The sequence below is a fragment of the Limnohabitans sp. INBF002 genome (assembly GCF_027924905.1).
GTDB lineage: Bacteria > Pseudomonadota > Gammaproteobacteria > Burkholderiales > Burkholderiaceae_C > Limnohabitans.
This window is the reverse complement of sequence record NZ_AP027055.1, coordinates 57,672-167,915: the sequence shown is the minus strand read 5'-3', so window position 1 is coordinate 167,915 and position 110,244 is coordinate 57,672. Positions and strand designations below refer to the sequence as shown.

Here is a 110,244-nt window from a genome sequence, read left to right as displayed (position 1 = left end):
GTGGCGCGCCACTTCTTCGGCCCACACAATCGAATCACCCGTGGTGTAACGCAACACCACATTGGCAAACACGATGCAGGACATGACCAGCAACAACAGAATCAACACCCACCGGTTGGTGGCCACCAACACGCGCTCAAATCGGTTCAACATGTGCGTTCAACAGCAAGTGCTGTTTTAAAAGAGAAAAGAAGAACGCCCGGACTTGTCCGGGCGCAGTACGCAAGCGAAGCTTGAATTACTTGGTTTGTGTGATTTTGTCGATGGTGGACTGACCAAACTTGGCCGCGTATTGCTTGTAAGCAGGTGCCACACCCGCTTGGAAAGACGCCACATCCACTTTGGTGACCACTTGCACGCCGTGTGATTGGATTTCGGTCACAGCCTTCTTCTCCACATCGTCCACGAACTTGCGTGACGCCAAAGCACCGGCTTTGGCGCCTTCGATGAAGGCCACTTTTTCAGCATCGGTCAAAGAACCAAAGAAAGCAGGCGACACGATCAAAGCCATCGGCGCGTAGACGTGGGCCGTCAACGACAAATGTTTTTGCACTTGCCACAATTTGGCGGACACGAACACCGACACCGGGTTTTCTTGGCCATCAATGGTGCCTTGCTGCAAAGCACCAATCACTTCAGGCCAAGCCATGGGCGTGGGTGACGCACCAAGCGTGCGGAATGCGGCAATGTGCACAGGGTTCTCTGTGACGCGAATCTTCATGCCTTTGATGTCTTCGGCTTTGGTCACCGGGCGCTTGTTGTTGCTCAAGTGGCGAAAGCCTTGCTCACCCCAAGCCAAGGCGATGAGGCCGCGCTTTTTGAACTTGGTCAACAAGTCTTGGCCAAACTCGCCATCCAGCACTTTGCGGGCATGGGCGGTGTCACGGAACAAGAAGGGAATGTCAACCACGCCCACTTCAGGCACAAAGTTGCTCAACGCGCCTGTGGACACAATCACAGCTTCAACGGTGCCCAATTGCAGACCTTCGATCAACTCGCGCTCACCGCCCAAGGCGCTGGCTGGGAACTGCTTGAATTTGTAAGCGCCTTTTGTGGATTTTTCAACCGAGTCAGCCCAAGTTTGAGCGGCGGCACCATAGTGCGAGTTGACAGCCAAGGCGTAGCCCACTTTGACTTCTTTGGCGGTTTGAGCAACGGCAAAGCCCGAAGTGGTGGCCAAAGCGACCAAAGTCATCAAAGCGGTGCGGCGAAGAGTCGTCATTTGTAAGTTTTCCAAAAGAGTGCGAATTAAAGTTTGGTGCGGCTGGCGGGGATCGAACCCACGACCCTTGGCTTCGGAGGCCAATACTCTATCCACTGAGCTACAGCCGCGCTTTTGTGACTTGGCATTGTAGGGGCCCCGCTATAATTTCCATCAGTTCTAGAGCCCCTTCTTACAGGATTTAAAAATGAGCAACCAACACCACGAAGAAGACCACACAGGTCCTATCAAAACCCCCAAGCAACTCCTGATGGCTGTGTTGTATTCATTTGTATTGCCTGTGTTCGTCATCATTGGCCTGGTGGCATACGTCACATCTGCCAACAAACCCCAGGCCGGATCTTCGAACGAACCCGAAGCCGTGGCTGCACGTATTCAAAAAGTCGGCTCTGTTGAAATCAAAGATGCCAACCGCGCCGCTCGCAGCGGCGAAGACGTGTTCAAGGGCCAGTGCTCCGCTTGCCACGCCACAGGCGCTGCTGGCTCACCTAAGTTTGGCGATGCAGGCGCTTGGGGCGCTCGTATCGGCAAAGGCTACGACGCATTGTTGACGTCGGCCCTCAAAGGCAAAGGCGCCATGGGTCCACAAAGTGGTGGCGACTTTGAAGACTTTGAAATCGGTCGCGCCGTGGTTTATATGGCCAACGCAGCTGGTGCAAAGTTCACCGAACCCAAGAAGCCTGAAAGCAAATAAGCATTCGCTTCTCTCAAAAACCGGCTCATGAGCCGGTTTTTTTTATGTCACTTTAGACCGTTCGCCTGTTGCGGGCTGCGCACGTAGCCAAATCGCTTGGGCAGTTCGCTAGCTGGCACTTCTTGTGGCACCCACAGGCCGGATTCGATCAAATCAGCGGCTTGAAGCACGTCTTGGGTGTGGACCAAGCCAAACCCTTGCTCGGTGTCAAGGTAGAGACGACCATGCTCGTCCACGATGCAGCGCTGCATTCGTGCAATGGAACCTGTATGCGATTGAATGCTGCCATCGGGCTGCAAGCGCCAAACCCATGGCGTGGCCTCTAGTTCGACGTAGACGCGTTGCGGGCCATTTTGAAAAAACCAATGGCCTTGCTTATCGGATTCGTAGTTGCGTCCAATGAACGCGATCAGTTTTTCATGCGCAAGGCGAGAGCCTTTGCTTTGGGTAAATGAACCTAGTGCTTGCGCTTGATCGTCGCGCATGTACCAATCGCCGCGTGCGTCTAGCCCCAACCAGCCGTAGCAGTCGGGCACATTGGGCCATTTAGCCATGGCTTGGTGAACGAGGTCATCCATGTTGTGTCATCCATTCTGAGACGGCCCAGGGCATTTCTTTCAAGTCACCAGGAAAGCGGCCGGAGGCAAAGCCCACATGCCCGCCCGTGTTGGGTTGCCAAAGCGTGACATGATCGCTCACTTGGTCTTGAGTCGGCAAGCTACTGGCAGGGATGAATGGGTCGTTGCGTGCATTCAGCACCAATGCAGGCACTTGCACACGCGACAGGCCAGGCTTGGCGCTGGCGCGATCCCAATAATCATCGGTGCCACGAAAGCCGTGTAGCGGCGCTGTGAACACATTGTCAAACGCATAAAGGGTGTTAGCTGCCATCAGTTCGAGCGGGTCGAACAAGCCAGGAAATTGCTGTAACTTTTGCATGGCGCGTGGCTTCATCGTGGCCAAAAACATACGGGCATAAATCGCTTTGTTTAAACCAGTGTCAATGGCGTGACCGCTGGCCGTTAAATCAACCGGCGAACACACAGAAACAACGCCGTTGACGACTTGGGCTGCGGCATGGCCCATCTCTCCCGCCCAACGCATGAGCGCATTACCGCCCAGTGAGATGCCTACGGCATAGATTGGACCACTGTGCTGCTGCCTCAAACGACTGAGCATCCATGCAATTTCCTCAAAATCACCCGAGTGGTAAGCACGCGGAGCCCAGTTGATTTCGCCACTGCAGCCGCGAAAGTGTGGCACGGCCATACGCCAGCCGCGTGCGCGCGTTTCTTCAGCAAACGCTTCGGCGTAATGGCTACTGGATGACCCTTCTAGGCCATGAAACAGCACGAACAGTGGTGCATCTTCTGTAAGTGGGCTCTCCTCAACGCGCCAATCGACATCGACAAAATCACTGTCGGGCGTGTCCCATCGTTCACGTGACCATTGCGGCTTGTGGCCCGAATAGCGACGCGCGAGTTTGGCGGCGTAAATCGTTTGAAGATTTCCGCCTGGCAACCACCAAGGCGCGCGGTAGTCCCAAATCAATGCAAGACCTGTGGTGCTTCGTGCGCTTCGGCGTGTGTGGGCGCTGTGCCTGGGCTGGCGTGGTGTGCCACCATGCGCCACCCTTGTGCCGTGCGCTGATAAACATTGGTGGCGACCACCACCGCCTCTTGCGTGCCATCGGTGGTGAGCAAAGCAATGCGTTCAATGACATTGTGCATGGCGCTGGTGAGCGATTCGACTTTGCACACATGCTCTGGGCGCGCGGCAATCGTGCCATTCGCAAACATGGCTTCAAAAGCAGCACGGATGCTGGCACTGCCAATCAAACGAGGGCCACCTGGATGGACGCAAACAATGTCATCTTCATCCGCCCAACAGCGCATGAGTTTTTCGATGTCGCCTGTTTGCAAGGCTTCGTAAAACTGGCTCTCAATGGCGTCGGCTGTGCCACCGACGGTGGCTGCATGAAGTTTGGCTTTAGGCATGGGGCAAATTGTCCACTTATTTTTGCGCAATAAAAAAGCCCCGACCGCGAGGCAGGGGCTTTTGAACGCTGACGCGCACAGCAATTACTTGTGAGCGCGGTAGCGGCGCAAGGCCGACAATTCAGCAGCCAAAATGGTCAGCTCTGAGCGAGCACGAGCCAGATCAACGTCTGATTTTGCGTTCTTCACGGCTTCTTCAGCTGCGAGTTTGGCTGCGTTTGCTTTTTCTTCGTCCATGTCTTTGCCGCGCACAGCGGTGTCAGACATGACGGTGACGCAGTCGGGTTGCACTTCAAGAATGCCTCCTGCTACGAAAACAAACTCTTCACCACCATCAGCCGTGTGAATGCGCACCGAACCGGGACGGATGCGTGAAATCAGCGGCGTGTGGCGCGGATAAATACCGAGCTCGCCCGCCTCGCCTGGCAAAGCCACAAAAGTGGCTTCGCCGGAGAAGATCAACTCTTCTGCGCTGACGACATCTACGTGGATGGTACTCATAGGATCTCTCAGATCTTTTTAGCTTTTTCGAACGCTTCGTCGATGGTACCGACCATGTAGAAGGCTTGTTCGGGCAAGTGGTCACACTCACCGTTCACAATCATCTTGAAACCACGGATGGTTTCAGCCAAGGTCACGTATTTACCGGGCGAGCCAGTGAACACTTCAGCAACGTGGAAAGGCTGTGACAGGAAACGTTGGATCTTACGAGCGCGGGCCACGGCCAGCTTGTCTTCAGGTGCCAATTCGTCCATGCCCAAAATCGCGATGATGTCACGCAATTCTTTGTAGCGTTGCAAAGTACCTTGCACAGCGCGAGCTGTGGCGTAGTGCTCTTCACCCACAACCAAGGGATCCAACTGACGGCTGGTGGAGTCCAAAGGATCCACAGCGGGGTAGATACCCAAAGAAGCGATGTCACGGCTCAACACAACGGTGGAGTCCAAGTGAGCAAAGGTGGTCGCTGGAGATGGGTCGGTCAAGTCATCGGCAGGCACGTAAACGGCTTGGATGGAAGTGATAGAACCCACTTTGGTCGATGTAATACGCTCTTGCAAACGGCCCATTTCTTCGGCCAATGTAGGTTGGTAACCCACAGCAGAAGGCATACGACCCAACAAAGCGGACACTTCGGTACCGGCCAAGGTGTAGCGATAGATGTTGTCCACGAAGAACAACACGTCTTTGCCTTCGTCACGGAATGATTCAGCGATGGTCAAACCAGTCAACGCCACGCGCAAACGGTTGCCAGGAGGCTCGTTCATCTGACCGTAAACCATGGCCACTTTAGACTCGTTCAAGTCTTTCAAGTTCACCACGCCTGAGTCGGCCATCTCGTGATAGAAGTCGTTACCTTCACGGGTACGCTCACCCACACCAGCGAACACGGACAAGCCGCTGTGCGCTTTAGCGATGTTGTTGATGAGTTCCATCATGTTCACGGTTTTGCCCACACCGGCGCCACCGAACAAGCCAACCTTACCGCCTTTGGCGAAAGGACAAACCAAGTCGATCACCTTGATGCCGGTCTCGAGCAATTCTTGCGAAGGGCTGAGTTCGTCATAGGCGGGGGCCTTGCGGTGAATCGTGGCAGTTTGAGTTTGGTCAACTGGGCCACGTTCGTCGATGGGGTTACCCAACACGTCCATGATGCGACCGAGTGTGGCTTTACCCACTGGCACGGTGATACCGGCGCCAGTGTTAGTCACCATCAAACCACGACGCAAACCGTCAGAAGTTCCCAACGCGATGGTACGGACGATGCCGTCACCGAGCTGTTGCTGAACTTCCAGAGTCAGTGCAGTGCCTTCGAGCTTGAGCGCGTCGTAGACCTTGGGCATCTGGTCGCGTGGGAACTCGACGTCCACCACAGCGCCAATACATTGAACAATCTTGCCTTGGGCATGAGCCATTTTTTGCTCCAAAAATTAAAATCAGACAGCAGCCGCACCGGCAACGATTTCCGAAAGTTCTTTCGTAATCGCCGCTTGACGCGTCTTGTTGTAAACCAGTTTGAGTTCGTTGATCACGTTCCCAGCGTTGTCGGTCGCAGACTTCATCGCAACCATACGGGCCGATTGCTCGGACGCCATACTTTCAGCCACAGCTTGATACACCATAGCTTCCACGTAGCGGAGCAACAATTCGTCGATGACAGTTTGCGCGTCCGGTTCGTAGATGTAATCCCAAGTGCTGTGCACTTCGTGCGTTTTCAGCACTTCGGCCGACAAAGGCAGAAGCTGCTCAACCACAGACTCTTGCTTCATGGTGTTGATGAAACGCGTGTAACACAGCTGGACCGAATTGATCTCGCCGTTGACATACGCATCCAACAACACCTTGACTGGGCCAATGAGCTTGTCGAGGTGAGGGGTGTCACCCAGCTGTGTCGCATGCGCCACAACTTTGACACCTGAACGACCTAAGAAGCCCAGACCTTTGTTACCGATGGCCACAGCTTGCGCTTTGTGCCCTTCGGTTTGCAAGTCACGCAGCTTGTTCGCCACCATACGCAACACGTTGGTGTTGAGACCGCCGCACAAGCCTTTGTCTGTGGTGACCACGATCAGGCCCACGTCCTTGGCGTGATTCACTTCCATGAAGGGGTGAACGTACTCAGGATTGGCCTTGCCGAGGTTAGCCGCGACATGGCGAATTTTCTCGCTGTAAGGGCGAGCCGCACGCATGCGGTCTTGCGCCTTACGCATCTTAGACGCGGCGACCATTTCCATGGCTTTGGTGATCTTCTTGGTGTTTTCCACCGATTTGATCTTGCCGCGAATTTCCTTACCTGCTGCCATTTGAGGCTCCTTGTGTCAGGTAGGAATTAAGCAAAGGTTTTCTTGAACGCAGTCAATGCTGCGGTCAGTTCGGCCTCGGCATCTTTGTCCATGGCTTTGTCGGCTTCGAGTTTGGCCAACAAGGCAGCGTGCTTAGCTTTGAGGTAAGCGTGCATTTCATATTCAAAGTGCAGAACTTGTTTGACTTCGATGTCGTCCATGAAGCCTTTGTTCACCGCAAACAGGGTTGAACCCATGATGCTGATGGACTGTGGGCTGTACTGAGCTTGTTTGAGCAATTCAGTCACGCGAGCACCGCGGTCAAGCTGTTTACGTGTGGCTTCGTCGAGGTCAGAAGCGAACTGAGCAAACGCTGCCAATTCACGGTACTGAGCCAAGTCGGTACGGATACCACCGGACAAGTTCTTGATCAATTTCGTTTGCGCTGCACCACCCACGCGAGACACCGAGATACCGGCGTTGATCGCAGGACGGATACCAGCGTTGAACAACGAGGTTTCCAAGAAGATCTGACCGTCAGTGATCGAAATCACGTTGGTTGGCACGAAAGCAGACACGTCACCGGCTTGGGTTTCAATGATTGGCAATGCAGTCAATGAACCCGTTTTGCCTTTGACGGCGCCTTTGGTGAAGGCTTCGACGTAGTCGGCGTTCACGCGGGCAGCGCGCTCGAGCAAACGGCTGTGGAGATAGAACACGTCGCCAGGGTAAGCTTCGCGGCCTGGTGGGCGACGCAACAGCAAAGACACTTGGCGGTAAGCCACAGCTTGCTTAGACAAATCGTCATACACGATCAAGGCGTCTTCGCCACGGTCGCGGAAGTATTCGCCCATCGTGCAGCCGGAGTAGGCGGACACGTATTGCATCGCTGCAGACTCAGAAGCAGAAGCGGCCACAACGATGGTGTACTCCATCGCGCCAGCTTGTTCCAAAGCGCGCACCACGTTTTTGATCGACGAGGCTTTTTGGCCAATCGCGACGTAAACGCAGGTCATGTTTTGACCTTTTTGGTTGATGATGGCGTCGATCGCAACAGCTGTTTTACCTGTTTGACGGTCACCAATGATCAACTCGCGCTGACCACGGCCCACGGGCACCATGGAGTCAACAGACTTCAGACCTGTTTGCATAGGCTGGCTCACGGATTCGCGAGCAATAACGCCTGGTGCAACCTTTTCGATCACGTCAGTCATCTTGGCGTTGATCGGGCCTTTGCCGTCGATAGGCTGACCCAAAGCGTTCACCACGCGGCCAATCAATTCAGGGCCGACTGGCACTTCCAAAATGCGACCTGTACATTTGACAATGTCGCCTTCAGAGATGTGCTCGTACTCACCCAAGATCACAGCACCGACCGAGTCACGCTCGAGGTTCAGGGCCAGACCGAATGTGTTGTTGGGGAACTCCAACATTTCGCCTTGCATCGCGTCTGAAAGACCGTGCACGCGAACGATACCGTCAGTCACCGACAAAACGGTGCCTTGATTACGAACGTTGGCTTCATTGCCCAAACCTTCGATACGGCTCTTAATCAGCTCAGAGATTTCTGCTGGATTGAGTTGCATGACTCTTTCCTTCTTTCTTGTTAGGGCTGACAGGCATTAAGCCGTCAGCGCAACTTTCATTTGATCTAAACGGGCTTTGACAGAAGTGTCCAACACTTCGTCACCCACCACCACGCGAATACCGCCAATCAGCTCAGGCTGCAAGGCCACAGAGACGTTGAGTTTGCGGCCAAAACGCTTTTCAAGAGTCGTCTTCACATCAGCCAAAGCTGCTGCGTCGATGTCAAAAGCGCTGTACACAACAGCGTCTGCCGTACCGCTTTGCGCGTTGACATGTGCGCGGAATTGCGTTGCCACTTCGGGCAGCGCGCTCAAGCGACCGTTGTCAATCACGGCGCGCAAAAAGTTTTGCGCAGCAGTTGGCAATTTGGATTTAGCAACACCAGAAATCAAATCAAACACTTGGCTTGATGTGACTTTGGGGCCTTCTGCAAATTGCAGTAATTGGGCGTTCCCAGCGATCGCTGCAAGCTCTTCGAGCCATGCAGCGGTACCGCTCAGGTCTGCGGCCGAAGCCTTGAACAAAGCTTCTGCGTAAGGGCGGGCAATGGTGGCGAGTTCGGCCATGTTGTCCTCTTACAGCTCAGTCTTCAGACGGCCCAGCAAGTCGGCGTGGACACCAGCGTTGACTTCCTTACGGAGAATCTGCTCGGCACCTTTGACAGCCAATGCAGCCACTTGCTCACGCAGTGCTTCACGGGCTTTCACGACTTCTTGCGCAGCTTCTGCATGAGCAGCAGCAACAATCTTGTTCGCTTCAACCGTGGCATGAGCCTTGGCTTCGTCGATCAAGTGTTGTGCACGACGCTCTGCGTCAGCCAACAAAGCAGTGGACTCATTGCGGGTTTCGGCCAGCTTGAGTTCAACTTCTTTGTGCGCATTGGACAGTTCAATCTTGGCATGTTCGGCCGCAGCCAAACCATGGGCAATTTTTTCTGAACGTTCGTCGAGGGCGCTTGCGATGGGTGGCCACACGAATTTCATCGTGAACCACACCAAGACCGCAAAAACGATCATCTGGACGAACAGGGTTGCGTTGATGCTCACGGCAACACCTTTCTTTTGGTAGTTGCTAGATTACTTCAGGACGAAGGGGTTCGCGAATGCGAACATCATGGCGATACCAACGCCGATCAAGAAAGCAGCGTCGATCAGACCAGCCAACAAGAACATTTTGGTTTGCAATTCGTTCATCAATTCAGGCTGACGTGCAGCTGCTTCGAGGTACTTGCTACCCATGATGCCGATACCGATACAAGCACCGATAGCGCCCAAACCAATGATGAGGCCAGCTGCGAGTGCTACATAACCGAGGACGTGTTCCATTTTGTTGCTCCTAAAGAATGGATGAGAGAGAAAAGTTAAGAAAAAACCGAAATCAGTGCGCGTCGTGCGCTTGACCCACATACACCAGCGTCAACATCATGAAGATGAAGGCTTGCAATGTGATGATCATGATGTGGAAGATGGCCCAAATAGAACCAGCAATGATGTGACCGATGGGCAGCAAGATGCCCGGCAATGTGGCAGCAGCAGCGCCACCCATCAAGGCGATCAGCATGAACACCAACTCGCCAGCATACATGTTGCCGAACAGTCGCATGCCATGCGACACGGTCTTGGCGGCAAACTCGATCATTTGCATGACGAAGTTGACAGGCCAAAGCAGGGGATGAGCACCGAACGGAGCACAGAACAACTCATGCACCCAGCCGCCAATGCCTTTGATCTTGATGTTGTAGAACACGCAGACCAACAAAACAGAAGTAGACAAACCCAATGTGGTGGACAAGTCAGCCGAAGGCACCACACGCATGTAAGCGTGATGCGCATCACCGCCGTTCGCACCGTAGATGATTTCCCAAATTTTGGGGAACAAATCAACTGGGAACAAGTCCATGGCGTTCATCAAGAAAATCCAGACGAACACCGTCAAAGCTAAAGGCGCCACCAATTTACGGCTCTCAGCACTGTGAATGATGCCCTTGGCTTGGCTATCCACCATCTCGACCAAGATTTCAACGGCAGCTTGGAAGCGACCTGGTGCGTGGGCAGTTGCACCACGCGCGGCACGCCACAAGAAGAAGCTAGCAACCACACCCAACAACACAGACCAGAAAATCGAGTCAAGGTTGTAAACGGAGAAGTCAATGACGCCAGCCATCGGCTTGTTTTGCAGATGCGTCAGGTGGTGAACGATGTATTCACCAGCGGTCGGACCATGTTCAACAGACATTCGTTCGCTCTTCTTTAAGTTGGATTGATCGGGTAAAACACCTTGCGAAAGCCAAGCGCCACCCAATACACCTTCATTGTCACTACCAGACCCGCCAACATGGCAGGCCAGCTCAAATCACTCACAAGACGCGGAGCCGCAAACAACATTGCGACCGTCAAGCCTATTTTGACCATCTCCCAGAGGAAAAAGCCAAACACCGCAGCACCAACATTCACGGAGGCAACCCGACTGGTCAAGCCTCGCGCAAAGAGCGCCGCAGGGGCGATCACCGCCAGAGCTCCGTAAAGCGCCGAATACACAGCCGCCATACGTCCTGACACCAACCACACAAAACCCGCCACCAAGAGCCCCAGCATGACCTGGACTCCGACCACCCGCCATACCGACAGAAGGGGCTGCCGCTTGCGCAACTCGGCCACCTCTTCGGCGGTGAGCGGCTCAAACGTGTCTTGTACGTTTTCTTGATCTTCGGGTTGTATTCTGGTCATGTTTGTTTACGCCCAGGTTACATCCACTAGCCTCTATAGAGCCAATTATTGTACGTGATAACACATACGCTTTTAGGCTGATTGCACCAAGAAGAGGATAATTTCCCACATGACAAGCTCAAGCCCCCCCCCAGAAAACCCTCGTGCTGACTCGCTGATCGAGTATCCAAGCCTTTTTCCCATCAAAGTCATGGGAACGAAGGCCGATGGTTTTGTGCATGCGGTGACCTACATTGCCGAGCAATTTGACCCCGCATTTGACGCCACCACCATTGAGTTGCGAGAAAGCAAAGGCGGCAATTATTTAGGCGTCACCATCACTGTGACCGCCACCAGCCGCGAACAACTCGACGAGCTGTACCGTACCCTCACCTCTCACCCCATGGTGAAAGTGGTTCTGTGATCAAACAACTCGGCCTTGTGCCGTACCTGCCAACCTACCAAGCGATGCAGGATTTCACGACCGCACGCACGTCCGATACACCGGATGAACTATGGGTTTGCGAACACCCCCCCGTATTCACGCAGGGACTCGCCGGGCACGACGACCACTTGCTTGCCCCAGGGGACATCCCTGTCGTTCCCACCAACCGCGGCGGGCAAGTGACATTTCATGGCCCAGGCCAAGTGGTGGCCTACCCGCTGATTGACCTCAAACGTGCAGGCTACTACGTCAAAGAATATGTGTACCGCATTGAAGAGGCCGTGATTCGCACGCTCGATCACTTTGGCGTGACGGGACACCGCGTGTCTGGTGCGCCTGGCATCTATGTGCGCTTAGACAACCCACACAGCCACGCCATGCTGGCACAGCGCCCGCAAAAAGACGGCAGCAAAGACCCAGACTTTGCGGGCCTGGGGAAAATCGCGGCACTCGGCATCAAAGTCAGCCGCCATTGCACGTACCACGGTGTGGCGCTGAATGTGGCCATGGACCTATCACCCTACCAACGCATCAACCCTTGTGGCTATCAAGGTTTGCAAACCGTCGATCTTTCTACAATCGGCGCATCGGTCAGCTGGCAAGACGCCGCTGATGTTTTGAGCCAAAAGCTCGTCACCTATTTGGCGCCCTGACTCCACAGGGCCACTCGTTATGTCTACCCCTGACAACCCAGTTGTGCGCGAAGCGCAAACCGTCGAAAACTACAACGCCTCGGCCAAGCAAAAAGCAGCCGCCAAACTCTCACGCATTCCCGTGAAAGTAGAGCAAAGCGAAGTGCTGAAAAAGCCGGATTGGATTCGCGTCAAAGCAGGCTCGCCGTCCACGCGTTTTTACGAAATCAAAGATGTGCTGCGCGCCAACAAGTTGGTGACCGTGTGCGAAGAAGCCAGCTGCCCCAACATTGGTGAATGCTTCGGCAAAGGCACCGCGACATTCATGATCATGGGCGACAAGTGCACCCGCCGCTGCCCCTTCTGCGACGTGGGCCATGGCCGCCCCGACCCGCTCGATGTAAACGAACCCGAAAACTTGGCCAAAACCATTGCTGAGTTGAAACTGAAATACGTGGTCATCACCAGCGTGGACCGCGATGACTTGCGCGACGGTGGCAGCCAACACTTTGTGGACTGCATTCGCCGCACACGCGAGCTGTCACCCCAAACGCAAATCGAAATTTTGGTGCCCGACTTCCGCGGCCGTGACGACCGCGCTTTGGAAATTCTCAAAGCCGCACCACCTGATGTGATGAACCACAACATGGAAACCGTGCCACGCCTCTACAAAGAAGCGCGCCCTGGCAGCGACTACGCCTTCAGCTTGAACTTGCTCAAAAAATTCAAAGCCCTCCACCCCAACGTGCCCACTAAAAGCGGCTTGATGGTGGGCCTCGGCGAGACGGACGAAGAGATTTTGCAAGTCATGCAAGACATGCGCGATCACAACATCGACATGCTCACCATCGGCCAATACTTGGCGCCTAGCACCAGCCACATCCCTGTGCGCCGCTACGTGCACCCAGACACGTTCAAGATGTTTGAAGAGAAGGCTTACGAGATGGGCTTTAGCCATGCCGCCGTCGGCGCCATGGTGCGGTCGAGCTATCACGCAGACCAGCAAGCCCACGCGGCGTCAGAAGCTGCGAAAGCTTAAAGCCCCATCAGCTCGGCCGGCTCATCGCTGGCCAACACGCCTTGCGACCACGCCTCAAGGCGCAAGGCGTCCGCACGAATGATCTCTTGCTTGACGGCCAAGATTTGCGTGGGGTGCATCGAAAAACTACGCAGACCCAAACCCAACAGCAAGCGTGTGAGCGTGGGGTCGCCCGCCATTTCGCCACAGACACTCACACCCTTGCCCTGCGCGCGGCACTCAGCAATGACATCCGCCACCAAACGCAGCACCGCTGGGTGTAGCGGGTCATACAGGTGTGCCACTGACTCATCGGCGCGGTCAATGGCCAAGGTGTATTGAATCAAGTCGTTTGTACCAATCGACAAGAAGTCGAAATAGCGCAAGAACATCTTCACACTGAGTGCCGCAGCGGGCACTTCAATCATGGCGCCAATTTTCACAGGGCCAAATGCCAAGCCACGCGCGTCTAGCTGCTTGCGCGCTTGCTCAAGCAGCGCCAGCGTTTGCTGAATTTCGCGCGCATGCGCCAGCATGGGAATGAGCAAATGAACCTGTCCATAAGCCGCCGCACGCAAGATGGCGCGTAACTGCGTCAAGAACATCGCAGGGTCAGCCAAGCTCCAGCGAATGGCTCGCAAACCCAACGCAGGGTTCAAGTGGGCTTCCTCTTTCATCGCGCGGTCCAAGGGCTTGTCGGCCCCCACATCGACCGTGCGAATGGTGACGGGCAAGCCTTTCATGCCCTCCACCGCGCGTCGATAGGCTTGGAACTGCTCTTCCTCATCAGGCAACGCACCTTCGCGACCCATGAACAAAAACTCGCTGCGGAACAAGCCCACACCCACCGCACCGACGCCCAAAGCCGCAGGCGAGTCCTCGGGCATTTCAATGTTGGCCAACAAGTCCACGCGCTGACCATCTAGGGTCACTGCAGGTGTGTGGCGCAAACGTGAAAGCCGTTCACGCTCGACTTCTGCCTGACGTTGCTTGAAGCCGTATTCCGCCAAGATGATGGGCGAGGGATTGACAATGACCACGCCCGCATCACCATCAATGATGATCCAGTCGTCTTGTCGCACCAGCTGACTTGCCGTGCGCGCACCCACCACAGCAGGGATATCCAAGCTGCGCGCCACGATGGCGGTGTGCGATGTTTTGCCGCCGACATCGGTGACAAAACCGGCAAACACGCTTTGCTTGAATTGCAACATGTCGGCTGGCGACAGGTCGTGCGCCACCAAGACCAAGGGGACATCCATCTCATCACCCAGCTGCAAATCTTGCTGACGCGGCTGATTGCTACGCTTGGGGGAGACTTGGGGCATCACATGCGGCATGCCTTTCATGTGGCGCAGCATGCGCTCCACCACTTGCTCAAGATCACCTTTGCGCTCGCGCAAATACGGGTCATCCATCTCGTCGAACTGGCGTGCGACCACATCCAGCTGCGAGGTCAACGCCCACTCGGCGTTGTACAAACGATCTTTCACCCACTGCGCCACGCCGTCAGCCAGCATGGTGTCGTCCAGCAGCATGAGGTGAACCTCAAGAATCGCAGCCAGCTCTGGGGGCGACTCTTTGGGCAAGTTGTCGTGCAGTTGCTGCAACTCAGCCATCACCGCCTGGCGCGCTTCTGAAAGGCGCTCAATTTCGGAAGCGACTTGTGTGGCTTCGATGAAATAGTGAGCCACATCCACGCGACTGGATGCCACCAGCACCGCACGCCCAATGGCGATGCCGCGTGCGACTGCAAGACCGTGGACTGAGAATGTCATGTGCGCCCTTACTCGCCTTCGCCAAACTTGTCGGCGATGAGTGCCAACAAGCCGTCCATGGCTTCTTGCTCTTGGGCACCATCGGTTTCCAGCTCAACCTCGCTGCCAATGCCGGCCGCCAACATCATGACGCCCATGATGCTTTTCGCATTCACACGGCGCTCGCCTTTGCTGATCCAGACTTCGCACGGAAAGCTGCCGGCGAGTTTGGTGAGTTTGGCGGAAGCACGCGCGTGCAGGCCCAATTTATTGCTGATGGTCGTTGTGGTTTTGATCATGGATTCGACGGTTTTGATTTTGAGGGGCGGTGATCGCAACTTGCATCACGCCTTGCGTACCACCCGCGAGTGCGCGCGCCACCAGCGCGTCGAGCGACTCGTGGCGATAACACACACTTCTAAACAACATGGGCAAGTTCACGCCCGCAATGAGTTTGGCGTTGCTGCCCGCGACCAGTTTTTGCGCAACGTTGGCTGGCGTCGCGCCAAAAATATCGGTCAGGACCAACAAACCACTGTCCAAGGCTGCGCCAGCCACGTCCAAGGCTTGCGCCAACGTGTCTTCAGGCTGCGCGTCTGGCAAAACGTCTAGCGCAATCACATCCGCCGCGCACTCGGAATACACATGCATGGCGCAGTCACGCAAGGCACTGGCCAGCGGCGCATGGGCGATGATGAGGATGCGGTTGTTCATATAAAAAAGCGAGGTCTGCCGCGCATTATCAGCTGTCTGATTTGTGCTTCAAAAAATAGCCGTAAGACGCCAGGCAACATGTAAAAAATACAGCCATGGCGCACTGAAAGGCTTGTGGCTCTTGCCAACCGGCGGTTTTAAACCCGTCAATCATCAAGCCCATGCCCCACTGCACCACAAACACGCCCAAGAACAGCACCAAGTTATAGGCCGACAAAGCCCGCCCCGCCAGCGCCGTGGGAAACGCCATGCCCACCGCAGGCTGTGCAAGCGACACAAACGAACTGCTGATGCAAAACAAGGCCCAATGCAACGCACCCGCATCGGCCCCAGCCAACACAATGTAAGTCTGCACACAAAAATTCAAGGGCACGCCATACGTCATCAACTTGTTGGCGTTCAGGCCGCGCGCGTACAGCATCGGCGTCACCAAACCCCAAATCCAAAACGTCACCAACATGCACACGTTGATCCAAAACAAGCCCGTTGCAGCTTCCAGCGATGTGTAGCCTGCCACCTTGATCATCCAAGGCCCCGCCCACAAGGTTTGCATCGCGATCAACCCGCCATAGTTGAAGAAACCCATCGGGGTGAGACTGCGAAAGTACGGATGTGCCCACACTTGTTTGTAGCTTGCCAAAATGCCAACGGGTTTGGCTGGCGTGCGCGTTGTGGCGGGTGGCTCTGCAATGCGCCACTTGGGAACCTGCCAGGCCATCAATGCCATGGACAAAACAATCAACAACGCCAAACCAACAAACATCCAGCGCCAACCGATCACGGGCAGCAGCCATTGCACCGGCAAGGTCGACGCCAGCATACCGAACGCACCTGTCATCAGCATCCACGCGTTAGCGCGCTGTTGTTTTTCAAGAACCAACCAACGGCGATAGCCTGTCAGTGGTGCCATCAAACAAGCACTCACACCGACACCAATCAGCACGCGGGCCAACAACAAGCCGCCGAAGTCTGTGGCCCATGCAAATGCCAGACAGCCCACCACAGCGACACCCAAAAAGCTAAGCACCACTTTCTTGGGGCCGTGCTGATCCAACCAATGCCCCATGGGCAACTGCGTGAGGGAGAAGCCTAAAAAATAACCGCCGGCCAAGAGCCCCAGATCACGTGCCTGCAAGCCAAATTCCAAGCTCAATGTCGGCGAGAGCGTGGCCGTGATGGCGCGCAGCAACGCGGATAAAAAATAGGCCGAAGCAAACGCCACAAAGACCCACACCGCGGTGCGGCGAGACAACACATCATGGCTCATGGCAATTTGATTCCTGAAAAATAAGTTTCGGCAGCCTCTGGCAAACCTTTGTCCTTGGCTGTGCCATACACAGCTGCTTGATAAATTTTGTTGCCATCGGCAAACCACACCCACTGCACTTGGTGCGTTCCAGTCACGACCTGGGCACGCTCTGGCGGCGTCTGCGCACGGGCACCTTGGATCGCCCAGGTTTGCACCAACACATCGGCTGGCGCGGCTTCGAGCGGGGCCACACTTGCCAAGCGCCATGCACGCATCGCATCACTCGCTGTTAATCCTTGCGGCACAACCATCTGCCCAAAAGTGAATTGCATATTGCTGGCTTCGCACCCCTGCAGCAACAAACTGATTTGCACATCTTGATTGGCGACACGCAAGGTCACCGGACGTGTCGCCTGATCTGGCTTGCATGGCATCAACCACATCACGCCGGAAGTGCCTGCGCTCACCTGCCGCCAGTTGAGCGCAGGCGTGCAGGCCCCAAGCGCCGCAGCCAAGGCAAGTAAAGAAATTGAGCGCGTCGCACGTCCTGTCATGGCTTGCATTATCTAAGTTCTCTGGAGCTGGGCAGCGCGCGTAGTGCCTTGGCCGTTCATGGGCTGTCACGTGGCCGACATGTGCATGATTTTCAAATGCAAACGGGGCACGGCCTCATGGCCAGTACCCCGTTTGCATGAGCGCAAGTTGTGGAAACCGCGCGCGTCTTAACGCCTTTGCTTATTTGGCTCTGAAGTCATCGTGACATGACTTGCAAGTACCGGCGGTTGCCGAGAAAGCTGTTTTGAAAGTATCTTCTTTGCCGCTTTTAGCGGCTGCGGCCAACTTTGTGGCTTCAGCCTGGAACTTTTCTGAGGCCTCTTTGAACTTGGCGTTTTGCTTCCAAATCTCAGGCTTGGCCTTGGTTTCGCCCACATCGGTGCCTTCGCCAAACGCAGCCCAAGGCAACTTGGACATGTTGGCAACGATGTCGGCATTCTCTGCAGCCGCCTTGGCATCAAACGGCACCTTACCCTGGGCCATCGCACCCAAACGACCAAAATGCGCGGCGGTCACAGTCAAGGCGGCTTTACGGTACTTGACGGCATCTTCCGGTTTGGCAAATGGCGACGATTGTGCAAAGGCCGAGATGCTGATCGCTGCTGCGCTGACTGCAAGCAAGGTCAGAATTGTTTTTTTCATAAGTCGATCCTTTAAGGTTGAAAATACGCGTTTAGGTGGCCGGAGTTTACGAACTTTCCATCACCTTGTCTTTTTGCCACCGCCATTGCTCACACATGCACCACGCTTCTTCTTTTCAACGCATTCGCATCTGGGATCTTCCCACACGTGTTTTTCATATTTTGCTAGCGCTGTCGGTCGCAGGATTGGTCATCAGCGGTGAAATCGGCGGCGATGCCATGCCAATTCACTTCATGCTTGGCTATGTTGTGCTGACCTTGGTTTTTTTCCGTTTGATTTGGGGTGTTGTGGGTGGTCACTGGTCACGCTTCGTGCACTTTGTGCCAACGCCCTCTAAGCTGTTGTCTTATGTGCAGGCGGTGCGCGCCAAGCAAACCCCGCATAGCGTGGGCCATAACCCATTGGGCGCGCTGTCTGTATTGGCCATATTGGCCGTTTTGTTCGCTCAGGTGTTGAGTGGCTTCATGAGCGACGATGAGATTTCCAACACCGGACCTTGGACGGCCCTCGTCTCGTCCGAATGGGTCTCTAGGGCCACCGAATACCACAGTGACATTGGCAAAGTTCTTCTGATCCTCTTGGTCGTGGCGCACGTGGGAGCCGTGCTGTATCACAAGCGCATCAAACAAGATGACTTGATCACCCCCATGCTGACGGGGGACAAAGTGCTGCCGCCTGAGACACACCACTCACGCGACACCTTGACTTCGCGGCTTTTCGCGTTAAGTGTGTTGGTGGGGTGCGGCTATGTGGTGTATCGCTTGGTCAATCTCGGCTAATTGTTGAGACGTAAAAAAGCCGCGCTGATTGGCGCGGCTTTTTTGCAACTGGCGAATTAAGCTTTTGCTTGAGCCAGCAAGGTCTCTGCGTCGCTCACTTCAAATTTGCCTGGCGCTTCCGCGTTCAGGTTCACCACTTTGCCGTCTTTGACGAGCATCGAGTATCGATCGCTACGCAAGCCCATGCCGCGCGCAGTCAGGTCCAAGGTGAGGCCGGTGGCTTTGGCGAAATCAGCACTGCCATCCGCCAACATGCGCACTTTGCCGTTGGTGTGTTGGTCACGTGCCCAAGCGCCCATCACAAACGCATCATTCACGCTCACACACCAAATTTCATCAACGCCAGCGGCTTTGAATTGTTCGAATTTTTCTACATAGCCCGGCACATGCTTGGCAGAGCAAGTGGGTGTAAAAGCGCCCGGCAACGCAAACAAAGCAATGGTCTTACCGGCAGTGGCTTTTGCCACGTCCACGGCATTTGGGCCAATGCTGCAGCCTTCGCCTTCAACCTCTGAATATTCCATCAGGGTGGTGTGTGGCAGGGTGTCTCCAACTTTGATCATGGTGTCTCCAAAAATATGACGTTACAAAAACAAAAACGACCCACATTGTGGGTCGTTTTCTTTAGCCTTGCAGAGCCGAAGCTCTTTGGTATTTAAACCGCTGCCGCTTTCTCAACCAAACGGGTCACGACCCAGTTTTTGGTTTTCGAAATTGGCTTGCTTTCAGTGATCTCGATCACGTCGCCCAGGTGGTAGGCACCTGTTTCGTCGTGAGCGTGATACTTCGAGGACTTAGCCACGATCTTGCCGTAGAGGGCGTGCTTCACACGACGCTCCACGAGCACAGTCACAGTTTTAGCGCGCTTGTCGCTAACCACCTTGCCAATCAAGGTGCGTTTGAGGGATTTCTTAGCGTCCGTCATGTTCACTCCTTACTTGGCGGCTTGCTTTTCAGCAAGAATGGTTTTCGCACGGGCAATACTGCGACGTGTAGAACGCAGTTGTGACGTGTTGTTGAGTTGTTGCGTACCTTTTTGCATGCGCAAGCCAAAGTGAGCTTTTTGCAACTCTTTGACTTCAGCTTCGAGGCCGGCAACGTCTTTTTGGCGCAGTTCAGCAGCTTTCATTTCTTATTTCTCCTGAATTACTGGCCGATCATGCGAGCCACGAATGTGGTGCGCAAGGGCAGCTTTGCAGCGGCCAGACGGAATGCTTCACGGGCCAACTCTTCAGGGACGCCTACGATTTCGTAGAGGACCTTGCCGGGTTGGATCTCAGCCACGTAGTACTCGGGGTTACCTTTACCGTTACCCATACGCACTTCAGCAGGCTTTTGGGAGATCGGCTTGTCAGGGAACACACGAATCCAGATACGGCCGCCACGTTTGACGTGACGAGAGATCGCACGACGTGCGGCCTCGATCTGGCGGGCCGTCAGACGGCCGCGATCGGTGGATTTCAGACCGAAGTCACCGAATGCAACTGTGTTACCACGTGTTGCGATGCCGGTGTTGCGGCCTTTTTGCTCTTTGCGGTATTTACGGCGTGCTGGTTGCAGCATGCTTATTCTCCTGTTCCGTCCGCAGCCGTGCCAGTGGATGCGGGCGCGGCAACCTTGCGGACGCGCTTGACGGCAGTTTTAGGGGCATCAGCGGCTTCAGCGGGTTTATCGCTGCCATCCGTTGGTGCGGCATTGGTACCTGCAGGACGACGAGCGCCGCTGCGTGCGGGACGGTCACCGGTAGGGCGAGCATCACGACGGGGACCGCGAGGACGACGCTCTTCTTCAGCACGTGGCTCAACGGCGGCCGGCAGGTCGTTACGACCCAGGGTATCGCCTTTGTAAACCCACACTTTGACACCGATGATGCCGTAAGTGGTTTTAGCTTCAGAAGTTGCGTAATCGATGTCTGCACGCAGGGTGTGAAGTGGCACGCGACCTTCACGGTACCACTCGGTACGTGCGATCTCGATGCCGTTCAAACGACCTGCCGACATGATCTTGATGCCTTGGGCACCCAGACGCATGGCGTTTTGCATGGCGCGCTTCATAGCGCGACGGAACATGATGCGTTTTTCGAGCTGTTGAGTGATGCTGTCAGCGATCAATTGAGCATCGATTTCAGGCTTACGCACTTCTTCGATGTTGACTGCGACTGGCACGCCCAAACGCGCTGCGAGTTCTTTCTTCAAGTTCTCGATGTCTTCGCCTTTTTTGCCGATCACCACGCCTGGACGAGCCGAGAAGATGGTGATGCGTGCGCTTTTAGCGGGACGCTCGATGAGAACGCGAGAGACAGAAGCGTTTTTCAGCTTGGTCTTCAGGTATTCGCGCACTTTGATGTCTTCAGCCAGCATGCCAGCGAAGTCATTGTTGCTTGCGTACCAACGGCTAGCCCAGTTACGGCTCACTGCAAGGCGAAAGCCTGTGGGGTGGATTTTTTGTCCCATATCTTCCTATACCTTTCAGTTACCGACTGTCACGTAAACGTGACAGGTAGGCTTGCTGATACTGTTACCGCGGCCTTTGGCGCGGGCAGTGAAACGCTTGAGCGTGGCGCCTTTTTCGACGTAGATGGTTTTCACCTTCAACTCGTCGATGTCTGCACCGTCGTTGTGTTCAGCGTTAGCAATCGCAGATTCCAAAACTTTCTTGACGATGCCAGCAGCTTTTTTCTGCGTGAACGTCAGGATGTTCAGAGCCTGGTCAACTTTTTTGCCGCGGATCATGTCCGCGACCAAACGGCCTTTGTCGACCGACAAACGGACGCCCCTAAGGACTGCACGTGTTTCCATGGTCTTTCCTTATTTCTTCTGGACTTTTTTGTCCGCGGGGTGACCTTTGAAGGTACGAGTCAGAGCGAATTCGCCCAACTTGTGACCCACCATTTGGTCAGTGATATACACGGGCACGTGTTGTTTGCCGTTGTGCACAGCAATGGTCAAGCCGATGAAATCGGGCAAGATCATGGAACGACGTGACCAAGTTTTCACTGGCTTTTTATCTTTAGTTGCGATGGCCTTGTCGACCTTGGCAACCAAATGATGGTCAACAAACGGACCCTTTTTGAGAGAGCGAGTCATTTGTTACCCCTTACTTTTTACGACGCGACACAATCATGACTTGTGTGCGTTTGTTGTTACGGGTACGGTAGCCTTTTGTCAGGTTACCCCATGGGTCAACTGCATGACGGCCTTCACCGGTGCGACCCTCACCACCACCATGTGGGTGATCCACTGGGTTCATAGCGACGCCACGCACGGTTGGGCGAATACCCATCCAGCGCTTGACACCAGCTTTACCCAATTGGCGGAGGCTGTGTTCTTCGTTTGCAACTTCACCGATGGTGGCGCGGCATTCGATATGGATCTTGCGAACTTCACCCGAGCGCATACGCACTTGAGCGTAAGTGCCTTCACGAGCCAACAAAGTGGCTGATGTACCGGCTGAACGCGCGATTTGCGCACCAGCACCTGGCTTCAGTTCGATACAGTGAATGGTTGAACCCACTGGAATGTTGCGGATGGGCAAGGTGTTACCTGCACGGATCGGGGCTTCCGAACCGCTGAGCAACGATGCGCCAACTTCCAAACCACGTGGGGCAATGATGTAGCGACGCTCGCCGTCTGCGTAACACACCAAAGCGATGTGTGCCGTACGGTTTGGATCGTATTCAATGCGTTCCACTTTCGCGGGGATAGCGTCTTTGTTACGCTTGAAATCCACCACGCGGTAGTGATGCTTGTGACCACCGCCCTTATGACGGGTAGTGATGTGACCGTTGTTGTTACGACCCGATTTTTGGTGCTGGGGTTCCAGCAACGGAGCGTAAGGTTCACCTTTGTGGAGGTGATCACGGGTAACTTTAACGACGCCACGTTGACCGGGCGACGTAGGTTTCATCTTGATGACTGCCATGATTAAGCGGCCTCCCCAGAGATGTTCAGTTCTTGACCAGCTTTCAGAGTCACATAAGCTTTACGAACGTTGTCGCGACGGCCAATGGACTTACCAAAACGCTTGGTTTTGCCTTTTGTGTTCACCACATTCACGCCTTGAACTTCAACCTTGAACATCAATTCCACAGCGGCCTTGATCTCAGGTTTAGTAGCGTTTTGCAGCACCTTGAATGTCACAACGTTGTGCTTCTCTGCAACCATGGTGGCCTTTTCGGACACGACGGGAGAGACCAACAATTGCATCAAACGACCTTCGTCAAATTTGTGTGCGCTCATGCGAACATCTCCTTGAGTTGGTCCATGGCACCCTTAGTCACGAGGACTTTACGGTAGTGCACCAATGACAGTGGATCAGCGTAACGAGGCTCAACCACCAACACGTTTGGCAAGTTGCGTGAAGCCAAGTACAAGTTGTCATCAACTTCCTCGGAGATCACCAACACGGACTCAAGGTTCATGGCCTTGAATTTAGCTGCCAACAGTTTGGTTTTAGGAGCGTCAACCTTCAAAGACTCAACCACAGCCAAACGACCTTCGCGGGCCAATTGGGACAAGATCGAAGCCATACCAGCGCGGTACATCTTCTTATTGATCTTCTGTGTGAAGTTCTCGTTAGGCATGTTCGGGAAAATGCGACCGCCGCCACGCCACAGAGGCGATGACGTCATACCAGCGCGAGCGCGGCCGGTGCCTTTTTGCTTGAACGGCTTCTTGGTGGAGTGCTTCACTTGCTCACGGTCTTTTTGGGCACGAGTGCCTTGACGCGCGTTAGCTTGGTAAGCGACCACGATCTGGTGAACCAGATCTTCGTTGTATTCACGACCGAACACGGTTTCAGGGGCGTCGTATTTAGACGCTGCTTGACCTTGGTCGTTCAGGAGTTCGACTTGCATCAGTTCGCTCCTTTAGCTTTGACGGCGGGATGCACAGTCACGAAGCCACCGGCTGAGCCAGGCACTGCGCCACGGATCATCAACAGTTGGCGAGCTTCGTCGATGCGAATCACGTCGAGGTTTTGTGTCGTCACGATGTCGTCGCCCAAATGGCCAGACATGCGCTTACCGGGGAACACGCGACCTGGGTCTTGTGCCATACCGATAGAGCCAGGCACGTTGTGCGAACGGCTGTTACCGTGCGACGCGCGCTGTGACTTGAAGTGGTGACGCTTGATGGTGCCAGCAAAGCCCTTACCGATGGTTGTGCCTTGCACGTCCACCTTTTGGCCCACAGCAAACACATCCGTCACAGGCACAGTAGCGCCAGCGGCGTACTTAGCTGCAACATCAGCAGTCACTTGGAATTCTTTGATGATTTCACCGGCTTCGACGCCTGCTTTCGCAAGGTGTCCAGCCATTGGCTTGGTCACACGAGATGCTTTACGTGCGCCGAATGTGACCTGCAAGGCCACATAGCCGTCGTTTTCCTGGGTTTTCACTTGGGTCACGCGGTTGTTGGACACATCCAACACCGTGACAGGGATTGCATCCCCATCATCAGTGAACAGACGCATCATGCCCACCTTGCGGCCCAGCAATCCCAAACGGATGCTTTGACTCATTGTTTTCTCCAAAACTCTCACCGCAACCACTTCAATTGGCAGTTACGTTTTTATGTGAAAGACGGTTGATAAATCTCCGTACAAATTGCACGGAGCCCGCGAGTATATCGCGAAAACCGCGCCAAGAGCAACTACTCGTTGGCGCGGGGGTTGGAATGGGCTATTCACCCACTCCAAAACTACAATAACGTTTAATTTTTATTGCAATTTGATTTCGACGTCCACGCCCGCTGGCAGGTCGAGTTTCATCAAGGCGTCAACTGTTTTATCAGTTGGGTCCACGATGTCCATCAAACGCTGGTGGGTACGGATTTCGAGCTGGTCACGGCTGGTCTTGTTGACGTGCGGTGAACGCAAGATGTCAAAACGCTTCATGCGTGTTGGCAAAGGCACGGGGCCCTTGACAATCGCGCCGGTGCGCTTGGCAGTGTCAACGATCTCAGCTGCAGACTGGTCGATCAATTTGTAGTCAAACGCCTTCAGGCGGATGCGGATCTTTTGCTTCGAGGACATTTAAATTCCTTGATTAGGCAATGATCTTGGCAACCACACCAGCGCCAACCGTCTTACCGCCTTCGCGGATAGCGAAGCGCAAGCCTTCTTCCATCGCAATGGGGTGGATCAACTTCACAGTGATCGACACGTTGTCACCTGGCATCACCATCTCTTTGCCTTCTGGCAATTCGATAGCGCCTGTCACGTCAGTCGTACGGAAGTAGAACTGAGGACGGTAGTTGTTGAAGAATGGTGTGTGGCGGCCGCCTTCGTCTTTAGACAACACATAGATCTCAGCAGTGAAGTGAGTGTGTGGCTTGACCGAACCTGGCTTGCACAGCACTTGACCGCGCTGCACGTCTTCGCGCTTTGTACCGCGCAACAAGATACCCACGTTGTCGCCCGCTTGACCTTGGTCCAGCAGCTTGCGGAACATTTCCACGCCGGTACAAGTTGTCTTGACGGTATCAACGATACCCACGATTTCGATTTCTTCGCCGACTTTGATGATGCCGCGCTCGATACGGCCTGTCACCACAGTACCGCGACCAGAGATAGAGAACACGTCTTCCACTGGCATCAAGAAGTTACCGTCCACTGCACGCTCAGGCGTAGGGATGTAGCTGTCCAAAGCAGCAGCCAATTTCAAAATGGCTTCTTCGCCCAATGGGCCTTTGTCGCCTTCAAGGGCCAGCTTGGCTGAACCTTGAATGATTGGGGTGTCGTCGCCTGGGAAGTCGTACTTTTGCAGAAGTTCGCGAACTTCCATTTCGACCAATTCCAACAACTCAGCGTCGTCCACCATGTCGCACTTGTTCAAAAACACGATGATGTAAGGCACGCCCACCTGACGAGCCAACAAGATGTGCTCGCGAGTTTGTGGCATGGGGCCGTCAGCAGCTGAACACACCAAAATAGCGCCGTCCATTTGAGCAGCGCCCGTGATCATGTTTTTCACATAGTCGGCGTGACCAGGACAGTCCACGTGAGCGTAGTGACGTGTTTCAGTCTCGTACTCAACGTGAGCGGTGTTGATCGTGATGCCGCGTGCTTTTTCTTCAGGAGCCGCGTCAATTTGGTCGTAAGCCTTCGCTTCGCCACCGAACTTTGTCGACAGGATCGTGGTGATCGCAGCTGTCAACGTTGTCTTGCCGTGGTCGACGTGACCAATGGTGCCCACGTTCACGTGCGGCTTGGTACGTTCAAATTTTCCTTTTGCCATTTCTTTTCTCCAAAGAGCAGTGCCCGTGTACAGGTTTTATGTCTGCACGATGCTGCTGATTCGCCCCGCACGGGTGACAGGGCGGCGCATCGTCGCAGACAGGGGCCGCTTGACGCAGCCCCATGGGGTTTTTATTTTGCGCGGGCGGCCACGATGGCTTCCGCAACGTTACGAGGGGCTTCAGCGTAGTGCTTGAATTCCATCGTGTAAGTCGCGCGGCCTTGTGACATCGAACGCAGTGTGGTTGAGTAGCCGAACATTTCAGACAACGGCACTTCAGCTTTAATCGCTTTACCGCCACCGACCATGTCGTCCATACCTTGCACCATGCCGCGACGTGAGGACAAGTCGCCCATCACGCTACCTGCGTAGTCTTCAGGCGTCTCAACTTCCACAGCCATCATGGGCTCCAGAATGACGGGACCAGCTTTGCGGCAACCTTCTTTGAAACCAAAGATGGCGGCCATTTTGAAAGCCATTTCGTTCGAGTCCACATCATGGTACGAACCGAAGTGCAGAGTGACCTTGACGTCAACGACTGGGTAACCAGCCAACACGCCTTGGCCCAAAGCTTCGATCACGCCTTTTTCAACCGCGGGGATGTATTCGCGAGGAACCACACCGCCCTTGATAGCGTCAACGAACTCGAAGCCTTTACCAGCTTCTTGAGGCTCAACCTTGAGCACCACGTGACCGTACTGGCCTTTACCGCCAGACTGACGCACGAACTTGCCTTCAGCCTCTTCCACAGTCTTGCGAATGGTTTCGCGGTAAGCCACTTGAGGCTTGCCCACGTTGGCTTCCACGCCGAATTCGCGCTTCATGCGGTCGACAATAATTTCCAAGTGCAATTCGCCCTGACCACCGATGATGGTCTGGCCAGATTCTTCGTCGGTTTGCACGCGGAAAGAAGGATCTTCTGCAGCCAAACGAGACAAAGCCATGCCCATTTTTTCTTGGTCAGCTTTTGTTTTTGGCTCAACAGCTTGGCGGATCACGGAGTCAGGGAACACCATGCGCTCCAAGGTGATCACGGCTGCTGGATCGCACAAAGTTTCACCGGTCGTGACGTCTTTCAAGCCCACGCAAGCAGCGATGTCGCCCGCACGAATTTCGTCGACTTCTTCACGATTGTTGGCGTGCATTTGCACGATACGACCGATACGCTCTTTCTTGCCGCGCACGGGGTTGTACACCGTGTCGCCCTTTTTCAGAACGCCAGAGTAAACGCGCACGAAAGTCAACTGACCCACAAATGGATCGGTCATCAACTTGAACGCCAAAGCCGAGAACTTCTCGTTGTCATCCGCTTTACGGATCACTTCTTTTTCGTCTTCGTCGAAGCCCTTGATCGCTTTCACGTCCAATGGAGAAGGCATCAACTCAAGCACAGCATCCAACATACGTTGAACGCCCTTGTTCTTGAACGCTGTACCGCACAACATCGGTTGAATTTCGCTGTTGATGGTGCGCACACGAAGACCGTGTGTGATTTCTTCTTCAGTCAAGTCACCTTCTTCGAGGTACTTGTTCATCAACTCTTCCGAGGCTTCAGCCGCAGCTTCCACCATCTTTTCGCGCCACTCTTTGGCCAATTCCACCAAGTCGGCTGGAATTTCTTCGAAAGTGAACTTCATACCTTGAGACGCTTCGTCCCAAATGATGGCTTTCATTTTGCGAAGGTCAACCACGCCTTTGAAGTTGTCTTCAGCGCCGATTGGGATCACGATTGGCACAGGATTGGCCTTCAAGCGCAATTTCATCTGGTCCACGACCTTGAAGAAGTTAGCACCTGTACGGTCCATCTTGTTCACAAAGGCCAAACGTGGCACTTTGTACTTGTTAGCTTGACGCCACACGGTTTCGGATTGGGGCTGAACGCCACCCACCGCGCAGTAAACCATGCAAGCACCGTCGAGCACACGCATAGAACGCTCAACTTCAATCGTGAAGTCAACGTGGCCAGGGGTGTCAATGATGTTGATGCGGTGGTCAGCGAAAGAGCCATCCATGCCCTTCCAGAAACAAGTGGTCGCAGCAGAAGTGATCGTGATGCCACGCTCTTGCTCTTGCTCCATCCAGTCCATGGTGGCGGCGCCATCATGCACTTCACCAATCTTGTGGTTCACACCGGTGTAAAAAAGAATACGCTCTGTCGTGGTGGTTTTACCAGCGTCAATGTGCGCTGAAATACCAATGTTGCGATAGCGCTCAATGGGGGTATTGCGAGCCATTTTTTACCTTTGAATTTAGAAGCGGAAGTGGCTGAATGCCTTGTTGGCTTCGGCCATGCGGTGAACTTCGTCACGCTTTTTCATGGCACCGCCACGACCTTCAGAGGCTTCCAACAATTCGTTGGCCAAGCGCAAGGCCATGGACTTTTCACCGCGCTTGCGGGCGGCTTCTTTCAACCAGCGCATGGACAAAGCCAAGCGACGGACAGGGCGGACTTCAACGGGCACCTGGTAGTTGGCACCACCCACGCGGCGGGATTTAACTTCCACCATGGGCTTGACGTTGTTGATGGCCACAGTGAACAACTCGAGCGGATCTTTGCCCGATTTTTGTTCGATTTGCTCCAAGGCACCATAAATGATGCGCTCAGCAACAGCTTTCTTGCCGCCTTCCATGATCACGTTCATGAATTTGGACAGCTCAACATTGCCGTACTTTGGATCCGGCAAGATTTCACGTTTAGGGACTTCGCGACGACGTGGCATATTTCACCTCTTATTTGCTTCAGTTGGCATCTTTTTCAGACACCGCAAAAACCATTTTGGTTTTCACTTACTCGACCCACAGCGGGTCACTACGCTGATTCACCGCGCCACGCGGGAAACAGCACCTGTTTGATCAAAAGACCAGTGCTTACTTAGCCTTAGGCTTTTTAGCGCCGTACTTAGAACGCGATTGCTTACGGTCTTTAACACCTTGCAAATCGAGCGAACCGCGCACGATGTGGTAACGAACACCTGGCAAGTCTTTGACACGACCGCCGCGCACGAGCACGACGCTATGTTCTTGCAAGTTGTGACCTTCACCGCCGATGTACGAAATGACTTCGAAACCGTTGGTCAAGCGAACTTTGGCAACTTTACGCAGCGCAGAGTTAGGCTTCTTAGGAGTCGTGGTGTACACACGGGTGCACACGCCACGACGTTGTGGAGAATTTTGCATCGCAGGGCTTTTAGACTTGGTCGTTTCGACCTCGCGCCCCTGACGCACCAGTTGATTGATGGTTGGCATTGAAAAACGTCCCTAAACGTTTGAATTAAAAAGAAAACGTGAATCCCTTCGGAAATTCCGAAAAGCCTTCTAGTGTATCAGCATCGGGAGGGGGAGGCAAATCTAGGCCGAAATGCCTCAAATAGCGCTTACTTGACCCACAAGCGCACGGCATCCCAAGCACGGCCCACGAAACCTGCTTGTTCGACGGTTTCGAGCACTAACAAAGGCACATCCACCAGCGGCTTCTGGTCCAGAGTGACCTTCAAAGCACCCACGGTTTGGCCCCGGTTGAGTGGCGCAACCAAAGGCTCAGGGCGGGCCACTTGGGTTTGAATGCGCCCAGCAGCGCCAGCCGGCACCGCCACCACGATGGGCGCGAAGCGGCCCAATTTGACTTGGTTGCCACGACCCTTCCAAACATTGGGCGTGACCACCGCTTGGTTCGCATCAAACAACTTGATGGCGTCAAACGCGGTGTAACCCCAGTTCAGCAGCTTTTGCGATTCAGTGGCTCGCGCGTTCTCGCTGGAAGCCCCCAACACAATCGACAACAAACGACGTTGACCCACGCCTGGTGCGTCACGCTTTGCGGTGGCAATCAAACAAAAGCCCGCAGCATCGGTGTGGCCTGTTTTCAAGCCATCCACACTGGGGTCGCGAGACAACAGCAAGTTGCGGTTGCTTTCATTGGCCGCAGGTGTGCCGGGATAGCGGTATTTTTTGATGGCGTAGTAGCCCACGTAATCCGGAAAGTCTTGCATCAAGCGACCCGCCAAGATGCTCAGGTCACGCGCGGTGGTGGTGTGACCGGGCTCGGTCAAGCCTTCTGGGTTTTTGTAACCGGTGGATTTCATGCCGAGCACTTTGGCTTGGGCATTCATCATCTGCACAAAGTGCTCCACCGTGCCGCCCACACCTTCGGCCAAAGCCATGGTGGCATCGTTGCCAGACTGAACAATCATGCCTTTGATGAGGTCTTCAACAGGCACTTTCATCTTGGGATCAATGAACATGCGCGAGCCGGGCATCTTCCATGCGCGCTCGCTCACGCCAAAGGTTTGTTGCAGACTGATTTTTTTGGCCTTGAGCGCATCAAACACGATGTAGGCGGTCATCAACTTCGTCAGCGACGCTTGCTCAATCGGCTTATCGGCATCCAACTCCGCCAAGGTTTGCTGCGCCGTCAAATCCACCAGCAAATACGCACGTGCCGCAATTTCAGGTGGCTGCGGCACTTGTGCCTGCGCTTGAAACACGCAAGTCAAGCCCATCAAAAAGCCGATGAAAGTGGTGCGCAGGAATCGTGTCATGACGGTCTTCAGATGAAAAATGAGCCAAAGAATTGGGCTCGCTTTTTAAGCAAAAGCCCCGCAAGCGCTAGCAGGGCTTAGCCCTGCAAATGACGCACTACTAAATTCTTGAGAAGCGGCAATTGTCCATGAAAGAAATGGCCACCACCAGGCACCACCGTCACCGGCAGGCTTTGTGGACGCGCCCAATCCATGACGGAAGCCAATGACACGGTGTCGTCTTGCTCGCCATGCACCACCAAGGTTTTGTCATGCAACTCGGGTGCCACAGGTGCGACAGTGAAGCGCTGCGCCGCAGTCCCAACGAAGGCCACCTTCTCAATCACGCGGTGCGTGTGCAGCTCAGCCAAAGCATGGCTGGCCACAAAAGAGCCAAACGAGAAGCCCGCAATGGCCAGCGGCCCGGTCGGTGCCACTTGCTCAACCACGCGCGAAAAGTCGCGCGCTTCGCCAGCACCTGCATCGTGCTCGCCCGCCGACGCGCCGACGCCGCGAAAATTAAAACGCACCACCGTCCAGCCGCATTGCACAAAGGCACGCGCCAGTGTTTGCACCACTTTGTTGTCCATGGTGCCGCCAAACAAAGGGTGCGGGTGCGCCACGATGGCCACGCCACGCGACACGCCCTCGGGCTCGTCACGCAAAGCTTCAATGACACCCGCTTCGCCTTGAAGGGTGATTTTTTGGGTTTGTGAATTCATGACTGCCTCAACGCCCCACGTGGGCGGGCACCACCAAGCGCTCGACCACTTGGCCGTTCTTCAGGTGGCTTTCAACGATTTCGTTCACATCGCTTTGATCCATCACGGTGTACCAAACGCCCTCTGGATACACCACCGCCACGGGACCGCCTGCGCAGCGGTCTAAGCAGCCCGCTTTGTTCACCCGCACGCCGCCTACGCCCGCAAGGCCCGCTGCCTTGACTTGGGCTTTGCAGTGGTCAAACGCTTCTTGCGCGCCATGGTTGGCGCAGCAATCTTGGCCGTTCTCACGCTGATTCAGGCAGAAAAAGATGTGGTGTTTGTAATAAGAAGTTTGTGTCATAGGTGAATTTTAGTTTTGGGTGCTGCGATCGCGCGACACACGCACCAGCGCCAGCATCAGCACGGCATAGGGCCACAGCCAGCCCAGCCATTGCACAAGTCCGTGAAAACGGATGAAACGGCCTTGCTCCCAAGTTTGCAAAGTTTGCGCGAAGTAAGCGCTTTCCGGCGATTGGTTCAGCACACTTTGCTGCACAAGCAGCGCGAGCAACAAAAACGTCCAAGCCGTACGGGCCGACAGCGGTAAAAAGAACAAGGCCACCACACCGCCAAAAAGGAGACCCAACATCACAGGCAAATCCAGCCAAGTCCAAGCATGTACTGGGCCGTAGCTCAACGCAGCGGATAAAGCGCTCACGCCCAAGGCCATGCACAGCACCAACAGCATGTACAAAAAGCGTTGCCCGGCTTGGCGAATCACACCAAATCCCAGCAAGCAAGGCACGAGCAAGCCCAACATCACACACAACAACTCGGCACCCGGCAGCAATGGCTCTAGTTCAAACGCGCGCAGGGGAATCCAATCTTCAAACGGCGTGGCATCAAATGCACTGGTCAGCGCGTCTTCCACACGCTCCCACACTTGGCCCAAGCCCAAAGGCACAGCCACTGGAAAGAGCAACGCAGCAGGCCACACCGCCATCAACACCAAGGCCATATAAGCGTCGCGGACAAACCAACGTTCACGGAATTGGCTCCATCGGCGCAGCAAACCCAAATGTTCCAAGGAGCTCGCCAACACGGCGCCGATCCATGCCCCCAGCGTGTTGAGCAAAAAGTCAGGCAACGAGGGCACGCGCGCAGGCAAGTAGCTTTGCAAACCCTCCATCGCCAATGACAAAACAGCCGCCGCCAGGGTCGAAAGCGTGACCACGCGCGTTTGCCAGCCCATGCGCATGGCGCTCAGGGTCAGAAAAAAACCCAACGGGGCATAGCCGAGGACGTTTGCCACCACATCAAAGCCCAGCCAATACTTGGGCCAAGGTGCAGTTAAGAACGACCAAGACCAAATGCCTTGATCCCGCCAATGGTCAAACGGATACAGACTGGCGTAGACGATCAACGCCACGCACATTTGCGACAGAGGCCAAGCGGAGGTTTTACGCATGGGCCAAGCGTGTTTTTTAGAAAGGTTTGACGACCACCAAGATCACGGCAATGGTCAGCAAGACCACCGGAATCTCGTTGAACCAGCGGTACCACACGTGGCCACGGGTGTTGGTTCGGGTTTCAAATTTGCGAAGCAGGCGGCCACAGCCATGGTGGTAGCCCAGCGCCAGCAGCACCACCGTCAGCTTGGCATGCATCCAGCCATTGCCAGGGCCCATGCCAATACCAACGCCCAGCCAAAGCCACAAACCCAGGCCCACGGCAGGAATCATCAACAAGGTGGTGAAACGCATCAACTTGCGCGCCATCAGCAACAAACGCGCCTCTTCTGCCTCGGACCTAGGCTCAACTTGCGCCAAGTTCACAAAAATGCGAGGTAAGTAAAACAAGCCCGCAAACCAGCTGGCCACGAAGATGATGTGAAAAGATTTGATCCAAAGCATAGGACCAGTTTAGCCGCGCTCAAAAAAAGCCCGACACGAGGTCGGGCCAAGTCACCTGGCAGCTTTGACGCGCAAGGTGCCCGCTTAGGGAGGAAAAGCGGGGAGCAGCAAGCTGCCCGAATGCAATCTAGCAAACACGCAAATTGCCATCAATGGGGGTAACGCCACACGTTTCGCCTAAGCGACACGCACAAACAGGCACAATTTCATATATGCAACACCCTTTTGCCCCTTTCCCCGCCAACCGCCCTCGCCGTCTGCGCCGTGACGACTTCACCCGCCGCTTGGTGCGCGAACACGCGTTGAGCGTGAACGACTTGATCTACCCCGTCTTCGTGCTCGAAGGCGAAAAACGCCGCGAAGCCGTGGGCTCCATGCCCGGCGTCGAGCGCTTGAGCTTGGACTTGCTGCTACCCGTGGCCGAAGAATGCGTGAAGCTCGGCATCCCTGTGATGGCGCTGTTCCCCGTCATCAGCGGCCACCTCAAAACGCCCGATGGCATTGAGGCCACCAACCCCGACGGCCTCGTGCCGCATGTGGTGCGTGAGCTCAAAAAACGTTTCCCCGAACTCGGCGTGATGACCGACGTGGCACTCGACCCCTTCACCAGCCACGGCCAAGACGGCTTGCTGGACGAGACGGGCTACATCCTGAACGACATCACCACCGAAATGCTGGTCAAACAGGCCCTGACCCAAGCTGACGCAGGCGTGGACATCGTGGCCCCCAGCGACATGATGGACGGCAGAATTGGAGCGATTCGAGCAGCGCTCGAATCACGTGGCGCGATTCATACGCGCATCATGGCCTACAGCGCCAAATATGCCAGCGCGTTTTACGGCCCGTTCCGCGATGCGGTGGGCTCAGCGGCCAACTTGGGCAAGGCCGACAAAAAGGTCTACCAAATGGACCCTGGCAACACCGACGAAGCCCTGCGCGAAGTGGCGCTGGACATCGCCGAAGGCGCCGACATGGTGATGGTCAAACCCGGCATGCCCTACCTCGATGTGGTGCGCCGCGTGAAAGACGAATTCAAAGTGCCCACCTTCGCCTACCAAGTCTCAGGCGAATACGCCATGCTCAAAGCCGCCGCCCAAAACGGCTGGCTCGACCATGACGCGGTGATGATGGAAAGCTTGCTCGCCTTCAAACGCGCAGGCGCAGACGGCGTGTTGACCTACTTCGCCATCGACGCGGCGAAAAAATTGCACGGACTGTCTTGATGCATTTGCCTGAAATTCGCAGGTCACACATCGCCATCGCGGTGATTTCGGGCTTGCTTTTCAATGTGTCTTTTCGACTGAACCAGTACTTTGACGCATTGTTTGTCTACTCTGCTGGCATCAGCCTGTTGTTCTTGCCTGCAGGTGTCAAGCTTTTAGCCGTGCTGGTCGGACGTTTACCCGCCATCGTGGGCATCATGGTGGTCAGCGTGCATTTAGGCGCGAGCATTTGGCCAGACAAGCCGATGACGGCCATTGTTTACTTCGCTTTTGTGAGCTTGATGACCTACCCAATTGCGACGTTAGGGGTCATGCGTTTGTTCCACATCCGCAAAAATCTCAGCAACTTACGGTATCAGCACATCGTGGTGTTGTCGGTCGTGGCCAGTGTCCTGAACGGCTTGGTTCACAACTGGCTGTATCTCGCGCAAGGGGTCACCACGAGTGAAGAGCTTTGGCACAAAAGCGCCGCCATGGCATTGGGTGACTTCATGGGCTGCTTTGTGGTGGTGGCGTTTTTCCATGCCGCCATGGGCGTGCTGCGCAGTGCGCGCAACCCCCAAATCGATTGACGCTTAGCCCAGGTGTTTGCCAAAGAAAGCCAAGGTTCGTACCAACGCCAACTTGGCTGACGCTTCTTGGTAAGCACCGCGGTGGTCGCAATTGAAGCCGTGATTGGCGGGATACAAATGCACCGCCACCTCAGGGTGCGCGTGCTTGAACTTTTCCACCGTCTCTAGCGGAATCCAGTGGTCTTCTTCTGCGTAATGCGCCAGCACGGGGCAATGGGGATGACGTGCGATTTCCTCGTCCGTCGTTGAGCCCCCCCCGTAATAAGGCACGGCAGCGCTCAGGCCTGTCACCAAAGCCGCTGCACGCCACGCCAACAAACCGCCCCAGCAATAGCCCACGATGCCGACTTTGCCGCCGCTGGTCTTAGCGGCGTAGTCCACCGCAGCTTGAATGTCGGCCATCACGCCTGGCGCAGGCAAGGACTCGATCGCTGCTTTCAGCGCCATGCCGGCTTGCATGTCTTCGGGCGTGTAGCCCAGCTCCACGCCATGTTTGGCTCGGTGGAACGTGGCGGGTGCCACGGCCAAATAACCTTGCGCGGCATAGCCATCGGCCACTTCACGGATGTGCGCGTTGACACCAAAAATCTCTTGTACGACCACCACCGCGCCTTTGGGCGTACCCTTGGGTTGCGCCACATAGGCCGGAAAAACAAAGCCGTCTGCAGAAGTCAAATTGACAGTCATCTTGAGATCTCCTTAAATTTCTTGGAAGTGAATATCGAACAGCTTACTGGGTTTTCAAAGGCTTGGTGCTATCGTGCTGCCCATTAAGTTCGCTCAACCGCATTGAGGAGACAAGAATGAAACCTGTACTTTTGATCACTGGCGCCAGCCGAGGCATTGGCGCCGCCACTGCAGTTTTAGCTGCGCAGCAAGGCTGGGCCGTGGCCGTGAATTACGCCAGCAATGCACCGGCGGCCGACAGCGTGGTGAAGCAAATTCAAGACGCAGGCGGCACCGCCATCGCGGTGCAAGCCGATGTGGGCGACGAAGCGCAAATTTTGCGCATGTTTGCCGAAGTCGATGCCAAGCTGGGTCGCATCTCAGGCCTCGTCAACAACGCGGGCGTGGTGGATGTGACCGCCAAAGTGCAAGACCAAAGCTGGGCACGGTGGGAACGCATGATGCGCATCAACGTGTTGGGCTCGTTCGCCTGCGCACGCGAAGCCGTCAAGCGCATGAGCACGGCACACGGAGGCTCGGGCGGCAGCATCGTCAACGTGTCAAGCGCCGCTGCACGCTTGGGCGCGCCCGGCCAATACGTGGACTACGCTGCGGCCAAAAGCGCCATCGACGCCTTCACCATCGGCCTCGCCAAAGAAGTGGCGGCAGAAGGTATCCGCGTCAACGCGGTGCGCCCTGGCTTGATTGACACCGACATCCACGCCTCAGGTGGCTTGCCCAACCGCGTACGTGACTTGGCGCACTTGGTGCCCATGCAACGCGGCGGCACCTCTGAAGAAGTGGCGCAAGCCATTGTGTGGCTGCTCAGCGATACGGCCAGTTACACCACCATGAGCTTGATGGAAATTTCGGGCGGACGCTAAAACACCGCCGCCCACTTTGGGCTTGGACGAGTGCCATCGCGTGCGAGGTTTAAGCGGCGAAGCCTCCGGCCAAGGCCTTGCGCAAATAGTCCACAAACGCCGTGACCGCACGTGGCACATGGGGCGAATACGGGCGAATGGCGTACAGCTGCTCGGCAAACGCGCCGACCGGTTGCCAGTCCGGCAGCACCTGAACGAGCTTGCCTTGTTGCAAGGCCGCTTGCGCGCTGAAGTCAGGCAAGAGCGCAATACCCAAGCCCGTTAAGGCGGCCTCACGCAGTGCCTCGCTGTTGTTGGCAGCCAGCTGCCCCGTCACAGGCACCGTGATGCGTTCGTCTTTGTCTTTGGCTTTGGTCTTCACACGCGCCAGCGTCCACGTGGGCGTGTCTTGTGCGCGCAGGTAATGCAGGCAGTTGTGCGCTTGCAAATCAGCGGGGGTTTGCGGCGTACCCGCTCGGCGCAAATAAGTTTTGCTGGCCACCAACACCGAGTGCGTGCTGCACAAAGTCCATGCCACGTGCGTGTCGGGTGGACGGGCGGTGTGACGAATGGCCAAGTCAAAACCTTCTGTCGCCAAGCTGCTGAGTCGGTCTGCCATGTCTAGCTCTATGCGCACCTCTGGGTACTCGCGCAAGAAGTCAGCCAAACGCGGGGCGAGCTGCTGACGTGCAAAGGCCACGGGCGCGGTGACCCGCAACAGGCCACTGGGCACACCTGCCAAGTCACGCACTTGGGCAAAGCTGTGTTCGATTTGCTCAAACGACGCACGGGTGTCGTCCACCAAGCGCTGCCCGGCTTCCGTCAAACGCACGCTGCGGGTGGTGCGCTGCACCAGCGGCACACGCGCGGCGCGTTCGAGTTCGGCAATGCGCTGGCTCATGGCGGCCTTGCTCACACCGAGGCGTGCAGCGGCAGCGGTGTAGCTGCCTTGTTGGGCCAGCACACTGAGCCAATGCAGGTGGTGCCAAAGTTCGCTGATTTTTTGGTCATTCATGGCTTGATTGTTCACTATTTTGAACAATCAATTCAAGGTTTCGCGCTTGTTTCATGTACCTGCCCTGCCTACACTGCGTCATCTTTCCTCAACACCGAGACACCCCATGACACAAGCTCACATCGCGCATTACATCAACGGCGCCGTTGCCAACGGCACCAGCACCCGCACCCAACCCGTCTACAACCCAGCCACAGGCGCTGTCACAGCCAATGTGAGCTTGGCCAATGTGGCCGATGTCAACGCTGCCGTGGCCGCCGCCCACAAAGCTTTCCCCGCGTGGGCCGACACACCGCCCCTGCGCCGCGCCCGTGTGATGTTCAAGTTCTTAGAACTGCTCAACGCCAACAAAGACAAACTGGCTCACATGATCACCGCCGAACACGGCAAAGTGTTCACCGACGCCCAAGGCGAAGTGAGCCGTGGCATCGACATCGTCGAGTTCGCCACCGGTATTCCTCAGTTGCTCAAAGGCGATTTCACCGAGCAAGTGTCCACCGGCATCGACAACTGGACCATGCGCCAACCCCTCGGCGTGGTGGCGGGCGTGACGCCCTTCAACTTCCCCGTCATGGTGCCCGCCTGGATGTTTCCCGTGGCCATTGCCGCTGGCAACACCTTTGTGCTCAAACCCAGCCCGATTGACCCATCGCCTTCGTTGTTCATCGCCGAGTTGCTCAAACAAGCAGGCTTGCCAGACGGCGTATTCAACGTGGTGCAAGGCGACAAAGAAGCGGTCGACGCTTTGTTGGTTCACCCCGATGTGAAAGCGGTGAGCTTTGTGGGCTCCACCCCCATCGCCAACTACATTTATGAGACCGGCGCCCACCACGGCAAGCGCGTACAAGCCTTGGGCGGCGCAAAGAACCACATGGTGGTCATGCCCGATGCCGACATTGATCAAGCAGTCGACGCCCTGATTGGCGCAGCCTACGGCTCAGCCGGTGAACGCTGCATGGCCATCAGCGTGGCCGTGTTGGTGGGCGATGTGGCAGATCGCCTCATGCCTAAGTTGATTGAGCGCACCAAAGCTTTGAAAGTGCTCAACGGCGAAAACCTCGCCGCTGAAATGGGCCCCATCGTGACCGATATTGCGCACAAGCGCATCACCGGCTACATCGAGCAAGGCGTGAAAGAAGGCGCACGCTTGCTGGTCGATGGCCGCAACTTTGATGGCGCGTCTGCTGGCGAAGGCTGCAAGGATGGCTTCTGGATGGGCGGCACCTTGTTTGACAACGTCACCCCAGACATGCGCATCTACAAAGAAGAAATCTTTGGCCCCGTGTTGAGCTGCCTGCGCGTGGCCGACTTGGCCCAAGCCGTGGACCTCATCAACGCCCACGAGTTTGGCAACGGCGTGAGCTGCTTCACCCGCGACGGCAACGTGGCCCGCGAATTCGCACGCCACATCCAAGTGGGCATGGTCGGCATCAACGTGCCAATTCCTGTGCCCATGGCATGGCACGGCTTTGGCGGCTGGAAGAAGAGCTTGTTTGGCGACATGCACGCCTACGGCGAAGAAGGTGTGCGTTTCTACACCAAGCAAAAGAGCGTCATGCAACGTTGGCCTGAGAGCATTGGCAAAGGTGCTGAGTTTGTGATGCCTACATCGAAGTAACTTCTTGCTCTTCGGGTTTGGCGCGGTTGCGTGTGCCTCGGCAGCTTGGAGCGACATGTTTTGCTCCTCGTCTGCTGCGCATCCGAATGTCGCTGCAACATGCCACCCCAATCTACCGCTGCACACGCAAGGGCGCATGACGCTTACAAGCAACCGATATGCATGGACTGAGCTGTGTCAACAGCGAAGCCCATGTTGTCAGAGAAGGGGCGGGCTGGGTAGTGTGTTGCAGCGACATTCGGATGCGCAGCAGACGAGGAGCAAAACGCACTGCCCAGCTCGCCCCTTCTCTGACAACTACAACTGCGACGGCAAGCGAACCACAAGCACAAGCTACCATCCATGCACACAACAACAAAGACTTGAGACCTTGGCATGAGTGATTCCCAGTTTGACTACATCATCGTCGGCGCCGGCACCGCTGGCTGCTTGCTCGCCAACCGCCTAAGCGCCAACGCCAGCAAACGTGTGCTGCTCATCGAAGCAGGCCGCAAAGACGATTACCACTGGATTCACATCCCCGTTGGCTACTTGCACTGCATTGGCAACCCGCGCACCGATTGGCTTTACAACACCGCACCCGATGAAGGCTTGAATGGTCGCAGCTTGCGCTACCCACGCGGCAAAGTGCTGGGCGGCTGCTCTAGCATCAACGGCATGATTTACATGCGCGGCCAAGCGCGTGACTACGACCAATGGGCCGACATCACCGGCGACGCGCGCTGGCGTTGGGACAACGCCCTGCCCTATTTCAAACTCCACGAAGACCACCACGCCGGCGCCAATGCGTCCCACGGCGCCAAAGGCGAGCGCAGCGAAGTGCTGCTGGCAGACAACACCGTGTACGGCGAAACCTTGCGCCATCACATTGCAGGCGGTGAATGGCGGGTCGAAAAGCAACGCTTGCGCTGGGATGTGCTCGACGCGTTTGCACAAGCCGCTGTGCAAGCGGGCATTCCCGCCACCGACGACTTCAACCGTGGCAACAACGAAGGCGTGGGTTACTTTGAAGTGAACCAAAAAAGCGGCTGGCGTTGGAACACCGCCAAGGCCTTCATTCGCCCCACATGCTACGCACGCCCCAACTTTGAGTTGTGGTCATCCGCCCAAGTTGCCAAGCTCGTCATGACGAATGATGAAGACGGCACACAACGCTGCAACGGCGTTGAAGTGTGGACGGGTCACGGCTATGTCACCGTCACAGCCAAGCACTCGGTGGTGCTGAGTGCAGGTGCCATTGGCACGCCTCACATCTTGCAGCTCTCTGGCTTAGGTCCTGCTGAGCTTCTGAAACAACACGGCATTGAACCGGTCATTGACCTGCCAGGCGTGGGCGCCAACTTGCAAGACCATTTGCAAATTCGCTCAGTCTTCAAAGTGCAGGGCGTTCAAACCCTCAACACCTTGGCCAGCAATTGGTGGGGCAAAGCCAAGATTGGTTTGGAATACGCCTTCAAACGCAGCGGCCCCATGAGCATGGCGCCCTCACAACTCGGCGCCTTCACGCGCAGCAGCGCTGACCAGCCGTATCCCAACATCGAGTACCACGTGCAGCCGCTCAGCTTAGATGCGTTTGGTGAACCGCTGCACAGCTTCTCTGCCTTCACGGCCAGCGTGTGCAACTTGAACCCCACCAGCCGTGGCACGGTCAGCATCACCAGCGCTAACTTTGCAGATGCGCCCAAGATTGCACCCAACTACCTGAGCACCGAAGCGGACCGCAAAGTGGCTGCCGATTCGCTCCGTGTGACACGCCGCATCGCAGCCCAACCGGCCCTCGCCAAATACAAGCCTGAGGAGTACAAACCTGGCGTGCAATACCAAACCGACGAAGACTTGGCGCGACTGGCGGGCGACATTGCCACCACCATCTTCCACCCCGTGGGTACTGCGCGCATGGGGCGATTGGACGACGCCATGGCCGTGGTCGACCCCGAGTTGCGCGTGCGAGATGGGCGCGGCGGCGTGGTGCGCGGCCTGCGCGTGGTGGATGCCAGCGTGATGCCCACCATCACCAGCGGCAACACCAACAGCCCCACCTTGATGCTGGCCGAAAAGGCCGCGCAATGGCTGGCGCACGAAGCCGAGCAAGCGTGAGTCGCATACGCCTCGGGTTAGTCCGCAAGGGAAAATCCTAGGCAAAAGGAGACTGAGTGGCGCTTACAGTCATTGCACTCGAAACGGCGTAAGCGCTGTATCACGAGGGTCTGAGGAGACAAACACAACAGACGCTTCCTAAGGGGCGTCACCCAGGAAAGGCACCGGTTACCCCCGGTGCCTTTTGCTTTTTCTGGGCACGTCATTTCCGACCACAATCTGCGCATGGAACTTTTCTTCACCACCTTTGCCTCCGCTTTGGCTGGCTTTGTGGACTCAATCGTCGGCGGCGGCGGTTTGATCTTGCTACCCGCCCTCTTCGCCGTCTACCCATCCACGGCACCCGCCACGTTGTTTGGCACCAACAAAAGCGCGTCGGTTTGGGGCACGGCCTTTGCCACTTGGCAGTACAGCCGTCGCGTGCAGGTGCGCTGGTCAGCCTTGCTCCCAGCCGCGGCAACCACCATGGTGGCCGCCTTTGCAGGCGCATGGCTGGTGACCTTGGTTTCGCCCGAATTTTTGCGTCGCTTGTTACCCGTCGTCTTGCTGGTTGTCCTGATCTACACCTTGATGCGCAAAGACATGGGGCGCCACCATGCGCCACGCTTTCATGGCCGTGCAGAGTTATTGGCGACCTCCACCATCGGTTTGACCATTGGTTTTTACGACGGATTTTTTGGGCCTGGCACGGGCAGCTTCTTTGTGTTTTTGCTGGTGCGTTGGTTGGGCTATGACTTTCTCAATGCGTCGGTGGCGGCCAAGCTGTTGAACCTTTCCAGCAACATCGCCGCCTTGATCTTGTTCACAATGAAAGGCCACGTGTGGTGGCATTTGGCCCTGCCGATGGCCATGGCCAATGTGGCGGGTAGCTTGCTGGGTACGCGCATGGCGTTGCAGCACGGCGCAGGTTTTGTGCGTGGCATGTTCATCGTGGTGGTGAGCGCGCTGATTTGCAAAACCAGCTACGACGCGTTTTTGCGCTAAGGCCCAACAGCGCCTTTGAGGCCGGTCAGCGTGGGCTGGTGGTAGCTGGCTTTTGCGCCGCCGCAGACGCAGCAGCAGCGGAAGCAGATTTGGCAGCAGCCGAGGCGGCTTTTGCTGCGGCTGCAGCTGCTTTCTCAGCCGCAGAAGCAGCCACGACAGGCTCTTCCACTGCCAACTCAGCCGCCTTGGGCGGCCAAGGTACGCTGGCCACTGGGCGGGGTTTGCCAATTGGCCGTGTCGCCTGACCTCTTTGCACCGCTTCAATGTCTTCTTGTGAGGGGTACTGCCCCGTGATGACGAAATCAAACACGCGACGTGCAATCGGCGCTGCGTTTTGAGCGCCAAAGCCAGCGTTTTCTACCACCATGGCCAAGGCCACTTTGGGGTCGTCTGCTGGCGCAAACGCCACGAACAACGCATGGTCGCGCATGCGTTCATCAATGGCCGCTGCGTTGTACTTTTCGTTTTGTTTGACCGTGAACACCTGCGCCGTGCCCGTTTTGCCGGCGCTCACATACTGCGCACCAATGAAGCTGGTGGCAGACGTGCCCTCGACGTTCACACCGATCATGCCTTTTTTGATGACCTCTAAATTCTCTGGCGACAACGGCAGTTGCCCGATGGGCTCCTTGGCCACAAGGGTCGACGCCTTGGTTTCAACGTCCACCACTTCGCGCACCAAATGCGGCTTCATCTTCAAACCGTTGTTGGCCACGGTGCCCATCGCGTGCGCGATTTGCAGCATGGTGAAGTTGTTGTAACCCTGACCAATGCCCAGCGAAATGGTTTCGCCTGAATACCAACGTTGCTGCTCTGGCTTCTTGTAGGTGTTGCGTTTCCACTCGGTAGATGGCAGCACGCCGCGCGACTCACCCAAAATGTCGATGCCTGTGATTTGGCCAAAACCCAAGGGTTTCATTTGGTCGTGCATCAAGTCCACGCCCATGTCACGCGCCAGTGTGTAGTAGTAGGTGTCGCACGACTCGACGATGGACTTGTACATGTCCACCGCACCATGGCCACCCTCTTTGTCGTCACGGAAGCGGTGGTTACCAAACATGAAGTAGCCGGGGTCGGAGATCAGTGTCTTCTCCGCACGCTTGCCGGTTTGCAACGCGGCCAAAGCCATGAAGGGCTTGTAGGTCGAGCCGGGCGGGTAGGTGCCGCGCAAGGCGCGATTCAACAAAGGCTTGTCGATGGACTCATTGAGCGCCGCCCAGTTTTCAGAGTCAATGCCGTCCACAAACAAGTTGGGATCGAAGGTGGGCTTGCTCACAAACGCCAGCACTTCGCCGGTCTTGGGGTCAAGGGCCACCAAGGCGCCACGGCGTTTGCCGTAGAGGTCTTCGACCAGCTTTTGCAACTTGATGTCGATGGACAACACCACGCTGTTGCCGGGAATCGCTTGGCTGCTGTTGAGGCGGCGCACGGCGCGTCCGCCTGCCGAGGTTTCCATCTCTTGCACGCCCGTGGTGCCGTGCAACTGTGTTTCGTAGCTTTGCTCGACACCAAGTTTGCCGATGTAGTCGGTGCCACGGTAATTGCCCGCATCATCCGACTCTTCAATCTTGCCTTTTTCCGCTTGGTTGATACGACCGATGTAGCCAATCACGTGGCTGGCCAGTTGGTTGTACGGGTAGTTGCGGAACAAACGCGCGCGAATTTCAACGCCAGGAAAACGATAGCGCTGCGCAGCAAAGCGAGCCACTTCTTCGTCGCTCAATCGGTTGCGAATAGGCACCGATTCAAAGCTCTTAGATTCGCCCAGTTGCTTTTTAAAGCGACGCTTGTCGCGGGCCTGAATGTCAATGACGCCCGAGAGCTGCTCGATCACTTCTTCCAGCGGCAAGACCACTTTAGATGCGGTAATTTCGAGGGTGTAGGCCGAGTAGTTGGTGGCCAACACAATGCCGTTGCGGTCCATGATGACGCCACGGTTGGGCACGATGGGCACGATGGCCGTGCGGTTGTTTTCGGCTTGTGCGTTGAGTTCGTCGTAGCGCACCACCTGCAAATAAAACAGGCGAATCGACAACAGGCTAAACAACACCACAATCGCACCCGTCACCACCACCATGCGCGACCTGAAGCGTCGCAGGTCGGACTCGATGTCGCGAATCACCCTCATAGCGGTCGGTTCGCGTCAGGATTGGGTGCGCGACGCTGCGGCGCCAACAAAAACACGCTGACCACAGGCCACAACACGGCCTCTAACAGCGGCGCCAAAAAGATAGGCCAACCGGGAAACAGCGCACCCGACATCATGCGCACCAGCAACTCCAACGCATGCGCCACCGCAAACATCGGCAGCACCTGCATGGCCTGTGAAGGCACCGTGAACCACAACAAACGGCGGTGCATCAAGATCGCCATGAATCCAAGCGCGGTATACGTCAAGGCATGCTGACCCAGCAAGGCTGATTGGTGCACATCGGTGGCCACGCCAAAAAAGAAAGCCACGCCAATGCCGACTAGGCGAGGCTGATGGACGCACCAAAACACCAGAGTCAAAGCCAAGAAATCAGGCATCCACGCGGCGTTGCCGACGAGACTGATGTTCACCACCATGTTGGCAAACAAGGCCATCAACAGCGTGAACAAAATGAACATGGGGTTGGCGGGCAGCAACAGCTGTTGGCCACGAGGCATGATCATCGGCGACCTCCCTTTTGCGCAGCAAACGGGAGTTGCTTTTCAATTTGTGGACGTGGTGGCAATTGGTCGCTCAGAGGCTCCAACACCATCACATGGCGCGCGCCCTGCACGCGGCCTACGGGCTCGCACAAGATGCGCGCAAAGGCAGTTTCAGCACGGCGCTCAACTTTGGTGACTTTTCCAACCAAGACCCCAGGCGGGTAAATGCCGTCCACACCACTGGTCGACAACATATCGCCCACCTCAATGTCGGCGTTGGTCGCCATGAAACGCAGCTCTAACAGAGGTGCGCCGCCCGATTCGCCATAGGCCACACCACGCGCACCCGTGCGGGTGTTGAGCACAGGAATGGAGTGTTCACGATCGGTGACCAAGGTCACTTCGCTGACCAGCGGCAACACATGCGTGACTTGGCCCAAGATGCCATGCTCATCCATGACAGGCGAGCTGGCCTTGATGCCATGGGTCATGCCTTTGTCGATGATGAGTTTGCGGGTATAGGGGTCAGCAGCGTCGTACAAAACCTCGGCGGCTTGGCCTTTGGTTTCCAAGCGCTTGCTCAAACTCAACAGCTCGCGCAGCTGTGTGTTTTCCAGCGCCAGCTGCTCCACTTGGCCTGAGCGACGGGCTTGCACCAGCAGCTGCTGGCGTGCCTCGCGCTCGGAAGCTTGCGCCACATCACGCGCCTCAAAATATTCCGTGGAGTATTCAGCCAATGCCTGCGGGCGCATGGCCAGCCACTGCACCGGATACAGCGCCACAGACAAGGTGGCACGCAAAGGCTGCGTCACCCCAAACCGCGCGTCGGCCACCATCAACAGCACCGACAAGGCGCTGAAGAAAAGTAATTTGGAGACGGCGGACGGGCCTTGCTTGAAGAAGGCCGGAGGGGAGCTGTCTAGGGTGCCCAGTGGCACTTAATTATTCGCTCGTGAAGATGGAGCCCAAACGCTCCATACGCTCAAGGGCCAAACCGCAACCACGCACCACGCAAGTGAGCGGGTCTTCGGCCACCAAGACTGGCAAGCCAGTTTCTTCGGCCAACAAGCGGTCCAAGTCACGCAACAACGCGCCACCACCGGTGAGCATCATGCCGCGCTCGGCAATGTCTGCGCCCAATTCGGGAGGTGTTTGCTCCAACGCGTTTTTCACGGCAGAGACGATGTTGTTCAGTGGGTCGGTCAACGCTTCCAAGATTTCGTTCGACGAGATCGTGAAAGAGCGTGGCACACCTTCAGACAAGTTGCGGCCCTTGACTTCCATTTCCTTGACTTCAGAGCCAGGGAATGCAGAACCGATTTGTTTCTTGATGGCTTCAGCGGTTGGCTCGCCAATCAACATGCCGTAGTTGCGACGGATGTAGTTGATGATGGCTTCGTCAAACTTGTCGCCGCCCACGCGCACGCTGCCTTTGTAGACCATGCCGCCCAAAGAGATGACGCCCACTTCGGTGGTACCACCACCGATGTCGACCACCATCGAGCCGGACGCTTCAGACACAGGCAAACCTGCGCCAATGGCGGCGGCCATGGGTTCTTCAATGAGGTACACCTCAGAGGCGCCAGCGCCCAAAGCAGATTCGCGAATCGCGCGACGCTCGACTTGGGTTGAGCCGCAAGGCACACAAATGATGATGCGAGGGCTGGGCTTCAACACCGAGCGTGGGTGCACCATCTTGATGAACTGCTTGAGCATTTGCTCAGTCACGGTGAAGTCGGCAATCACGCCGTCTTTCATCGGACGAATGGCTTCGATGTTGCCGGGCACTTTGCCCAACATGGCCTTGGCTTCGTGGCCGACGGCTTGAATTGTCTTCTTGCCTTGGGGGCCGCCTTCGTGGCGAATTGACACAACCGATGGCTCGTCCAACACGATGCCTTTGTCGCGCACATAAATCAGGGTGTTGGCGGTACCGAGGTCAATCGCCAAATCGGTGGAGAAATACCGACGAAAAGATCCAAACATGTCTGTCCTCAAAGCTTGCCCGCGGGCGCGGACACAAAGGCGAGATAATACCGCATCGCCCGTAAATCGCGGGTTTTTCCCCTTATAAAAGTATGTCCCTGAATGACCAAGACATCAGCCGCATCGCCAACCTGGCCCGGCTAGAGCTGCAGCCTGACGAGCAGGCCCGTATGCGCCACAAAATCAATGACTTTTTCGACATCGTCGAACAAATCCGTGCGGTGGACACCACCGGCGTGGTGCCCATGGCCCATCCCGTGGACGCCATGCAAGGCGCCCACATTGAGCTGCGCCTGCGCCCCGACGTAGCCAGCGAGCCCAACCAACGCGACCTGAACCAACGCAGCGCCCCCGCCGTGGAGCGTGGCTTATTCTTGGTTCCCAAAGTGATTGAGTGAGGCCTTTCGAATGACAAATTTGCATGACATGGGCGTGGCCCAACTGGCCCAAGCCCTCCAAACCAAACAAGCCAGCGCGGTCGAAGTGGCCACGGCCTTTTTGGCCCGCGCTGGCGGCAACCCACACAACACGTTTTTGGACATCGACAGCAAAGTTACGCTGGCTCAAGCCCAAGCCAGCGATGCCCGCATCGCCGCGGGCACAGCAGGCCCGCTGGAAGGCGTGCCAATTGCCCACAAAGACGTGTTCGTCACCCGCGATTTCGCCACCACTGCGGGCTCCAAAATTTTGAGCGGCTACCGCTCGCCCTTTGACGCCACCGTGGTGCAAAAACTCGGCGCCTCCGAATTGGGCGGCGCAGGCATGGTCACTTTGGGCAAGGTCAATTGCGACGAGTTCGCCATGGGCTCTGCCAACGAAAACTCAGCCTACGGCGCGGTCACCAACCCGTGGGACACCTCGCGCATTCCCGGTGGTTCATCGGGCGGCAGTGCTGCCGCTGTGGCGGCGCGTTTGGCGCCTGCTGCGACCGGCACCGACACCGGCGGTTCGATTCGCCAACCCGCCAGTTTTTGCGGCATCACCGGCATCAAGCCCACCTATGGCCGCGCCAGCCGCTACGGCATGATTGCCTACGCCTCCAGCCTTGACCAAGCCGGCCCCATGGCCCGCAGCGCCGAAGACTGCGCACTGTTGCTCAGCGCCATGTGCGGGCCTGACCTCGACCGCGACTCCACTTCGCTCGATGTGCCTGCTGAAAACTTCTCTGCCAAGTTGGGCGACAGCTTGGCTGGCCTGCGCATCGGTATTCCCAAAGAGTTTTTTGGCGACGGCCTCGCCGCTGACGTGCGCACCGCAATTGACGCCGCGCTGAAAACCCTGGAAGCCCAAGGCGCCAAACTCGTGCCCATCACGCTGCCTCGCACCGAGTTGGCCATTCCGGTGTACTACATCATCGCGCCCGCCGAAGCCAGCTCGAACCTGAGCCGCTTTGATGGCGTGAAGTTTGGCCACCGTGCCAAGGACTACACCGACCTCGTGAGCATGTACAAAAAAACCCGCGCCGAAGGCTTTGGCGAAGAGGTCAAACGCCGCATCATGACCGGCGCGTATGTGCTGAGCCACGGCTACTACGACGCGTACTACCTGCAAGCCCAAAAAATTCGCCGCATGATTGCGGACGACTTCCAGCGCGCCTTCGCCGAGTGTGACGTGATTGCTGGCCCCGTCGCCCCCACCGTCGCGTGGAAGCTGGGCAACAACGCCAGCGACCCATTGGCTGACTACTTGGCCGACATCTTCACCCTGCCCGCCTCCCTCGCTGGCTTGCCCGGCATGAGCGTGCCCGTGGGCTTTGGCGCTGACCAAATGCCAGTGGGTATGCAACTGATTGGCAACTACTTGCAAGAAGCGCGTTTGCTCAACGTGGCGCACCAGTACCAACTGAACACCGATTTCCATAACGCCAAGCCGGAGGGCGTGAAATGATGCCCCCACGTTCTTCACTTCGTGTAATCACTGCCCCCCGCGGGGGCGCTGGCCTCCCTTGGGGTGGCCCGGCAGGAGCCCAGATATGACCGCCAAATTAGTTCAAGGCTACGAAGTCGTCATCGGCTTTGAAACACACGCCCAGCTCTCCACGAAGAGCAAAATTTTCAGCCGCGCCTCAGTGGCGTTTGGCGCTGAGCCCAACACGCAAGCTTGCGCGGTGGACATGGCCCTGCCCGGCACCTTGCCCGTGATGAACATCGGCGCTGTCGAACGCGCGATTGAGTTCGGCTTGGGCGTCAACGCACACATTGCCGAGCGCAGCATCTTTGCGCGCAAAAATTACTTCTACCCCGACCTGCCCAAGGGCTACCAAATCAGCCAATTTGAAATTCCGGTGGTGCAAGGTGGTGAGGTGTCGTTCTTCTTGGAAGTTGGCAAAGAGACCGTGCACAAAACCGTGCGCTTGGAACGTGCCCACCTCGAAGAAGACGCAGGCAAATCACTGCACGAAGACTTCATTGGTCAGTCAGGCATCGACTTGAACCGCGCTGGCACACCGCTGCTAGAAATCGTCACGCAACCCGACATGCGCAGCAGCGAAGAAGCCGTGGCCTATGCCAAAGAGCTGCACAAAATCGTGACGTGGATTGGTATTTGCGACGGCAACATGCAAGAGGGCTCGTTCCGTTGCGACGCCAACGTGTCGGTGCGCAAACCCGGCGCGCCCTTGGGCACACGCCGCGAGATCAAGAACCTGAACAGCTTCAAGTTCATGCAGCAAGCCATCGACTACGAAGTACGCTGGCAAATTGACCAAATCGAAGACGGCCACGCCATCGAACAAGCCACCGTGCTGTTCGACCCCGACACGGGCGAAACCCGCGCCATGCGCACCAAAGAAGATGCCGCCGACTACCGCTATTTCCCCGACCCAGACCTGCCACCGTTGGTGATTGGTCGCGATTGGGTGGAGCGCGTGAAAAGCGAAATGGCCGAGCTGCCTCGCGTCATGGCCGAGCGCTTTGTGCGCGACTACGCACTGCCCGAATACGACGCGACACAACTCACACAAAGCAAGGCCACAGCGGCTTACTTTGAAGCCACCGCCAAAGCGTGCGGCCAAGCCAAGCTGGCCAGCAACTGGATCATGGGTGAAGTGTCACGCCGCTTGAATGCGAGCGAGATGGGCATCGAGCAAGCGCCTGTGAGCGCTGCACAACTGGGCGCGTTGATCAGCCGCATCACCGACAACACCATCAGCAACAACGCGGCGCGTCAGGTGTTTGAAGGCCTGTGGAATAAAGAAGGCCCCTCCGGTAGCGAGGGCGATGTCGACGCCATCATCGAAGCCAAAGGCCTCAAGCAGATGAACGACACCGGCGAGCTGGAAAAAATCATCGATGACGTGCTGGCCGCCAATCCCAAGAACGTGGAAGAGTTCAAAGCCGGCAACGCCAAAGCCTTGAACGGTTTGGTGGGCCCGATCATGAAAGCCAGCAAAGGCAAGGCCAACCCCGCGCAAGTCAATGAACTGTTGATGAAAAAACTGAGCTAAAAAATAGCCGCAATCTAGGAGACACACATGAACGCATCCACCTTGCTTCGCCGCACTGTGTTGGGCTTGGCCGCAGCCTCAACGCTGATGGCCCTGACAGCGCCCACGGCATTTGCGCAAAACAAAACACTGCTGCGCATCTCTAGCCCCGCAGTGCCTGACGATTGGCACGGGAAGATGTGGGATGTGTTCAAAGAGTCGCTGAACAAGTCGGCACCCAACGCCTATGACGTGCAAATCAACTTGAACGGTTCTTTGTTCAAACAAGGCACAGAGCCCGCTGCCATGGCACGTGGCAATTTGGAGTTGGCGTCTATCTCGGCGTTTGACATTGCCAAGCTGGTACCTGAGTTTTCGATCTTCACCGCAGGCTATGTCATCCGCGATCCCAAGCACCAGCAAAAAGTGTTCAACGGGCCCATTGGCGACGAGCTGTTCAAAATGGCTTCTGAAAAAATGGATGTCACGCTGCTCGCCACCGCTTACTTGGGCACACGCCAACTCAACCTGCGCGACACACGCAAGGTCAGCACACCCGCCGACCTGAAGGGCGTGAAACTGCGCATGCCAGGCTCTAAAGAATGGTTGTTCTTGGGCGACTCTTTGGGCGCTACGGCCACGCCACTCGCCTTTGGCGAGGTGTACATGGGCCTGAAAACCGGCACCATCGACGGCCAAGACAACCCGCTGCCCACCGTGCGTGCGGCCAAGTTTTACGAAGTGACGCAGCAAATTGTGTTGACCAACCACTTGGTTGACAGCTTGTTCATCGCGGTGTCCAACAAGACTTGGAACAGCCTTTCTGCGGCTGAACAAAAGACCCTCAAAGCCGCTGCACAAGCGGCTGCCAAGTTCAACAACGAGAACCGCATCAAAGAAGAAGCACAAATCTTGGACTTCTTCAAAAAGCAAGGTTTGAAAGTCAACAAGCCCAACGAAGAAGCTTTCCGCAAAGCTGTGCAGGCGGCCTATGACAAATCTGAGATGGCGCAGAACTGGCCCAAAGGCCTGATTGAACGCATCAACGCGACCAAATAAGCATGTTTTTGCGCAAAATCGCGAACGCGATTGGGGGCTTGCTCTTTCTCGCCTTGTTCCTTACTTTTTTGGTTCAGATCACGGCACGGTTTGGTTTTAACCAGCCGCTGCCGTGGAGCGATGAATTGGCGGTCATCCTGTATCTGTGGGTCATTCTGTGGGCTTGCGCGTTTGTGGTGCCAGAAAAAGAACACGTGATGTTTGACTTGGTATGGAACAGCGTCAGCCCCACGACCCGTCGCCTCATGCGCCTGGTGGGGCACACACTTATCGGCGGCTTGGCCATCGCTGCCATTCCTGCAAGCTGGAGCTACGTGCACTTCATGGCCCGCGAGAAAACCGCCGTGCTGGGCCTGTCATTTGAATGGGTGTTTTTACCTTTTGTGTTGCTGCTGGTGTCATTGGCTGCTCGCAGTTGGCACGGCTTGGTGCAAGCCATGAACAACCGCGACCTAGACATTCACGAGGCCAACCCATGACGATAACGCCCCTCACCGCCTTAGCCGCCGTGTTGGTGCTGGGCATGTTGTTGCGCATGCCCATTGGGTTTTCAATGCTCATGTCGGGCGTGGCTTACCTCATCACCAAAGGCCAAGACTTAGGTCTTGTGGCAGAACAGGTCAGCAACGGCCTTTACAACAGCTATGTGTTGTTGGCCGTACCCTTGTTTGTGTTTGCCGCCAACTTGATGAATGCTGGCACGGTGAGTGAGCGCATTTTTGACTTTTGCCGCATCCTTGTTGGTCGCATGCGCGGTGGCTTGGCGCAAGTCGATATTTTGGTCAGCGTGATCTTCTCGGGCATGAGCGGCAGTGCCATTGCCGATGCCGCAGGCCCCGGCCTTGTGACGATTCGCCAGATGCTCAAAAAGCCCGAATACACCCGCGGGTTTGCGGGTGCTGTGGTGGTGGCCAGTGCCACCCTCGGCCCCATCATCCCGCCGTCAATTCCGATGGTGATTTATGCACTCGTCTCGGGCGCCTCTGTGGGCGCCTTGTTCTTGGGTGGTGTCGTCCCGGGTTTGTTGATGACGGTACTCATGATGAGCGTGGTCCACCTCATTGCCACGAAGCGCGACATGCCACGTGAAGACCCGGTGCCTCTGCACGAATGGCCCAGCATTTTGTTTCGCGGCGCGTTGCCGTTGTCCATGCCCATCGTGTTGTTGGGTGGCATTTACTCGGGCGCCTTCACGCCCACCGAAGCCGCCGCAGTTGCCGCACTGCATGCCTTGATTTTGTCAACGGTGGTGTACCGCGCGCTCACCTGGCGCAGCTTTTGGGGCGTGGTGATGGAGTCCACACGTGCCAGCGCTGTCATCACCATCATCTTGGCCGGCTCGTTCATCTTGAACTACGCCTTCACCGCCGAGCAGGTGCCGCAACAGATGGCCACTTGGGTGGGCAGCATGCAGCTCAGCCGCATTCAATTCTTGCTGATGGTCAATGCGTTGTTTTTGGTACTGGGCTGCTTCTTGGATGTATCCGTGCTGCTGCTGGTGTTTGTGCCCATGTTGCTACCCGCAGTCAATGCACTGGGCATCGACCTCGTTCACTTCGGTGTGCTGGTGGTGCTCAACATGATGATTGGCCTGATTCACCCCCCCTTTGGCATGCTGCTGTTTGTGACCAAAGCGCTCACCGGTATTCCCATTGGCGAGATGATGCGCGAGGGATGGTTGTTTTTAGTCATGTTGCTGGGTTTGCTGCTGGCTCTCACCTTCTTTCCACAACTTGTACTGTGGCTGCCACAGACCATGGGCTATGGCGCGACCACATGACCCAGACACCCGCCGCACCGCACAGCCGTCTTGAAGACATTCAAGGCCTGCTCACTGGCTGCTTGTTTGTTGCTTTGGGTATTTGCATGTTTCGTGAGGCGGCGCCCTTTACAGGTGGCACAACGGGCATCGCTTTCCTAGCGCACTACTTCTTCCATCTTTCTCTAGGTGCGGTGCTGTTCATCATCAACCTGCCTTTTTATATCTTTGGTTGGCAAAAGCTAGGCCATGCGTTCACCGTGAAAACATTTGTGGCCGTGGGCTTGCTATCTATTTACGTCGAGTTGCTGCCTCAGTGGATCGCGTTCTCACACCTCGACCCCGTTTTCGCCGCACTGATGGCGGGCCTCTTAGTGGGCACAGGTATTTTGATTTTGATTCGTCACGGCGCTAGCTTGGGCGGCGTGACGATCATGGCGGTGTATTTGCAAAAAACACGTGGCTGGCGTGCTGGTCACGTGCAAATGGTCATCGATGCTTGCATCTTGATGACCGCCTTTGCACTCACTGACGCGCACAAAGCCTTGCTGTCATTACTCGGTGCATTTGCTTTGAATTTGGTGATTGCCGTCAACCACCGCGCCGACCGTTACTACGGCGCCTAAAGCTCACAACTTAAACGCCGTAACGCTCGCGATACGCCTGTGTGCGAGCCAAATGCTCACCCATGGCGTTGTCGGGCTGCTTGCCCAAATAAGCCAACAAGTCTTCCAGCTTGGCAATGGTGCACACGCTCATACCCAATTGTTCACGCACGTATTGCACCGCGCTGTAGGGCACATCTTTGGTGGAACCATCGGCTTGTTTTTCGGTGGCCATTTCTTGGCGGTCCAACGCAATCGCCACGGCGTGCGGTGTGGCGCCTGCCGCTTTGATGAGGGCAATCGATTCACGCGCAGCCGTGCCCGCGCTCATCACATCGTCCACGATCAACACACGGCCTTTGAGTGGTGCACCCACCAAGCTACCGCCTTCGCCATGGTCTTTGGCTTCTTTGCGGTTGTAGGCAAACGGCACGTTGCGTCCTAGGCGTGCCAACTCAATCGACACGGCCGCACCCAATGGAATGCCTTTGTAGGCGGGGCCAAAAATCATGTCGAACTCGATGCCGCTGTTGACAATGCACTGCGCATAAAAACTGGCCAGCTTACCCAACTTGGCACCATCGTCAAACAAACCGGCATTGAAAAAGTAAGGGCTCATGCGGCCCGCTTTGGTTTTGAACTCCCCAAATTTCAGCACGCCACAATCCAGCGAAAATTGCACAAACTCTTGTGCCAACGCGTCGTTGGCAGCCACACTCTGACTCATGGGGAAATTCCTTGTTCAAACTAACCAGCCTCAACCTCAACGGCATTCGTTCGGCCGCCCGCAAGGGCGTGGAAGCTTGGCTCGAAAAAGCCAGCCCTGATTGTATTTGCGTCCAAGAAATCAAAGCCCAGGCCCCCGATGTCGAAGGCAGCTTCGACACCTTGGCGGGTTTGAAAGGCCACTTTCACTATGCCGAGAAAAAAGGCTACTCAGGCGTGGGCGTGTACACCAAACACGAGCCCAGCGATGTGATCGTAGGCTTTGACGGCGGCGAATTCGATGCAGAAGGCCGTTACGTCGAGCTGCGTTTTGACACACCCACCCAAAAGCTCTCCATCATCAGCAGCTACTTCCCCAGTGGCTCGTCCGGCCCTGAGCGCCAAGACGCGAAGTTTCGTTTCTTGGCCGCCATGTACCCACACCTCAATGCCTTGAAGCAAGAGCGAGAGTTTGTGCTGTGCGGCGACATCAACATCGCGCACAACGAGGCAGACTTGAAGAACTGGAAGGGCAACAAAAAGAACAGTGGCTTCTTGCCCGAAGAGCGTGCGTGGATGACGCAACTCACCACTGAAGGCGGCATCGTCGACGTGTATCGCCAGCTGCAACCCGACACCACCGACGCTTGCTACACCTGGTGGAGCAACCGCGGCCAAGCCTATGCCAACAACGTGGGTTGGCGCTTGGACTACCACTTGGCCACCCCAGCGATAGCAGCCAAGGCACGCAGCGAGGCGATCTACAAGGACGAAAAATTCTCAGACCATGCGCCCATCACCATCGCCTATGCGGGCCTGATTTAAGGCTGATCACTCTGCATTGATCTGGCTGTAATGCTTAAAAACAGCCGAATCATCCAGAGCACCCCAACCTTTGGCTGCGGTGGCTAGGAAACTCAAATAAGCCGCGTTCGCAATCGGTGCAGGGAAAGTGCTTTGACGTGCCGCATCGACAACGAGTCCTAAATCTTTGACGAAAATGTTCACCGCTGAAGTGATGTCATCAAACGACTCTCGCACCATGCGTGGTCCGCGATCACCCAGCATCCACGACGACGCTGCGCCACTCTTGAGGATCTCAAGTGAAGTGTCCAACGGCAAACCGGCGCGTCTCGCCAACGCAAGCGCCTCACCGGCCGCAGCCAAATGCACGCCACACAGCAGCTGATTAATCACCTTCATCTGGCTGCCCATGCCTGGTTCGTCACCCAAAACATAGACGCTTTTGCCAAATGTCTCAAGCACCGGCTTAACGCATGCCACATGCACTGGATGACCCGCCGCCATGATGGTCAGCGTACCTGCGTGTGCGCCCACCTGCCCACCCGTGACTGGCGCATCCACCAGGCCAATGCCTCGAGCTTGCAATCGCTTGCCGAGCGATTGCACATAGCTTGGCGGCATGGTGCTGCAAGTGACCACCAAAGCATGCGACTGAAGGCTTTCTAACGCGCCATCTTGGCCAAACAAAGCGGATTCAGTCTGAGCATCATTCACCACGAATGAAATCAGAATATCAACAGACCCAGCACCTTGGCGCAGGCTGGGGGAGGTTTTACCCCCCTGCGATTCAAGCCATCGCAAAGCTTCAGAATTCACATCGAAACCAACGACGTCGTAACCCTTGCTTAACAAGTTAAGCGCAACGCCTTTGCCCATGGCGCCCAAGCCAACCAAGCCAACCACTGGCTTGGTGTTTTCCTTTTGAACAGAACTCATGAGGTTTACATCCGAATTGTCATGGCCGGCACGAAGCTAAAAAGCATCAGTACACCGAACGCCACAAAATAAAAGGGAATCAACTCAATCACCACATGCCCCATTCGTACTTTGGCAATCGAGCTGGTGATAAACAACGTTGTGCCTACCGGCGGGTGATACAAACCAATAGAAAGGTTGATGATCATCATGATGCCAAGCTGCACCGTGTCCATACCAATCGCACTGGCAAGCGGCACAAACATGGGCGTCAACAACAACACAGCGGCAGGCAAGTCAATGAACATACCAATCGCCAACATGATGAAGTTCATAGACAAAATAATCATCCATGGCTCACCCAAAGTTGTCTTGGCAAAGTCAACGAACGCTGCTGGCAATTGTTCAAAGGTTAAAACCCAACCCACCACACTAGAGGCCATGATGATCAACATCACCACTGACGTCGCCAACCCAGCATCCAAAATGGCATGTCGCAAACGGGGCATATCCAAGTCACGATAAATAGCCACCGATACGATGAGTGCATAGAGCGTAGACATCACACTGACTTCTGTTGGCGTTGCAATACCAAAGCGCAAGAAGATGATGATGAGCACGGGCAAGGCCAAGGCCGGCATCGCATACATGGTGGATTTGCGCAGCAGGCTCCAGCTAAAGGGGGATGTGTCACGCGGGAATCCACGGCGACGCCCTTGCACATAGCACACCAGCATGAAACCAATGCACATCAATATGCCAGGCAAGATGCCTGCGACAAACAGTGCACCAATTGATGCGCTAGATACCAAGGCATAAATGATCATTGGGATCGACGGAGGAATGAGAATGTCGATCGTCGCCGCAGCCGCCAGTGAACCCGCAGCAAACGCCGATGGATACCCCATCTTCTTGAGCCAAGGAATCAGAAGCGAGCCAATGGCAGAAGCATCGGCAACAGCAGACCCAGAAACACCGCCAAAAATAGTAGATGACAAAACGCCAACTTGTGCAGGTCCGCCATGAAAGCGCCCCATGAGTAAAGTCAGCATGTCAATCAAATGTTGGCCCAACTTGCCGCCCACCATGAGAGAGCCCGTCAGCATGAAAAACGGAATCGCCACGAGTGGGAAGCTCTGGCACTGCGTCACCAGTTGCTGAACAATGAAGTCAGCACCCAAGCGATCCGAAGGCAGCAAGCCGATCTCGGAGGCAACGATCAGCGAATGCGCAATCGGCAATCCGAAAAGAGCCAAGACAAGAAAACAGAGAAAAATGATGATTGAAAGCATTGCAAATTCCTCTTAGTTCAGGTTCTGAGACACATCATCGGCATGCGTCTGAGACCAGACCTTCACACCTTGAGTCAGGGAGGTAACGGTCAGGGCTACAAAGCCCACCAGCATTCCCCCGTAAGTCACAGAAGTCGGCACACCGAGCACGTGGCTGTGCTCGGCATGCACGATGGGCAGTAATGTCCATGTTCCCCAGGCCAACAGCGAATATCCGGCCATCAAGATAGCGGAATTCACCAGTTTGACGATGCGACGCAGCTTCGGAGAAAACTTCTCCGTGAGCCAGACGATGCTGATATGAGAGCCGTGCTGTGCAGCAAGCACAACGCCGGCCATCACCATCCATGGAAAGACGAGTTCTGGAATTTCGCCTCCCCATTGCATGCTGGTCCCAGCAACATATCGCAGGATCACGTTGATCGTTAGAACACCGAACAAGAACACCATGGTGATGTAGAGAATCCAACGACACGCTGCCTGCACTGCAGCGTCTAGCCAGTCACAACATTGATTAGTACTGGAAAACACGTTCATGCTCCGGTTTATTTAGCAGCGCGTGCGGCCGCCACGACCTTGCGCACGAATTCGCCTTGAGGACCAGTTGCCCATTTGTCGATCACCGAATCGGTCGCCTTCGCGAACGGCGTCAAGTCAGGACGGTTGAACTGAATGCCTTTGGCCTTGAGTTCACCTTCGAGCTTTTGATCAGACTCCAAAGATGCCTTGCGGTTGAATTGCGTGGCCTCGGCAGCAGCTTCGTGGAACAGCTTGCGATCCGCTTCAGACAAGCGATCAAAGCTGCGCTTGGACATGACAAACGGTGTCATTTCATATTTGTGCGAGGTGTACGAAATGTATTTCTGCACTTCATACAGTTTGGATGACCAAATATTCATCAATGGGTTTTCCTGACCATCTACGACGCCCTGCTGCAATGCCACATAAAGCTCGGAGAACTTAATTTGTTGAGGATCAGCGCCCAAGGCCTGCATGATGTCGATGGTCGTGGGGTCTGGTGGCGTACGCAACTTCATTCCTTTAAGGTCAGCTGGCGTATTGATCGGACGGCTCTTATTGGAAATGTGGCGGATGCCGTTATCCCAATATCCCAACACAACCATGCCTTTGGCTTCGGTGTGTTTGCCCAACTCTTGACCCACCGGACCGTCCAAAACCTTCCATGCAGTTTGCAAGGTTGGGAAGAGGAAAGGCATGCCGAAAGCGGCATATTCCGGCACCACGGAAGAGATCGCACCTTGCGAGTTAGCCGACAAATCGACGGCCCCCGTACGCAGCGAAGTCAAAATTGGCACATCATCGCCAAGCTGAGCAGCTGGCGCTACTTGAATTTCAAAGCGTCCATTCGACTTCGCTTTGACCAACTCAGCGAACTTCACAGAAGCCTCATGCTTTGGATTGCCCACAGCAGCGTTGTGCCCTAAGGTCATTTTGGTTTGTGCATGCGCAACAACCGCACACAAAGCCAGTACAGCGGTAGCAACTTTTTTATTGATTAATTTCACTTTTGTCTCCTTCTTGGTTTGGATAAAGATCTGGCTCAGAGCCAGGATTTCAGCGATGCAACGATCGCCGATGTTGAGATTCCGTAACGGTCATGCAAAGTTGGCAAAGCGCCCGCATCCAGAAACGCATCTGGTAAAGCGATCTGCTTGAATTCGGGTGCCAAGCGATGACGCAAAAGTAGCGTAGCGACTGCCTCGCCAAGCCCGCCAATTGCCGCATGGTTTTCAGCCACCACGACCAAACGACCACTGACGCCCGCTTCCCGAAGGATGGTCTCTTCGTCGAGAGGTTTGATGGTGGGCACGTGCAGCACAGCCACGTCGGCACCGCCACCTTCGAGCTCCTTGGCAGCTTCCAGCGCGCGCATCGTCAACAAGCCACTTGAGATGATGAGCACGTCACGGCCACCACGCAACAACTTGGCTTTGCCTAGCTCGAACTTGTAGTTGTATTCGTCTAGCACCAGGGGCACTTGACCACGCAACAAACGCATATACACCGGGCCACGGTGTGCAACGATCGCGGGAACGGCTTGTTCTATGTCCAACGCATCGCATGGGTCGATGACGGTCATATTTGGAATGCCGCGCATCATGGCCAGATCCTCAGTGGCCTGATGACTTGGACCATAGCCGGTGGTCAGACCAGGCAAGGCACAAGCAATCTTCACGTTCAGATTTTCTTCAGCAATCACTTGGTGAATGAAGTCATAAGCACGACGCGTGGCAAACACGGCATACGTGGTTGCAAACGGCGTCAAGCCTTCTTTCGCCATACCGCCCGCAGCCGCCATCAACAACTGTTCAGCCATACCCATTTGGAAAAAACGGTCCGGATACGCTTGTGCGAACAAATGCAGATCGGTGTACTTGGCCAAGTCGGCGGTCAAGCCAACAATATCTTGGCGCTCACGTGCCAATTCAACCAATGCCTTGCCAAACGGAGCCGCTTGGGTTTTTTGACCTTCACCAGCGATAGAGGCAATCATGGCCGACGTCGTCAGTCGTTTTTTAGGTTGCACGACGGTATTCATGCTTGCTCCTTGTGTGCTGCGTCCAAAATCTCAAGGGCTTGTTGCCACTCAGGGGGGTCGACGCGAATGAAATGGTTTTTCTCACGCGTTTCCAAAAACGGGACGCCTTTGCCCATCAGTGTGTCGATCAGCAATACGCGTGGCTTCGCTTCCGTCAGATCACGGGCAACATCAAATGCATGACGCACCGCTTGAAGGTCGTTGCCGTTGACACGCTGCACATGCCAACCAAATGAAGCCCACTTGTCAGCCAACGGCTCAAAGCCAAGCACCTTGGAGGATGGTCCATCCGCCTGTTGGTTGTTGATGTCCACCAAACAGATGAGATTACCAAGGCCATGGTGTGCGGCTGACATCGCCGCTTCCCACGTGGAACCTTCATCAAGCTCCCCATCGGACATGGAGTTGTAAACAAAGGCAGGGTTGTTTTTCAACCGCAGACCCAGCGCCATGCCTACGGCAATTGGCAATCCTTGACCAAGAGAACCACCCGAAATTTCCATGCCGGGTGTGTACGTTGCCATGCCAGACATAGGCAAACGGCTGTCATCGCTGCCATAGGTTTCTAGCTCACTCTCAGGCAGGATCCCAGCCTCAATCAAAGCCGCGTAATGGGCAATCGCGTAATGGCCGTGTGAGAGCAGAAAACGGTCACGCTCTTCGTATTCAGGATCATCCGGACGAAACTTCATGGCATGGCAATAAGCCACTGCCAACACATCTGCATATCCCAATGCCTGACCGATATACCCCTGCCCCTGCACCTCGCCCATGCGAAGTGCGTACCGGCGGATTCTGTAGGCACGCGTCTCGAGTGAGTCGTGACCCGACGAAAAATTCATGCTTGTCTCCTTGTGTTTTAAACGCTCCCCTGCTGTGGGGAACTTTGTCGAATTGCATTGAAATTTCGGCGTAGTCTATGCGCCATAATCCATGACCACAAATGAAGTTTTTAGCTTAATTGATGAGCTAAATTCACCAATTAAACATGCGTCACCTACCGCCTCTAAAGTCTTTAATCGCCTTCGAAGCCGCAGCCAGACTAGGTTCTTTCGGTGCTGCAGCGGATGAATTAAGCCTTACGCCATCCGCAATAAGCCATCAAATTCGTGGCCTTGAAGACACTCTAGGGATTTCCCTATTCCATCGAGTTGGTCGTGTGGTGGAGCTCACCGATGTGGGTCGTCGCTACGCTGAAAGCGTGACCGAAGGAATCAATGTCATTGCGGCAGGGACACGCAGCATTGAGCGTTCGGGCAAAAGCGACATACTGACCATTCACACGGTGCCAAGCTTTGGCACGCAATGGCTCATGCGAAGGCTCTCTCGCTTCAGCGCGATATTTCCAGACATCGATGTCAGGCTCAACGCTTCCGTTTCTTTGGTCAACCTCCTCTCTGAAGAGGCTGACTTTTCAATACGCTATGGCATGGTTTTTCCAGACACGGGCGTCGAGCTGGCGTCTCTGCCAGCAGAAACAATCGTCGCCTTGTGTGCGCCTAGTTTTGCCAAAAAGCACAAGCTACGAAAAAGCAAAGATGTTGCGGGCATCACGCTGATCCACTCTGAAGTGAATATTTACAGCTGGCGTGAATGGCAGCGAGACCATCCAGACGTGATGCTCAAGCTCGACCGTGGGCCGAGATTTGACCGCTCATTCATGGCGATCAGTGCCGCCGTTGATGGTTTGGGGCTTGGACTAGAGAGCCGCTTGCTTGTTGAGCGTGAACTTCAAGAGGGGCGATTGGTATTGCCTTTCGGCGCCGAGGGCCCCACCAAGGTATGTCACCACCTCACCTACCTCAAAGCCAAAGCACATCTTCCGAAGATGAAAGCCTTTCGCGAATGGTTGTTTGAAGAGCTTGAAGCATCGCAACCCTAATTACTTGCAAGCCTTTTGCAGCCATTGCAAAAATTGAACAACTGCCGGACGATTTGTGTTGCGCTGCGGGTAGACCGCAAAGTGCGCTTGAATCGAAAGTGCGGATTGACGTGAAAACACAGGCACCAACTGCCCCCGCTGTAAATAGGCACTAGCCAGCCAAGCACTTTCTAAAGCAATGCCTAGGCCTTGAGCTGCCGCATCCAACGACATCATGGCGCGATCGAAACTCAACTCGACGCGTTCTGGCGGACCTTCAAGCCCCTGTGCCGAAAACCAGTCATGCCATTGCACCCGATTCACCGTTGATTGGATGAGCGGTACATGCAACAGATCTCGTTTATGCCGCACACGATGCGCTTGAATGAAGTCAGGGCTGGCAAGCGGCTGTATCGTTTCCGTGCTCAACGGTTCAATCACCAAATGCTGCCAATTCGGCACGCCGTAACGAATGTCGATGTCCACCAACCCTTGCTGGAAATCTGAGTGTGAAGGTGACGAAGAAACAAACAGCGCGATATCGGGATTCGTTTGCGCAAACTCACTGATACGCGGCATCAACCAAAGGCTGGCAAAGCTCGGACTGGCATGCACATAAAGACTGTGTCGCCCGCCTTGGCGCGCCTCGTGCGTCGCCGCCGAAAGTGCGGCCAAAGCACCCGAAATACGCCGAAGGTAGGCCGCCCCCTCAGGTGTTAGCTGAGTACTTTTGAGCGTTCGCTCGAAAAGCTTGACACCCAACATGCCTTCCAGCTTGGCTATTTGATGACTCACAGCAGAAGGCGTGAGATGAAGCTCTGAAGCAGCAAGCGCAAAGCTTTGCCGCCGTGCAATGGCCTCAAACGCAAGCAGTGATGAGAGTGAAGGGATCATTTCCAGGAAAAGCTAAGGTGAATTTAATTCATCTCACGATGATTTTTTATCGCTTGAACTAACCATCGAGTCTACTCACAATCAGCGCTCCAAAGCTTCAAAAAATTTAGGAGACTCAAATGTTGCTCAAAGACAAAGTGGCCGTCATCACCGGCGGTGCCAGCCTCAATGGCTTAGGTTTTGCCACCGCCCGCATGATGGCGGCGCAAGGTGCCAAGGTGGTGATTCTTGATCTGGAACAGGCCAACCCACAGGCCGCGGCCGCCCAATTAGGCGCCGAACACCTGGGCCTCGTGGCCAACGTGACTGACAAAGCATCGTGCGAAGCCGCTGCTGCGCAAATCAAAGCGAAATACGGTCGCATCGACATCTTGGTCAACAACGCAGGCATTACACAACCCGTCAAGTTCCTTGATATTTCCGGCGCAGACTACGATCGAATCATGGATGTCAGCCTTCGCGGGACGCTGTATGCCTCTCAGGCCATGCTGCCCACCATGCTGGCGCAAAAGAGCGGCTCGATCATCTGTATTTCCTCCGTGTCGGCACAACGCGGCGGCGGCATCTTGGGTGGTCCACACTACTCCGCAGCAAAAGCTGGCGTGCTGGGTCTCGCCCGTGCCATGGCGCGTGAATACGGCGGCAACAACATTCGCGTCAACTGCGTCACACCTGGTCTGATCGCAACCGACATCAACAAAGGCAAGATTCCAGAAGACAAGCATCAGGCCATTCTGGATGGCATTCCACTCGCCCGCATCGGTGAACCCAACGACGTCGCAGGCTGCGTGGTATTTCTCGCGAGCGATCTGTCTAAATACTGCACGGGCGTCACACTTGATGTGAATGGCGGCATGTTGATCCACTGACGCCTATCTGCCATGTCCGCTTTGACCACCACCCCCCTTGCCAACGCCATACGCTTTCTGTCTATTGACGCAATCGTCAAGGCCGAAGAGGGCCACCAAGGCGTTCCGCTGGGCATGGCAGAAATTGCCACCGCGCTGTATACGCGCCACCTCAAGTTCAACCCGCAAGACGCTAACTGGGCCGATCGTGACCGCGTGGTGCTGTCCAATGGACATGGCTCCATGCTTCTGTATTCGCTGCTGCACCTAACGGGTTACCCAGACTTTCCGATTGAAGAAATTCAAAAATTTCGCGAGCTGGACTCAATTTGCGAAGGCCACCCCGAACGCCCACACGGAGCGATCAACGGCATTGAAGTCACCACGGGCCCTCTCGGACAAGGCATTGCCAATGCGTTTGGTATGGCCATCGCCGAGGCTTATCTCAACGCGCGCTTTGGCGACAACTTGGTGAATCATTTCACGTACGCCTTCGTCGGCGACGGGTGCCTGCAAGAAGGCATTGGCCAGGAAATGATTTCTCTCGCAGGACATCTGCGCTTATCCAAGCTGGTTCTGCTTTGGGATGACAACCAAATCACAGACGATGGCAGCACCGAATTGTCGATCAGCGAGAACGTCGCGGAACGCTTTCGAGTTGCAGACTGGCATGTCGTTGAAGTCGATGGTCATGACATGGAAGCCGTTTCGCTTGCGTTAGATGCCGCGCGTACCGACCCGCGACCGTCCATGATCGCGTGTCGCACCATGATCGCCAAAGGCCTTGCACGTCTGCAAGGGCAACGCGGCGGCCACAGCGCGCGACTCTTCCCAGAAGACGCAACAGCTGCGCGTGAATTGCTGCAATGGCCGCATGCACCATTTGAAATACCCGCAAACATCTTGGCGCCTTGGCGTGAAGCTGGTAGACGCAGCTTGCCATCGTATGAGGCCTGGCAAGCGCGGGTTACGAAGCTACCTGAAGCAGACCGCCAGGAGTTCGAACGTGTCATGCGTGGAGAACTTCCTAACGGATGGCAACAGGTCTTGCACGATTACAAACGCCGCGCGTGGGACACATCGCAAAACCAAAGCGGGATTTTGATCTCTGCCGAAATCAACGACTTACTAACACCCGTGTTACCCGAACGCATGGTCGGCTGTGCCGACTTAGAAGCGCCAACCAGCCACAAGCGTCGCTTGTCTGCGTTCACTGCAAAGGATCGCCATGGCGCTTATGTGCATTGCGGCGTACGCGAGCATGTGATGGGCTCCATGGCCAATGGCATGGCGGCACACGGCGGCATCCTGCCGCTGAGTGTGACGTACTTGGCTTTTTCTGATTACCAACGTCCCTCCATGCGAATGGCTGCCTTGATGGCGTTGCCAGTTAAATTTGTTTTCAGTCACGACTCCATTGGCATTGGCAAGAACGGCCCCACACACCAGCCTGTAGAAATATTGGCATCCTTACGTGCCATGCCCAACATGTGGGTCATGCGTCCCGCCGATGCGATAGAGGCAGCCGAGTGCTGGGAGCTTTCGCTCAATCACAAGAGCGGCCCCGTCAGCTTGGTGTTCGCTCGCCAAAACTTACCGCTCGTGCGTACCTCACACACAGAAGAAAATTTATCGCGTCGCGGAGGCTATGTCTTAGCAGAAACCACATGCGGTCCTCGCCTTGTCACGTTGCTCGCAACGGGCTCAGAGGTCATGCTTGCCGTTCAGGCGCGAGCACAACTAGAGGCCTCAGGCATTGGCGCAGCTGTCGTTTCATTGCCATGCTGGGAGCTCTTTGATGCACAAGACGCAACGTACCGTCGTAGCGTCCTTGGGGACGACACTGTGCGAGTTGGCATTGAAGCCGCAGCACGCTTGGGTTGGGATCAATATTTAGGTGAGCATGGCGGGTTCATCGGGATGCAAAGTTTTGGTGCCTCCGGTCCAGCCGATGCGCTTTACAAAAAATTTGGCATCACTCCCGAGGCGGCGGTGGCCGAGGCACACCGCTTACTCAAACGCAAGTCGAAGAACTGAACGGTGTGCCTATCGCCCTTTGGGTGAAGTTGCACAGGTGTAAAAATCCGACAGACTTTAGATCAACATCCCTTTGGTCTCAATGAACTTGACCACCTCTTGCAAACCATCCAAGGTACGCAAGTTGGTCATGACAAAAGGCTTCAAGCCACTCGCATTCGTGCGCATGCGAATGGTGTCGGCTTCCATCACATCTAAGTTCGCTCCCACATAGGGGGCGAGATCGGTTTTGTTGATCACAAACAAATCGCTCTTGGTGATGCCGGGGCCGCCTTTGCGGGGAATTTTTTCGCCAGCCGCGACGTCGATCACATAGATCGTCAAGTCGCTCAGCTCAGGGCTGAAGGTGGCGGCCAAGTTGTCGCCGCCGCTTTCAATGAACACCACATCGGCATCCGGAAAGTCCACCAGCATGCGGTCAATCGCTTCGAGGTTGATGGACGCATCTTCACGAATCGCGGTGTGCGGGCAGCCGCCCGTTTCCACGCCCATGATGCGCTCGGCAGGCAGCGCACCGCTGATGGTCAGCAAGCGTTGGTCTTCTTTGGTGTAAATGTCGTTGGTGATGGCGACGAGGTCGTACTTGTCGCGCATGGCTTTACACAGCATTTCGAGCAAGGTGGTTTTACCGGAGCCCACAGGGCCGCCGATGCCCACGCGCAAGGGTGGCAATTTTTTGGTGCGATGTGCGATGGTGTGTAAGTGCTTCATGATCTAAACAGTCGTGAGTATTGAGTTTCATGTTGAGCCGAAAGAATGGCCAGCATGGGAGAAAAAGCTTGGCGTGTGTCGTCGTTCACTTGCATGGCATGGCTGACGGCGGGTGCGATGTGTTGGGCGAGTTTCGTCAACATGCGTTGCCCCGAATTTTGTCCGAGGGGCACCGACTTGATGGCGGCTTGCACCATGTTCTCGGCCCAGCCAAAGGCATAGGCTTGCAAGCATTGCTCCAGTGGTGCGCCGGTGCGTGACAAAGCCAACGCAAACATCAGCGGGTAGGTGGGCACCCAGCGGTTGCACAGGGCGATGGTGGCTGCATCGATGGCGTCTTGGTTGCGCAGCCACTCCAACATGGAGCGACCCATTTGCTCGCTTTGCAAACGCAGCTCAGCGCTCTCGCGCGTGGCGTGCACCCATTGGCTCAAGGTTTCTAAACGTTCGTGGTCAAGGGCTTGCCATGCGGTGACCATATGACCCAGCACCGCCATATCGCCGCGCGATTGGGTGAGGTGCAATTGATCCAACAACCACTCGGCCGCGCTGTGTTCGTCATGCACAAGCCCGTGGTCGATGGCCGCTTCTAAACCTTCGGAATACGAAAAGCCGCCAATCGGCAACGCGGGTGAGGCGAGCCAGATGAGTTGGAGCAGTGCGGGCGTAGAAGGCGTCGCGACCGTTGCAGCATCAATGGTCATGTTTGCAATGGGGGCCGTGTACATGGCCATGTGCATCGTGTTTATGTGAATGGCTATGGTCATGCTCATGCCTTTGCGCGTGCCCATGGCTGCTGTACGCACCACCCTCTGGCTCAAACGCCTCATGCACGGTGACCACCGTCATGTGCATGGCGCGCAGCATGTCGGCCAGCACATGGTCGGGTTCAATTTTCAAATGATCGGGCTTGAGTTCAATCGGCACATGGCGGTTGCCCAGATGGTAGGCCGCACGCGTCAAATCGAAGGCCGAGCCGTGTTGGGCACACGCGGTGATGCGCAGCACTTCTTGTGGGGCGGCTTGCACGCGTACGAGTGAACCATCTTCGAGCACCAGCACATCGCCACCGCGCACCAAGGTGCCGCGTGGCAAGAACACGCCCAAGGCACGCCCTGTGGAATCGGTCGCATCAAAGCGGCTTTTTTGGCGCACATCCCAATCCAGCGCCACGGTGGCGGCGCGTTTGACCAAGGCAGCGGCCAAGCCTTGGCCGCCAGCGATTAATTTAGAACAGGTGAGCATCGTGAAAAATTAGAACAAGAAATAGCGTTGGGTCATGGGCAAGCTCACCGCGGGTTCGCAGGTGAGCAAATGACCATCGGCGCGCACCGCATAGGTTTGTGCATCCACTTCCATGCGCGGTGCGTAGTCGTTGTGAATCATGTCACGTTTGCCCACGCTGCGAATGTTCTTCACGGCACTCAGGGTTTTGTGCAAACCAAACTTTTGCCCAATGCCAGTAGCCAAACCCGCTTGCGACACAAAGGTGAGCGAGCCACGGTGCAAGGCACCGCCATACGCACCAAACATGGGGCGGTAGTGCACGGGCTGCGGTGTGGGAATGGAGGCATTGGGGTCGCCCATCGCCGCCATGGCGATGAAGCCACCTTTCAAAATGATGCTGGGCTTGATGCCAAAGAACGCGGGCTTCCACACCACCAGGTCGGCCCATTTGCCCACTTCCACGCTGCCCACTTCGTGGCTGATGCCGTGGGCAATAGAAGGGTTGATGGTGTACTTGGCGATGTAGCGCTTGACGCGGAAGTTGTCGTGGCGATCGGTATCGCCCGGCAGAGCACCACGCTGCGCTTTCATCTTGTGCGCGGTTTGCCAAGTGCGGATGATGACTTCACCCACACGCCCCATCGCTTGGCTGTCGCTGCTCATCATGCTGATGGCACCGAGATCGTGCAAGATGTCTTCGGCCGCAATGGTCTCGCGGCGAATGCGGCTTTCGGCAAAGGCCAAGTCTTCGGCAATCGCGGGGTCGAGGTGGTGGCACACCATGAGCATGTCCACATGCTCGTCGAGCGTGTTCACCGTGTACGGGCGCGTGGGGTTGGTGGAGCTGGGCAACACATTGGCCTCGCCCACCACTTTCAAAATGTCGGGCGCATGACCACCGCCCGCACCTTCGGTGTGGAAGGTGTGGATGGTGCGGCCCTTGAAGGCAGCCACGGTGTCTTCCACAAAGCCACTCTCGTTGAGCGTGTCGGTGTGGATGGCCACTTGCGTGTCGGTGGCTTCGGCCACGTTCAAGCAGTTGTCAATCGCCGCGGGCGTGGTGCCCCAGTCTTCGTGCAGCTTCAAACCAATCGCGCCTGCGTTGATTTGCTCGTGCAACGAATCGGGCAGCGCGGCATTGCCTTTGCCCAAGAAGCCAAGGTTCATGGGGAAGGCGTCTGCCGCTTGCAACATACGTTCGATGTTCCAAGCGCCCGGTGTGCAGGTGGTGGCAAAGGTGCCTGTTGCTGGGCCGGTGCCGCCGCCGAGCATGGTGGTCACGCCACTGGTCAAGGCTTCTTCAATTTGTTGGGGCGCGATGAAGTGGATGTGCGTGTCCACGCCGCCTGCCGTGACGATGTTGCCTTCGCAGCTGATCACCTCCGTGCCTGGGCCAATGACGATGTCCACGCCCGGTTGCGTGTCGGGGTTGCCCGCTTTGCCAATGGCCACGATGCGGCCACCTTTCAAACCGATGTCGGCTTTCACGATGCCCCAGTGGTCGATGATGAGCGCGTTGGTCATCACGGTGTCCACGGCGCCACCCGCTTGCGGGCCCGTACCTGCACCATCGCGTGTGCGCTGCGATTGCGCCATGCCGTCGCGGATGGTTTTGCCGCCGCCGAACTTCACTTCTTCGCCATAGCCGCCTGCTTGCAGCGTGAAGTCTTTTTCAACTTCAATGACCAAGTTGGTGTCTGCCAAGCGCAGGCGGTCGCCCACGGTGGGGCCAAACATTTCGGCGTAAGCGCGTTTGCCAATGGTTGCCATCACTTGTGTCCTTTATCGGCGGCGCTTTGATCCACCGCGCCATTCACCAAACCGCGAAAGCCAAACACTTGGCGCTCGCCACTCAGGTCGACCAGCTCGACCGTGCGCTGTTGGCCCGGCTCAAAGCGCACCGCCGTGCCGGATGCGATGTTCAAACGCATGCCGTGTGCAGCAACGCGGTCAAAGCGCAAGCCCGCATTGGTTTCGGCAAAGTGGTAGTGCGAGCCCACTTGGATGGGGCGGTCGCTGGCGTTTTGCACGACCAGCGTGTGCGTGCGTCGGTCAGGGTTGAGGACGTGTTCGCCCTCATCGATCAAGAGTTCACCGGGTGTCATCAGCGCCTCGCTTTATTTGCCACGGCCTGTGAACCACCACACGACGGCAGCGGCCACAGCGATCGACACAAAACCCCACACATCAGTGGCGTGGTAGTGCGAGGCGCCTTCGATGCCGTGGCCTTCGTGCGCAACAGCGAGCGAGGGCAACAACAAAGGCAGACGGCGAATGTAAGAAGCAAGACGTGACATGGCGGTGTTTCCCAAAACGTGGGTCAAAAGAATTTCAAAGAATGGGTTGGTGAACGGTCACGAGCTTGGTGCCGTCGGGGAAGGTGGCTTCGACTTGGATGTCGGGAATCATCTCGGCCACGCCCTCCATCACATCGGCGCGGGTGAGCACGTTGCGTCCTGCGCTCATGAGTTGCGCCACGGTTTTGCCATCACGGGCGCCTTCCATGACGGCTGCGCTGATGAGGGCCACGGCTTCGGGGTAGTTGAGCTTCAAGCCACGGGCTTGTCGGCGCTCGGCCAACAAGGCGGCAGTGAAGATCAAGAGCTTGTCTTTTTCGCGAGGAGTGAGTTCCATAGTGGTTTGGTCTATGCAACTTGCGTGCCCTCTTTTGCAGTGCATCGCATGCGCCAAGTGCATGCTTTGGTGCATAAAACCTGTCTTGGTGCACGCACAACCACACCTCAAGCCGCGCCACCTTGGTGCATGGCGCCTGAATTGAACTGTCTTGGTGCATCCGCGCCGCGCTTGAGATGCACCTTATAGCAACGCTACTTTTTGCCTAGGAGAAATGCGCGTTGGCACAGGGTTTGCGATAGCTGTTACGAAGCGCACCGTTACCACGAGCGCCGAACCAACCCTTAATTTTTGGAGTGAACCCCCATGATGAATCGTCGAGGAAATCTGAAGGCTTTGGCCGCGGCTGCGGCTCTGTCCGTTGGCTCATTTGTGATCGCACCACAAGCGCTGGCGGCAGACACCATCAAGGTTGGCGTGCTGCACAGCCTGTCAGGCACCATGGCGATTTCTGAAACTGTGTTGAAAGACACCGTGCTGATGGCCATCGACGAAATCAACGCCAAGGGCGGCGTGTTGGGCAAAAAGCTCGAACCCGTGGTGGTCGACCCCGCTTCGAACTGGCCTTTGTTTGCTGAGAAAACCAAGCAGTTGCTCGGCCAAGACAAGGTTTCGGTCATCTTCGGTTGCTGGACTTCGGTGTCTCGTAAATCGGTGTTGCCTGTTGTGGAAGAAATGAACGGCTTGCTGTTCTACCCCGTGCAATACGAAGGTGAAGAGCTCAGCAAAAACGTGTTCTACACAGGCGCAGCGCCTAACCAACAAGCCATCCCCGCGGTGGACTATTTGATGAGCAAAGACGGCGGCGGCGCCAAGCGTTGGGTCTTGTTGGGCACCGACTATGTATACCCACGCACCACCAACAAAATTTTGCGCGCCTACCTCAAGAGCAAGGGCGTGGCCGACAAAGACATCGACGAGAAGTACACCCCGTTTGGTCACAGCGATTACCAAACCATCGTGGCTGACATCAAGAAGTTTTCTGCGGGCGGCAAAACTGCCGTGGTGTCCACCATCAACGGTGACTCCAACGTGCCGTTTTACAAAGAACTCGGCAACGCTGGCTTGAAAGCCAAAGACGTGCCCGTCGTCGCCTTCTCAGTCGGTGAAGAAGAGTTGCGCGGCGTGGACACCAAGCCTTTGGTCGGTCACTTGGCGGCATGGAACTACTTCATGTCCATCAAGAGCCCCACCAACGATGAGTTCATCAAGAAATGGTCTGCCTACGCCAAAGCCAAAGGCATCGCTGGCCACAAAGACAAGCCTTTGACCAACGACCCGATGGAAGCCACTTACATCGGCATCAACATGTGGAAGCAAGCGGTTGAAAAAGCCAAGTCCACCGATGTGGACAAAGTCATCGCCGCCATGGCCGGTCAAACCTTCAAAGCGCCCAGCGGCATCGTGAGCAAGATGGATGAAAAGAACCACCACTTGCACAAGTCGGTGTTCATCGGCGAGATCAAGGCTGACGGCCAATTCAACGTGGTTTGGAAAACACCAGGCCCCGTCAAAGCCAAGCCATGGAGCCCCTTCATCGAAGGCAATGCTTCAAAGCCTGATGAGCCTGTGAAGAAGTAACCCTTTCTCCGAGGGATGAACTTGGGGGAGGGCACGGCCCTCCCCTTTTTTATGGGAATCTGGATGACCTGTTTTTCTTTACCTGCGTGGGCACGTCAGCTCGCGCTGCGCGGTGTTTGCACACTGGCACTCGGCGTGTTGAGCCATGCCTCTGCATTGGCGTTGACCACGGAACAAACACGCGCACTCACGCTGGGTGACACCGATGCGCGCGTGACCGCACTGCAAAAAGCACTCGCCTCACCCGACGCACCAACCGCCGCCTTTTTGCAAGCCATGGCCGATGACGCGGTGAAAGTGAATGGCACCCAAGTGCTGGTGGTGCGCGACGGCAAAGCGTTTGACCCCGTGAGCGGTGAAGCCACCGCCCTGCCCGACACCGCAGAAGACGTGATCAACAACAACCGCATGCGCGGCGAAATTGACGCCGCCTTGTCTGCCCTGCAATTGCTCAGCCCCGATGCCGCCTTGCGTGTGCAAGCTGCCAAGTCGGTGCTGAAAGAACCCGACCCGACCAAACTTGCCATGCTGGAAAAAGCCTTGGCCAGCGAAAGCAACGAGGGCGTGAAAAAACAAATGCTGTTGGCCCGCGCGGCGATTTTGCTCAACAGCAACAACGCCGACGAACGCTTTGCCTCGGCCAAAACTTTGGCTGACAGCCAAACGCCGGACACCCAACTTTTGCTCAACCAACGTCTGAGCCAAGAGGAAGACAAAAAGGTGCGCGCTCAGTTGCAAACCTCGTTGCTCACCATCCAAGCGGCGTTGAGCTGGGGTGAAAAACTCGGCGCCTTGTTCACCGGCATCAGCTTGGGCTCTATCTTGTTGTTGGTGGCCTTAGGGCTAGCCATCACCTACGGTTTGATGGGTGTCATCAACATGGCACACGGCGAGCTGATGATGATTGGTGCGTATGCCACCTACGTGGTGCAGGGCTTGTTTCGCCAATATTTACCGGGCATGTTTGACGCGTATTTGTTGGTGGCCGTGCCAGCCTCGTTCCTCGCAGCGGCCTTGGTGGGTGCGGTGCTGGAGCGATTGGTGTTGCGTCACTTGTATGGCCGCCCGCTCGAAACACTGCTGGCCACATGGGGCATCAGCTTGGTGTTGATGCAAGGCGTGCGCAGCATTTTTGGCGCGCAAAACGTGGGCGTCGAAAACCCTTCGTGGATGAGCGGCGGCGTGCAACTGCTGGCCAACCTCTCGCTGCCCTACAACCGTTTGATCATCATTGGCTTTGCGGTGTTTGTGTTGGTGGGCATGACGCTCTTGATCAGCAAAACACGTTTGGGTTTGTTCGTGCGCGGTGTGACACAAAACCGCCCGATGGCTTCGGCTTTGGGCGTGAACACGGCACGCATTGACACCTATGCGTTCTCTCTCGGCTGCGGCATCGCGGGCTTGGCCGGTTGTGCGCTCAGCCAAATCGGCAACGTCGGGCCAGACCTCGGTCAAAACTACATCGTCGACGCCTTCATGGTGGTGGTGCTGGGTGGCGTGGGTCAACTGGCGGGCACGGTGTATGCCGCGATGGGCCTCGGCCTCATGAACAAATTGCTCGAAGGCGTGGCCGGTGCCGTGCTGGCCAAGATTGCGGTGTTGGTGTTCATCATTGTGTTCATCCAAAAACGCCCCCAAGGCATCTTTGCCATGAAAGGCCGCAGTGCGGAGGCATGACATGACACACACCACTTCTACTTTGCAACTGCCAGAGGCACCCGCTTTGTTGGGCACCAAGGGCTGGATTTTTTTCTTGGCTGCGTTCATCACCGTGTGCGCGGTGGTGCCTGTGCTCAACCTATGGGTACCCGCAGACAACGTGTTCCACATGAGTGACTACGCCGTGGCCTTGGTGGGCAAGATCATGTGCTACGCCATCTGTGCGCTCGCCATGGATTTGATTTGGGGCTACACCGGCATCTTGTCGCTTGGCCACGGTTTGTTTTTTGCACTCGGCGGCTACGTGATGGGCATGTACCTGATGCGCCAGATCGGCACCGACGGCAACTACAAAAGTAACCTGCCCGACTTCATGGTGTTCCTCGATTGGAAAACCTTGCCTTTGCATTGGACCTTCAGTGACAGCTTTCTTGCCACGCTGTTGCTGATCGTGTTGGTGCCTGGTGTGTTGGCCTTTGTGTTTGGCTACTTTGCGTTTCGCTCGCGCATCAAAGGCGTGTATTTCTCCATCATCACGCAGGCCATGACGTTTGCCGCCATGCTGCTGTTCTTCCGCAATGAGACTGGCTTTGGTGGCAACAACGGTTTCACCGATTTCAAACGCATCTTGGACTTGCCCATTGCCACACCCGCCATGCGCATGACCTTGTTTGTCCTGACGGGCTGGGCCTTGCTGATGAGCTTTTTGTTTGCCCGCTGGTTAGTGCAAAGCAAGTTTGGTCGCGTGCTGCAAGCCATTCGCGATGCAGAAAGCCGCGTGATGTTTTCAGGCTACTCGCCCCTGCCCTACAAGCTCACCATCTGGGTCATCTCGGCCGTGATGTGCGGCATTGCTGGGGCCTTGTATGTGCCGCAAGTGGGCATCATCAACCCCAGCGAAATGAGCCCCGCCAACTCGATTGAGATGGCGGTGTGGGCCGCCGTGGGTGGCCGTGCAACGCTACTGGGCCCCATCGTGGGTGCGTTCTTGGTCAACGGCATGAAGAGCTGGTTAACGGTGACGGCGCCTGAGTTTTGGTTGTATTTCTTGGGTGCGTTGTTCATTGGCGTGACGCTGTACATGCCGCAGGGCGTGGTGGGCCTGATGCAAAAACTCAGCGCCAAGACAAAAGCAGAGGAGCGCGTATGACCCCCGATCTGTTTGAAGAAGGCGCCCAGCGCCTCGCCACACACCAAGCGCGCGTGGTGAACGACGTCACCTCTGGCGACCGCAGCGCGGGCTATGGCCGAATCCACGAACCCGGCAGCCTTGACCTGACGCATGGCCGCATCTTGTACTTAGAAGATGTACACGTGAGCTTTGATGGGTTCAAAGCCATCAACGGTTTGTCACTCGACATTGCACCGGGCGAGCTGCGCTGCATCATCGGTCCCAACGGCGCGGGCAAGACCACGATGATGGACATCATCACCGGCAAAACCAAACCCGACTCGGGCCAAGTGTTCTTTGGCAGCACCATCGACTTGTTGCGCCACAACGAGCCCGAAATTGCGCAGCTGGGCATTGGCCGCAAGTTTCAAAAACCCACGGTGTTTGAACACTTGAGCGTGTTTGAAAACTTAGAGCTGGCCTTGAAAACCCACAAGGGCGTGGCTGCCTCGATGTTCTTCAAACTCAACGGCACGCAGCGCGACCGCCTGAGCGAAGTGCTGCACACCATCCACCTAGAGGACAGCGTGAACGACCAAGCAGGCAACCTGAGCCACGGCCAAAAGCAGTGGCTGGAGATTGGCATGTTGCTCATGCAAGACCCCAAACTCTTGCTGCTCGACGAACCCGTGGCCGGCATGACCGACTTTGAAACCGAACGCACGGCAGAACTTTTCTTGACCCTCAAGGGCAAACACTCGCTGATGGTGGTGGAACACGACATGAGCTTCATCAACACCATCTCCGACATCGTCACCGTGCTGTGCGACGGCTCGGTGTTGGCGCAAGGCACGCTGGCACAAGTGCAAGCCGACGAGCGCGTGATTGAGGTGTACCTAGGCCGCTAACTCTGATGTTGACTATGCAAACCACACACACGCCCATCCTTCAAGCCGCCAACATCAACCAGTTCTACGGCGGCTCACACATCCTGCGCGATGTGAGCTTTGAAGCCAACCTAGGCCGCATCACCGTGCTGCTGGGTCGCAACGGCGTGGGCAAAACCACGCTGCTCAAATCACTGATGGGTGCGGTTCCCATTCGCGATGGCAGCATCACCTTCAACGGCGAAGCCATCGAACGCGCCGCACCGTACGAGCGTGCACGCGCAGGCATTGGCTATGTGCCGCAAGGCCGAGAAATTTTTGCGCGCTTAACGGTAGAAGACAACTTGCGCATGGGCCTCGCCACGCAACCCGCAGGCACAGACATTCCCGCGGAGTTGTTTGAACTGTTCCCTGTGCTCAAACAAATGCTGCATCGCCGTGGTGGTGATTTGTCGGGCGGCCAACAGCAACAACTCGCCATTGCGAGGGCCTTGGCTTCAGGCCCCAAGTTGTTGGTATTGGATGAACCGACTGAAGGCATTCAACCCAGCATCATCAAAGACATCGGCCGCGTGATTCGCATGCTGGCCAGCCGTGGCGACATGGCCATCTTGCTGTGCGAGCAGTATTACGACTTTGCCGAGGAATTGGCAGACGACTATTTGGTGATGGAACGCGGTGAAGTGATTGCGCGCGGCTTAGGTTCGGATATGCAGAGGGATAACGTACGTCAGCTGGTTGCAATCTAAAACAACGCAGGCCGCAGTCTGGGGGCAGAGGGGTTGGGCAGGTGACGACTTCTGGTACCCCAGCATGAGGAACCTGCCCAACCCCTCTGCCTCCAGCGAGCCCAGCAAAAACCAAAAACTACATAGACCAAATACGCGGCGGCACATCCGACATACCCCACATGCCGCGTCGCCACGAAGCCCAAACCCCACGCAACAAATTTTGCGCAGGCTCCACCAAGGGCGACAAAGTGCGCAACACCACCACACGCGGATGCGGCGATGTCACACCCGCGACCAACCCCGCAGGCGAAGCCTCCGTCAACTCACGCGCCAAGGCCAAAGCCAAATCGCGTCGCTCACGCGGCAAGTCGGCGCCACACGCAAATACCAACGTGGCCATGCAGCGGTGCTTGGCCAAACCCAAAGGGCCATCCATCAAACGCGCGTCTTGTGCATCAACCAGTCCGCGCTCTAGCCACACGCCGGACACTTCTAGGTGCTGCTGCAACTGACCGCGTTCAAACGGCAAGTTGGCATTGGGCAAACCCAGCGCCGTGATGTCCCACGCCATCATCTCTGCCGTGGGGGCCAAATCAAACACGGCATGGTTCAAACCGTGGCAGCCGTTGTAGGCAATGGTTTCTAACGGCAGCCACTCTAAGCGTGCGCCATCGCCCACATGGGCTTTGACTTGTTGCGTGGCCAAGCCTTGTTCGCTTCTGTAAAAACGTGTGGCACCAGGTGTGGTGAGCAGCGCGTGCGTGTTGGCGCCCAAACTCAACTGAATGTCCAACAAGTCGCCGCCCACCAAACCACTGGGCGGATGCACCAGGACGTTGTGGCACACGGCGTCGCCTTCGGGGTAAAGGCTTTGCAACACACGCAGCGGGCCTTCGTGTTCAAACTTAGCCACCGTACGCGCCGCGCTAAGGGTGTAGTCGAGTTTGAGATGTGCGTGCCAACCAGTCATGCGCTGATTTTCGCTCACGATGCAAGGTATTCGCCGCCTACACTTAGTGGGTGACTACAAATACAAACCAACAAATCGCCATCATTGGCGCAGGCCCCGCTGGCCTGATGGCCGCTGAAATGCTCAGCGCTGCAGGCGTTCACGTGCATGTGTATGACGCCATGCCTTCGGTGGGTCGTAAATTTTTGCTGGCTGGCTTGGGTGGGCTCAACCTCACGCACGCAGAGCCTTTTGAGCTGTTCACCACCCGTTACGCCGAGCGCAGCGAGGCTTGCGCCGCTTGGCTCAAAACCTTTGATGCGACTGCCATTTGCGAATGGGTCAAAGGCTTAGGCCTGGACACCTTTGTAGGCAGCTCGCAGCGCATCTTCCCTACCGACATGAAAGCCGCGCCGCTGCTGCGTGCGTGGTTGCACCGTTTGCGCCACCCCGCACAGGGCGTGCCCGTCACGTTTCATATGCGCCACCGTTGGAACGGTGCGTTGCAACACACCGATCAACAATTCACATTGCGCTTTGACACGCCACAAGGCGAACAGACAGTGCAAGCCAATGCTGTGCTGTTGGCACTGGGCGGCGGCAGCTGGGCCAAGCTGGGCTCGGACGGCGCGTGGCAGCCGTGGGTGAGCGCGTTAGGCATGGACGTGTCGCCACTGCGCCCCGCCAACTGCGGCTTTGACGTGCAGGGACGTGATGGAAAGACCGGCTGGAGCAGCCACTTATCAAGCCAGTTTGCAGGCGCACCGCTCAAGTCGGTGGCCTTGTCGTTCACCGACAGCTTAGGCGCTCGCTTTAGCCGTCGCGGCGAATTCGTGGTGACCGCCACAGGCGTGGAAGGCAATTTGGTTTACGCCGCTTCAGCTTTGTTGCGCGACGACATAGCACGCAACGGTAGCGCCACCTTGGCACTCGATCTCAAACCCGATTTCACGCCCGAGCGCGTGTTGGCCGAGGTGTCGCACCCACGCGGCAGCCGTTCGCTCAGCAGCCATTTGAAAAGCCGCCTCAACCTCACCGCTTTGCATTTGGCACTGCTGCACGAAGTGTTGAGCAAAGAAGCCATGAACGACCCGGCGCAACTGGCCGCAGCCATCAAACATTTGCCCATCACGCTGGCGTCTACGCGCCCCATAGACGAAGCCATCAGCAGCGCAGGCGGCGTGCGCCTAGAAGCACTGGACGCGCACCTGATGGCCAGCGCCCTGCCCGGCCTGTTTGTGGCGGGTGAAATGCTGGACTGGGAAGCGCCTACCGGCGGCTACCTGCTGAGCGCCTGCCTGGCCAGTGGCCGCGTGGCGGGCCTTGGCGCGACAAAGTATTTGGGCTGACCCACTATGATTGAGGCATTGCTTCGTTTTTGACCGATTTTTAGACATGTTCCGTACCCTGCTCAAATCCAAAATTCACCGCGTTGCCACCACCCAGTGCGAATTGCACTATGAAGGCTCCTGCGCCATCGACGAAAACCTGCTCGACGCCGCCAACATTTGTGAGAACGAACAAGTCCACATCTGGAACATCAACAACGGCGAACGCTTCATCACCTACGCCATCAAAGGCGAACGTGGCTCAGGCATGATTTCGGTCAACGGCTCTGCCGCTCGCCGTGCCAGCGTGGGTGACTTGCTGATCATTGCCTCATTCGCGCAAGTGCATGAAGACCAAGTGGCTGGCCATGAACCTCAATTGGTGTTTGTGGATGAACACAACCAACAAGTGGGCTTGCGCCACCATGTGCCGACTCAGGCTGCGCCGGGGCATGGAACGGATGAATGCTGATTGCAATGGCCTCAAAACAAAACCCGCCTACGAGCGGGTTTTGTTTTGCACACATCAGATAAACGTTGCAAAACAGGGAGTATTTAAGTGGCCTCTTTGAAACACTACCTGCTTTTTCTCGGCATGTACGGCGTTGGCATTTCACTCGTGTTGGGATGGGTGGTTTCTTTGCTAATCCCTAACCGCTATGCGAGGCAGATTGATACGCTGACAAAGCCGTTGACCTACGCAGCTTTTATTTTTACAGCGGCGTGCTCTGTTCTTTACTTGTTCTATCCGAACTTCATTGACCACTTAGAGCCCACCATCACACAAATCACCTTGATCTGGATACAAGGTGGCGATTTGTATCCCCCTATGGACGCTCCGTCTATGCATGGGCTGCTCTATGGTCCAGCGCTTTACTGGATTCAGTTTCCGTTTTTGGCACTTGGCAACGATCCAATCCTCAGCTCAAAGCTGCCCAGCGTGATTGCCTTCAACATTGCGTGGTGTTTGCTTTTCTTTACCTACAAGAACACATTAGCCAAAGCGTATTTGCTTTTATTGCTACCTTTCAACCTGATCCTGTTTTGGAATCGCGCAGAACCTTACTTTGTTTTGCTGGTTGCGCTAGCTGCTCTGATCGTTGAACGACAGCCCAAATACAAAGTGCTACTGCTGGGTGTGTTGGCAGGGCTTGCAAGCTCCCTAAAAGCGCACGGAATTTTGTACATCCTGCCATTCCTGATTTTCTTTGGCGGCCACTCGTTGCGCACAGTTGCTCAATTCGCTGTCGCCTTTGTGGTCGTGTGCTTGAGCTTTTTCATAGATGGCGGAACGTCATTGCTTCAATATTTTGAGTATTTGAAGTTGGCCACAAAGCACGGCATCTCGTTTGCTTACTTAGAAAAGAATTTGTTTTTTCTGTTGTTTGCATGGATACCCATTGCTCTGACGTTCAGATGCACCACCGTATCCCGATATGAAGCCTACAGATGGACGGGCGTTGTGCTGATTGAAATTCTTGTTGCCATTGCAGGCTCAAAGCCTGGTGCCGGTGTCCATCATCTGATTCCCATCGTCGTGTTGAATTCATATCTCTATGAGATTCAATTACGAAAAATTGAAAACATCGAAGCCAGATTTTTAGGCATCAAAATTGGCCTCGCAATTTTGGCTCTCTACGTGCTCTCTTTTGTTTGGAAAAACATTTATGACTCGGAGATCAAGAGCGCATCGATGATCGAGTCGCAACGCCAAGCGACGCTCGAAATCCAAAATTTTGCCAAAGAATATCCCAGCTTGCTCATGGGGGTCACCGACAAAGAGAACGACAACTACAGCTTGACGTTTTTGCGGCCCTATTTGATTACCTCCGCAGCACCTCAATTTGAATACGCCGGCTTCATGGACTTAAGCTACTCCGGTGTTTCTGACCAAGCGTTTGTTGCCTTTCTCACGGCTTGTCAAAACAAGTTCATCGCAACGCCAAGCCATGGCGTTCCATTTTCAATTGTGAACTTTTACACCAACCAGCCTCTTTTCTCAGAGGGGGTACAAAACGCATTTCGCAGCCATTACAAAGCACACCATCGCGGTGCGTTCTTTACGGTTTATGCGTGCAGAGAAGGTCGTCTTGAGTTTCACGAGCCTGCGCTCGAGAAATTGGACAAACAGAATTAACTAACCTTCTTGAACATCAACGCCACAGCGTGGAAAAACGAAACGACGGCAAGGCAACCAAGAAAATCACCGAACGCCATGGCCGTAGAAGTAGCCCACTGCGCATCAACAGCCGTCACGCCAACCACCAAAAAAGCCGCGTTGTGGACGACGCTGTTGAACATACTTGCTGAAAACGAAAGCACCACGATGTGGTGATAACGCAAGTTGTTCAAGTTCCGGAAGATGCCGACCAAAATCATGACGACATACACGGCGATGGCGTAGCTAAAGACACTGACCGCAGCAAAAAGATAGAGCGATGCTGTTTGCAGGTCATGCCATATTTCTGTAGACACATAAACGCTCGCAATGTACAGGCCCACAATGGCAGGCAAGCGCCCAATAAGAATCGCCAGCAACTTGACGCCCGCCGGAATAAAAATCAGGCTGACACCTGGTGCGTAAAGCATGTAACGATCCAAGTATTGATTCAGATGGAACGCGCCAACGAAAGCCAAAAAGGATGCGACCACCACCGCTAAGTCAGTGGCCGTGATATTGAACTGCTTGACGTATTCAAGCGATCGACACTGCGGCAGCGATGCCATCTAGCTCACCCGGCCAAGATTGGTGACAAGCGCGCGCTTTAAAGTTGGCAAATCTAATTTTTGGGCATGGAGACCGTGCGTTTCACGCAGCGCCCAGGCCGTTAACAAAATTGTGTGACGCGTTTTGTCATCCATGTGCCTGACTAGCTCACGAATGGTGTCAATCACAACATCATCATCCGTTTGTGTTTTGCCCAGCCGTGTGCTCATGAACTCATTGGCATCCAATCCCAACCAGTCGACAAACACGATTAATTTAGCGACCTCTGGAATGGCTTGACCCGCCAACCACTTACGCGCAGTTTCCCGGGTGACCCCTGCAAGACCACCCGCACGGAAGCTGAATTGATTAGCAAATGCGTTGGCTGTCGGGACTTTGCCAAACCTGTTAATCAGTGCGTCGTTCAAAGCTTTTCTAAAACGAACTTTGGCGTCGTCTAGATTGATGCTTTGTGTTTGCTGCTTGTTCATGCCGGCGATGCAAAATGACTGCACGATTAGTTTTTGTGCGATCCATTTTGTGCATTTCAAAGTTGCATTTGCCAATTTGCTCGTGTATTTTTTGTTGTTATTTGCAATATTGAGTTGTTACTGATGATTTTGTTCAAATCAATACTTTTGCGGCTTGGGCGCCAATCATGATGCGTCGCTTTTGGCCTACTCCGCTGACAGTTTCCAACCAAGAGAAGTTGCGAATGTTGGCGGTTCTGGCACACAAGCCATCGTTTGACATCGTGCTGTTTCCGTTCCTCCTGAATTCTGTGCTTTTGGTTGTGGCGGGCTTGGTCTATAACAATTTGACTGCGCGGCCCTACCCCCATCATTCAAAAACTGATCGCGATGATGCACATGCGAACAACCGGTTCACGAAAAGTGACCTGAATGCCGCGCTGGAACACTACCAACAGATCATTGATGTGGACCCAGCCGACCTGGCGCAATTGCTTCAATACGCCGAGTCAGCCGCGTATCAGCGCACGCTAGGAGATTTGCGCTGCGAAGAAGTCATGTCGCGATCACCGCACGCGGTGGAGTTTGGCTCCTCTTTGTCAGAAGCTTGGGGGCTGATGCGGCGGCATCACATCAAAGCGCTGCCGGTCGTAGACCGTGCCAGGCGTGTGGTGGGCATCATCACCATGGCAGACTTTTTAAAGCACGCGCAAATCGACGATTACATGAGCCTGTCTGAACGCATCAAACATGTTTGGCAACCCTCGGGCCTGTCGCACGGCGACAAGCCCGAAGTGGTGGGCCAAGTCATGACACGCCGCGTGCGCGTCGCCAGTGCGCAAAGCTACTTGGCAGAACTGTTGTCACTTTTTTCTCAAACAGGACACCACCACCTGCCCGTGATCGATTCAGAAAATCGCTTGATTGGCATATTGACGCAAACAGATGTGGTCAGCGCCCTGGCAAAAGCAGTCAGACATGTTTAACCGCTACCATTTGCAACATGCTTCAGTACGAAACCGTCCCCGTTACCCCGTTCCAACAAAACTGTTCCATCGTCTGGTGCGATGAAACGATGCAAGGCGCCGTCATTGATCCTGGGGGTGATTTGCCCGTGCTGGAAGACGCTTGCAAACAACTGGGTGTGACGCTGGAACAAATCTGGATCACCCATGCGCACATCGACCACGCCGGCGGCACTGCCGACTTGGCCGAAAAGCTCAACTTGCCCATCATTGGCCCGCACCCAGGCGATCAGTTTTGGATTGACGGCTTGCCACAGGCTGCTGCCAACTACAGATTCCCGCCGTCACGCCCCTTCACGCCCACGCGTTGGCTGGACGATGGCGACACGGTCACGTTGGGCAAACACACGCTGCAAGTGCGTCATTGCCCCGGCCACACACCTGGCCATGTGGTGTTTTACTCACCCGAGATCAAGCGTGCGTTTGTGGGCGATGTGCTGTTTGCGGGCAGCATTGGCCGCACCGACTTTCCGCAAGGCAACCACGACGATTTGATCAACAGCATCACGCAGCGTTTGTGGCCCATGGGCGATGACACCGTGTTCATTCCCGGCCATGGGCCAGAGAGCACGTTCGGACGCGAGCGCGTGAGCAACCCCTATGTGGGCGGCACCTAAGCGCAGCACACGAAAGTTACATTGAACACGACCCCAACCTATGCACCTTGATACACAAACCACGATCTTCATGATCTGTTTCGTGTACTTGATGCTGCACGGCGCCATTTGGCTTGCTCTGCTGGAGTACCGCAGTTTTCAGGTCAGGCTGTGGTGTGGCTCAGGGATGATCAGCGGCGTTGCCGTGGTCTTACTCGCCATACGTGACAGCGTGCCTGACGTGTTGTTTTTTTATGTGGCGCAGTTCTTGATGCTGATTGGCAACTGGGGGCGCATGGTGGCCTTGCGCATGTACCTGCTACCCACATCACAAGAACGTACGTTTCGCACCTACACCGTGGCCAATGCGGTGTACTACGCGGTCTTTTGCTACTTGATTTATTTTCATCAAGCGGTGTGGGAAGCGCTGCTGCTTTTCAACGGTTTTTATGCCGTGCTGTGCTTTGACTATTTCCGCATTGGTCAGCAGCTGAACCAGCGACGCGTGTCGTTCGGTGCCAAATTGTTGATGTGGAGCGGCTTGATCCTCAGCATCACGCTCGGCATCCGCACCTTTGGCGTGGCCCTCCTCGGAGACGTACAAGACATTTACGCCACCACTTGGGACCAAGCCATCATGATCGTTGGCCAGTTCATGGCCATCACCTTGAGCAACATCGCTTTTTTGCGCATCTTTTTAGAGATTTCCGAGCGTCAAAAAATGGCCATGACGCACGAGCTGGCCGTGACCAACGAGCGCGCTGAAGCCATACGAAAAACCAGCGTCGATTTAAAAAAGCTGTTGCAGGAGCGAGAAGAAATCATTCGACAACTCGCGATCTTCAACAAGACCGCAGGCATGGGGGCCTTGGTCGCGTGCCTGGCACACGAGCTGAACCAACCCCTCACGTCTATTCAACTCAACGCCGAATTGATTGACTCGGCCCTCCTGGACACGGGCACAAACGCCAGCGCAGACAGCACAGTCAAAGAAGCCATGCGCGACTTGATGAAAGACAACCAACGCGCGGCCACCATCATCAAAACACTGCGCAACATGTTTGGCAGCGGCCGGAAATTGATGTCGACGTTTGACTTGAACGCGCTAGCCAGTGACGTGTTGTTGCTCTGCAAATCTAAACTCAACAGCAACCACATTGCCTTGAAGGTCGACCTGCACCCCGAGGCAACGATGATCACGGGTGACAAATCTCAGCTACAGCAGGTGTTGCTGAACCTCATCACCAATGCTGCAGATGCGTTGACGCTCGACACCTCAAAGCAAAAACGCATCACATTGCGCACACAGCTGCAGGGCGACCGTGTGCTGCTGACAGTGACGGATAACGGCTCAGGCATTGCCCCAGACATTGCGGCGTCTATTTTTGAATTGCTGCGAACCACCAAAGAAGACGGCATGGGCATTGGCCTGTGGCTAAGCCGCACAATTGTGGAAACGCATCAAGGCACGATTGATTTTGTGACAGACGCAAGCAGTGGCACCACATTCACGGTCAACTTGCCGGCGACAACCGGGCCAATGATTTATTAACGGCTACTGGCCGAGCAGTCGCTGATGACCGACTTGGAAATGCAGCCAAAGTCCTGTGTCGCTTTTCCTGGGCGTGTGCTGAAAAACAAAGGCCGAATGATGGTGACCAGCACATACAGTGCGATCAATACACCTATCGCAATGGCCGCATAGTTAAGGCGCAACGCGCGCTGCTGGTGTGTGTGAAAGCGGCCAAGTCGAGCGCCGTCAGCAAGACCCAATCGTTCTGATGATTGCTGACTGGGGAGGGCGGGCTTGGAAGTCACAAGAGCTACAAATAAAAATCTGTAGCGATGGTAATTTTTATAAGCGGCGAAAGCTATACGCCAAGGGGGTTACACCGGCGGGTGTACCTGGGTTGAAGGTCGCGGCGTTTTAAAACCCAAACAGCACCGCAGCACTGAATCCAGACACTGAAACAGCGCTAGAGCGCAAGATGTCGCGTGAGACACGCAACGTGGTGGTGTCATCAAGCGCGTGCTCGTAACCGAGGCTGTACATTGCCGCACGGTCTTTGGATTTTTCTAGATCAGCATCATCACGGTCTAACTTGACGTAGGCCGCCTTGCCGTAAAACCCGTTGTACGTGAGTTTGTAACCAAATGCCATCAACGTGGTTTCGACGTTTTGAGCGCCCAGTTGTCCTGTGCTGGTACTGATCGGTCCCGTGTATTCAACGCCATGTTTCAAGTCTGCCGAGAGTGGCCACTCGTAGCCCACCACGACATTGGCTTGGCTGGTCGCGTACGACTGATCGCTCCGTGTGCCAGACAATTTTTGGTATTCCATACCCATGTAGGGATCGGCATAGACTTTGGCGGCTAACAACAGCATGCTCGCGAAGAAGGGGCGGAAAAGCGTGGATGTCATGGGTGGACCTTATTTTTTACGCTCGTACAAAGGCATCACCTTGGGCAAATTGGCCTGAATTTCTTCAATGCGCGTGTTACCCGAAGGATGGGTGCTGAGCCACTGGGGTGGTGCGCCTTTGTTGGCGGCACTCATTTTTTGCCACAGCGTCACACCTGCGCGCGGGTCGTAGCCGGCGCGTGCGGCGATTTCCATGCCCACCAAGTCCGCTTCGGTTTCATCGTCGCGGCTGAATTTGAGGTTCAACAAGTTCGCCCCCTGCTTGGCCACCAAATCGGTGAGCTGCGGGCTCACGCCAAAAAAGACAGAAGCCACCGTGCTGCCAATGGCGGCAACACCATTGGTGGCGGTGGCTTTGCCCATGCGTTCTCGCGCGTGCTCACGCAAGGCGTGGGCAATCTCATGGCCAATGACCATGGCCACCTCGTCGTCGGTCAGTTGCAACTGGGTCAAGATGCCGCTGTAAAAAGCAATCTTGCCGCCGGGCATGCAAAAGGCGTTGATTTGGTTCGAGCCCACCAAGTTGACTTCCCACTTCCATTCTTTGGCGCGGGGGTTCCAGTCAAAGCTGTGCGGAATGATGTCTTTGGCAATTCGGCGCAGGCGTATGACTTGGGGATGGTTGTCTGGGCCCAATGCATTTTTGCTAGCGGCCTCTTTCATCATGTCGGCGTATTGCTTGTGCGCCGATTGTTCGACCTCCGCCGCAGGCACGAGGTTGGCAAACACAGAGGCTTCTTTGGTCACTTCCACGCCGTCGCGCGCCAACAAACCGCTGCTGCCAAGGCCGCAAGTACAGCCGACACAACCGTAAAGAAAAGCGCGTTTGGTGAGCATGGCAAAGTCTTTTTGTGAAAGCCTGAAAATAGAGGCATGAACGATACCAAAAAACTCAGCTGGATGGCCGCACTTCATGTGTACTTAGAGCCGGCCTCATGGCGTATGTTGTGTCTGGGCTTTTCGGCGGGTTTGCCACTTCTGTTGGTTTTGGGGACGCTGAGTTTTCGCTTACGAGAAGCTGGGATTGACCGCAGCACGATTGGCTTTTTGAGTTGGGTGGGTTTGGCTTACGGCTTCAAATGGGTGTGGTCGCCGCTGGTGGACCGCCTGCCTTTGCCACTGCTCACACGCTGGCTGGGCCGCCGTCGCAGCTGGCTGCTGTTGGCGCAAGCGATGGTTGTCGCGGGGCTCATCGGCATGGCTTTGTTGGACCCACAACTGGCACTAGAGCCCGTGGTGTGGTGCGCGTTGGTCGTGGCTTTTGGGTCGGCCACGCAAGACATTGCGCTCGATGCTTTTCGCATTGAGTCAGCTGATGCGCAGCACCAAGCGGCACTTGCCGCCACCTACCAAACCGGCTATCGCCTGGCCATGATTTGGGCAGGTGCTGGCGTGTTGTGGGTGGCTGCGCGTGCATCGGGCGCAGACGAAACCGCTTACCAACACACCGCATGGCAAACCGCATACCTGGTCATGGCCGCGTCCATGAGCCTGGGCGTGTTGACCGTGTTGCTCTCGCCCGAGCCGGCCCAACGTGATATGCCCCCCGCGCGCAATGCGCGCGAATGGCTGCAAAGTGCATTGGTCGAACCCTTCGCCGAATTTATTCGCCGCTACCGCTGGCAAGCGGCGCTCATTTTGGGCTTGATCGCGGTGTACCGCATCAGCGATGTGGTGATGGGCATCATGGCCAATCCGTTTTATGTGGACATGGGTTACACCAAAGACGAAGTGGCTGCCGTCACCAAAGTGTTTGGCGTCATCATGACGTTGTTGGGCGCGTTCATTGGCGGCGTGCTGTCCATGCGTTTGGGCGTGATGCGCATCCTCATGCTGGGCGCAGTGCTCAGCGCCCTCACCAATTTGTTGTTTGCCTGGCTGGCCACGCGCGGGCACGATTTGACGGCGTTGGTGTGGGTCATCTCAGCCGACAACTTGGCCAGCGGCATTGCGTCAGCAGCGTTCATTGCGTATTTGTCTAGTTTGACCAATGTGAACTACTCGGCCACGCAGTACGCGCTGTTCAGCTCGATGATGTTGCTCGCGCCCAAGTGGCTGGCCGGGTTCTCGGGCGTGTATGTGGACGCGCATGGCTACGAAACCTTCTTCAACAGCACTGCCTTGCTGGGCGCGCCTGTGTTGCTGCTGGTGTGGCTGGCCTCACGCATCTTGCCGGTGGCGCACGCAGACGCAGACGCAGACGCAAAAGCAACGCACTGATTTACCCAGTCTTTACCTTGTCTTTAGACAAGCCCAGACATCGCGAGGCATGATGAACGCACCATGAACACCTTGCTCTTGATCGAAGATGACCACCGCCTCGCCAACATGGTGAGCGAGTACCTCCAACAATCTGGTTTCACCGTGCAGCACGCCGCCAACGGGCTAGATGGCCTGAAGGTGCTGCAAAGCACGGCGCCTGCTTTGGTGCTGCTTGACTTGATGCTGCCCGACATCGATGGCCTGGATGTGTGCAAACGCATCCGCGCTCTGCCTGGTGCGTTGGCCCAAACCCCTGTGCTGATGCTCACCGCCAAAGGCGACCCGATGGACCGCATCGTCGGTTTAGAGCTCGGCGCAGACGACTACTTACCCAAACCCTTTGAGCCTCGCGAGTTGCTGGCCCGCATTCGCGCTGTGTTGCGTCGCCACGCGCCAGGTGAGACGACGGAGGCCACGCACCAAATCCTGAAATTCGGCTCGCTAGAGCTAGACCGCGATGCACGCAGCGTCAGCGTGCGCGGCCACGTGTGCGACCTCACGGCGTACCAGTTTGATTTGCTCTGGGTCTTGGCCGAACGCGCTGGCCGCGTGCTGTCACGCGATCAAATCATGGAGGCGGTGCGAGGCCGCGAACTCGAAGCCTTTGACCGCTCCATCGACGTCCACATGGGCCGCATACGCGCCGCCATTGAAGAAGATGCCAAAGCCCCCAAACGCATCCTCACCGTGCGCGGTGTGGGCTATGTGTTTGCCAAGCAACAAGACTAACGCCATGCCGACCACCCCATCGCCCACCCGCGCTTTACACCTGCCTTTGTATGTGCGCATCTGGCTGGCCGTGGTGCTGGCGGTGGCCGTGCTGACGCTGCTCACCGGCTGGGTCATGCGCATGACCGCAGAGCCACCGCTGCGCGAAGTGTTGGTGCGCAATTCGGCAGGCGAACTGGTGGGCCAAGGCCGGGCACGCTTGCGACCACCAGATGGTCTTCCGGTAGAAGCGCCACCCCTCCAAGGTCCTGACATGCGCCACCCACCAGGCCACTTTGGTTCGGGCCCTGAGTTCATGGTGCGCATGCAAAACGGTGAGTTGATGCACGTGCATTTGCCACGCCCGCCGCATACTTTTTGGTCACGCCCGCCTTTTGGGTTTGCGTGGACGCTGGGCTTGGTCGCCCTCGCTGTGGCACTGGGCACCTACCCCATCGTGCGCCGCCTGACCCGCCGCTTGGAGAACTTGCAAAAAGGCGTGGAGCAATGGGGCACTGGCAACTTGTCGGCCCGTGTCGCCGAACAAGGCAACGACGAAGTGGCCTACCTGGCCCAACGCTTCAACCACGCAGCCGCTCAAGTGGAGCAACTCGTCACCTCGCACAAATCGTTGCTGGCCAATGCCTCGCACGAACTGCGCTCGCCCCTCACCCGCATCCGCATGGGGCTGGAGCTGATGGGGGATGCCCCCTCACCCGCCATGAAGGCCGAAATTTCGCGCAGCGTGGGCGAGTTGGACCAACTGATTGATGAGATTTTGTTAGCCAGCCGCCTGGACGCCAAAGAGGCGGATCTGGGCACTGTTGAAGCGGTGGACCTGACAGGCCTGGCCAGCGAAGAATGCGCACGCGTGGACGCCCATTTAGAGCTGGGCTTTCAGCCGCAAAGCATCGTGGTGCCGGGCATCGCCAAACTGCTGCGACGCATGCTGCGCAATTTGCTGGAAAACGCGCGCCGATATGGCACGTCAGACATTGAGGTGCAGCTGTCAACTCTGGTTGAAAACCACCGAAATTGGGTGCGCTTGTGTGTGTGCGACCGCGGGCCCGGCGTTCCTGCCGACTTGCGCGAACGCATCTTCGAGCCCTTCTACCGCCTGCCCGGTGCCAGCGAACGCGAAGGTGGCGTGGGCCTGGGCTTGTCGTTGGTGCGCTCCATCGTGCAACGCCACGGCGGCCGTGTGCGCTGCGAAGACCGCGAAGGCGGCGGTGCCCGATTTGTGGTGATGCTGCCTGCCTGATGCACCCGCACAACCCGCGGCACTGACGCTCACCAAGCACACGGGCTCGTTGCACAATATCGTGCATGACACACGCTGCCCTGAACACCCGCTTCGCCCAACGTTTTCAACTCACCACCCCCATTGCTTTAGCGCCCATGGCGCTGGCCACGGGCGGGGCTTTGGCTGCCGCCTGCGCACACGCCGGTGCGCTGGGTTTGGTCGGCGGCGGCTACGGTGACCTCGCTTGGACCCAACGCGAATACGCGCTAGCGCATGACTTGCTGAAAGACGATACCGCGAGCCACGCACGCCTAGGCTGTGGCTTCATCACTTGGAAATTAGACGAAAACGCCGAGGCACTCGACTGGGTGCTGACACAAAAGCCTTGCGCCGTCATGCTGTCGTTTGGCGACCCTCGCCCTTATGCCGCGCGCATTGCCCAAGCAGGCGCACAGCTCATTTGCCAAGTGCAACGCCTAGACCAAGTGCCACAAGCTTTAGAGGCCGGTGCCTCGGTCATCGTGGCACAAGGCGGCGAAGCTGGCGGCCACGGTGCCAACGCGCTTGAAGGGCGCAGCACCTTCACGTTGGTGCCTGAGATTGCCGACTACCTCGCGGCCCATTCACCCGACACCTTGCTGCTCGCCGCAGGCGGCGTGGCCGATGGTCGCGGACTGGCGGCGGCTTTGATGCTGGGCGCCGATGGGGCCTTGGTGGGCTCGCGCTTGTGGGCCACAACGGAGAGCTTGGCTGCCGCAGGCGCCAAAACCCAAGCCACACACACCAACGGTGACGGCACCGCACGCAGCATGGTGTTTGACATCTTGCGTCGCAAAAACTGGCCCGCACCGTATGACTTTCGCGCCATTCGCAACGACTTGCACCGCGCACTTGAAAGCAACGTGGCCGCTTTGCAAGCCACCCCAGATGCCGCACGCGCCGACTACGACGCAGGCGTGAAAGCGGGTGACTTCACACGCGCACACGCCACGGTGGGTGAAGCCGTGGGTTTGATTGCCGATATCCCCGCTGCGCAGACAGTGATTGCCCGCATCACACAACAAGCGCAACGCTTGTTAGGCAAGTAAAGGCGCGCATGAAAAAACGCCTGCTCATCTTGTCGCACGACAACAAAATTGGCGATGCCATTGTCGTGACGGGTCTGTTCAAACAATTGCACGCGCACTGGCCCGACTGCGACATCGGCGTGCTGTGTGGCGCCAGCAATGCGGCACTGTACCGCCACCACCCCGAAGTGAAGTGGCTGCATGTGTCGGCAAGCCGCAACGTGTTCGCCCGCATGTGGGCCAGCCTCAAAGCACGGATGACGCGCTACGACATGGTGGTGCACTTTGGTCTAGACCTGGCCAACCCATCTGTGCAAATTGTGTTGAACATGGTCAATGCCAAGCAGCGCTTTTTGTTTTTGAAACACCCCACAAACCCCCTCCCCAATGATGTGGTGATGGAAGGCGATTGGGGCTACAGCACGCACGGCACGGCACAACACTATTCGGCGCGCCATCTGCGGTTTCTGCAAACCCTAGGCGCAACGCCCGGCCCTTACCACTACGACATTCGCTTGGGCGAACACACGGCGACGGCCAAGCCTTCAGACACAGGCTTGCTGATGGTCATCAACAGCCAAAGCAGCGCGGCGAACAAATCGTTCTCACTGCCGTGGTTGCAACAGTTCGTGCATGCGGTTTATACACAGCACCCCCACATTCACATGCAACTGCTCAGCGCCAGCCCTGCGCTAGAAGTGGCGATGCGTGAGATGTTCAACGCACAAAGCGACCGCGTCCACGTGACCCCGTTTGCCCCCACGGTCACACCCGCGCTGGCCAGCATCCAAAACGCAGATATGGTGGTGTCACCCGACACCTACGCCGTGCATGCCGCCAGTGCTTGGAACAAGCCGGTGATTGCGCTGTACGAGCCCAGCGTGCTGTCGGTGGATTCATGGGAACCGCTGTCAGACACGTATGCCCAAATCATCGCCCCCACAGGAAAAGCGGTGAGCGACATTGGCGTCCCCGAAGTCATGAAGGCGCTGGCGCACCTGCTGGCCAACCCGAAATCACGCGAGCGCGTGTTCTTGAAATAAGTTCAGTTTTCGATCAGCAGCGCGCGCTGCTCAGACGTCCACTTTTGCTCAAGCGGAATGAGCTTGTCTTTGTCCACAAAGGGTGGGTAACCGCCCTTCATGGTCAAGCGGATGTAGTGGTGGTTGAAGCAATCCAACGCGATGTGCATGGGGCGAATGTCCCCAACATCGCGTGCGCGCATGGCGGTGCGCAAAAACAAATCAAAGTCTGCGGCTTGTTGGGTTTCGTCCCAAGGGCCCAAGATGGCTAGCGCACGGCGCGAAAACATCACGGTGTTGCCCACAAAGCCTTCCACGGCTTGATGCTTGAAACGCGTTTGACGGTCTTTGCAAAACGCCGCCCAGTTGCCATACATCCATTTGTGCATGAGCAGCAAACAGGTGCGCCCCGTGCCAAACAAGCCCACCAAACCACGGATGCGGTTCCATCGGCGACGCAGCTTTTTGGTAGCCGCTTTGCTTTCGATGCGCTCGATGCCGCAAGAGGTGATGACATCAAGCTGGTTATGTTCAGCGTTTGCAATGAGCGTTTCATCCCAACCATCGCTCACGATGATGTCGTTGTTTAAGAACGCCAGCCACTCGCCCTTGGCGATGGCAATGCCTTGGTTCTGCGACACAGGGTATGAATAGTTGCCAGGGTTGCGAATCACGCGCGCACCGACCGACTCAAAAAAATCAGCACTGGCATCCGTCGATGCGTTGTCGATGACGATGAGCTCAAACGAATGCTTGGTGTGCTTGACCAAGTTTTCCCAGTAAATCTGGTTCATCGGCAACTGGTTGTACACCGCTGTGATGATGCTGAGTTTGGGCTTTTGTTCAGACATGGTCAGGCTTTTAAAAATGAACTCAGAGCAAGCGGTAGACGCGCTCAGCCGACACGTCTTCTAAGCAACGCGTGTGGCCCAGTGGGCACGTGCGCTCGTAGCAAGGCGAACAGGCCAACGGAGGCTGGTAGTTGGCATCCACACGCAGCCACACCACGCGCGCACGCTCGTTCAAAGGCGGCGTGTGTTCGGGACTGGACGAACCAAACACCGCCACTTGCGGCACACCAAACGCTGCGGCCACGTGCATGAGCCCGGAGTCGTTGCTGACCACACGGTGCGCGTAGGCAATCAACGCAAAGGCTTGCATCAAGTTGGTTTGACCTGCCAAGTTGAAACAATGACCGGGCTTTTTGGCATTGGCGGTGGTGGCAATTTCTTGACAGATGTCGAACTCTTTGTTCGACCCCAACAAGAACACGGGGCGGTCAATCTTGCCCGCCAATTCAGCAAAGTGTTTGGCAGGCCAGCGTTTGGCGGGACCGTATTCGGCGCCCGGCGCAAACACCACATAGCTGTGCTTGGCCAAGGTCGGCAGCGTGGGCATGTTGGTGGCCAGCTCTTCGAGCGCGTCGTCCATCACGCCCACTCCCGCTTTGAGCACGGGGCGCAGATCGCCCACCAGCTTCATGGGCTTGCCGGGGTTTTGGCCCACCAAACTCAGCGCGGCATACCACTCGACCATGGGCGGGCGCTCTTCGGTTTGGGGGTTGTCTAAGCGATCGGTCAGCAAGCCAAAACGCATTTCGCCGGTGTAGCCCACGCGCTTGGCGATGTTGGCCATCCAGGGCAGCAACGCGCTCTTCAGGGAGTTGGGGCACACATAGGCCACATCAAACTTGCCGCGCAACTGGCGGGCCAGTTTCAAGCGGCCCATCAGTTGCAGGCCGCCGTGTTTGAACGGCATCTCAATCACTTCGGTCACGCCGGGCATCACACGGTAAACCGGTGCAATCCAAGGCAAGGCAGCGACAGTGAGGCGCTCGCCGCGCGCAGCCAAGCGGCGCAGCAAGGGTTCGGTCATCACCGCGTCCCCAATCCATTGGGGGGCGATGATGAGGGCGTTTTTAATGATGGCCGCCAACGTGCTCGCCGGCCTTGAGTTTGTAAACCGTGCCGCAATAAGGACACTTGGCTTCGCCGGTTTTAGCCACATCCAAGTAGACCTTGGGGTGGCTGTTCCAGAGTTTCATGTCAGCTTTGGGGCTGGGGCAAAACACGCCGCCTTGAGCGTTCAAATCTTTGGCTAAGAGTTCAACGGTGTTGCTCATTTTTTAAACCTTTGTCAACCAATGTGCGTACTTGGGATTGCGGCCGTTGACGATGTCAAAGAACGCCGTTTGGATTTTTTCAGTGATCGGGCCACGGCTGCCCTCGCCCAATTGGATGCGGTCGAGTTCGCGGATGGGCGTGACTTCAGCGGCGGTACCGGTGAAGAAGGCTTCGTCAGCGATGTAGATCTCGTCACGGGTGATGCGCTTTTGCACAATCTCAAAGCCCAAGTCTTTGGCAATGTGGAACACCGTGTTGCGGGTGATGCCGTTCAAAGCGCCAGCCGACAAGTCGGGCGTGTAGATGACGCCGTCTTTGACCACAAAGATGTTTTCGCCAGCGCCTTCAGACACAAAGCCTGAGGTGTCGAGCAACAGGGCTTCGTCGTAACCTTCGTCGGTCACTTCCATGTTGGCCAAGATGGAGTTGGTGTAGTTGCTCACGGCCTTGGCTTGCGTCATGGTGATGTTGACGTGGTGGCGGGTGTAGCTCGAAGTCTTCACGCGGATGCCGCGCTTCATGCCTTCTTCGCCGAGGTAGGCACCCCAAGTCCAAGCCGCCACCATCACATGGATGTCATTGCCGCGAGGGCTGACGCCCAATTTTTTGTCGCCAATCCAAGTCAAGGGGCGGATGTAGCCGCTTTCTAAATTGTTTTCACGCACCACGGCACATTGCGCATTGTTGATTTGCTCTTTGGTGAAGGGCATGTTCATGCGCAAAATTTTGGCGCTGTTGAACAAGCGGTCGGTGTGCTCTTGCAAACGGAAGATGGCGGTGCCTTGCTCGGTTTTGTATGCGCGCACGCCTTCGAAGGCGCCGCAACCGTAGTGCAGGGTGTGGCTCAACACATGGATCTTGGCATCGCGCCAATCGACCATCTGGCCGTCCATCCAGATTTTGCCGTCACGGTCAGACATGGATGATGGGATCACGACGCTCATGGGATTTCCTTTGGACTGATGATGTGGTTGTCGCCTGTTTCGGCGTAAGGGTTCATTTTAGCGAGCCTGACGAGGGGTCAGTCGTTGGCGGCGTGGGTCACGGGCTCAACGTCGGTGGCTTGGAACGGACGGTCTAGCGTCCAGCTCTGCAACTTGCCCTGCATAAACACGCAGCGCACCACCGATTGGCTGCCATCGCGCCAGCTGAACACCTCGGGCTGGGCGCCTTTTTCGGTCTCCAGCTGACCCAAAGCACGGGTCATGGCGATGACATGCATCAGGCTCACGCCCGCTTTGAGCTTGGCATTGAGCATGACGGCACTGTCGACAAACCCAATCGGGCGGTTGCTGGCTCGTTTCATGATTTGCACCAAACGCGTGAAATACAGCAGCAGCCACATGACGCCGCCGGTCACCACCATGGCAATGCCCATCCAGCCCCAGCTTTGCCAAGCCCACGCCGTCAAGCCCACCGTGCCAATGGGCACCAAATATCTTTGAAAGTTCATGGGCTTATTGTCTCAGGCTCTCAAAGAGCCAGCTCAGTGCTGTGGATAACGCAAGGTCACTTGCAAACCACCCAGGGCCTGAGATTGGCCTAATTCCACTTGAATGTGCTGCAACGTCGCGATGTGCCGCACGATGGACCAGCCCAAGCCGCTGCCCGTGGCTGACGTGCCCAACACGCGGAAAAACCGCTCGCCAAGGCGTGCCTTGTCCTCCGACGACAGGCCAGGGCCACCGTCTTGGACGGTCACCACCACGTGTTGCGCGTCTGCCCGATGCGCTTGAATACGCACGGTGGCGCCCTCAGGGCTGTAGCGCAAAGCGTTGTCAATGAGGTTGCGCAGCAAGATCTGCCACAAGGTGCTTTGGCCGTTGACCTGCAGCGCCTCAGGTGCGAGCAGCTCTAGGGTTTGATGGCGTCGCAGCGCCTCAGGCGTGAGGTCGGCCATGATTTGTTGCGCCAACTGGTCTAAGCGGAAGGGTTCAGAAAGAACGTCTTGCGGGCCTTCCACACGGGCCAAGGTCAACAGTTGCTCAACCACGCGCGAAGCCCGGTCACAACCCAGCAAGGTGTCTTGCAACGCTTGTTGGCGAACTTGGTCGTTGCTTGCCGATGTGAGCGCCACTTGCGCTTGGGCACGAATGGCGGCAATCGGTGTGCGTAGCTCATGGGCAGCATCGGCAGTGAAGCGGCGCTCGGTTTCCATGCGCTGGGCCAAACGTTGCAGCAAATCGTTGAGCGCGTCCAACATGGGCTGCACTTCTTGCGGGGTGTCGGGCAAGGCCACGGGCGCAAGGGTTTGGGTGTCACGCTTTAAGAGTGCTTGTCGCAAGCGCTGCAAAGGTTGCAGGCCTGAGCGCACGTTCCACCACAAACCAATCAACAGCAGCGGCAAGGCCATGGTGAGGGGCGGCAAAAAACCACGCAACACGGCACGCAAAATTTCGTCACGGCTGTCCACCCGTTCGGCCACATAGATCTGCACATCGCGGGCGCGGCCAGGCGCGGCGAAGATGCGCCACGATTGACCGTCGGCCAAGATGATGGTCTCAAACCCCTCTGTGTGCTGGGCCATGGGCGTGTGCGCCACGTTGGGGGAGTGCATGACCAAACGGTCTTCATGAAACACTTGGTAGGCCACGCGGTGCGCGTATTTGTGCAAGGTAGGCGCATCCAGCAAGGGCTCGTCATCGTCGGGCGTGACAGATTGCTGAACCACCAACAAGGCGGCCGACTGCGCCAGGTGGGCATCGAGCAGCTCGTCCACCTCGTGCCGAGCTTCAAACCACACAAAAGCCGCAGTGGCGAACCACACCACCAGCACCGCACCCAAAGTGCGGGTGAGCAAGCGTTGTTGCAAAGAAAAGTGTTGGCGCATAGCTTTAAGGCATGACGATGTAACCCACACCGCGCACGGTGTCGATCAAGCCCGCGCCCATTTTGCGGCGCAGGTGGTGAATATGAACTTCGATGGTGTTGCTCTCCACCTCGTGGCCCCAGCGGTACAGGTGTTGTTCAAGTTGCTCGCGTGACAACACGCGGCCGGCGTTGAGCAACAAGGCTTGCAGCAAATCAAACTCGCGGGTGGACAGGCTGATGGCGTCGCCATCGCGGCTCACCTGCCGTGCGCTGGGGTCCATCACCACGTTGCGAATTTGCAGCATGGCTTGTGTTTTACCGTGGGCGCGGCGCACCAAAGCGTGCAGGCGGGCGGCCAGCTCGTCCAAATCCACAGGTTTCACCACGTAGTCGTCCGCACCGAGGTTGAGGCCTTCGATGCGTTGGGCCACGGCATCGCGTGCCGTCAACACCAGCACGGGTGTGTCGATGCCACGCGCACGCACGGCCTTCAACACAGCCAAACCATCTTGACGCGGCAAGCCGATGTCCAGCACCGCCGCTTGGTGCTGCGCGCTCAGCAGCTCTCGCTCGGCGGCCACCCCATCGCGCACCCAATCCACTTGGAAGCCGCGCTGGTCTAGGCCCGCACGCAGGCCGCTGCCTAGCAGCTCATCATCCTCGGCCAGAAGTATTCGCATAACCTCGCCACATGGGTCGCAGGGCTTGTGGGCCACGCCACACGCGCAGCATCACCACCAACCCCACATGCACACACACCACAGCCATGGCCGCGTTGCCCAAGCCTTCGTGCAGTTCTTGCAGGGCATCGTTCAACCAGCCATCGCCTAAAAGTTCATTGTAGGTAGCCCACCCGCTGGCAATGGCCACCGTGCAAAACGCATAAATGCACAGCACCGCAGCGCCCAGCACCCAACTGCTGGCACCCACCCAAAAGTTACGCGTGAGCCATTCGCCTTGCTTGAGTTTGTTCAGCCACACGCGCCACATCGCGACACGACGCAGCAACAAACCCCAACGTGCCGACGCAGGCCCAACCCACCCCCACACCAAGCGAAACGCCAACACCGCCGCCAAGCTGTAACCGCTGTAGACGTGTACCAAACGCCAATACTCAGACTCTGACGTGACATAAGACATGAGAAACGCCAGGGCCATGCTGGCGTGCGCCATGCGCGTGCCTAAATCGACCACGGGCTTGCGCTGTGTGGACACTGGCGTAGCTGTTGCCTCTGCCACTTGAGCGTGGTTTAAAACGGTGTAGCTCATTTTGGAATCCTCACGCGGTCTTCTTCAAAGTCACCTTGTGCTGCGTCGCGGTGGCAAGCGGTGCAATTGGCAGGGCTTTTGATGGCGGGACGCTTGAACGTGGCCGCACTCACCTCGCGGTGCTTGCGCTCAAACCACGCCGAGCGGGTGATGCGATCGAAAGGCGGCTCTTCACGCGCACGCTTGCCTTGGCCGCCGTGGGTTTGCAGCCAGGCATCGATTTGTTTTTGTGTGGCAACGTCTAACGAAGCGTCGCTGCCGTAGTGTTTATCTAGCCCATGCATCACGCGCTGCCATGAAGCTTTGGGTAGCAAGTTGGGTGGGAATGCCAAGTGGCAGCTGCCGCACTCTTGGGTATAGGCCGCGAGTGGTGGGGGGCCTTTGTAGCTGTCGGCCCACGCGGATGTTGTCGTCAGCAAGATTGCAGCCACCATGCCGCGCAAGAGGCGTATGAAACATAAATGCATAAGAACCTCCATCAACGTAAGGTCATGAGCCAAGCCAACACATCGGCTTTTTCGACTGCCGTGCACTCACGCGCCAACACGTCTTTGCAATTGCGGCGGAACCACTTTTCAACTTTGGCACTGTCGGTGAAGCGTTTGGGGTTGGCCGCAGGCGCGAGTGGCTCAATGACTTTGTCGGTACTCGCATGACGACCGCCCACCATCGGCGATTTACCGTGGCAACTGGTGCACTGCCACTCTTGGCCATGGCTGGCTTTGAAAAACGTTTCACCGCGCGCGGCATTGGCAGGCTGGCCGGCTTGCGCGGTGTAGCCCGCCAACAACTCAGCGGGCGTGGCGGCCACCGCATGAAGCGACGTCAAGAGCAGTAAAGCAAAGAACTTTTGAAGCATGGTGTTGAACCTTTCAAAACCGATGCTAGTGAACGCGTCTTAGGGTTTTCTTAAGGCAGGTGCAGCTCTTCTTAAGACTGTCTTAATCTGTGGTCTGCACACTTTCATCATTCGTTATTGATGGAGTTGGTATGTCACGTTCTGTTTTGAAACCGCAAACAATTGCATGGCTGTTAGCCACTGCCGGCTTCCTCAGCGCCTGTGGAGGCGGTGGTGGCGGCGGAAGTGACAGCGATCACAGTGACGCCACATGGTCGACCAATCCAGCAGGTGCCGCCACGTTCAACGGCGCTGCCGCTGCCTATCAAGGTTCGATCAGCGGTTTGGGCTCAATTGTTGTCAACGGCGTGCGTTTTGAAACGACTGATTCCGTGGTTTACGACAGTGATGATTTCAGCACCAGCTATGACAGCAGTACACCCACCTTTAGCAGCCCCCTAGCCTTGGGAATGACCGTTGCCTTGTTTGGGGATGTGGACGATGCACAAAGTTTGGGGCGTGCGGCACGCATTCGCATCGTAGGCGGTGTGCGCGGCACGATGAACTCCATCACGTCCACAGCCATCGATCTGTCAACTCAAATGGTGCAAATCAACGCTGCGACCACCTATGGCGGAACGTCCGATGGAACCTTGACTGGCACCGCTGTGACAACTTATGCAGATCTGGCAGCGCTGGCAAACACAAATCCATTGCTCACCATTTATGGTCTTGCCCAAGCAGATGGCAGCTTCTTGGCGACACGCGTCGTTGTCACCCATGCATTGACCCATGCGCTGGATGTGGCCGTGCGCGGAACCATCACAGCGATTGCCGGAAGTAATTACACGATTCAGACTGGGGCGACTGCCAGCATCACCGTGAATTGCAACAGTTGCACCATTCAACCGACGGGCAACACGCCGGTGGTTGGCGATGCCATTCGTGCATTGGCTACAGACAACACGAGCTGGAACGGCACAACGCTCACGGCAAAACGTTTGCAGTTGGTCAATGCAGCCTATCTCACCAGCTTTAGTGGTGCACCCAGCACATCGACCTACGCCAAGATCAAAGGGATCGCGACACAAGCGAACGGCAATTGGTACGTTGGAGGTGTTCAAGTGAGTGGCGCCACATTGACTGCTAACACCATGTACGAAATCAAAGGCACATGGTCTGGGTCCGTCTTAGCGGCAACTCGCGTAGAAACTGAAGGCCAACGAAGCTTCACCGACAGCTATAACCAACCTGTTACTTATTCCAACGAGTTCTATGGCGCCGTCAGCAACCTGAGTGGTAGCACCTTCACTGTTCAAGGGGTCAATGTGAATGCGGGCTCTGCCTACTTCCCTAACGGCTCAGCAGCCAATCTCAGCAATGGCTCGTTTGTTGAAGTCAAAGGCAGCTATGTGGACGGCACCTTGAACGCGACAAAAGTAGAGATCAAATATGCATCCAGCAGCAATGCCAGTTCAGGTCGCGTGTTTGAGATGTACGGTCAGGTCGGCGGTTGGTCTGGCGTGAACAGTGTGTTTAGTTTGACCCGCTTTGGTGTCGTGTACACCGCACAAACGTCAGCCAATACACGCTTCAAATACGGCACACCCACCACCGGAAGCTATGTTGAAGTCAAAGGCTACATGGATGCCAACAATGTCTTCCAAGTGATCAAGCTAGAGCTGAAAAACGGTTACCACGATTACGACGATTGATGCGTTAACCCAGCTCCCGCACCAAGCCAATCGCCTCATCCACCCGCTCGACCGCATGCACGGTCATGCCGGGGATGGGCTTTTTGGGTGCATTGGCTTTGGGGATGACGGCGACGGTAAAGCCGAGTTTGGCCGCTTCTTTCAAGCGCTCTTGCCCACGCGGTGCGGGGCGCACTTCACCTGCCAAACCCACTTCGCCAAAGGCGATGAAGCCTTGGGGCAAAGGTTTGCCACGCAAGCTGCTTTGAATCGACAACAACACCGCCAAGTCTGCTGCGGGCTCGCTGATGCGCACACCGCCCACGGCATTGACAAACACATCTTGGTCCATGCACGCCACACCTGCATGGCGATGCAACACGGCCAGCAACATGGCCAAACGGTCGCGGTCCAAGCCCACGCTCAGGCGGCGTGGTGATGGGCCACCGCTGTCGACCAAGGCTTGAATCTCCACGAGCATGGGGCGTGTGCCTTCAAGCGTGACCAACACACAACTGCCGGGCACCGGCTCGGAGTGTTGGCTCAAGAAAATGGCGCTGGGGTTACTCACGCCCTTCAAGCCTTTTTCGGTCATCGCGAAGACGCCAATTTCGTTGACTGCACCAAAGCGGTTTTTGATGGCACGCACAAGTCGGTAAGTCGAATGTGTGTCGCCTTCAAAGTACAGCACCGTGTCCACCATGTGCTCCAACACACGCGGCCCAGCCAGTGCGCCCTCTTTGGTGACATGGCCCACCAACACCACAGCGGTGCCCGAAGACTTGGCCATGCGGGTGAGGTGTGACGCGCACTCGCGCACTTGCGCCACCGAGCCGGGGGCACTGGTGAGTTGATCGGAATAAACGGTTTGGATGGAGTCCATCACCACCACCGCCGGTTGAAGCTTGTCGACGGTGGCCAATATTTTTTCAAGCTGAGTTTCAGCCAGCACTTGCACTTGGCTGTGGTCCAGCCCCAAGCGGCGCGAGCGCAAGGCCACTTGCGCGGCAGACTCTTCGCCCGTCACATACAAGGTGCTCATGCCGCTGCGTTGCAGGCCGTCCATGGCTTGCAAAATCAACGTGGATTTGCCAATGCCGGGGTCGCCACCAATCAGCACCACACCGCCCTCGACCATGCCGCCGCCCAACACGCGGTCGAGTTCTTCTTGACCCGTGGGCGTGCGCGCCACGTCTTGTGCTTCGATGTCGGAGAGCACCGCCACTTCTGAAGCTGGGGCCAAGGCCGCCATGCCCGCGTAACGGTTTTTGGTGGGGCCGCTGCTATCGACCGCCGTTTCAATCAGCGTGTTCCACGCGTTGCAACTGGGGCATTTGCCCAACCATTTGGCAGTGATGCCGCCGCAGTCGGTGCAGGTGTATTGGGTTTTTTCTTTGGCCATGCGCCAATATTACTGGATAAATAGCCAGTGGTCTGAGCGACGGAATTGAAACATGCGAGAAGAAGTTGCGAGACACTTCAGACATGCCTCACCTCATCATCCAATACACCGCCCAGCTCGATGCCGAAACTGACATGGGCGAGCTTTGTCAAACCTTGAGCGACACGATGTTGGCCGCCAAACACCCCGACGGCCAAGCCGTGTTCCCGATCGGGGCCACACGCGTGTTGGCGTTTGCCACAACACATGCCGTCATCGCGGATGGCAGCGGCGACTACGCCTATGTGTATCTGAACTTTCGCGTCGCCAAAGGACGCACGCCCGAGATGATTGCGCAAGTTGGCCAATCTTTGCTGGCTGCAACCCAGACCCATTTCGCGGAAGTGTTTGCCAAGCGCCCCATCGGCATCACCTTGCAAATTGACGAAGGGCATGAGGTGTTCAACGCCGTCCACAATAATTTGCACCCTTTGTTCAGCAAACCTTGAAAACGCCCAGCCATGCAAACCCCCGAGAACCTATTTAAAAAAGCCCTGCGCCACCAACAGCCACAAATCGGCTTGTGGATGGGCTTGGGCAGCACCGTGACCACCGACATTTGTGCGGGCGCTGGTTTTGACTGGCTGGTGATTGACGGCGAACACGGCCCCAACGACTTGACAACTTTGCTCGCGCAGTTGCAGGTCGTGGCCGCCTATCCCAACTCACACCCTGTGGTGCGTGTGCCGCATGACAATGCGGCACTGCTCAAGCAAGTGCTGGACATTGGTGCCACCACGGTGTTGGTGCCCATGGTGGACACGGCCGCGCAAGCCGCAGCCATTGTGAAAGCCTGCCGCTACCCGCAAGACGATGGCCAAGGCGGCATTCGTGGCATGGCGGGCACGCGCGCCTCGCGTTGGGGCCGCTTCCCCAACTACGGCAAAGAGGCCAACGACCAAGTGTGTGTGTTGGTGCAAGCCGAAACCCGAGAAGCCTTGAAAAACTTAGACGCCATCGCCGCCACACCCGGCGTGGACGGCGTGTTCATTGGCCCGGCAGACTTGTCGGCCTCCATGGGCCACATCGGCAACCCCAACCACCCCGAAGTACAAGCGGCCATCGTGGACGCGATTGCGCGCATTCGCCAGGCAGGCAAAGCGCCCGGCATTTTGATGGGTGACGAAGCGTTGGTGCGTCAGTATTTGTCGCTAGGTGCTTTGTTTGTCGCTGTGGGTGTGGACGGCATGATCTTGTCGCGCCAAACCTCGGCCTTGGCGGCCAAGTACAAAGAGGGTTTGGCTGAAGTGAGCGCCAGCAAAGGCCCTTACTGAACGGCGATTCAGTCCTGCGTGAACCCCACGCGGCCAGACACTGCGCACATCAACTCATAGCCCACCGTGCCCGCGGCTTGGGCGACCTCGTCAATCGGCAGCACTGTGCCGTTGCTGGCTTTGCCCCACAGCGTGACTTCGCTGCCAAAGCCCGCTTCATGACCTGTTTCAACGCAAGGCGTGAGGTCAACCGCAATCATGTCCATGCTCACGCGGCCCAAGGTGCGGGTGCGCACCCCGTCCACCAACACAGGCGTGCCCGTGGGGCAATGGCGGGGGTAACCATCGGCATAGCCGCAGGCCACCACACCTAAGCGCATGGGCGCATCTGCTTTGAACGACGAACCGTAACCCACGGTGTCGCCCGCTTGCAAGTCTTGCGTGGCAATGATGCGGCTGCGCAAACTCATGGTGGGTTGTAAATCCCACTGCGCGATGTTGCGCTCTGGAAAGTCGGGCGCGCTGCCATACAGCGCAATGCCGGGGCGTACCCAATCGGCAGCCACTGCCGCATCGCCAGCGTGACGCAACAAGCCCGCGCTGTTGCAAGTGCTGCGCTCGCCGGGCAAGTCTTCGGTGGTTTTGGTGAACGTGGCGATTTGTTCGGCAATGCCTTTGGGGCCATCGGCATCGCTGAAGTGGGTGATGAGCGAAATCTCATCCACTTGCGGCAACTGGTTCAAGCGTGTCCACGCCGAACGAAACCGTGTGGGCGTGAAACCCAAGCGGTTCATACCGCTGTTCATTTTGAGGAATATTCGGTGCGGCACTTGGGTTTTGTGACGGCTGAGCATGTCAATTTGCTCGTCGCAATGCACGGTGTGCCACAGGTCTAGGCGTGAGCAAAGCTCTAAATCGCGAGACTCAAACACGCCTTCCAGCAACAGCACCGGTCCGCGCCAGCCCAAGCTGCGTAGGCGTTGCGCCTCATCGAGGTCTAACAGCGCAAAGCCGTCGGCACCTCGCAAACCCTCAAACACACGCTCAATGCCATGGCCATACGCATTGGCTTTGACCACCGCCCACACACGGGCGTCAGGAGCAGCAACGCGCATGCGCGCCAAGTTATGACGCAAAGCGTCGGTGTGAACAAAGGCTTGTATCGGACGGGGCATGGTCAATATTGTGGCACCCGCGTGATATAACCTTGGGTAGATACAGAAGAAAGAAGAATCAGCAGGCTCGCAGTACGCTGCGAGCTGCCAGACCCATCCATGAAGCGCGGTTTTTACACGATCATGTCGGCCCAATTTTTCAGTTCGTTGGCCGACAACGCACTGTTTGTCACAGCCGTCGAATTACTGAAATCAGATGGCGCCGCCGAATGGCAGCGCGCCGCTCTGGTGCCTATGTTTGCCCTGTTCTACGTGGTGCTCGCCCCATTCGTGGGCGCGTTTGCCGACTCACGACCGAAGGGCGAAGTCATGCTCATGAGCAACACCATCAAAGTGGTGGGTTGCTTGATGATGCTGTTTGGCGTGCATCCTTTGCTGGCTTACGCTGTTGTCGGTTTGGGCGCTGCGGCGTACTCGCCCGCCAAGTACGGCATCCTGACCGAGCTGCTGCCCGCCTCACAGTTGGTCAAAGCCAACGGTTGGATTGAAGGTTTGACCATCACCTCCATCATCTTGGGCGTGTTGTTGGGTGGCCAATTGGTAGGGCCAAATTTGTCAGCTTGGTTGTTGTCGTTTGATTTGCCATTCGTCACCACGGGTGTAGACACCTCGGCCGAGGCTGCGATTTGTTTGTTGATTCCTCTGTATGCCTTGGCGGCTTGGTTCAACAAGCGCATTCCTTACACCGGCGCGGCGTTGATTCCGATGCGCCTGGACTCCGAAAAAACCATGGCGCGCAACCTCTTGGCGCTGGTGCCCGACTTCTGGCATTGCAACCAACGCTTGTGGCACGACAAGCTGGGCCAAATTTCTTTGGCCACCACCACCTTGTTCTGGGGCGTGAGCGGCAATCTGCGCTACATCGTGCTGGCTTGGAGCGCTGCCGCTTTGGGCTACACCACCACACAAGCCTCTAGCTTGGTGGGTGTGGTGGCCATCGGCACCGCCGTGGGCGCAGTGGTGGCGTCCATGAAGATGCGGCTCGACCACGCGACCCGCCTCATGCCTTTGGGCATTGCCATGGGCTGCTTTGTGGTGGCGATGAACTTCATCGACAACCTCTGGCTGGCTGTGCCCTTCCTCATTGTCTTGGGGGGCTTGGGCGGCTTTTTGGTGGTGCCGATGAATGCCTTGTTGCAACACCGAGGTCACAACCTCATGGGTGCGGGCCGTTCCATCGCCGTGCAAAACCTGAACGAACAACTGTGTATCTTGGGCCTCGGCTTTTTGTACACCTTCAGCACGGGCATGGGGCTCAGCGCCTTTGGTGCCATCACCGCCTTCGGCGCGTTGGTGGGTTATGTGATGTGGCTCATCAAGTTGTGGCACGAACACAACCACAAACACCACCGTGAAGAACTTGCACGTTTGATGCACATCGCGCGCAACGACGACTTGCACGGTTAAGTTTTGACCACACGCCCCCTGCTGGCCGTGTTGGCATTGGCCCTCAACGCTTTGGTGTGGGGCCTGTCTTGGTGGCCACTGCGCCAACTCGACACCGACGGACTTCACCCCTTATGGACCACCGCCGCGGTGTTTATCTTGGCCACGGTGGTACTGATCTTCATTAACCCGTCAAGCTGGCGATACTTCAAACAACACCCGCAACTTTGGTGGCTCATGGCTGCCTCGGGTCTTACAAACGTCGGCTTTAACTGGGCCGTCACAACGGGCGATGTGGTGCGCGTGGTGTTGCTGTTTTATCTCATGCCCACATGGTCGCTGTTGCTGGCGTGGTGGCTGCTGGATGAACGGCCCACACGCGGCGCCTTGGCGCGTTTGGGCCTGGCGCTACTCGGCGTGGTGTTGGTGCTGAAAACGCCCGAATCTGCTTGGCCTCTGCCGCAAGATTTGTCTGACGTGCTGGCGCTGCTAGGCGGTTTTTGTTTTGCGCTCACCAATATTTGGCTGCTGCGCTTGCAACACACACCTGAGTCCGCCCGCATGGTCGCCATGTTCAGCGGTGGCGCCCTGATGGCGGTGGCGTGCGCGGTGCTGGCCACGGCGGCGGGCGTGGTTCCCACCGCCCAAGTGTTTGCCGTGCCGCTTGAAAGCCATGGTGTGTCAGGCTTTTTCAATTGGCTGACCGACGCTTTCGTGGCGCAACAAGTGGCGACATGGGCACCTTGGGTTTTGGGTTTGAGCGCGGCTTTTTTGGTGTCTAACTTTGCGCTGCAATACGGCGCCGCCCGCTTGAGTGCGCACACCACCGCGATGGTGATGATGTCGGAAGTCGTGTTTGCCAGCGTGTCCTCGGTGGCACTAGGGGCATCGACGCTGACGTGGCGCGTGGGCCTGGGTGGCGGCATGATTGTGTTGGCTGCGCTGCTGGCATCGCAAGCGCACACCGACAAAAACCACGCTTGATCGACTTTAAGTGCCTCGCTTTCGCGCGCAGGCACTTGCTTTGAAAGGCTTCGCCAATGACTACTTTGACCGACTTCACCGCCAACCGCATTGATGGCACACCGTTGTCATTTGCTGACCTGAAAGGCCAAGTGCTGCTCATCGTCAACACCGCCAGCGCTTGCGGGTTCACGCCGCAGTTTGAAGGCTTAGAGGCACTGCACAAAACCTATGCCTCGCAAGGCTTGGCCGTCATTGGTTTTCCGTGCAACCAGTTTGGCGCGCAAGACCCCGGGAGCAACGCCGAGATTGGTGCCTTCTGCCAACGCAACTACGGCGTGAGCTTTGCAATGATGGAAAAAGTCGACGTGAATGGCGACAGCGCGCACCCGCTGTTCAAGTGGGTCAAAGCAGAAGCGCCCGGTCTCTTGGGCAGCGAAGCCATCAAATGGAACTTCACCAAATTCTTGGTGGGCAAAGATGGGCGTGTGCTCAAGCGCTACGCGTCGATGGATACGCCCGCCAAATTGGCGAAGGACATTGAAGCCGCCCTGGCTTCGTGAACTAGGTTTAGTTCAACGCCTCATCCAGCACTTCCACCCAATGCTTCACCGGCACATCGGTGCCGCTTTGCAAATGGGTAATACAGCCGACGTTGGCGCTCAGAATCGCTTTGGGCTGGAGCGCATCAAGGTGGCCGAGTTTGCGGTCACGCAAGGTGGTGCTGATCTCGGGATTGAGCACACTGTAGGTGCCTGCTGAACCGCAACACAAATGCGATTCGGTGTTGGCCACTTGAATGGCAAAGCCCAACTCGGCCAAGTGCTTTTCAACACCGCCTTTGAGTTGCTGGCCGTGCTGCAAAGTGCACGGTGGGTGGAAGGCTTGCATGCCCGCGCTGGCCAACACGTGGGCTTTCAACTTGGGCTTGAGCACCGGCACCAACTCGGGCAAAAACTCGCTCAAGTCTTGCGTGAGTTCGCTGATGCGTTTGGCTTTGTCGGCGTAGGCAGCATCGTCTTTCAGCACGTGGCCGTAGTCTTTCACCATCACGCCGCAGCCTGAGGCGTTCATCACGATGGCCTCCACGCCTTGTTCAACAAAGGGCCACCAAGCGTCGATGTTGTTGCGCATGTGGGCCATGCCGCCGTCTTGGTCGTTCAAGTGGAATTTCACCGCGCCACAGCAACCGGCTTCGGGCGCCACAATAGTTTGAATGCCGGCCGCATTCAGCACGCGCGCCGTGGCCGTGTTGATGTTGGGCAGCATGGCGGGTTGTACGCAGCCTGCGAGCATCAGCACTTTGCGGGCGTGGGTTTGGGTGGGCCACACCACGCCATTGCGTTCTGCCGTTTGGGGCGCTGGCACTTTGGCTTTGAGCTTGGCGGGCAGAACACCACGCACGGCTTGACCCAACTTCATGGCGGGCGCAAACAGCGGCGAGGGCAAGCCTTCTTTCAAGGCCCAGCGCAACAGGCGCTCGCCCATGGGGCGCGGCACTTGCGCATCCACCACTTTGCGGCCCACGTCCACCAAGTGACCGTATTGCACGCCGCTGGGGCAAGTGCTTTCGCAGTTGCGGCAGGTGAGGCAACGGTCCAAATGCTGTTGCGTGGCGCGGGTGGGCGTGGCACCTTCAAACACTTGCTTCATCAAGTAGATGCGCCCGCGTGGACCGTCTAGCTCGTCGCCCAACAGTTGGTACGTGGGGCACGTCGCCGTGCAAAAACCGCAGTGCACGCACTTGCGCAAGATGGCTTCGGCTGCTTCGCCTTCGGGCGTGCCGATGTATTGGGGGGCCAGGTTGGTTTGCATGTGGGGCTCTGAAATTGACGTGTGGGTTTAAACGCGACCGGGGTTGAAGATGCCCGCTGGGTCAAACTGTTTTTTGAGTTCGTTTTGAATGCGCTGCTGCACGGCGTTGAGTGGGGTGTACACGCCCACTTGCTTGTCGACATCGCCCAAGGTTTGGCGACTGGCCGTGCTGGTGCGAAACAAGGTGGCGTGACCGCCTGCTTTCACCGCCGCGTCGCGCACTTGGGTGGCTGCCGAGGCGGGCGCCCACAGCCAGCGTTGTGCGCCGTGCCATTCGATGTATTGCGCACACGCGGCGCCGTTCACGCGCACATCCAGCACAGGGGCGGTTTGCGGCACGCTCAAGCGCCACAAGCAGTCTTGTTCGGTAGGCGCTTTGAAGAAGTCCAAGGTTTGCTCGCCGCTGGCTGTCCAATCGGCAGCCACATCTGCGCTGTCCATGCGTGTGACTTGCGCGCCCAAGGCTTGCACGTCAGCACTCATCTTGATCACAGCAGCGTCGACGGCAGCCACGGCACCACGCAGGCGCACAAAGAAAAAGTCTTGTGCGGGCGAGGCGGTGGTGTCGTACACCCACGCACTGGCATTGAGTGGCAGCGGCTGACCGCCCCATTGGTTGATGAGTTTCAAAGCTTGCGCTTGGCTCACACCCGCGCACACCAAGGTGGCTTCGCCGGGGGCCACAGGCAGCACTTTCAAAGACACTTCGGTGATCAGGCCCAACTGACCCCAGCTGCCGGCCAGCAAACGCGACACGTCGTAGCCCGCCACGTTCTTCATCACTTGGCCGCCGAAGGTGAGGTGTTCGCCTTTGCCGTTGATGACGCGCGCACCCAACACAAAGTCGCGCACCGTGCCCACGCTGGCGCGGGCCGGGCCGCTCAGACCCGCAGCAACCATGCCGCCAATCGTGGCGCCTTCGCCAAGATGCAGTGGCTGGCCCAAGGCGTCGAGCCGCCCTGCAGTGAAGTGCGGCGGCTCGAAAGCAAAGCTTTGGCCTTTTTCAGCCAAGGCGGCTTCCACCTCGGCCAAGGGCGTCCCGCAGCGCACGGTGATGACCAGCTCACTCGGCTCGTAGCTCAAGATGCCGCTGTAGCCACGGGTGTCGAGCACCTCGCCTTGCAGAGACTGGCCTAAAAAGTCTTTGGTGCCGCCGCCGCGCAAGCGCAAAGGCTGGCCGGTTTGGGAGGCATTCAAAATGCGGTCGGTGAAATCTTGGAGGGTGTGTTGCAGCGTGTCTTGCATGGCCAACATGGTAGCCGCTAGGTCTGGCGCTGGTTTTGAATTTTTTGCACAGCTCTGTCAAAAATCGTTCGCCCACAAAAAAGCCCGCCGTGAGGCGGGCTGTGAAGTCCAAGGAGATCTTGAAGTACTTGAAAAATTAACGGTGGTAGGCAGTTTCGCCGTGTGAGCTGATGTCGAGGCCTTCGCGCTCTTCTTCTTCGCTGACACGCAGACCCAAAACCATGTCCACAATTTTGTAGGCGATGAAAGACACCACACCCGACCAAACAATGGTGGTCACCACAGCTTCCAACTGGATCAGCACTTGGCCGCCGATGGAATACTCTGGGCTCACGGCGTTGGCAACGTAGTCAAAAATGCCC

General features: G+C 56.5%; 126 protein-coding genes and 1 tRNA gene (2 of these 127 running past the window's edge). 44 read left to right on the top strand and 83 right to left on the bottom strand.

Annotated elements, in window-relative coordinates; translation table 11 throughout:
• The 3 genes from QMG15_RS00860 to QMG15_RS00850 all read right to left on the bottom strand — a co-directional run.
• Positions 1-153, bottom strand: partial view of a TRAP transporter small permease gene (locus QMG15_RS00860; protein ID WP_281789060.1) — the start only. It extends 363 nt beyond the left edge of the window; 153 of the gene's 516 nt are visible here — the first part of the coding sequence; the start codon lies at positions 151-153; its stop codon lies off the left edge, out of view.
• Between the two features lie 85 nt (positions 154-238).
• Positions 239-1,222, bottom strand: coding sequence for a TRAP transporter substrate-binding protein (locus QMG15_RS00855; RefSeq protein WP_281789058.1), 984 nt, complete (start codon positions 1,220-1,222; stop codon positions 239-241).
• 34 nt (positions 1,223-1,256) lie between these two features.
• Positions 1,257-1,332, bottom strand: a tRNA-Arg gene (locus tag QMG15_RS00850).
• 77 nt (positions 1,333-1,409) lie between these two features.
• Between QMG15_RS00850 and QMG15_RS00845 the strand changes: the two genes are divergently transcribed.
• The gene (locus QMG15_RS00845) at positions 1,410-1,916 is read left to right on the top strand and encodes a c-type cytochrome (protein WP_108360269.1); all 507 of its coding nucleotides are present in this window, start codon (positions 1,410-1,412) and stop codon (positions 1,914-1,916) included.
• A 47-nt stretch (positions 1,917-1,963) separates the two neighbouring features.
• Here the strand turns inward: QMG15_RS00845 and QMG15_RS00840 are convergent, their stop codons facing one another.
• The 12 genes from QMG15_RS00840 to QMG15_RS00785 form a co-directional block, all read right to left on the bottom strand.
• Positions 1,964-2,494 carry a DUF2946 family protein gene (locus QMG15_RS00840; RefSeq protein ID WP_281789057.1) on the bottom strand — a complete coding sequence of 177 codons (531 nt, stop codon included), beginning with the start codon at positions 2,492-2,494 and terminating at the stop codon, positions 1,964-1,966.
• Entirely contained in the window at positions 2,487-3,467 is a 981-nt protein-coding gene (locus QMG15_RS00835) for an alpha/beta fold hydrolase (protein ID WP_281789056.1), read from the bottom strand. The genes QMG15_RS00840 and QMG15_RS00835 overlap by 8 nt, the downstream gene beginning before the upstream one ends.
• Positions 3,464-3,913: a nuclear transport factor 2 family protein gene (locus QMG15_RS00830; RefSeq protein WP_108360272.1), complete on the bottom strand. Its 450-nt coding sequence runs from the start codon at positions 3,911-3,913 to the stop codon at positions 3,464-3,466. The genes QMG15_RS00835 and QMG15_RS00830 overlap by 4 nt, the downstream gene beginning before the upstream one ends.
• A gap of 84 nt (positions 3,914-3,997) precedes the next feature.
• Positions 3,998-4,414, bottom strand: a complete 417-nt coding sequence (locus QMG15_RS00825; RefSeq protein WP_108360273.1) for a F0F1 ATP synthase subunit epsilon — start codon at positions 4,412-4,414, stop codon at positions 3,998-4,000.
• An 8-nt stretch (positions 4,415-4,422) separates the two neighbouring features.
• Positions 4,423-5,826 carry a F0F1 ATP synthase subunit beta gene (atpD, locus tag QMG15_RS00820; protein ID WP_108360304.1) on the bottom strand — a complete coding sequence of 468 codons (1,404 nt, stop codon included), beginning with the start codon at positions 5,824-5,826 and terminating at the stop codon, positions 4,423-4,425.
• A gap of 21 nt (positions 5,827-5,847) precedes the next feature.
• Positions 5,848-6,714, bottom strand: coding sequence for a F0F1 ATP synthase subunit gamma (atpG, locus tag QMG15_RS00815; RefSeq protein WP_108360274.1), 867 nt, complete (start codon positions 6,712-6,714; stop codon positions 5,848-5,850).
• Positions 6,715-6,740: 26 nt separating this feature from the next.
• A complete protein-coding gene (gene atpA / locus QMG15_RS00810) occupies positions 6,741-8,279 on the bottom strand; it encodes a F0F1 ATP synthase subunit alpha (protein WP_108360275.1) in 1,539 nt (512 codons plus the stop codon).
• A gap of 36 nt (positions 8,280-8,315) precedes the next feature.
• A complete protein-coding gene (locus QMG15_RS00805) occupies positions 8,316-8,846 on the bottom strand; it encodes a F0F1 ATP synthase subunit delta (RefSeq protein WP_281789055.1) in 531 nt (176 codons plus the stop codon).
• Positions 8,847-8,855: 9 nt separating this feature from the next.
• Entirely contained in the window at positions 8,856-9,326 is a 471-nt protein-coding gene (locus QMG15_RS00800) for a F0F1 ATP synthase subunit B (RefSeq protein WP_108360277.1), read from the bottom strand.
• A 30-nt stretch (positions 9,327-9,356) separates the two neighbouring features.
• On the bottom strand, positions 9,357-9,605 hold the full coding sequence (gene atpE / locus QMG15_RS00795) for a F0F1 ATP synthase subunit C (protein ID WP_100147432.1): 249 nt from the start codon (positions 9,603-9,605) through the stop codon (positions 9,357-9,359).
• Between the two features lie 52 nt (positions 9,606-9,657).
• Positions 9,658-10,515, bottom strand: a complete 858-nt coding sequence (atpB, locus tag QMG15_RS00790) for a F0F1 ATP synthase subunit A (RefSeq protein ID WP_108360278.1) — start codon at positions 10,513-10,515, stop codon at positions 9,658-9,660.
• Positions 10,516-10,529: 14 nt separating this feature from the next.
• Entirely contained in the window at positions 10,530-11,006 is a 477-nt protein-coding gene (locus QMG15_RS00785) for an ATP synthase subunit I (protein WP_281789053.1), read from the bottom strand.
• A gap of 109 nt (positions 11,007-11,115) precedes the next feature.
• On the opposite strand from QMG15_RS00785, the gene QMG15_RS00780 reads away from it, so the two are divergent.
• From QMG15_RS00780 to lipA, 3 genes are read left to right on the top strand one after another with little or no spacing between them, the layout of a single operon-like run.
• The gene (locus QMG15_RS00780; RefSeq protein WP_108402139.1) at positions 11,116-11,409 is read left to right on the top strand and encodes a DUF493 family protein; all 294 of its coding nucleotides are present in this window, start codon (positions 11,116-11,118) and stop codon (positions 11,407-11,409) included.
• Positions 11,410-11,453: 44 nt separating this feature from the next.
• A complete protein-coding gene (gene lipB, locus QMG15_RS00775) occupies positions 11,454-12,083 on the top strand; it encodes a lipoyl(octanoyl) transferase LipB (protein ID WP_281790050.1) in 630 nt (209 codons plus the stop codon).
• A gap of 19 nt (positions 12,084-12,102) precedes the next feature.
• Entirely contained in the window at positions 12,103-13,101 is a 999-nt protein-coding gene (gene lipA / locus QMG15_RS00770; RefSeq protein WP_281789052.1) for a lipoyl synthase, read from the top strand.
• Here lipA and ptsP read toward each other — a convergent pair.
• From ptsP to QMG15_RS00740, 6 genes are all read right to left on the bottom strand, one after another.
• The gene (ptsP, locus tag QMG15_RS00765) at positions 13,098-14,858 is read right to left on the bottom strand and encodes a phosphoenolpyruvate--protein phosphotransferase (RefSeq protein ID WP_281789051.1); all 1,761 of its coding nucleotides are present in this window, start codon (positions 14,856-14,858) and stop codon (positions 13,098-13,100) included. The two genes, lipA and ptsP, sit on opposite strands and share 4 nt — an antisense overlap.
• An 8-nt stretch (positions 14,859-14,866) precedes the next feature.
• Entirely contained in the window at positions 14,867-15,136 is a 270-nt protein-coding gene (locus QMG15_RS00760) for an HPr family phosphocarrier protein (protein ID WP_108360284.1), read from the bottom strand.
• Positions 15,105-15,551: a PTS fructose transporter subunit IIA gene (locus QMG15_RS00755; protein ID WP_108360285.1), complete on the bottom strand. Its 447-nt coding sequence runs from the start codon at positions 15,549-15,551 to the stop codon at positions 15,105-15,107. Before QMG15_RS00755 ends, QMG15_RS00760 begins: the two co-directional genes overlap by 32 nt.
• 28 nt (positions 15,552-15,579) lie before the next feature.
• Positions 15,580-16,818: an MFS transporter gene (locus QMG15_RS00750; protein ID WP_281789050.1), complete on the bottom strand. Its 1,239-nt coding sequence runs from the start codon at positions 16,816-16,818 to the stop codon at positions 15,580-15,582.
• On the bottom strand, positions 16,815-17,354 hold the full coding sequence (locus QMG15_RS00745) for a hypothetical protein (RefSeq protein WP_281789049.1): 540 nt from the start codon (positions 17,352-17,354) through the stop codon (positions 16,815-16,817). Before QMG15_RS00745 ends, QMG15_RS00750 begins: the two co-directional genes overlap by 4 nt.
• A gap of 181 nt (positions 17,355-17,535) precedes the next feature.
• Positions 17,536-17,997, bottom strand: a complete 462-nt coding sequence (locus QMG15_RS00740; RefSeq protein ID WP_281789048.1) for a cytochrome c — start codon at positions 17,995-17,997, stop codon at positions 17,536-17,538.
• Positions 17,998-18,092: 95 nt separating this feature from the next.
• On the opposite strand from QMG15_RS00740, the gene QMG15_RS00735 reads away from it, so the two are divergent.
• On the top strand, positions 18,093-18,776 hold the full coding sequence (locus tag QMG15_RS00735; RefSeq protein WP_281789047.1) for a cytochrome b/b6 domain-containing protein: 684 nt from the start codon (positions 18,093-18,095) through the stop codon (positions 18,774-18,776).
• A 56-nt stretch (positions 18,777-18,832) separates the two neighbouring features.
• On the opposite strand, the gene QMG15_RS00730 is transcribed toward QMG15_RS00735, so the two are convergent.
• The 21 genes from QMG15_RS00730 to QMG15_RS00630 form a co-directional block, all read right to left on the bottom strand.
• Positions 18,833-19,339, bottom strand: coding sequence for a peroxiredoxin (locus QMG15_RS00730; RefSeq protein ID WP_108360290.1), 507 nt, complete (start codon positions 19,337-19,339; stop codon positions 18,833-18,835).
• A gap of 92 nt (positions 19,340-19,431) precedes the next feature.
• Complete coding sequence (gene rpsQ / locus QMG15_RS00725) at positions 19,432-19,701, bottom strand: 30S ribosomal protein S17 (protein WP_108360291.1); 270 nt, start codon at positions 19,699-19,701, stop codon at positions 19,432-19,434.
• A gap of 9 nt (positions 19,702-19,710) precedes the next feature.
• Positions 19,711-19,905: a 50S ribosomal protein L29 gene (rpmC, locus tag QMG15_RS00720; protein ID WP_100147416.1), complete on the bottom strand. Its 195-nt coding sequence runs from the start codon at positions 19,903-19,905 to the stop codon at positions 19,711-19,713.
• A 17-nt stretch (positions 19,906-19,922) separates the two neighbouring features.
• Entirely contained in the window at positions 19,923-20,339 is a 417-nt protein-coding gene (rplP, locus tag QMG15_RS00715; RefSeq protein ID WP_100133884.1) for a 50S ribosomal protein L16, read from the bottom strand.
• Positions 20,340-20,341: 2 nt separating this feature from the next.
• A complete protein-coding gene (gene rpsC / locus QMG15_RS00710; RefSeq protein ID WP_281789046.1) occupies positions 20,342-21,229 on the bottom strand; it encodes a 30S ribosomal protein S3 in 888 nt (295 codons plus the stop codon).
• A gap of 15 nt (positions 21,230-21,244) precedes the next feature.
• On the bottom strand, positions 21,245-21,574 hold the full coding sequence (gene rplV / locus QMG15_RS00705) for a 50S ribosomal protein L22 (protein WP_100133886.1): 330 nt from the start codon (positions 21,572-21,574) through the stop codon (positions 21,245-21,247).
• 9 nt (positions 21,575-21,583) lie between these two features.
• Positions 21,584-21,862, bottom strand: coding sequence for a 30S ribosomal protein S19 (gene rpsS / locus QMG15_RS00700; protein WP_108283480.1), 279 nt, complete (start codon positions 21,860-21,862; stop codon positions 21,584-21,586).
• Positions 21,863-21,872: 10 nt separating this feature from the next.
• Positions 21,873-22,697: a 50S ribosomal protein L2 gene (gene rplB / locus QMG15_RS00695; protein WP_104796793.1), complete on the bottom strand. Its 825-nt coding sequence runs from the start codon at positions 22,695-22,697 to the stop codon at positions 21,873-21,875.
• Positions 22,698-22,699: 2 nt separating this feature from the next.
• On the bottom strand, positions 22,700-23,014 hold the full coding sequence (gene rplW, locus QMG15_RS00690; RefSeq protein ID WP_108360292.1) for a 50S ribosomal protein L23: 315 nt from the start codon (positions 23,012-23,014) through the stop codon (positions 22,700-22,702).
• Entirely contained in the window at positions 23,011-23,631 is a 621-nt protein-coding gene (gene rplD / locus QMG15_RS00685) for a 50S ribosomal protein L4 (RefSeq protein WP_104796795.1), read from the bottom strand. The genes rplW and rplD overlap by 4 nt, the downstream gene beginning before the upstream one ends.
• Entirely contained in the window at positions 23,631-24,296 is a 666-nt protein-coding gene (gene rplC / locus QMG15_RS00680) for a 50S ribosomal protein L3 (protein ID WP_108360293.1), read from the bottom strand. The genes rplD and rplC overlap by 1 nt, the downstream gene beginning before the upstream one ends.
• Before the next feature lie 198 nt (positions 24,297-24,494).
• Positions 24,495-24,809, bottom strand: coding sequence for a 30S ribosomal protein S10 (gene rpsJ, locus QMG15_RS00675; protein ID WP_019426908.1), 315 nt, complete (start codon positions 24,807-24,809; stop codon positions 24,495-24,497).
• A 13-nt stretch (positions 24,810-24,822) separates the two neighbouring features.
• Positions 24,823-26,013: an elongation factor Tu gene (gene tuf, locus QMG15_RS00670; protein WP_281788767.1), complete on the bottom strand. Its 1,191-nt coding sequence runs from the start codon at positions 26,011-26,013 to the stop codon at positions 24,823-24,825.
• A 131-nt stretch (positions 26,014-26,144) separates the two neighbouring features.
• The gene (gene fusA, locus QMG15_RS00665; RefSeq protein WP_281789045.1) at positions 26,145-28,247 is read right to left on the bottom strand and encodes an elongation factor G; all 2,103 of its coding nucleotides are present in this window, start codon (positions 28,245-28,247) and stop codon (positions 26,145-26,147) included.
• 15 nt (positions 28,248-28,262) lie between these two features.
• Complete coding sequence (gene rpsG, locus QMG15_RS00660) at positions 28,263-28,733, bottom strand: 30S ribosomal protein S7 (RefSeq protein ID WP_108359611.1); 471 nt, start codon at positions 28,731-28,733, stop codon at positions 28,263-28,265.
• Positions 28,734-28,881: 148 nt separating this feature from the next.
• Positions 28,882-29,259, bottom strand: a complete 378-nt coding sequence (gene rpsL / locus QMG15_RS00655; protein ID WP_066708835.1) for a 30S ribosomal protein S12 — start codon at positions 29,257-29,259, stop codon at positions 28,882-28,884.
• Between the two features lie 128 nt (positions 29,260-29,387).
• Positions 29,388-30,512, bottom strand: coding sequence for a D-alanyl-D-alanine carboxypeptidase family protein (locus QMG15_RS00650; RefSeq protein ID WP_281790048.1), 1,125 nt, complete (start codon positions 30,510-30,512; stop codon positions 29,388-29,390).
• A gap of 116 nt (positions 30,513-30,628) precedes the next feature.
• Positions 30,629-31,252: an alpha/beta fold hydrolase gene (locus QMG15_RS00645; RefSeq protein ID WP_281789044.1), complete on the bottom strand. Its 624-nt coding sequence runs from the start codon at positions 31,250-31,252 to the stop codon at positions 30,629-30,631.
• Between the two features lie 7 nt (positions 31,253-31,259).
• On the bottom strand, positions 31,260-31,595 hold the full coding sequence (locus QMG15_RS00640) for a (2Fe-2S) ferredoxin domain-containing protein (protein ID WP_281789043.1): 336 nt from the start codon (positions 31,593-31,595) through the stop codon (positions 31,260-31,262).
• 9 nt (positions 31,596-31,604) lie between these two features.
• Entirely contained in the window at positions 31,605-32,702 is a 1,098-nt protein-coding gene (locus QMG15_RS00635; RefSeq protein WP_281789042.1) for a VanZ family protein, read from the bottom strand.
• Positions 32,703-32,718: 16 nt separating this feature from the next.
• Positions 32,719-33,147 (bottom strand): CopD family protein, encoded by a 429-nt coding sequence (locus tag QMG15_RS00630; RefSeq protein WP_281789041.1) that lies wholly within the window; start codon positions 33,145-33,147, stop codon positions 32,719-32,721.
• A gap of 212 nt (positions 33,148-33,359) precedes the next feature.
• On the opposite strand from QMG15_RS00630, the gene hemB reads away from it, so the two are divergent.
• Together hemB and QMG15_RS00620 are read left to right on the top strand one after the other, a co-directional pair.
• Positions 33,360-34,370, top strand: coding sequence for a porphobilinogen synthase (gene hemB, locus QMG15_RS00625; protein ID WP_281789040.1), 1,011 nt, complete (start codon positions 33,360-33,362; stop codon positions 34,368-34,370).
• Positions 34,370-34,942, top strand: a complete 573-nt coding sequence (locus tag QMG15_RS00620; RefSeq protein ID WP_281789038.1) for a hypothetical protein — start codon at positions 34,370-34,372, stop codon at positions 34,940-34,942. The genes hemB and QMG15_RS00620 overlap by 1 nt, the downstream gene beginning before the upstream one ends.
• A gap of 3 nt (positions 34,943-34,945) precedes the next feature.
• Here QMG15_RS00620 and QMG15_RS00615 read toward each other — a convergent pair whose 3' ends face one another.
• Positions 34,946-35,629: a dienelactone hydrolase family protein gene (locus QMG15_RS00615; RefSeq protein WP_281789037.1), complete on the bottom strand. Its 684-nt coding sequence runs from the start codon at positions 35,627-35,629 to the stop codon at positions 34,946-34,948.
• Between the two features lie 116 nt (positions 35,630-35,745).
• Between QMG15_RS00615 and QMG15_RS00610 the strand changes: the two genes are divergently transcribed.
• Positions 35,746-36,492: an SDR family oxidoreductase gene (locus QMG15_RS00610; RefSeq protein ID WP_281789036.1), complete on the top strand. Its 747-nt coding sequence runs from the start codon at positions 35,746-35,748 to the stop codon at positions 36,490-36,492.
• 49 nt (positions 36,493-36,541) lie between these two features.
• On the opposite strand, the gene QMG15_RS00605 is transcribed toward QMG15_RS00610, so the two are convergent.
• Positions 36,542-37,486: a LysR family transcriptional regulator gene (locus QMG15_RS00605; protein ID WP_281789035.1), complete on the bottom strand. Its 945-nt coding sequence runs from the start codon at positions 37,484-37,486 to the stop codon at positions 36,542-36,544.
• Positions 37,487-37,592: 106 nt separating this feature from the next.
• Here QMG15_RS00605 and QMG15_RS00600 point away from each other — a divergent pair, with 106 nt between their 5' ends.
• The 3 genes from QMG15_RS00600 (at position 37,593) to QMG15_RS00590 (ending at position 42,185) form a co-directional block, all read left to right on the top strand.
• On the top strand, positions 37,593-39,104 hold the full coding sequence (locus QMG15_RS00600) for a CoA-acylating methylmalonate-semialdehyde dehydrogenase (protein ID WP_281789034.1): 1,512 nt from the start codon (positions 37,593-37,595) through the stop codon (positions 39,102-39,104).
• A gap of 375 nt (positions 39,105-39,479) precedes the next feature.
• Positions 39,480-41,201 (top strand): GMC family oxidoreductase N-terminal domain-containing protein, encoded by a 1,722-nt coding sequence (locus tag QMG15_RS00595; protein WP_281789033.1) that lies wholly within the window; start codon positions 39,480-39,482, stop codon positions 41,199-41,201.
• A 225-nt stretch (positions 41,202-41,426) separates the two neighbouring features.
• Entirely contained in the window at positions 41,427-42,185 is a 759-nt protein-coding gene (locus tag QMG15_RS00590) for a TSUP family transporter (RefSeq protein ID WP_281789032.1), read from the top strand.
• 25 nt (positions 42,186-42,210) lie between these two features.
• Here QMG15_RS00590 and mrdA read toward each other — a convergent pair whose 3' ends face one another.
• Genes mrdA through QMG15_RS00570 form a run of 4 tightly spaced genes read right to left on the bottom strand, consistent with a single transcriptional unit; the run spans position 42,211 to position 46,805 of the window.
• Positions 42,211-44,313 (bottom strand): penicillin-binding protein 2, encoded by a 2,103-nt coding sequence (mrdA, locus tag QMG15_RS00585; RefSeq protein ID WP_281789031.1) that lies wholly within the window; start codon positions 44,311-44,313, stop codon positions 42,211-42,213.
• Positions 44,310-44,840 carry a rod shape-determining protein MreD gene (gene mreD, locus QMG15_RS00580; protein WP_281789030.1) on the bottom strand — a complete coding sequence of 177 codons (531 nt, stop codon included), beginning with the start codon at positions 44,838-44,840 and terminating at the stop codon, positions 44,310-44,312. Before mreD ends, mrdA begins: the two co-directional genes overlap by 4 nt.
• Positions 44,837-45,757 carry a rod shape-determining protein MreC gene (gene mreC / locus QMG15_RS00575; RefSeq protein WP_281789029.1) on the bottom strand — a complete coding sequence of 307 codons (921 nt, stop codon included), beginning with the start codon at positions 45,755-45,757 and terminating at the stop codon, positions 44,837-44,839. The genes mreD and mreC overlap by 4 nt, the downstream gene beginning before the upstream one ends.
• A 4-nt stretch (positions 45,758-45,761) precedes the next feature.
• On the bottom strand, positions 45,762-46,805 hold the full coding sequence (locus QMG15_RS00570; RefSeq protein ID WP_104796817.1) for a rod shape-determining protein: 1,044 nt from the start codon (positions 46,803-46,805) through the stop codon (positions 45,762-45,764).
• Between the two features lie 92 nt (positions 46,806-46,897).
• Here QMG15_RS00570 and gatC point away from each other — a divergent pair, with 92 nt between their 5' ends.
• The 7 genes from gatC (at position 46,898) to QMG15_RS00535 (ending at position 53,673) form a co-directional block, all read left to right on the top strand.
• A complete protein-coding gene (gene gatC / locus QMG15_RS00565; RefSeq protein WP_281789028.1) occupies positions 46,898-47,203 on the top strand; it encodes an Asp-tRNA(Asn)/Glu-tRNA(Gln) amidotransferase subunit GatC in 306 nt (101 codons plus the stop codon).
• Between the two features lie 10 nt (positions 47,204-47,213).
• Positions 47,214-48,692 (top strand): Asp-tRNA(Asn)/Glu-tRNA(Gln) amidotransferase subunit GatA, encoded by a 1,479-nt coding sequence (gatA, locus tag QMG15_RS00560; RefSeq protein WP_281789027.1) that lies wholly within the window; start codon positions 47,214-47,216, stop codon positions 48,690-48,692.
• An 85-nt stretch (positions 48,693-48,777) separates the two neighbouring features.
• Positions 48,778-50,250, top strand: coding sequence for an Asp-tRNA(Asn)/Glu-tRNA(Gln) amidotransferase subunit GatB (gene gatB / locus QMG15_RS00555; protein WP_281789026.1), 1,473 nt, complete (start codon positions 48,778-48,780; stop codon positions 50,248-50,250).
• Positions 50,251-50,277: 27 nt separating this feature from the next.
• A complete protein-coding gene (locus QMG15_RS00550) occupies positions 50,278-51,288 on the top strand; it encodes a sialic acid TRAP transporter substrate-binding protein SiaP (RefSeq protein WP_281789025.1) in 1,011 nt (336 codons plus the stop codon).
• A 2-nt stretch (positions 51,289-51,290) separates the two neighbouring features.
• Entirely contained in the window at positions 51,291-51,767 is a 477-nt protein-coding gene (locus tag QMG15_RS00545; protein ID WP_281789024.1) for a TRAP transporter small permease, read from the top strand.
• Entirely contained in the window at positions 51,764-53,068 is a 1,305-nt protein-coding gene (locus tag QMG15_RS00540; RefSeq protein WP_281789023.1) for a TRAP transporter large permease, read from the top strand. Before QMG15_RS00545 ends, QMG15_RS00540 begins: the two co-directional genes overlap by 4 nt.
• Entirely contained in the window at positions 53,065-53,673 is a 609-nt protein-coding gene (locus tag QMG15_RS00535; protein ID WP_281789022.1) for a YitT family protein, read from the top strand. Before QMG15_RS00540 ends, QMG15_RS00535 begins: the two co-directional genes overlap by 4 nt.
• A gap of 10 nt (positions 53,674-53,683) precedes the next feature.
• On the opposite strand, the gene pyrE is transcribed toward QMG15_RS00535, so the two are convergent.
• Positions 53,684-54,379 (bottom strand): orotate phosphoribosyltransferase, encoded by a 696-nt coding sequence (gene pyrE / locus QMG15_RS00530; protein WP_108359590.1) that lies wholly within the window; start codon positions 54,377-54,379, stop codon positions 53,684-53,686.
• 11 nt (positions 54,380-54,390) lie between these two features.
• Between pyrE and QMG15_RS00525 the strand changes: the two genes are divergently transcribed.
• Entirely contained in the window at positions 54,391-55,182 is a 792-nt protein-coding gene (locus tag QMG15_RS00525; RefSeq protein WP_281789021.1) for an exodeoxyribonuclease III, read from the top strand.
• A gap of 6 nt (positions 55,183-55,188) precedes the next feature.
• Here QMG15_RS00525 and QMG15_RS00520 read toward each other — a convergent pair whose 3' ends face one another.
• From QMG15_RS00520 to QMG15_RS00495, 6 genes are read right to left on the bottom strand one after another with little or no spacing between them, the layout of a single operon-like run.
• Positions 55,189-56,097, bottom strand: coding sequence for an NAD(P)-dependent oxidoreductase (locus tag QMG15_RS00520; RefSeq protein ID WP_281789020.1), 909 nt, complete (start codon positions 56,095-56,097; stop codon positions 55,189-55,191).
• Positions 56,098-56,102: 5 nt separating this feature from the next.
• Entirely contained in the window at positions 56,103-57,368 is a 1,266-nt protein-coding gene (locus QMG15_RS00515; RefSeq protein WP_281789019.1) for a TRAP transporter large permease subunit, read from the bottom strand.
• 12 nt (positions 57,369-57,380) lie between these two features.
• Positions 57,381-57,905, bottom strand: coding sequence for a TRAP transporter small permease (locus tag QMG15_RS00510; protein WP_281789018.1), 525 nt, complete (start codon positions 57,903-57,905; stop codon positions 57,381-57,383).
• 8 nt (positions 57,906-57,913) lie between these two features.
• Positions 57,914-58,894 carry a TRAP transporter substrate-binding protein gene (locus QMG15_RS00505; protein WP_281789017.1) on the bottom strand — a complete coding sequence of 327 codons (981 nt, stop codon included), beginning with the start codon at positions 58,892-58,894 and terminating at the stop codon, positions 57,914-57,916.
• A 35-nt stretch (positions 58,895-58,929) separates the two neighbouring features.
• A complete protein-coding gene (locus QMG15_RS00500; RefSeq protein WP_281789016.1) occupies positions 58,930-59,928 on the bottom strand; it encodes a transketolase family protein in 999 nt (332 codons plus the stop codon).
• Entirely contained in the window at positions 59,925-60,770 is an 846-nt protein-coding gene (locus tag QMG15_RS00495; protein ID WP_281789015.1) for a transketolase, read from the bottom strand. Before QMG15_RS00495 ends, QMG15_RS00500 begins: the two co-directional genes overlap by 4 nt.
• A 146-nt stretch (positions 60,771-60,916) precedes the next feature.
• Here QMG15_RS00495 and QMG15_RS00490 point away from each other — a divergent pair, with 146 nt between their 5' ends.
• Positions 60,917-61,810, top strand: coding sequence for a LysR substrate-binding domain-containing protein (locus QMG15_RS00490; protein ID WP_281789014.1), 894 nt, complete (start codon positions 60,917-60,919; stop codon positions 61,808-61,810).
• Here the strand turns inward: QMG15_RS00490 and QMG15_RS00485 are convergent, their stop codons facing one another.
• Positions 61,811-62,683: a LysR substrate-binding domain-containing protein gene (locus QMG15_RS00485; protein ID WP_281789013.1), complete on the bottom strand. Its 873-nt coding sequence runs from the start codon at positions 62,681-62,683 to the stop codon at positions 61,811-61,813. It lies immediately after the preceding gene.
• A gap of 119 nt (positions 62,684-62,802) precedes the next feature.
• Here QMG15_RS00485 and QMG15_RS00480 point away from each other — a divergent pair, with 119 nt between their 5' ends.
• The gene (locus tag QMG15_RS00480) at positions 62,803-63,552 is read left to right on the top strand and encodes an SDR family oxidoreductase (protein WP_281789012.1); all 750 of its coding nucleotides are present in this window, start codon (positions 62,803-62,805) and stop codon (positions 63,550-63,552) included.
• 12 nt (positions 63,553-63,564) lie between these two features.
• Entirely contained in the window at positions 63,565-65,568 is a 2,004-nt protein-coding gene (tkt, locus tag QMG15_RS00475) for a transketolase (RefSeq protein ID WP_281789011.1), read from the top strand.
• A gap of 57 nt (positions 65,569-65,625) precedes the next feature.
• Here tkt and ureG read toward each other — a convergent pair whose 3' ends face one another.
• From ureG to QMG15_RS00440, 7 genes are read right to left on the bottom strand one after another with little or no spacing between them, the layout of a single operon-like run.
• Positions 65,626-66,282: an urease accessory protein UreG gene (ureG, locus tag QMG15_RS00470; protein ID WP_281790047.1), complete on the bottom strand. Its 657-nt coding sequence runs from the start codon at positions 66,280-66,282 to the stop codon at positions 65,626-65,628.
• Positions 66,276-66,983: an urease accessory protein UreF gene (locus tag QMG15_RS00465; protein ID WP_281790046.1), complete on the bottom strand. Its 708-nt coding sequence runs from the start codon at positions 66,981-66,983 to the stop codon at positions 66,276-66,278. Before QMG15_RS00465 ends, ureG begins: the two co-directional genes overlap by 7 nt.
• Positions 66,973-67,524, bottom strand: a complete 552-nt coding sequence (gene ureE / locus QMG15_RS00460) for an urease accessory protein UreE (RefSeq protein WP_281789010.1) — start codon at positions 67,522-67,524, stop codon at positions 66,973-66,975. Before ureE ends, QMG15_RS00465 begins: the two co-directional genes overlap by 11 nt.
• Before the next feature lie 9 nt (positions 67,525-67,533).
• Positions 67,534-69,276, bottom strand: coding sequence for an urease subunit alpha (gene ureC / locus QMG15_RS00455; RefSeq protein ID WP_281789009.1), 1,743 nt, complete (start codon positions 69,274-69,276; stop codon positions 67,534-67,536).
• Positions 69,276-69,611: an urease subunit beta gene (locus tag QMG15_RS00450; RefSeq protein WP_281789008.1), complete on the bottom strand. Its 336-nt coding sequence runs from the start codon at positions 69,609-69,611 to the stop codon at positions 69,276-69,278. The genes ureC and QMG15_RS00450 overlap by 1 nt, the downstream gene beginning before the upstream one ends.
• Before the next feature lie 12 nt (positions 69,612-69,623).
• Positions 69,624-69,803, bottom strand: coding sequence for a hypothetical protein (locus QMG15_RS00445; RefSeq protein WP_281789007.1), 180 nt, complete (start codon positions 69,801-69,803; stop codon positions 69,624-69,626).
• A 34-nt stretch (positions 69,804-69,837) separates the two neighbouring features.
• Positions 69,838-70,140, bottom strand: coding sequence for an urease subunit gamma (locus QMG15_RS00440; protein WP_281789006.1), 303 nt, complete (start codon positions 70,138-70,140; stop codon positions 69,838-69,840).
• Between the two features lie 309 nt (positions 70,141-70,449).
• Here QMG15_RS00440 and urtA point away from each other — a divergent pair, with 309 nt between their 5' ends.
• The 5 genes from urtA to urtE all read left to right on the top strand — a co-directional run bounded on the left by urtA (position 70,450) and on the right by urtE (position 76,127).
• Complete coding sequence (gene urtA, locus QMG15_RS00435) at positions 70,450-71,721, top strand: urea ABC transporter substrate-binding protein (protein WP_281790045.1); 1,272 nt, start codon at positions 70,450-70,452, stop codon at positions 71,719-71,721.
• Between the two features lie 63 nt (positions 71,722-71,784).
• Complete coding sequence (urtB, locus tag QMG15_RS00430; protein ID WP_281789005.1) at positions 71,785-73,398, top strand: urea ABC transporter permease subunit UrtB; 1,614 nt, start codon at positions 71,785-71,787, stop codon at positions 73,396-73,398.
• A 1-nt stretch (position 73,399) separates the two neighbouring features.
• Positions 73,400-74,530, top strand: coding sequence for an urea ABC transporter permease subunit UrtC (gene urtC, locus QMG15_RS00425; RefSeq protein ID WP_281789004.1), 1,131 nt, complete (start codon positions 73,400-73,402; stop codon positions 74,528-74,530).
• Complete coding sequence (urtD, locus tag QMG15_RS00420; RefSeq protein WP_281789003.1) at positions 74,527-75,399, top strand: urea ABC transporter ATP-binding protein UrtD; 873 nt, start codon at positions 74,527-74,529, stop codon at positions 75,397-75,399. The genes urtC and urtD overlap by 4 nt, the downstream gene beginning before the upstream one ends.
• Before the next feature lie 35 nt (positions 75,400-75,434).
• Positions 75,435-76,127, top strand: coding sequence for an urea ABC transporter ATP-binding subunit UrtE (gene urtE, locus QMG15_RS00415; RefSeq protein ID WP_281790044.1), 693 nt, complete (start codon positions 75,435-75,437; stop codon positions 76,125-76,127).
• Positions 76,128-76,245: 118 nt separating this feature from the next.
• Here the strand turns inward: urtE and QMG15_RS00410 are convergent, their stop codons facing one another.
• Entirely contained in the window at positions 76,246-77,079 is an 834-nt protein-coding gene (locus tag QMG15_RS00410; RefSeq protein ID WP_281789002.1) for an urease accessory protein UreD, read from the bottom strand.
• Between the two features lie 50 nt (positions 77,080-77,129).
• Here QMG15_RS00410 and QMG15_RS00405 point away from each other — a divergent pair, with 50 nt between their 5' ends.
• The 3 genes from QMG15_RS00405 to QMG15_RS00395 all read left to right on the top strand — a co-directional run bounded on the left by QMG15_RS00405 (position 77,130) and on the right by QMG15_RS00395 (position 80,523).
• Positions 77,130-78,407 (top strand): TIGR03862 family flavoprotein, encoded by a 1,278-nt coding sequence (locus QMG15_RS00405; protein ID WP_281789001.1) that lies wholly within the window; start codon positions 77,130-77,132, stop codon positions 78,405-78,407.
• Between the two features lie 46 nt (positions 78,408-78,453).
• A complete protein-coding gene (gene panD / locus QMG15_RS00400; RefSeq protein ID WP_104801667.1) occupies positions 78,454-78,858 on the top strand; it encodes an aspartate 1-decarboxylase in 405 nt (134 codons plus the stop codon).
• Between the two features lie 87 nt (positions 78,859-78,945).
• Positions 78,946-80,523, top strand: a complete 1,578-nt coding sequence (locus QMG15_RS00395) for a hypothetical protein (RefSeq protein WP_281789000.1) — start codon at positions 78,946-78,948, stop codon at positions 80,521-80,523.
• On the opposite strand, the gene QMG15_RS00390 is transcribed toward QMG15_RS00395, so the two are convergent.
• Positions 80,520-81,113, bottom strand: a complete 594-nt coding sequence (locus tag QMG15_RS00390) for a hypothetical protein (protein ID WP_281788999.1) — start codon at positions 81,111-81,113, stop codon at positions 80,520-80,522. The genes QMG15_RS00395 and QMG15_RS00390 overlap by 4 nt on opposite strands.
• A complete protein-coding gene (locus tag QMG15_RS00385; protein ID WP_281788998.1) occupies positions 81,114-81,584 on the bottom strand; it encodes a hypothetical protein in 471 nt (156 codons plus the stop codon).
• 167 nt (positions 81,585-81,751) lie between these two features.
• Between QMG15_RS00385 and QMG15_RS00380 the strand changes: the two genes are divergently transcribed.
• From QMG15_RS00380 to QMG15_RS00370, 3 genes are read left to right on the top strand one after another with little or no spacing between them, the layout of a single operon-like run.
• Positions 81,752-82,549, top strand: coding sequence for a CBS domain-containing protein (locus QMG15_RS00380; protein WP_281788997.1), 798 nt, complete (start codon positions 81,752-81,754; stop codon positions 82,547-82,549).
• 17 nt (positions 82,550-82,566) lie between these two features.
• Entirely contained in the window at positions 82,567-83,205 is a 639-nt protein-coding gene (locus QMG15_RS00375; protein WP_281788996.1) for an MBL fold metallo-hydrolase, read from the top strand.
• 40 nt (positions 83,206-83,245) lie between these two features.
• A complete protein-coding gene (locus QMG15_RS00370; RefSeq protein WP_281788995.1) occupies positions 83,246-84,736 on the top strand; it encodes a HAMP domain-containing sensor histidine kinase in 1,491 nt (496 codons plus the stop codon).
• A 375-nt stretch (positions 84,737-85,111) separates the two neighbouring features.
• Here the strand turns inward: QMG15_RS00370 and QMG15_RS00365 are convergent, their stop codons facing one another.
• Both QMG15_RS00365 and QMG15_RS00360 read right to left on the bottom strand, forming a co-directional pair.
• Complete coding sequence (locus QMG15_RS00365; protein ID WP_281788994.1) at positions 85,112-85,606, bottom strand: hypothetical protein; 495 nt, start codon at positions 85,604-85,606, stop codon at positions 85,112-85,114.
• Positions 85,607-85,615: 9 nt separating this feature from the next.
• Positions 85,616-86,443: a M48 family metallopeptidase gene (locus tag QMG15_RS00360; RefSeq protein ID WP_281788993.1), complete on the bottom strand. Its 828-nt coding sequence runs from the start codon at positions 86,441-86,443 to the stop codon at positions 85,616-85,618.
• Positions 86,444-86,479: 36 nt separating this feature from the next.
• On the opposite strand from QMG15_RS00360, the gene QMG15_RS00355 reads away from it, so the two are divergent.
• The 5 genes from QMG15_RS00355 (at position 86,480) to QMG15_RS00335 (ending at position 91,929) form a co-directional block, all read left to right on the top strand.
• Complete coding sequence (locus tag QMG15_RS00355) at positions 86,480-87,826, top strand: MFS transporter (protein WP_281788992.1); 1,347 nt, start codon at positions 86,480-86,482, stop codon at positions 87,824-87,826.
• A gap of 63 nt (positions 87,827-87,889) precedes the next feature.
• The gene (locus QMG15_RS00350; protein ID WP_281788991.1) at positions 87,890-88,597 is read left to right on the top strand and encodes a response regulator transcription factor; all 708 of its coding nucleotides are present in this window, start codon (positions 87,890-87,892) and stop codon (positions 88,595-88,597) included.
• Between the two features lie 4 nt (positions 88,598-88,601).
• Positions 88,602-89,837: a HAMP domain-containing sensor histidine kinase gene (locus QMG15_RS00345; protein ID WP_281788990.1), complete on the top strand. Its 1,236-nt coding sequence runs from the start codon at positions 88,602-88,604 to the stop codon at positions 89,835-89,837.
• A 65-nt stretch (positions 89,838-89,902) separates the two neighbouring features.
• Positions 89,903-90,907 (top strand): nitronate monooxygenase, encoded by a 1,005-nt coding sequence (locus tag QMG15_RS00340; protein WP_281788989.1) that lies wholly within the window; start codon positions 89,903-89,905, stop codon positions 90,905-90,907.
• Between the two features lie 8 nt (positions 90,908-90,915).
• Complete coding sequence (locus tag QMG15_RS00335; RefSeq protein ID WP_281788988.1) at positions 90,916-91,929, top strand: glycosyltransferase family 9 protein; 1,014 nt, start codon at positions 90,916-90,918, stop codon at positions 91,927-91,929.
• 2 nt (positions 91,930-91,931) lie between these two features.
• On the opposite strand, the gene QMG15_RS00330 is transcribed toward QMG15_RS00335, so the two are convergent.
• The 10 genes from QMG15_RS00330 to QMG15_RS00285 form a co-directional block, all read right to left on the bottom strand.
• Complete coding sequence (locus tag QMG15_RS00330) at positions 91,932-92,759, bottom strand: glycosyltransferase (RefSeq protein ID WP_281788987.1); 828 nt, start codon at positions 92,757-92,759, stop codon at positions 91,932-91,934.
• Positions 92,760-92,781: 22 nt separating this feature from the next.
• Positions 92,782-93,831 carry a lipopolysaccharide heptosyltransferase II gene (gene waaF, locus QMG15_RS00325; protein ID WP_281790043.1) on the bottom strand — a complete coding sequence of 350 codons (1,050 nt, stop codon included), beginning with the start codon at positions 93,829-93,831 and terminating at the stop codon, positions 92,782-92,784.
• Positions 93,827-94,030, bottom strand: coding sequence for a zinc-finger domain-containing protein (locus QMG15_RS00320; protein WP_108359540.1), 204 nt, complete (start codon positions 94,028-94,030; stop codon positions 93,827-93,829). The genes waaF and QMG15_RS00320 overlap by 5 nt, the downstream gene beginning before the upstream one ends.
• Before the next feature lie 3 nt (positions 94,031-94,033).
• On the bottom strand, positions 94,034-94,975 hold the full coding sequence (locus QMG15_RS00315) for a branched-chain amino acid transaminase (RefSeq protein WP_281788986.1): 942 nt from the start codon (positions 94,973-94,975) through the stop codon (positions 94,034-94,036).
• A 77-nt stretch (positions 94,976-95,052) separates the two neighbouring features.
• Entirely contained in the window at positions 95,053-95,484 is a 432-nt protein-coding gene (locus QMG15_RS00310) for a glycerate kinase (RefSeq protein ID WP_108359538.1), read from the bottom strand.
• A gap of 33 nt (positions 95,485-95,517) precedes the next feature.
• Complete coding sequence (locus QMG15_RS00305) at positions 95,518-96,861, bottom strand: ATP-binding protein (protein ID WP_281788985.1); 1,344 nt, start codon at positions 96,859-96,861, stop codon at positions 95,518-95,520.
• A 4-nt stretch (positions 96,862-96,865) separates the two neighbouring features.
• A complete protein-coding gene (locus QMG15_RS00300; protein ID WP_108359536.1) occupies positions 96,866-97,522 on the bottom strand; it encodes a winged helix-turn-helix domain-containing protein in 657 nt (218 codons plus the stop codon).
• Positions 97,497-98,111: a cytochrome b/b6 domain-containing protein gene (locus tag QMG15_RS00295; RefSeq protein ID WP_281788984.1), complete on the bottom strand. Its 615-nt coding sequence runs from the start codon at positions 98,109-98,111 to the stop codon at positions 97,497-97,499. Before QMG15_RS00295 ends, QMG15_RS00300 begins: the two co-directional genes overlap by 26 nt.
• A complete protein-coding gene (locus QMG15_RS00290; RefSeq protein ID WP_281788983.1) occupies positions 98,108-98,578 on the bottom strand; it encodes a diheme cytochrome c in 471 nt (156 codons plus the stop codon). Before QMG15_RS00290 ends, QMG15_RS00295 begins: the two co-directional genes overlap by 4 nt.
• Before the next feature lie 11 nt (positions 98,579-98,589).
• Positions 98,590-98,970, bottom strand: a complete 381-nt coding sequence (locus QMG15_RS00285) for a DUF1924 domain-containing protein (RefSeq protein ID WP_281788982.1) — start codon at positions 98,968-98,970, stop codon at positions 98,590-98,592.
• Positions 98,971-99,101: 131 nt separating this feature from the next.
• On the opposite strand from QMG15_RS00285, the gene QMG15_RS00280 reads away from it, so the two are divergent.
• A complete protein-coding gene (locus tag QMG15_RS00280) occupies positions 99,102-100,664 on the top strand; it encodes a DUF5666 domain-containing protein (RefSeq protein WP_281788981.1) in 1,563 nt (520 codons plus the stop codon).
• Between the two features lie 4 nt (positions 100,665-100,668).
• Here QMG15_RS00280 and radA read toward each other — a convergent pair whose 3' ends face one another.
• Entirely contained in the window at positions 100,669-102,045 is a 1,377-nt protein-coding gene (gene radA, locus QMG15_RS00275; protein ID WP_281788980.1) for a DNA repair protein RadA, read from the bottom strand.
• 83 nt (positions 102,046-102,128) lie between these two features.
• Here radA and QMG15_RS00270 point away from each other — a divergent pair, with 83 nt between their 5' ends.
• Both QMG15_RS00270 and QMG15_RS00265 read left to right on the top strand, forming a co-directional pair.
• Entirely contained in the window at positions 102,129-102,533 is a 405-nt protein-coding gene (locus QMG15_RS00270) for a 5-carboxymethyl-2-hydroxymuconate isomerase (RefSeq protein ID WP_281788979.1), read from the top strand.
• Positions 102,534-102,545: 12 nt separating this feature from the next.
• Positions 102,546-103,358 carry an aldolase/citrate lyase family protein gene (locus tag QMG15_RS00265; protein WP_281788978.1) on the top strand — a complete coding sequence of 271 codons (813 nt, stop codon included), beginning with the start codon at positions 102,546-102,548 and terminating at the stop codon, positions 103,356-103,358.
• Positions 103,359-103,366: 8 nt separating this feature from the next.
• On the opposite strand, the gene alr is transcribed toward QMG15_RS00265, so the two are convergent.
• Positions 103,367-104,473 carry an alanine racemase gene (gene alr, locus QMG15_RS00260; RefSeq protein WP_281788977.1) on the bottom strand — a complete coding sequence of 369 codons (1,107 nt, stop codon included), beginning with the start codon at positions 104,471-104,473 and terminating at the stop codon, positions 103,367-103,369.
• 99 nt (positions 104,474-104,572) lie between these two features.
• Between alr and lplT the strand changes: the two genes are divergently transcribed.
• The 3 genes from lplT to QMG15_RS00245 are packed head-to-tail and all read left to right on the top strand — an operon-like array spanning position 104,573 to position 107,385.
• Positions 104,573-105,880: a lysophospholipid transporter LplT gene (gene lplT, locus QMG15_RS00255; protein ID WP_281788976.1), complete on the top strand. Its 1,308-nt coding sequence runs from the start codon at positions 104,573-104,575 to the stop codon at positions 105,878-105,880.
• 3 nt (positions 105,881-105,883) lie between these two features.
• Entirely contained in the window at positions 105,884-106,843 is a 960-nt protein-coding gene (locus QMG15_RS00250) for a DMT family transporter (RefSeq protein ID WP_281788975.1), read from the top strand.
• A 56-nt stretch (positions 106,844-106,899) separates the two neighbouring features.
• Entirely contained in the window at positions 106,900-107,385 is a 486-nt protein-coding gene (locus tag QMG15_RS00245) for a glutathione peroxidase (protein WP_281788974.1), read from the top strand.
• Positions 107,386-107,392: 7 nt separating this feature from the next.
• On the opposite strand, the gene glcF is transcribed toward QMG15_RS00245, so the two are convergent.
• From glcF to amt, 3 genes are all read right to left on the bottom strand, one after another.
• Entirely contained in the window at positions 107,393-108,637 is a 1,245-nt protein-coding gene (gene glcF / locus QMG15_RS00240; RefSeq protein WP_281788973.1) for a glycolate oxidase subunit GlcF, read from the bottom strand.
• Positions 108,638-108,664: 27 nt separating this feature from the next.
• The gene (gene glcE, locus QMG15_RS00235) at positions 108,665-109,882 is read right to left on the bottom strand and encodes a glycolate oxidase subunit GlcE (RefSeq protein WP_281790042.1); all 1,218 of its coding nucleotides are present in this window, start codon (positions 109,880-109,882) and stop codon (positions 108,665-108,667) included.
• A 136-nt stretch (positions 109,883-110,018) separates the two neighbouring features.
• Positions 110,019-110,244, bottom strand: the 3' end of a protein-coding gene (gene amt, locus QMG15_RS00230) for an ammonium transporter (protein WP_281788972.1). Its footprint extends 1,244 nt past the window's final position; the window shows 226 of its 1,470 coding nt (coding positions 1,245-1,470); the start codon falls outside the window, past its right edge — the gene reads right to left on this strand; the stop codon is at positions 110,019-110,021.

Coding starts and splice junctions, on each gene's coding strand:
- QMG15_RS00270 (WP_281788979.1), top strand. CDS start 102,129: ATGCCTCACCTCATCATCCAATACACCGCCCAGCTCGATGCCGAAACT.
- QMG15_RS00290 (WP_281788983.1), bottom strand. CDS start 98,578: ATGCATTTATGTTTCATACGCCTCTTGCGCGGCATGGTGGCTGCAATC.
- QMG15_RS00485 (WP_281789013.1), bottom strand. CDS start 62,683: ATGATCCCTTCACTCTCATCACTGCTTGCGTTTGAGGCCATTGCACGG.
- QMG15_RS00730 (WP_108360290.1), bottom strand. CDS start 19,339: ATGATCAAAGTTGGAGACACCCTGCCACACACCACCCTGATGGAATAT.
- atpE (WP_100147432.1), bottom strand. CDS start 9,605: ATGGAACACGTCCTCGGTTATGTAGCACTCGCAGCTGGCCTCATCATT.
- QMG15_RS00595 (WP_281789033.1), top strand. CDS start 39,480: ATGAGTGATTCCCAGTTTGACTACATCATCGTCGGCGCCGGCACCGCT.
- QMG15_RS00355 (WP_281788992.1), top strand. CDS start 86,480: ATGAACGATACCAAAAAACTCAGCTGGATGGCCGCACTTCATGTGTAC.
- ureC (WP_281789009.1), bottom strand. CDS start 69,276: ATGGCAACCATTGGCAAACGCGCTTACGCCGAAATGTTTGGCCCCACC.
- QMG15_RS00630 (WP_281789041.1), bottom strand. CDS start 33,147: ATGCTTTGGATCAAATCTTTTCACATCATCTTCGTGGCCAGCTGGTTT.
- QMG15_RS00345 (WP_281788990.1), top strand. CDS start 88,602: ATGCCGACCACCCCATCGCCCACCCGCGCTTTACACCTGCCTTTGTAT.
- QMG15_RS00645 (WP_281789044.1), bottom strand. CDS start 31,252: ATGAATTCACAAACCCAAAAAATCACCCTTCAAGGCGAAGCGGGTGTC.
- QMG15_RS00315 (WP_281788986.1), bottom strand. CDS start 94,975: ATGAGCGTCGTGATCCCATCATCCATGTCTGACCGTGACGGCAAAATC.
- QMG15_RS00735 (WP_281789047.1), top strand. CDS start 18,093: ATGCACCACGCTTCTTCTTTTCAACGCATTCGCATCTGGGATCTTCCC.
- QMG15_RS00605 (WP_281789035.1), bottom strand. CDS start 37,486: ATGAATGACCAAAAAATCAGCGAACTTTGGCACCACCTGCATTGGCTC.
- QMG15_RS00855 (WP_281789058.1), bottom strand. CDS start 1,222: ATGACGACTCTTCGCCGCACCGCTTTGATGACTTTGGTCGCTTTGGCC.
- gatB (WP_281789026.1), top strand. CDS start 48,778: ATGACCGCCAAATTAGTTCAAGGCTACGAAGTCGTCATCGGCTTTGAA.
- rpsJ (WP_019426908.1), bottom strand. CDS start 24,809: ATGTCCTCGAAGCAAAAGATCCGCATCCGCCTGAAGGCGTTTGACTAC.
- QMG15_RS00330 (WP_281788987.1), bottom strand. CDS start 92,759: ATGTCTGAACAAAAGCCCAAACTCAGCATCATCACAGCGGTGTACAAC.
- QMG15_RS00785 (WP_281789053.1), bottom strand. CDS start 11,006: ATGACCAGAATACAACCCGAAGATCAAGAAAACGTACAAGACACGTTT.
- QMG15_RS00450 (WP_281789008.1), bottom strand. CDS start 69,611: ATGACACCCGGTGAACTCTTGATCGATGAGGGCGAACACGTCCTCAAC.
- rpsC (WP_281789046.1), bottom strand. CDS start 21,229: ATGGGACAAAAAATCCACCCCACAGGCTTTCGCCTTGCAGTGAGCCGT.
- QMG15_RS00335 (WP_281788988.1), top strand. CDS start 90,916: ATGAAAAAACGCCTGCTCATCTTGTCGCACGACAACAAAATTGGCGAT.
- urtA (WP_281790045.1), top strand. CDS start 70,450: ATGAATCGTCGAGGAAATCTGAAGGCTTTGGCCGCGGCTGCGGCTCTG.
- rplP (WP_100133884.1), bottom strand. CDS start 20,339: ATGCTGCAACCAGCACGCCGTAAATACCGCAAAGAGCAAAAAGGCCGC.
- urtD (WP_281789003.1), top strand. CDS start 74,527: ATGACCCCCGATCTGTTTGAAGAAGGCGCCCAGCGCCTCGCCACACAC.
- QMG15_RS00570 (WP_104796817.1), bottom strand. CDS start 46,805: ATGTTTGGATCTTTTCGTCGGTATTTCTCCACCGATTTGGCGATTGAC.
- QMG15_RS00545 (WP_281789024.1), top strand. CDS start 51,291: ATGTTTTTGCGCAAAATCGCGAACGCGATTGGGGGCTTGCTCTTTCTC.
- rpsS (WP_108283480.1), bottom strand. CDS start 21,862: ATGACTCGCTCTCTCAAAAAGGGTCCGTTTGTTGACCATCATTTGGTT.
- QMG15_RS00265 (WP_281788978.1), top strand. CDS start 102,546: ATGCAAACCCCCGAGAACCTATTTAAAAAAGCCCTGCGCCACCAACAG.
- QMG15_RS00385 (WP_281788998.1), bottom strand. CDS start 81,584: ATGAACAAGCAGCAAACACAAAGCATCAATCTAGACGACGCCAAAGTT.
- QMG15_RS00350 (WP_281788991.1), top strand. CDS start 87,890: ATGAACACCTTGCTCTTGATCGAAGATGACCACCGCCTCGCCAACATG.
- QMG15_RS00825 (WP_108360273.1), bottom strand. CDS start 4,414: ATGAGTACCATCCACGTAGATGTCGTCAGCGCAGAAGAGTTGATCTTC.
- hemB (WP_281789040.1), top strand. CDS start 33,360: ATGCAACACCCTTTTGCCCCTTTCCCCGCCAACCGCCCTCGCCGTCTG.
- QMG15_RS00805 (WP_281789055.1), bottom strand. CDS start 8,846: ATGGCCGAACTCGCCACCATTGCCCGCCCTTACGCAGAAGCTTTGTTC.
- QMG15_RS00615 (WP_281789037.1), bottom strand. CDS start 35,629: ATGACTGTCAATTTGACTTCTGCAGACGGCTTTGTTTTTCCGGCCTAT.
- QMG15_RS00600 (WP_281789034.1), top strand. CDS start 37,593: ATGACACAAGCTCACATCGCGCATTACATCAACGGCGCCGTTGCCAAC.
- QMG15_RS00390 (WP_281788999.1), bottom strand. CDS start 81,113: ATGGCATCGCTGCCGCAGTGTCGATCGCTTGAATACGTCAAGCAGTTC.
- QMG15_RS00840 (WP_281789057.1), bottom strand. CDS start 2,494: ATGGATGACCTCGTTCACCAAGCCATGGCTAAATGGCCCAATGTGCCC.
- tkt (WP_281789011.1), top strand. CDS start 63,565: ATGTCCGCTTTGACCACCACCCCCCTTGCCAACGCCATACGCTTTCTG.
- QMG15_RS00370 (WP_281788995.1), top strand. CDS start 83,246: ATGCACCTTGATACACAAACCACGATCTTCATGATCTGTTTCGTGTAC.
- QMG15_RS00285 (WP_281788982.1), bottom strand. CDS start 98,970: ATGCTTCAAAAGTTCTTTGCTTTACTGCTCTTGACGTCGCTTCATGCG.
- QMG15_RS00540 (WP_281789023.1), top strand. CDS start 51,764: ATGACGATAACGCCCCTCACCGCCTTAGCCGCCGTGTTGGTGCTGGGC.
- rpsQ (WP_108360291.1), bottom strand. CDS start 19,701: ATGACGGACGCTAAGAAATCCCTCAAACGCACCTTGATTGGCAAGGTG.
- rpsG (WP_108359611.1), bottom strand. CDS start 28,733: ATGCCACGTCGTCGCGAAGTCCCTAAACGTGAAATCTTGCCGGATCCA.
- QMG15_RS00745 (WP_281789049.1), bottom strand. CDS start 17,354: ATGACAGGACGTGCGACGCGCTCAATTTCTTTACTTGCCTTGGCTGCG.
- tuf (WP_281788767.1), bottom strand. CDS start 26,013: ATGGCAAAAGGAAAATTTGAACGTACCAAGCCGCACGTGAACGTGGGC.
- urtB (WP_281789005.1), top strand. CDS start 71,785: ATGACCTGTTTTTCTTTACCTGCGTGGGCACGTCAGCTCGCGCTGCGC.
- QMG15_RS00375 (WP_281788996.1), top strand. CDS start 82,567: ATGCTTCAGTACGAAACCGTCCCCGTTACCCCGTTCCAACAAAACTGT.
- QMG15_RS00300 (WP_108359536.1), bottom strand. CDS start 97,522: ATGCGAATACTTCTGGCCGAGGATGATGAGCTGCTAGGCAGCGGCCTG.
- rplB (WP_104796793.1), bottom strand. CDS start 22,697: ATGGCAGTCATCAAGATGAAACCTACGTCGCCCGGTCAACGTGGCGTC.
- rplV (WP_100133886.1), bottom strand. CDS start 21,574: ATGGAAACACGTGCAGTCCTTAGGGGCGTCCGTTTGTCGGTCGACAAA.
- atpG (WP_108360274.1), bottom strand. CDS start 6,714: ATGGCAGCAGGTAAGGAAATTCGCGGCAAGATCAAATCGGTGGAAAAC.
- QMG15_RS00755 (WP_108360285.1), bottom strand. CDS start 15,551: ATGAACAACCGCATCCTCATCATCGCCCATGCGCCGCTGGCCAGTGCC.
- rplD (WP_104796795.1), bottom strand. CDS start 23,631: ATGCAAGTCGAACTCCTGAACGACCAAGGTCAAGCAGCGTCTAAATAC.
- QMG15_RS00495 (WP_281789015.1), bottom strand. CDS start 60,770: ATGAATTTTTCGTCGGGTCACGACTCACTCGAGACGCGTGCCTACAGA.
- QMG15_RS00760 (WP_108360284.1), bottom strand. CDS start 15,136: ATGATCAAAACCACAACGACCATCAGCAATAAATTGGGCCTGCACGCG.
- atpD (WP_108360304.1), bottom strand. CDS start 5,826: ATGGCTCATGCCCAAGGCAAGATTGTTCAATGTATTGGCGCTGTGGTG.
- urtC (WP_281789004.1), top strand. CDS start 73,400: ATGACACACACCACTTCTACTTTGCAACTGCCAGAGGCACCCGCTTTG.
- QMG15_RS00360 (WP_281788993.1), bottom strand. CDS start 86,443: ATGCTCACCAAACGCGCTTTTCTTTACGGTTGTGTCGGCTGTACTTGC.
- QMG15_RS00490 (WP_281789014.1), top strand. CDS start 60,917: ATGCGTCACCTACCGCCTCTAAAGTCTTTAATCGCCTTCGAAGCCGCA.
- ureE (WP_281789010.1), bottom strand. CDS start 67,524: ATGCTCACCTGTTCTAAATTAATCGCTGGCGGCCAAGGCTTGGCCGCT.
- alr (WP_281788977.1), bottom strand. CDS start 104,473: ATGCCCCGTCCGATACAAGCCTTTGTTCACACCGACGCTTTGCGTCAT.
- QMG15_RS00640 (WP_281789043.1), bottom strand. CDS start 31,595: ATGACACAAACTTCTTATTACAAACACCACATCTTTTTCTGCCTGAAT.
- glcE (WP_281790042.1), bottom strand. CDS start 109,882: ATGCAAGACACGCTGCAACACACCCTCCAAGATTTCACCGACCGCATT.
- QMG15_RS00510 (WP_281789018.1), bottom strand. CDS start 57,905: ATGAACGTGTTTTCCAGTACTAATCAATGTTGTGACTGGCTAGACGCT.
- QMG15_RS00320 (WP_108359540.1), bottom strand. CDS start 94,030: ATGAGCAACACCGTTGAACTCTTAGCCAAAGATTTGAACGCTCAAGGC.
- QMG15_RS00845 (WP_108360269.1), top strand. CDS start 1,410: ATGAGCAACCAACACCACGAAGAAGACCACACAGGTCCTATCAAAACC.
- QMG15_RS00465 (WP_281790046.1), bottom strand. CDS start 66,983: ATGACCATTGATGCTGCAACGGTCGCGACGCCTTCTACGCCCGCACTG.
- mrdA (WP_281789031.1), bottom strand. CDS start 44,313: ATGAGGGTGATTCGCGACATCGAGTCCGACCTGCGACGCTTCAGGTCG.
- QMG15_RS00635 (WP_281789042.1), bottom strand. CDS start 32,702: ATGCGTAAAACCTCCGCTTGGCCTCTGTCGCAAATGTGCGTGGCGTTG.
- lipB (WP_281790050.1), top strand. CDS start 11,454: ATGCAGGATTTCACGACCGCACGCACGTCCGATACACCGGATGAACTA.
- QMG15_RS00750 (WP_281789050.1), bottom strand. CDS start 16,818: ATGAGCCATGATGTGTTGTCTCGCCGCACCGCGGTGTGGGTCTTTGTG.
- rpmC (WP_100147416.1), bottom strand. CDS start 19,905: ATGAAAGCTGCTGAACTGCGCCAAAAAGACGTTGCCGGCCTCGAAGCT.
- QMG15_RS00440 (WP_281789006.1), bottom strand. CDS start 70,140: ATGGAACTCACTCCTCGCGAAAAAGACAAGCTCTTGATCTTCACTGCC.
- lplT (WP_281788976.1), top strand. CDS start 104,573: ATGAAGCGCGGTTTTTACACGATCATGTCGGCCCAATTTTTCAGTTCG.
- QMG15_RS00500 (WP_281789016.1), bottom strand. CDS start 59,928: ATGAATACCGTCGTGCAACCTAAAAAACGACTGACGACGTCGGCCATG.
- fusA (WP_281789045.1), bottom strand. CDS start 28,247: ATGGCTCGCAATACCCCCATTGAGCGCTATCGCAACATTGGTATTTCA.
- mreD (WP_281789030.1), bottom strand. CDS start 44,840: ATGATCATGCCTCGTGGCCAACAGCTGTTGCTGCCCGCCAACCCCATG.
- QMG15_RS00305 (WP_281788985.1), bottom strand. CDS start 96,861: ATGCGCCAACACTTTTCTTTGCAACAACGCTTGCTCACCCGCACTTTG.
- ptsP (WP_281789051.1), bottom strand. CDS start 14,858: ATGACATTCTCAGTCCACGGTCTTGCAGTCGCACGCGGCATCGCCATT.
- gatA (WP_281789027.1), top strand. CDS start 47,214: ATGACAAATTTGCATGACATGGGCGTGGCCCAACTGGCCCAAGCCCTC.
- QMG15_RS00310 (WP_108359538.1), bottom strand. CDS start 95,484: ATGAACTTTCAAAGATATTTGGTGCCCATTGGCACGGTGGGCTTGACG.
- QMG15_RS00620 (WP_281789038.1), top strand. CDS start 34,370: ATGCATTTGCCTGAAATTCGCAGGTCACACATCGCCATCGCGGTGATT.
- rpsL (WP_066708835.1), bottom strand. CDS start 29,259: ATGCCAACCATCAATCAACTGGTGCGTCAGGGGCGCGAGGTCGAAACG.
- QMG15_RS00480 (WP_281789012.1), top strand. CDS start 62,803: ATGTTGCTCAAAGACAAAGTGGCCGTCATCACCGGCGGTGCCAGCCTC.
- gatC (WP_281789028.1), top strand. CDS start 46,898: ATGTCCCTGAATGACCAAGACATCAGCCGCATCGCCAACCTGGCCCGG.
- pyrE (WP_108359590.1), bottom strand. CDS start 54,379: ATGAGTCAGAGTGTGGCTGCCAACGACGCGTTGGCACAAGAGTTTGTG.
- panD (WP_104801667.1), top strand. CDS start 78,454: ATGTTCCGTACCCTGCTCAAATCCAAAATTCACCGCGTTGCCACCACC.
- rplC (WP_108360293.1), bottom strand. CDS start 24,296: ATGAGTCAAAGCATCCGTTTGGGATTGCTGGGCCGCAAGGTGGGCATG.
- radA (WP_281788980.1), bottom strand. CDS start 102,045: ATGGCCAAAGAAAAAACCCAATACACCTGCACCGACTGCGGCGGCATC.
- glcF (WP_281788973.1), bottom strand. CDS start 108,637: ATGCAAACCAACCTGGCCCCCCAATACATCGGCACGCCCGAAGGCGAA.
- QMG15_RS00515 (WP_281789019.1), bottom strand. CDS start 57,368: ATGCTTTCAATCATCATTTTTCTCTGTTTTCTTGTCTTGGCTCTTTTC.
- QMG15_RS00780 (WP_108402139.1), top strand. CDS start 11,116: ATGACAAGCTCAAGCCCCCCCCCAGAAAACCCTCGTGCTGACTCGCTG.
- QMG15_RS00550 (WP_281789025.1), top strand. CDS start 50,278: ATGAACGCATCCACCTTGCTTCGCCGCACTGTGTTGGGCTTGGCCGCA.
- QMG15_RS00520 (WP_281789020.1), bottom strand. CDS start 56,097: ATGAGTTCTGTTCAAAAGGAAAACACCAAGCCAGTGGTTGGCTTGGTT.
- QMG15_RS00610 (WP_281789036.1), top strand. CDS start 35,746: ATGAAACCTGTACTTTTGATCACTGGCGCCAGCCGAGGCATTGGCGCC.
- QMG15_RS00340 (WP_281788989.1), top strand. CDS start 89,903: ATGACACACGCTGCCCTGAACACCCGCTTCGCCCAACGTTTTCAACTC.
- QMG15_RS00445 (WP_281789007.1), bottom strand. CDS start 69,803: ATGTCACGTCTTGCTTCTTACATTCGCCGTCTGCCTTTGTTGTTGCCC.
- QMG15_RS00245 (WP_281788974.1), top strand. CDS start 106,900: ATGACTACTTTGACCGACTTCACCGCCAACCGCATTGATGGCACACCG.
- QMG15_RS00365 (WP_281788994.1), bottom strand. CDS start 85,606: ATGACATCCACGCTTTTCCGCCCCTTCTTCGCGAGCATGCTGTTGTTA.
- atpB (WP_108360278.1), bottom strand. CDS start 10,515: ATGTCTGTTGAACATGGTCCGACCGCTGGTGAATACATCGTTCACCAC.
- QMG15_RS00380 (WP_281788997.1), top strand. CDS start 81,752: ATGATGCGTCGCTTTTGGCCTACTCCGCTGACAGTTTCCAACCAAGAG.
- QMG15_RS00535 (WP_281789022.1), top strand. CDS start 53,065: ATGACCCAGACACCCGCCGCACCGCACAGCCGTCTTGAAGACATTCAA.
- QMG15_RS00740 (WP_281789048.1), bottom strand. CDS start 17,997: ATGAAAAAAACAATTCTGACCTTGCTTGCAGTCAGCGCAGCAGCGATC.
- lipA (WP_281789052.1), top strand. CDS start 12,103: ATGTCTACCCCTGACAACCCAGTTGTGCGCGAAGCGCAAACCGTCGAA.
- QMG15_RS00830 (WP_108360272.1), bottom strand. CDS start 3,913: ATGCCTAAAGCCAAACTTCATGCAGCCACCGTCGGTGGCACAGCCGAC.
- QMG15_RS00280 (WP_281788981.1), top strand. CDS start 99,102: ATGTCACGTTCTGTTTTGAAACCGCAAACAATTGCATGGCTGTTAGCC.
- atpA (WP_108360275.1), bottom strand. CDS start 8,279: ATGCAACTCAATCCAGCAGAAATCTCTGAGCTGATTAAGAGCCGTATC.
- QMG15_RS00590 (WP_281789032.1), top strand. CDS start 41,427: ATGGAACTTTTCTTCACCACCTTTGCCTCCGCTTTGGCTGGCTTTGTG.
- rplW (WP_108360292.1), bottom strand. CDS start 23,014: ATGAGCGCACACAAATTTGACGAAGGTCGTTTGATGCAATTGTTGGTC.
- QMG15_RS00410 (WP_281789002.1), bottom strand. CDS start 77,079: ATGACTGGTTGGCACGCACATCTCAAACTCGACTACACCCTTAGCGCG.
- QMG15_RS00650 (WP_281790048.1), bottom strand. CDS start 30,512: ATGGGCTTGACTTGCGTGTTTCAAGCGCAGGCACAAGTGCCGCAGCCA.
- QMG15_RS00295 (WP_281788984.1), bottom strand. CDS start 98,111: ATGAGCTACACCGTTTTAAACCACGCTCAAGTGGCAGAGGCAACAGCT.